This window comes from Novipirellula herctigrandis (assembly GCA_007859835.1).
Lineage (GTDB): Bacteria > Planctomycetota > Planctomycetia > Pirellulales > Pirellulaceae > Novipirellula_A > Novipirellula_A herctigrandis.
This window is the reverse complement of record SJPJ01000001.1, coordinates 5,979,375-6,094,717: the sequence shown is the minus strand read 5'-3', so window position 1 is coordinate 6,094,717 and position 115,343 is coordinate 5,979,375. Positions and strand designations below refer to the sequence as shown.

Genomic DNA, 115,343 nt, shown 5'->3' with positions numbered 1-115,343 from the left:
GATGCACCGTGGATCAACAACCTTATGTTCAAGGATTTTATCCCGTGGTACAGCTAACCCATTATTTGCGGCATGGCATTATGCCCTCCGATGTCGAATCCGGCGCGGCAATCATTGACGTCGAAAACGTCGATCAAGCTATCGCAGGGACGAAGGCGAATTATCGATAGTCCACTATCGCATGCGCGAACAACCAATGGCTAGCGTTTCGCACGATCATGAAACGAGCGAATGCCTATTCCGTGGCGACTTGTCCAGCCCGACATCCAGCGATGTGCCCCGGTCAAGCGATGGCAAAAAAAATCGGCGTCACGCTTAACCGTGACACCGATTCTTAATGCATATAAAACTGGTTTTGTCTAGCGATTTCTAGATGCCTGATGGCGATGCGACTGGCCCTGCGGTGTCATCATCGTTGCTCGTTGCGACAGGGATCGCGATCGCAGCGGCGATGCCACCGAGAAGCCCTAGGCCTCCGATACTTCCACTCCCACCGCCCGATGCAATTCCGCCGCCACCGACGCTGCCGCCCATGCCAGCCATGCCGCCCATGCCGCCGGAGAAGGAACCGCCGACGTTTCCGTGACCACAGCAGTCAGCTGAAACGAGGTTCTCTGATCCGATCATTGCCGGAACTTGCGTCATGCTGGCCCCAAAAGGATCCACAACGCCTGGGATCATCGTCGGCGGGACCAACGTGACCGGAAGGGACCATGCGATATCGTTTGTCATCACAGAAACGAGTTGATGTTTGGGATCATGGCCATTCGCTAGTGCGGCCGCCTCGATTGCTTCGAAGGCAAATGTGGCGTAACCCGCCGGCCCAGCAGCAACGACACCATGAACTCCGGCACGAACACCTTTGAATAGAAATTCGCCGGCTTCGTTGGTGTAGGTCTTTCCTACAGCCAATCCCTTTTGCGTCAAAACGACTTCGGTACCAGCAAGCGAAACATTCGATGACGTAGGGTCAAGAATCGATACCAATTGACCTTTGAGAATACCGCCTTCGCGAAGTTGAACTTGATCAGAAAAGGAAGTCTCCCTTTCGATTTGTGACATTACATGGCCAAGTTGATTGGCATGTTTCTGCGAAAACTGGCTTGTGAATTTGTCCATCCAAGGAGTCAACTTTTTGACGTTGACTGCTGCTAGCGGCATTCGCAGACTGGCTCTCGATTGCGGTTGGATAAACAGGATCGTCGAACCGTAGACATTCTCGCCCGCAGCAACAACCGCATAGGGGCCTGCGACGATGTCATCAAACCTCACTTTGCCCTGCGAGTCGGCGACATACTTCTTCGCGACGCCATAACTATCGACCAAAGTTACTTTTGCGCCAGCCAAAGCGATGCGGCTTTGGCCTACGGGAACGTCGAGTTGTAGCTCGATGGAGTCGCCTCGGGACTGAGCATCGCGATGCTTTATTTCACTTGTTTCTATTTGGACGCGAGTCGAATCAGCCAAGGCGATGGATCCAGTAACTGAAATCAACATCGCAGCAATTGCGGATACCGTTTTTTGAGTTCGTTGAGCCACGTTGGATTATCCCCGTGTGAGTCACCGCGAAGGGTTTCGGATCGCGGTTTCGGTTGGTGTGGTGCTAAATCAAATTTTCAGGGAGCCACTCACCTCGCTTAGACAAGTCGCTGCGGAAACTTACGACAAAAAAAGTACAATGCAAGCAAAATCCCTAATTAACAATGTCGACGCAAGCGTTTGATCACTACAGCCTGCACCCGCAACCTTCTTTGTCACCACTTGTATCTTTGGCGCGTCTCTTTGACGCAACGAGAATTTTAACGCAACGAAAAAACGAGAAACCGGGTTCTAGCGTTCGTAAACCTCGTGCACCAAAGATCCTCGTGCACCAAAGATCCCCATGCACCAAAGATCCTCGTGCACCAAAGATCCTCGTGCACCAAAGATCCTCGTGCACCAAAATCTGAAACGGCGAAAGCCCCCCCCGGAATGAGTGAACAAGCTTGTCCAACGAGAGATCGGGCGGGGGCTTGGCAGCAACCAGCAAAAACACAAATTGCTAGCAAACTGCTGGTAATTTGGGCGCATGTTTGGCACAACCAGCCAAGTTGAAGCGTTTGCGGTCCTGCGGGCATGTCAAAAAAACATGAGCCAAGATTGAGGTGGCGTCAAAGTTTGCGCAATCTGTACTTTCCCCTCAAGCGACACCATCCCGAGAGTCGAAAACGATTGAACGAGAAGAATTTTTCTCTCCCCAATTTGCCTCCCACGGTATTCGAAGACACTAGGACAAGTTTGATGCGTCAGGTAGCCCTAACCCTTTCCTGTTTTGCGGTCCTCAGCGTAATGACCGCAACCGAAGCCTCGGCCGAAATCACTTGGCAAGAGAATTTGCGGACCGCTCATGCGGAAGCCCAAAAAGAGCACAAGTTGCTGTTGTTGCATTTCTACAGCGACAATTGCGTTTGGTGCGATAAACTCGAAAAAGGCTCCTTCCAATCCCCCGATGTCGCCGAAGCGATCGACCAGAATTTTGTTGCCGTGAAAGTTCACGCGAACAAAAATCCTCAGCTGGTGAAGATGTTTAAGGTTACCGCGTTTCCAACCGACGTGATCGTCACAACGCAAGGAAAGACGGTATCACATAGCGTCAGCCCACAAGCACCTAACCGATATGTCGCGATGCTGCAAAGCAGCCTACCCAAACCAGCCCCGGGCATGATGCCGCCCGGAACGCCAAACAGCCACGCCCCTATGGTTGCTCAGCAACAACCTCCCCAGCAAGCAGCACCCCAAATGGGCTCGCCAGCACCAACATCACCATCTTTCCAAATGCCCCCACAAATGCCCGCGGCGTCCACTGGTGGTGCGACGGCGCAATTGGCGAGTTCGCGAATGGAAAGCCCGAGCTTAGATGCACCGAACCCTGGTCTGAACGTTGCCTCCAAGGAAGCCCAAAGTCCGAGCGAAAAAGAAACCACCAGCACGGAAACCGCTACAGTTGAAAAAACAACCGAGAAGTCAGGGGAAGCGGAATTGGCGATGGAGGGTTATTGTGCCGTGACAGTCATCAAAGAGGATCGCTGGGTCGAAGGCAAACCCGAGTTCGGCGTCATTCATTTGGGCAAACTCTACCTCTTCTCTAACGACGAAGCGATGCAAGCCTTCTTGGTTGATCCGGTCACTTACACACCAGTGCTCAACGAAATCGATGTCGTTCGATTTTTTGAAGAAGGCCGCATCGTCCCTGGCAAACGCGAATGGGGACTAAAAGATCCGACACACAACCGGATGTTCTTCTTCGCTGACGAAGCCGCAATGAACCATTTTTGGAACGAGTACGAACGCTACACCGACGCGGCCATCAACGTGATGGAAAAAGCAGTGAAAGACGCCAATCCCGGCACGTCCTGATCGTGGTTAGCCACTTCCGTGCTATGAGATGATGACAAGATCATTGCGAATAGAACGAACTTAGTGAGCCGGCGAAACGGAAGAACGCGGAGCAACGCTTGACGATGCAGGACGTGCGTACGACGGGCGGGCACCACTGAGAATCGTGATACCGGCTGCGAATGCAGCCAATGCAACCGCGAACCAAACGCCACGCGCTGCGGACTTACCAAATCGATCTTTGATAGCCCCGATCGTTCTCAACTGATAAGGTGTCGACCAAGGACCTATGGCGATGGCTGTGGCGACAATCGAAAAGAGGATTGCCAACGAACCGACCAATGTGTCGTCGTATCTCATGGGTTGCCGTATCTCAACATTCAGAAAGCTTCCTATCAAGCGTCGGTTTGGCGGAGCCGACGCTCAAGAACACGGATCTGGGCCCGTGAATTTTCGATGTCGGGACAAATCTCGACACAGTGGCGAAGCGAACTGATCGCACCTTCATAATCACGCTGCATCATCCTGCACCGCGATAAACCTTGCCAAGCGAGGTAGTGATAACGACAATGCCACAAACAGGCTCGGAACGAAGTTTCCGCTTGTCGCACATTATCCAAGCCTTGCCAACAAATTGCCAGCTGGTGATGAGCTTCGCTGTAACGCGGTGCTTGGTCCACAAGGATCATCGTTGGTGCAAGAGCCGCAGCGTATTCGCCACCATCGTTCAAATGCATCACTTGAAGCAATTGTTGGTGATGCCGAGGTGCCGCGTCGCGGACCAACAGAGCGCGGAACGAATCATCGCTCGCCAACCGAACGCCCCGGTCGGAATCCGAAAGTGCTTGGCCAAGAGATTCGATCGAGCTATGGTCTCCAAGCATCCCAAGCGACAGAGCCGCAGCACGTCGCATTTCGACGTCACTGCGTCGAAGTAAACTTGCCAAAGTTGCGGCCGAGTAATACTCGTCCACCTCGGCAGCAAATTGTGGAGAATTCGCACTGGTTAGGTAGCGCCGGTAGGCGACCGTCAATCGTGTTGTCCGTACAAGAGGAGATGTCACTAGGATGTCCGTCAAAAGTAAAGTGAATCGCTGATCTCGGTCGCGTGCATGGTACGCAGTCAAATTCGCTCGGCAAGCAATCTCGTTCACCGAGGGTCCGCATCACGGTCGTCAAAACCGCCAACGCATGATCGTACGACCAGGCCACCTCATCCTGTCGCATCGAGTCGTTACAGATCGCAAAACGACGTTTTTTTAAGTACAATCGTTTCAGTTCAATGCGAGTCTAGTTGCCGAAAATGCGATCGACAACCAACCAATCTGCGACTTCTTGTCATCTCACATTTTTCGGTCGGACACTCATGGCAAGACGACGCTCCCCACAATGTCGCCAAGTCCCCCAAACTACCTGAAAGCTATGCAAAAAGCGAACTTTCCAAGCGTTCACGCCGACTTTGGAAGCGAGTATTGCGCCTCAGGTAGAATTCACTTTTTTTCTCATCTTGCCATCCTAACTGCAATTTTTTGCACCTCGTCAGTCACTTTCGGACAACGCCCTCGGTCCGCACAACCAAGCGGAGCCATTTCGTTAAAGGACCCTTTATGTGCCAGAATGATGGGGCAAAGCACGGCTGTGATTAACGGCAAGGAGTTTGGTTTGGCGATACGCGAATTCGCCGACCAAGCCGACGCCTCGGTTTGGATCGACCGGCACGTTGACCATTCCGCTCCGATTGATGCTGGGCAAGTGGGGCCGACGGTCTACATGGCGATGAAACAAATTGCCCAAACCCGAGAGTGTGTCGTCATGCCTATTGCGGGCGTCGTGTTGGTCGGTCGTCCGGAGTGGGTCGACGCGACGGCAACTTCGATTGGTTCGATCGTTCAATCGGCATCGGTTTGGTCAACGCCGAAGAGGATTGACGTTCAGTGGTCCGAGGCGACCACGCCGAACGACTCGCTCTCACGCATCTTTGATGCGGCGTCGATGAATCCGACCCATCGAGCATTGGACCACGATCTTTGGCCCGCCCAACGGTGGAAATCGATCGATCCTGCTGTGGCGATTGCGTTGGTATTAGCCCAATTTGATTTGACGTTCGCATCACCCTCTTTACCAAAACGATTGGCGACCGAACCGATCGATGTATCGAATCGGTATGCACAAAAATACGATCTCGGGGCTTACCGCACCAAAGTGTTAGCGGTCATCCGACGCAAGGACCGGTCAAGTTCGGCGAAAACAGACCGAGGACTTCTTGAAGTGACGGCGACAGCGTCAGCCCACCGAATGGGTATTGATGAATTTTTCACGACGCAAGCCAAAAACCATCGCGACAAAAATCGCCGAACACCGGTGAGCCTCGACACCAACAATGTCTCCTTGAACTTGCTCAACACTCCTGCGATCGAGATCTTTGAAAAATTGGCGTCCGCAACAGGGCGGGCATGTGTGATCGATTCTGAAGCCAAAAGGGCTTGCGAGAAGATGGTTTCGCTAGAGGCAAAAGAAACCTCCTTTCGAAAGCTGGCCACACAGATCGCCGAACAAATTAGTGACCAAGGAATCATCAAGGCTATATGGAGTCGTAATTCCCTAACGATATCAGCGGCCCCAAAGGTTCCCTAAACGGCTAGTCTGATTTAACCTAGATAAGTATGCTGGACGAGCGTTGGCCAACCTGAAAAAACCGTTGGCCAACCTAGAAAAACATTAGGGCCAACCTGAAAAACATTGGTCAGCCGAAAAAAACATAGCACTTTTTCACCCTTACCTTCCCGCAAAGCGATACTCGACATGGACCTCCGCAACTACGTCCGCGACATTCCTGATTATCCCAAACCAGGCATCCTGTTTCGCGACATCACGCCTTTGCTGGCCGATTCAAAAGCGTTTGCTGCATCGATCGAGGCGATGGCTGAGCCCTTCTTGAATTCGGGTGTAGATGTGATCGCTTCTGCGGAGGCGAGAGGTTTTATTTTTGCAGGGCCATTAGCGGTTCGGCTTGGAGCCGGTTTTGTTCCGATTCGCAAACCAGGCAAATTGCCGTTTGATCTACACTCGTTCGCCTACGAGCTCGAATATGGATCCGACGAACTGCAAATCCATGTTGACGGCATCAAACCAGGACAACGCGTTTTGCTTGTGGATGACTTACTGGCCACCGGTGGCACGATGGAAGCGTGTTGCCGATTGTTAGAACAATGCGATGCGGCGATCGTCGGATGTTCGTTTTTGATTCACTTGGCTCCCCTGGGCGGTGAACCACGATTGAATCCCTACAAAGTTCATTCGGTTCTTCGTTACGATTCGGATGACGAGGAAACCGATCTCAGCGCTCAAAATGAACAACCAGGGCTCCCCGGTTAGAACATCTGATTCACACCTTGAATGATCCACTTGAATCCAGCTTGGATTCTTTGTGAGGTTCCAAGTTTGTCGCCAATACCGGGCGAGGCGAGCACCGCAACAAATGCTAACAGCAATCCGCCAAACATTATCACAGCGCTGTTATTGTCGTGAATATGCCGGTGTCGTGACCTACCAAACCAGGACGACTTGATTGGCGAAGGTTTGGTCAAATCCCGCAATCGGCGAAGACCTAATTGGACGTGCCCATCCGGGGAACTAAAAAACCACTGTGGGTACACTTCGGTACGAGTACCGTCATAGTCGAGTTGCCATGTTTCCCCGATCTTAATGCTGGGAGCTTTCTTCGAGCTGATACAAACCGTGAAACCATCAATGGACGTCTCTTGGACTTCCACTGCAACCTTGCGGCGACCAATGCGAATTTTTGCATTGCGAATTGACTCCGGAACAGGGCATCGAAAAAAGCTCTGTGGCATCGAATTGTCGACAGCGTCCGATCGATTTTCGATTGCGTGTTCGGCAAAGGTCTTTTCAGATCCAGATTGACCAGCTTTGTAATTTGCAGTGGCGACAGTCATCGGTACGCGTCTTCCATCGAATGCGGGGTAGTTAGCTAGGACAGGCGTTAGCTAGGACAGGCAGTCAAGTGATTAGAGCAGAGCCATCACACACATTTCCCCCGCGGCGAGACTCTGCAGTGAACCCTACCCGATAAATCAAACAAAGCAAAAAAACCGGGATTTGCTCAACAAAGAAAACACACCTTCTCGGTAAAATATCCCGATTGTGATGACTGTGCGTGTTGAGCATCAAGGCATCGTCGCTACCAATGGCTTGGCAACCGGCGTGGTTGTCCATTTCGGTCGACACATGCGATCGTGGTGGTCCCTTCGGCGATCAATTGGCCGTCCCGTTCAATCCGGTAATGGTGATACAACCGAACTTTTCGAAAGCCCGTCAATTCGGTCGTCTGGGTCAGAAGGTCATCGAAACTGGCCGGAGCGTAGTACTTGACGTTGATCTCGGTTACCACCAGCATGAAGCCAGCCTCTTCGAGGCGTTTATAGCTCAGGCCCGCCGAACGGAGCATCTCCACCCGACCACGCTCAAAAAAGCTTGCGTATTTAGAGTGATGGACGTGTCCCTGGCCATCCGTTTCGTGATATTCGACTCGGAAATCGATCGAATGAGTCGCTCCGTTTTGAAAAATTGGCGATTCATGGCCCATTTTTATCGCTTCTACCTTTATCAAGATTGCCAGATCCTACGAAAAAATAGCGAAGATTGACCAACAGCGTGGCCGAAGCCTACACTGAAAGCAGATTTTTACCAGCATTTACGCTTCAAGACGAGCACAGCATGGACATTAGCGAAGGTTCGGGTTCAGGAACCGCATTTGAAACCGCTCGCGGGCGGAATTACCCCGCACTTCGTCAATTCACGGTCTTTCTCGAAAACCGTGTCGGCCAACTGCTTGAAGTCGTCAAACGATTCGAAGGCACAGGGATTCGAATCTGTGCCTTGTCGATCAATGACGCCGCCGAATGCGCATTTGTTCGTTTCCTAGTGAGCGATGCCGATCGGGGACGTGAAATTCTAGAGCGAAGTGGATTAGCGATCATCGAAACCGACCTGGTTGGAATCGAATTGCCCGAAGGCCCCCAACCGTTGTTGCGAGTCTGTACCGCATTATTGCAGGCCGAATTGAACATCGTCCAAGCCTACCCCTTGTTCGTTCGCCCTCACGGCAAGCCCGCCGTCGCAATCATGGTCGAAAACATTGAGTTCGCCATGAAGACGCTGCAAGAGAAAGGCTTCCAGATGATCACCGAAGGGGACTTAAGCGACGACCCAATCGGAGACGCGTGACCCGAGTGTCAACGCAGTGTGAGATAGAGCATGCGATGCGCCTTGGGTGTGACGGCCCATGCGTTTGCCGCCGCAGCAGCAACGAGGCCGTCACAATGCGAGTGATTCGGTGAGCTTTTTCGGCATGCTACAGCCAGCCCTGTCTCGTCTCAAATAATTTGCTTTCATAACGCCCTGCGAAAACCTTTTCGTTTTTCGGGTTGGGACGTTTGCCAATTGCGGCGGAATCTCCTAATATCTCGTCTTCTCCGAACAGGTATGTTGGGATAGTAATCTGACACGTTCGGAAACCGAACCAAATCATTGAATTCAGGGAGTTGGACACAATGACGCGTATTCCTATTAGCCGAGCGGAAGAAGAGGCCCGTCTACGTCACGAACGGTTGGACTTGAGCATTGCCGAAATGGGGCTGTCCGTTCGAACAACGAATTGTTTAGAGGAAACGGGCATCTTGACTGTTCGTGACCTGCTTCATGCGACGCCTCGCAAGTTACTTGGGATCAGCAACTTTGGTGAAAAGACACTCGAGGAAGTTTACGCCGCCCTCGAAGCTCTTGGTTTTTACCGTCCTGGCCAAAAGCCGGCTTCTGTTTAGTCTTTAGGTAAGCAAGTCGTCTTTCATCCATGCCCCGATTTTCAAAACCGTGGTTCCCAAAGCCGTGGACCAAAAAGCGGGGCAAACGTCGCATCGGAAACACGCTCGGCGGAATTGCAGGCGAAGCGATTTTCTATGCTTCGCTGTTTTTCCTCGGTGTGTTTGGGCTGTCGATCGTATTGATCGCTTGGTTCGTCCCCGAACGAGCCCCCGAGATGTCGTCCGAAACGCTATCCAGTTCACTCAGTTTTTGGATTTTTGGGATCTTATCGATCGCATTGATTGCCAGCGGTGCCACTGGGTTGCTCTATCGACTCAGCGACCTTTCAACCAGCCACGAACGCCGATCCGCCAAAGCGGCTCGGGCGAGTTCGATTGAAATCATTGGCCCGGGGGCCGACGGCGAATCGAAATTGCCCAGCGTTCCTCAGGGGCGACTGCTAACCGACAGCCCCGGCGAACGGCTAACGTACCGGTTGGCAATGAAGAACCCGGACGAAGTCGGTATCGCGGGACCAGCGATGTTGGCGTTGCTATGGAGCACGGTTTGGTTCGTCTTACTGGCTGTGGTGGTGTCAGGATTTTACTACGGCCGGCCACGTTACATCTTGATGTGCCTGTTGGGGCCACTTGGCGGGATTGCCTATTGGTCGTTCCGTTCGTTCATCCTCGGGCTGCGCCGAATCGCTGGCGTAGGTTCCACAATCGTTGAAATCAGCAACCATCCACTGGTCCCGGGCGAGACCTATCGCTTGTATGTTTGCCAAATGGGACGGTTGCGGCTGAGAAGACTAAAAATTATTTTGTGCTGTGAAGAACAGACGTTTTACCGTCAAGGAACGGATGTTCGGGTCGAAAAGCATGATGCATTTACTCAGGTTATCTCGAATACTCGCGATGTTGAGGTTGACCCACAAGCCCCTTGGGAACAACAATTAGGTATCGATCTTCCCGAGAACGTCATGCATTCTTTCGTCGGTTCTCATAATGCGATTCGTTGGAAGATCATCGTTTCCGGAGAGTCACGCCCTTGGCCATCGTTCTGCCGAAGTTTTCCCGTCATCGTTCACCCACCCGAGGTGCCGCCGAAACGCAGCCCGCGGTGAACGTATGCCTATGTCGTGAAGACGGGACTTACGAGGCGGGTGAATCGCTTACGACTCAATGGCGAATCAGCCGAGTACCGCTGGACCAACTTCAAGGTTTGGAAGTTTCGGTACTGTGGCACACCGAAGGCAAAGGGGATGAGGACTTACACGTCCATCATTTTCACCGGCTTGATGAGAACCAACTTCGTCAGCTTGGAATTGCCGACTCCCAATCGATCTCTTGCAAATTACCTTGTACGCCGTTGAGCTACCACGGGCATTTGATCCATCTTCAGTGGTGCATTCGACTCCGTTTGTTTGTCGAAGGGGGACGCGAAATTGTCACCGAACAGCCCTTTTATCTCGTCTCAAGCCGCCGAGTCGTTACGCCCGAGCCAACGACCAGACCATCCGCCGATAGATCCGATGCAAATGCGTCGGCAACAAGAACAAACCTTGACGGTGCTGGCCCCAATGTAAAGCGTCGCAGGTTGACGATCCGCAAAGGGTTTGTTCATCACGCGCGAAGCAATCGTCGAGCGAATTCCGCAGTGGCCCCCGACTCTCAGTCCGTTGATTCGGCCAAGTCGGCGGATACGAACATCTAAGTGGAACGACAGGCTTCGAATCCGTTCTGTACACGTTTTGTGCGTCCTGGAGCGATTTCATATCGTTTTTCGAGTCGCCCCGTTTCGACCGGTCCGCTCCAAGAATTAGTTGACCGAATCCCCGAAAACCGTTTCTCGGCGATTGTTGGGAACCATGGCACAGGCAAATCGACCCTCATTCGTTCGCTTGCCCCCCTCCTTTCAAATCGATTCGATACGATAGGCGAAGTCCTACTCTGCGCACGCGAGCCGAAAACAAACCGCTGGTGCCATCACAACCAAACCCGAGATCAAGTCACTCGCGAGCAAAGCCGCATCAAATCGGGGGGACTTTTGATCATCGATGGATTGGAACAACTCAGCTTCCCCGCAATCCTGGTCATAGGAATACGAGCCAAGCGACGTGGCCAACAGGTTTTGGCAACCAGCCATCACCCCATCCTCGGATTCAAGACGCTGCACCGGACTACACTCTCAGCAGAATTAGTCCAGGAACTGACCGAGCAATTGATTGACGGTATTCCTTCGGACCAGAAACGCTTAGTGATGAACGAAGTCCAACGACGGATGGCCAGCGAAACGGTCAACCTACGAGACCTTTGGTTCGACTGCTACGATCTGGTATGCCGATAGTGCTGCAAACTGGCCCCCCAAAACCGGTACCTTGCCGCAGGACTGCGATACAAAAGGCCACTGCATTTCAGACACTGTCTAAGGAAATCACTGCCCACGCGCAAATATTGCAGGAATTGATTGCTAGCCCTTTCAATCCTGATTTCCTGCGGCAATGACGCACAAATGAACAGTCAGACGCGTCAACGTATCTTGGGAACAATGGCTAACTGACCGGAAATGAAATTCTCACCACGATCCCGGAGAAGCGATAAGAACTCGATCCACAGGTCGTTCGAACTACAGTAACAACGGAACAAAGGTTCCCGATTCACCCGCTGGCGAACACCAAAGGCAAACGAACCGACACCACCGAGTGCTTCGCTGAGGCGTGAGACAGCGAAGTCGGCGAAGCGTCTCGGAAAGACTTCCACCGAACACGCGTCCAGACGCCCCCCCAGCCTGTTGCAAAATCGTGGCTTTAGCGACTCAATCGGCCAATTCAAACCTAGCCCTCAAAAGGGATGCTTCGCTGAGTTTTCATTTGAAACCAATCAACGAATTGCCATCGGCTTGTCGTGCTGATAACCTATTGGGTGTACTCCGATTGGCGCAAGCCTTCGATTGATCTCCCGTTCTTCTCTTTGAAACCTCTGAAAGCAACGCATGTCGGCCGTCACGACTCAAACAAACAACGATATTTTGGTAGTCGGGTTTACGGACAGCAAAATCCTTGATTCCCAACGAATTGAGCAAGTAGGACGTGAACTGCAGGAAATCGTTCCGCAAGCAGTTAACAAGAAATTGCTGCTGGTCTTCCGCGGAGTATCGTTCATGTCATCGGCAATGATCACAAAGTTGGTCATGCTCAATAAAGGATGTAAGGCCCAAGGGGTGACATTGAAATTCTGCGAAGTCTCACCCAATGTGATGGAAGTGTTCAAGATCACGAAGTTGAACAAGTTGTTCGACATCCAAGGCTCGGAAGAAAAAGCACTGGCCAGCTTCGACAAGAAAGGTTGGTTCGGTTAATTAATCTTGGTTGGCACTCGCTTGATGGAAACCAAGATTAATGGATCAAGACGAATTAACGCGCTTGCTTGAAATGGAACGGGCATCGATTGGACATGAAATCCATGATGCTCTTCTGCCGCATCTCTTCGCAGCCTCCGCGGCATTGCAAACCATGGTGGATACGGGGCATCCGAACAACGAGCGCCTGGTAAAGGCAGCTGCTTGGATCGACGAAGCAATGCAAAAGGGCCGAACGATCCTGCATTCGGCCTACCCTCCGGAGCTTGAGCAAACACCTTGGCCCAGTGCTGCCCAGATGACGATCGAACAGCTGTTCGATGAAATGACCCTGCGTAATGTCACCATTGATTTCCAAGTGACCGAGTCTGCTGCTTCGATTCCCCGACCGGTTTCCGCATCGGCTTATCGAATTACGGTCGAAGCAATACGCAATGCGATCCGTCACGGCAATGCGACCGAAGTAGTGGTGCAGGCGACTTTGGACAACGGTTCTTTTGATTTGGTGATTCGAGACAACGGCCAAGGGTTCGATCCCAAGGGAGTCGCGCCGGATCGCTTTGGGTTACGGTCGATGAAAGGGCGGGCTGAAATCGTTGGTGGTTCATTCACCGTCCAATCCAAGCCGGGCGGCCCAACACAAATCGAGTTCACCCGGATTGGCCTTTAATCGGTTGCTTTCCCAGTAATTGACAATCTAGGATTCATGCTTATTCTGTGGTTACCCATCCGATTCCTTTGAAACAGATAAAACCTGTGGCACCTTTACCCATCACAGATTCCGTGATTATTAGCGTTGTCGGCATTACTAGCCGGCCTTAACGCGGGGACGATTCCCGAGCCTGCCGCAGCGGAGAACGCGGATTTGGATCGAATCGAGATGCCAATCATTGACCATCAACCCCCGAGGCCAACAAAAGCTTCGGGGGTTTTTTCGTATACTCAGCGGCTGAAACCTTCACACTTTGTAATATCGCATGAACGCTAAACCCATCTTGATCTACGACACCACCCTTCGCGATGGCTCCCAAGGCGAAGGGGTTAGCTTTTCGTTGCAAGACAAATTGAACATCGCAGAACGGTTGGCTGAAGTCGGCATCGACTTTGTCGAAGGAGGCTACCCCCTATCGAACGAAAAAGATGTCGCGTTCTTCCAAGAGATCAAAAAACGAGATCTAGGTAAGACCAAAGTGTGCTCTTTCGGGATGACGCGTCGAAAGAACATGAAGGCGGAAGACGATCCGGGCATGAAAGCACTCGTGGCGGCCGAAACACCCTGTATCACTCTGGTGGGCAAAACATGGGACTACCATGCAACCGAAGTGTTAGGGGTGACGCTTGATGAGAACTTGGCACTGATTGGCGAGAGTGCCGAGTTTCTGGCCCGTAACGCGGAAGTAATCTACGATGCGGAACACTTCTTTGACGGCTTCAACTCCAATCCCGACTACGCCATCCAAACGCTTCGGACCGCTGCATCCGCCGGCGCGGCTTGGTTGTCACTCTGCGATACGAACGGAGGAACCTTGCCCGAGCGAGTGGCCGAAGTGACTGCGATCGCAAGAAAAGAACTCGCCGATTTCGATGTCATGTTTGGCATCCATTGCCACAACGATTGTGAATTAGCGGTTGCCAATTCGCTCGCCGCCGTCGACGCCGGAGCGACACAGGTACAAGGAACCATCAACGGGATCGGTGAACGCTGCGGCAACGTCGATCTGGTTTCCGTCATGGCTAACCTTGGACTCAAAAAGAAAGGCTACGTCGTACTCGGCGGAAAGTCACTCCAGCCGCTAACACAGCTCAGCCGATTCGTCTACGAAACTGCCAATTTGCAGTGGCGTAACAGCCAACCCTTTGTCGGTCAAAGTGCTTTCGCTCACAAAGGAGGAATGCACGTTCACGCGATCAACAAGGCCTCGAAAACGTACGAGCATATTGATCCGGTAATGGTCGGGAACGAACGACGAATTTTGGTCAGTGAATTATCGGGCCGCAGTAACATTGTTGCATTGGCCACAAGGCACAACATCAACGACGACCGTGAATTAATGGACAAGATATTGGCCGAGGTCGTACGATTAGAAAACCAAGGCTACCAATTTGAAAACGCAGGTGCTTCGTTCGATCTACTAGTTAAACGAATCGCCGGAACTTTCACACCGCATTTCGAAGCAATCAAGTATCGCGTCGTCGCAGGGGATCGTGATAGTGACACGCATGCGGTTTTTGCTGAAGCAGTCATCAAATTGAAGGTCGGTGAAAAACTCTGGTTCGATGCCGCGGAAGGGCACGGCCCGGTCAACGCCCTCGACGCAGCTCTTCGCAAAGCACTCGCGGACGACTACCCGGAACTCGCCAAAATGCGATTGATCGACTACAAAGTTCGTGTTGTTGATTCGGGTGCGGGCACCGCCGCGTCGACGCGAGTGAACATCGAAAGTTGCGACGAACAAGAATCGTGGGGCACGATCGGCGTCAGCGAAAACATCATCGAAGCAAGTTGGCGAGCCCTAGTCGACGCCGTTGAATACAAACTTCATAAATCCGAAGCACATTAGACTTTCGTGCACTCGACTCGCATCGAACCGAGAGGTATCCAAAGTGTCGATCGATCAACGATCACGGTTGTCTACGACAACTCAACTTCGGCGCATGTCTCTTCGCTTTCCCATAATCGAACTTTGAACGCCGAGGCTCCAGTGCCGTCAAGGATCTTCGGGCAGACTTCGTTGAGCAAGTGGATTGCCATATTCTCGGCCGTTGGGTTGGTGGACAATTCATAAATCCGATGGGGATCGCTCTGGCGAATCGCACGCAAACCGTTCTCGTCTTTGTCCCAGAGAATAAAGGTATGATCCCAATTCTCATCTAACCATCCCTTGCAGCGTTCTTTGAGCAGCTTGAAATCGAGGATGCGACCTACTGCGTCTTGCTCTTGCCCGGTGACGTAAATTTCGACCACGTAATTGTGTCCGTGTAGATTCTGGCATTTTCCCTCGTGACCAACTAAGCGATGGCCAGCACAAAATGAGAATCGTCGCATGATGCTAAGTGACATAGGGTTCGTTATCGTCCTTGTGAAGGAATCATGTGCCCCGCTTCGGGGGCACTTCGGTTGTGGTTTAGCCACTTCGTGGTCACTGGTCCGTAGTCGAAATGAAATGCAGGCTATGAATGACGGCTTTCGTTATTCAATGATAACGCTGCGGCTAGCCATTGGCGATGGAGCGATCGTGGTGACAAAAGCCAGCCGAACTAGAACAGGGTCATGTTGGAACTTGGGCCTAACGGGATCATCAAACGCGCAAATAGCAGTGACGACTCTGGCTCGTGCTGCTAACGTCACGCAGAGTCCTGGTTTGAAACGATGACCAAGCGAGCCAACGACGCCCAGGCGACGATCCAGATCACTCCGCCAATCGGCGTTACCATGCCCAATTTGGTTTGATTCGTTAAGACGAGCAAGTACAAGCTTCCGCAAAACAGCATCAGACCCACTACAAACATCCATGCAATCTTTCTCTTTAACGCTTCTGGGCCAAACGGAATTGCGGCCAGAGCGAGCAGAGTGACGGCATGGACTAAATGGTAGCGAACACCAACATCGAATTGGTCTTCACGTTTGGCTATCGTTTCAGCAGTCAGGCCTTGATCTTCCAAAAAACCACCAAGAACGTGAGCACCAAACGCCCCCACCAAGACGCCGAGGGCGCCAAAGACAGCTGCAAGTAAAAGAATTTGGCGTGAAGCAGTCGTTACGTTCATGGATTTAGATGCCCGATCTTGTTGCTCTGTTTTAACTTGCCGCAGAGTTCCCGTATTGAGAACAATTCGACAAACGCGTTTGCATTGGAATGCAAGCATAGAGGTAATTCAAGCATTCCGAAATTGCCTGAAAAGTGGGCATACTTGGCACGCGAGATGGCGAATGCCACTTTCATTGCTCACAAATCGATCCCCACCTGATCTTAGCTGGCAAACAAGGACGCACCTGTTTCCCGCCTGCTTCGAAAACGAACGGCCCCATAGTTGCGTACCCTCTAGTGTTGCCTGTTTTGGACTGTCATTTTGACGGGCCATTGAAGGCTGATTTCGTAGAAACACGACTAAAACGCAACCGTTTGAAGGGTTTCCCAACCATGATGCTATATTTCCTGTTCGTGATCCCACCATTCTTGCTGGGTCTTTACGCCCAGTGGAGGGTCAAATCGGCGTTCACCAAAATGAGCAAAGTGCCGTCCCGCATGTCAGGATTCCAGGCTGCACGCACCATGCTCGACAATGGAGGGCTTGAATCGGTCGGGATTGAACAAATCAACGGCATGCTGAGTGACCACTACGACCCCCGTGCGAAAGTGCTCCGACTCAGTAGTGATGTCTATAACGGCCGCAGCATGGCAGCGGTTGGTGTTGCCTGCCATGAAGCGGGCCATGCGTTCCAAGACGCTCATCAATACGCGCCGTTGGTGGTTCGCAACATTGCCGTTCCAGCCGCCAACTTTGGCTCCGGTGCAGGGATGTGGATGCTATTCGGCGGAATGATGCTTCACATGCCTGCGTTAGCATGGCTCGGTGTGATTCTGTTCTCAGCAGTGGTATTCTTCCAAGTCATTAACTTGCCAGTGGAATTCAACGCAAGTTCTCGAGCACGGGAAGAGCTTGTTGGCCAAGGAATCATCTCAGGCAATGAAGAGCACTACGTCGCATCCGTCTTGAACGCAGCCGCGTTGACCTACGTCGCCGCGACGCTGCAGTCGATCCTTACGCTCGCCTACTACGTGTTCATTTTGACGGGCAACCGCCGTTGAACCGAATCGGGTATGGGAACGTTCGCTATCCACCGAGGAGCCACAAGAACGGCTCTTCGGTCAGGTTGAGATCGCGGCAAACTACTTCTGCAACCTCAACAAATACATCGACTTTCCGATTTCGCGAGATGCTTCGATCGTTTCGAGGTAGGGCGTATCAGTGATATCCACGAAGCCAATTTGGTAGTTCTCTCCGTCGCCACGTCCAGTCGTCGCTTGGTCACCGTATTGGAACCAATGGGCACCGACCCACATTGGGTTCTTCAATGCTCCGGTTAGGTAACTCCGATAGGCCTCGGCGCGAACTTGCTGGTTTTCGACCGGTTTGAGTCCAGTATGGAACATCCCACGATCGAGTGCCCCGAAATGGTATTCACCAATGATTGCGGGCATGTCGACCCCATCGGGCAATTTGTAATCGGCGACCGAATACTTGTAACAATTGAACCCGATCACGTCACAGAACTTCGCCGCTGAGCGAACAGCACGATCGTTCACCCACGCAAAACGACAACCTAGGTAAAGAGTCTCGGGTGCAACCGTTTTCACCGCGTCACGACACACTCGAAAGTATTCATCGGCGACGTGCGAGTAAAACGCTCGCAAATCGTCCTCTGCTTTTTCCGCATCAGGTGATTCTTGCTGCGTTAGCAGCGCATCCCATGAGCCATACTCGGTACCCCATTTTTCATTGAGCAAACTGACTTCTGAGTACTTCGCTTTCAAATCTTTCACGAACGCAATCTTCGCAGGTTGATCCGCGGGTGATTGCAGTGCCGCGATGGCCAACGATAGCTCGTCACCCCAAGCTAATTCGTTGTCAACAAATATCCCTACGCACCAAGTCGAATTTGCTTCTTCTCGGCGGTATTCCATGTGTTTAGCCGTTGCCTCGGCAAAACCGGGATCAAATGGGTCTGGGAATTTCCCCCAATAGCCGGTACTTCCTTCGATTCGCCGTCCTCCCGTTCCGCTGGTGACAACATAGGGCGTGCGATTCATTCGGTAGATCGATTTATCTGACCAGTTCGCGATTGTGTTAAGCCCCCAACTTCTTAGCCGCTCGTGACAACGACGGTTAAAAATCGCTTTCCAATCACCGCCGTACTTTCGATACAAATTTGCACCGGTGAAGTTGAATGTCTTGTAATGGCCACGACCTTCGTAATACCCGTGCGGAGCCCAATCACCGCCGCCATAAAAAACAGCAAGTGGCGAATCTTTCGCTGGTAAATCCGCAAAGTAGAACTCGCGGTCGGTGATCGGCGTGGTTGCATTGTTCGAATTCACACAGTCGATTCCATGCGACCAAAACAGATACCCCTCGGGGTCGACTAACCACCAACGGCCTTGATACTTCCTCGTCCGAAAATGTTCACTCCGTTCGAACTGGGGACCCGCCGCATACCCACCGAACGTATCCCACTGTGTTGGCGCCGGATCCGCAGAAATGTCTTTTTGTTCCTGCTCCTTTTTCTGAACCAGTTCCTGTTGCAAATGAGTCTTACCCGGCCAATCGTCATGCATGTATTGCCCAAATGTATCGATCATTGGAAAAGGATCGACTGCGTCATCAAACCATATTTTCTCGCTCGCCTCACCGTCGAGACGCAAGTTTGATATTTCCACCGTTTGAGCGTATGGCTTTTTGAAGGCAAACAGAATGATCTGGTCGATCCAATCAACGGCCAACCCTCCTTCTTCGTTTAAACCGACCGGATTGGAACGCATTCCGATCAAACGCCCCTTTAAACGATCCGGCATCTTGCGGGAGAGGGTCACACGAAGGGTTTGCTTTTCACCCGGTGCGAGATCGACTTGCTCGGTCTTCGAGTCCCTATTGTTTTCAACCTCTTTCACGTCACTATCAAGACTATCGATACGCATGGCAAACGTTAGCTCGTGATCACCAATGTTGCGAACATCGACCGCAATCGAGCTGAATCGAGACATGTCACGTGATTGCTCATCCGGTCGATACGTAATCCCCGGCCAATCCTTGTCGGCCATCGTCGTCATTTTTATGACGTGATCATCCCCAGAAGAAACAACCTGTAGCTCCACTCGACTCGCACTGACCAACGTTAGATCGAATGATTTGTCGATCTTCAGAAGGGGTTTCTGTGCTGAAACAACAACAGGGCACAACACAAGCCCGAGGGCTAACAGAGGCAATCCGAATCGCAAAGGAAGCGTGGAAAGGGAATGCCACAAGGAATTGGTGGCAGAAAATCGAGTGCTCATGGCAGTAGAGAAAGACCGAGGTGGGATGGTTTCCACTGACAAGAGAGCAAAATCCCATGCCAATGAAGGTGTGAATCACTCAGTCTACATCAGCCCAACCGCGTCACAAGCACTACCGCTCAGCCAGAGGAAACGATAATCCAGCCAATTCGTTTTGAATGGAGACCGCATTGTGCACCGGCGGCACCGAACTTCCCTTTGAAGTCGATTGCGATGGACTCGTTTCGCTTGGAGCATCCGCTAACTCCGATCGCCGAATCCGCATTTCACGAGGCGCATCGATTCCGATTTGGACGCGATTTCGACCGATTCGCGTGACAACGACCACGATATCATCACCGATATGGATCGACTCATTCTCCTTGCGACTAAGGATCAACATTTCAACACTCCCTGCTCTTAAGGTGACTTTTCGCAACGCTAATTAGACCGCAATGGACGTACCGTTGGCAACTGCAAAATTCGATGAAGGCAAAAGCCTCCGGTAATTAATAGAATTTTTCTTCGCTTGGCATTTGCTAGCAACCGATTCCCTGCCTGCGAAGTGGTTCCTTTTTGACCATGTGTGCGGATCGTGACCAATCCATTTTCCTAAAAATGCAAAGCGATATGGGCGACAAATGGCATTGCCTGACGACGATCCCTTGGCATGACGCATAGATCCCTTGGCATGACGCATAGATCCCTTGGCATGACGCATAGATCCCTTGGCATGACGCATATGGTGCGCTGGTTCATCGAGGTTATGCGTTAGCCCGGAAAACCCGTTGGAGCATTTTGTGAGCACCTACGGGTGTGTGCCGCTAAACGCCCTATTTTTCATTGGAAGGCAAAACAAGTCGTCGCTTGTTATACTCTTTGAGACCTCGTATTTTCCCGCCACCCCTTTTTGGGAGTTCCCGCTTCGATGACCAATGAAACTCGCCGTAATTTTTTAAAGACCACCACGACTGCCACAGCTGCTGCATCGTTCGTGTGTCTCTCTGCTAAACAAGCTCAAGCCGCTTCGGGATCCAACGAACGACTGCGGATCGGTTTCATCGGCCCCGGTGGACGCGGTTTTGGCGCGCACGTGAGAACTCTATGTAAACTCCGAGCCGATGGACGCAAAATTGACTTGGTCGGTGTCGCGGAAGTCTATAAGAACCAACGGGACAAGACTCGCGACTACATCGAAGAGCAAACGGGAACCGCCCCGAAGTGCTTTGTCGATTACAACGAGATGATCGAGAAAGCAAATTTGGATGCCGTTTGCATTGGGACACCTGATCATTGGCATCACAAACAGACCATCGATTCGTTGCACGCCGGATTGAATGTTTACTGTGAAAAACCGATGACCAAGACGGTCGAAGAAGCTTTCAACGTGGAGAAGATTTGGAAGGAGACCGGCAAAGTAATGCAGGTCGGTGTTCAATCGACAAGCCTACCTGTTTGGAATGAGGTACGCGATTTATTGCAGCAAGGCAAACTCGGTAAGGTGCTTGGATACCAAACGGAGTTCTTTCGCAACAGTGACCTTGGCCAATGGCGTTACTACAAGCTGGAAAAATCGATGACGCCGAAGTCAATCGATTGGAATCGATGGCTGGGAATCGAAGAAGACCTTGCACCGGAGTTGCCGTTTGATCGTGAAGTGTATGCACAATGGCGTCGCTTTTGGCCGTTCGGCAGCGGCATGTTTACCGACCTATTCGTCCATCGCACAACATCGATGCTACGCGCAACCGGCCTACGACTGCCGGGCCGCGTCGTCGGTGCAGGCGGCATTTTCTTGGAGTATGACGGCCGCCAGGTTCCTGATGTGGCGACCGTGGTAGCCGACTTTAACGAAGGAGCTCAAGGCTTGGTCACCGCAACCATGTGTAACCAAGAATCGCGAATCAACCAGTTGATCCGCGGACACTATGGCACGTTTGTGTTCGGCAACGGCGAAGGATTCGATGGCTTTGACTTCGTTCCCGAACGCCCTCAAGTCACCCATCAACGCGACTACAAGGACGAACGCATTTCGACCAATCCAGTCGAGGATACGACGAAGGCACACTTCGCCAATTGGCTCGACGCGATTGAAGCAGGCAATCCGATGATGTGTAACAATCCGCCCGATTTAGGTGCCGCAGCGATCGCCGTCGTGATCCTGGGCGCTCAGAGTTATCGAAACGGCGAGGTCTACTTCATCGATCCTGAGTCCCGCGAAATTTCGAACAAAGACCCAGGCTGGGCCAAGAAGTGGGAGCAGCTTTCAGCGAATCGGTCCCAGCCACAACACATTCCTGGTTGGAAAGCAGACGACTTCGGTAGCACCCTTCGGGATCCCGAGTACATGAATCTCGCCGGCCCATGGATCGATGGCCACGAACCAAGTTAACCGATGAACGACTTGGCTCCGTTAGAACCACTTAAGAGTTAGTCTCTACCTGGCAGACGATATCGAACCGTTGATGCTGACAGCTCTTTGTCAGCAAACATCGGATGAGTGGATTTGTAGATTCATGGGCGATGCCCATCAAAACATGCTACCTTGGGTCGGATAGTTCCGCGATCACGATGCGCGCAACTCATTTTTCAAGTTTGACCATGACAGCGTCTTTTCTCTTAGGGCGCTAACACGCATTCACTTGTCAAGGGAGAACGGTCCATGTCGTCGCCCAAGTCTGAATCAAAAGGATGGCTTAGCCGCTGGAACGCTGTGCCGCTCTACGTTCGCATTGTACTGGCCATGCTACTCGGACTCATGACGGGTCTTTTGCTTGGCGATCATGCACTCATCTTCGAAATACCGAGCAAGGTAATTCTTCAGTTGCTAGGCGCGTTGGCGCCACCGCTAATTCTGATTGCCGTCACGCACGTTCTGATGACGACGGAGATTTCAGGCAAGATGGCGGGACGACTGGCGCGCCTCCTACTACTCAACACGACAGTGGCGATTGTCATTGGACTCTCCGTTGCCAATTTGATGAAACCGGGAACCTGGTCGGAATTCAAAAGTCCCGAGGCGAGAACGGTGGAAGAGTCTGAAAGGGCCTCACCGGTTGACCTGCTAGTTCAAAATGTCCCCAAGAGTATCCTTGGGCCACTGGGGGACAAACAAAACATCATTGGCGTGATTTTCATCGCGGTTGCCTTCGGCATTGCCCTTCGTAGCGTCAAGGACAAACCGATAAAGGATGTGCGGAACTTTGTCGAGGTTGCCTACGAAGTCCTTCTAATTGTGCTGCACTGGATCATTCAACTCGTACCGATCGGCGTGTTCGCCATTGTCGCAAAAGTGGTTGGCACTGAGGGATTCGCCCCGTTTAAAGCGATGGGGGCCTTTATCTTAGCAGTGCTGCTGGCACTATTCTTGCAGACCATGTGGTATCTGTTGCGTATCCGATTGTTCTCGTGGGTAAGACCAATGGACGTGTTGCATGGCATGCGAGACGCGTTGGTAATGGCATTTTCCACGGATAGTTCAACAGCCACAATGCCGGTCACGTATGCCTGTCTCACGAAAAAAGTCGGCGTGCAGGAAGAGTCGGCCAGCATGGGTGCACTCGTCGGGGCGAATTTCAACAATGACGGTACGGCGCTGTACGAGGCCATGGCGGCGCTCTTTGTCGCTCAATTGATTGGCCAAGACCTCTCCGTCGCTCAGCAAGTAATTATCGTTGTGACCTCCATCATTGCGTCAGTCGGTGCAGCGGGAATCCCCGAAGCGGGACTGGTGACGATGACGCTCGTGTTCTCTGCGGTCGGATTGCCGATTGAATACATTGGACTGTTGCTGACGGTCGATTGGTTCCTAGACCGTTGTCGAACAACAATCAATGTCCTTGGCGATGTGAACGTCAGTTGCCTGCTGGACGGAAAGACGAAGCCGAGTCCGCTCTCACCAGAAAAGCCAATCCCCGCACCTGAAGGCTGAGCTCTTGTTGGTTTGCCGGATGGCGTTTCAGATGTTTTGGATAGAACATTTGGCGGTTTGGCTTAGGTTTCGGTTCTGGGGTGCGTGTTGACCAGGCAACTGGTGTCAGCAATTGCATCGATCTTGTGCCCGCCTTTGCAACAGGCAACTCACGCGGTTTGAACAATGGTAAGATGTCGGCTGATCGAAAATTCCGCGAATCCGCTGATCAAAAATTTCGCGAATCCAGCGCCCCTTGGACCGTCGATCGGTGCCTACCGGTACAGAGGCGATGTTAAACCTATTTTTTTGGGAAACAATCGAGAGTGACAATGAATACTGACGAGACAGCGAAAAACACAGAACCTGAAGATACTAATGAGGAGGTCGCCACGACGGCGGATGTTCCCAAAAAGGCGTCAAGATCGAACTCGATCCTGCTGGTGCCTTATCCGAAGTTTATCTTCATGTATCCCACTTTGATCGTTGCGGCGGTGGCTGCGATTGTATTGTCAATGGGCGGGTACACCACGATTGATCCGGCCACACAAAATCTGCCGGTTGTCATGACGAGCATCTTCTTGGCCGTCGTGATGGCCAACATGTTTGTGATCATCTTTGACTTTCCTCGTGCGACATCATTGACTCTCGTCTTTGTCATCGCAACGTTCATCATGGGATTGTGGATATTTGCACTCGCCAAGCCTGGTGCCTTGCCAACATTCGAGTCTCTATTTTTTGTAGTGCGACCGGCAGCAAATGCCACATTCTTTGTGTGCATCACCGCTGCGATGATACTGATGTACGTTGCTGTGTTTATCAGTGTGAGGTTCAATTACTGGGAACTCCGCAACAACGAATTGCTTCATCACCATGGATTTTTGAGCGATCTTAAGCGATATCCGGCTCCCAACCTCCGAGTCGACAAAGAAATCAATGATGTGTTCGAATTCATGTTGCTTGGCGCGGGAAGGCTGATTCTCCACCCCAGTACTGAAAAGCGTGCCATTGTGCTCGATAACATTTTGTTTGTAGGCAACAAAGAACGGGAATTGACTCGAATGTTAGGTTCGATCAAGGTCCAAATCGGCGGCGACTCGTCAGGCATAAACTGAGTCACGCTTCCTGCTCGCGATACGAGCTTCCTCCGCTAAGTTCGCTTCCTTTGAAGGTCAGGGGAAGCAAGCCTGATTGGAAACTCTCGCGATTGCCCAAAATTTGAAACGCAATCGCATCATGTCGTAAGAATAAACGGGTGAGAGAAGTCGATTTTCGGTACTGGACTGGATTTTCGGTACTGGACTGGATTTTCGGTGCTGGACTGGCAGAGCGTTGAAAAGTGTCTTCGAGTTAATCCCTTGACAGGCTTCCCCCTTTCCTGCACAATTGGTTAATCACGCAAATACCCAACAGCCGATGAAACAGGTATGGACCGAGACGAAAAAGCGAAATACGAAAGTCGAGCCAATGTTCTCAAAGCGCTTGCTCATCCAGCAAGGTTGAAGCTCATTGATGTGCTTGCCGAACATGACGAGGTATGTGTTTGTGATCTTACCGAGGCGATCGGCACCGATATGTCAACGGTTTCTCGGCACCTGACTCAGCTCAAGAATGCCGGTATTGTCCAGAGTGAAAAGCAGGGACAAATGGTCTTCTATCGACTGAAGGTCAAATGTCTCTCGGGGCTTTTTGATTGCATCGAATCCGTCTTGCATGGTCATCTGAAAAGCCAATTGAAAGTCCTTTCTGACTGAAAAGGCCCACTTTTTTTCGCCCAACACTTGCACATTTGTGCAAACAAGCACCGACTTGAGAATCTGAAAGTTGACCAATGAACCGAGAATGGAAACTCTTTGCAATCTTTTTGAGCGTCTTTCTATTCGCCTATTTTGTGCCGCTGGCCACGCCTGAGTTTTCTGATTCCGCAGCTCCGACAGGTGCCAAAGTGACGGGCGCTATCATTGAAGCGTTTATGCTTTTGCAATGGTATGCTCGTAATCACACATTGGCGTGCGTCGTTCCAGCGTTGTTCATTGCTGGGGCGATCACCACGTTTCTTACCAAGGAATCGGTACTCAAACACCTCGGCCCCAAAGCGAATAAGGTTGAAGCGTATTCGGTCGCCTCGGTGTCCGGAACCGTATTGGCCGTTTGTTCCTGTAGCGTGCTGCCGATGTTTGCCGGAATCTATCGCATTGGTGCAGGACTTGGTCCGGCCGCTTGCTTTTTGTATGCAGGCCCGGCGATTAACGTGCTTGCGATCTTTCTCACCGCTCGCGTTCTTGGGTTTGAACTCGGCGTCGCTCGAGTCATCGGAGCGATCGTGTTCGGAGTCATCGTAGGTTTGTTGATGGGAGTCTTTTTTCGGCAAAGTGAAGAAGACCGCAATCAAGCAACCTTGGCGATGCCAGATCCCCCTGCCTCCAAACGTCCACTATGGCAATCCGCAGCAATGCTGGCGGCGATGTTGGCATTTTTGATCTTTAGCGACTGGTTCAATCCGGGTGACAAAACGGTTCAGCTAAACGACGGCACCGCGTTTGCCGCGACATTGCAATACGAGACAGAATCGGGTTACGACTTACGACTAAAAGACGCCGTCTTAGGGCATGAAACATCCGAAGTCATCCGACTGCCTAAATCGGAAGTCGCCAAGATCGAAGACATTGAAACTTGGGTCACTCAGATCCATCACTATCGATGGTACCTCGCCGGAATGATGGGAATTCTTGTCGCGTTAATGAGTTTGGCATGGCTCGATCGCGAAGACTTTGGCCAGTGGATGGGCAACACGTGGGAGTTCTCAAAAATGCTCGTGCCCCTGCTATTTGGCGGCGTGTTCGTAGTCGGCTTCCTTGGCGCATTGGTCCCCGAGAAACAAATAGCCGCTTTGGTCGGTGACAATAGCTTCCAGTCGAATTTGATCGCTTCGGTCGTTGGGTGCGTCTTTTACTTTGCCACGCTAACGGAAGTACCAATTTTGGAGGCATTGATGCGAAACGGCATGTCGTCCGGTCCAGCACTCGCCTTGCTGCTTGCCGGACCGGCTCTCTCATTGCCAAGCATTTTGGTAATCCGTAGCGTTATCGGCAACTTAAAAACGGCCGTCTTTGTAGCACTCGTTGTTGTCATGGCAACCATTGCTGGAATGCTATACGGCACGTTATATCCTGCGAATCCAACCAACCTTACGCCGCCATCATTTACGGCGGGCATTCCTACTTCGGTCTCTGATGCGTATCAGGGAACCGCAAATATCTCTAATTTTGAAAGGACGAAATCATGACAACGATTCATGTGCTTGGAACCGGCTGCAAAAAGTGTGCTACCTTGAGAGAAAATGTCGAGACTGCGCTAAAGCAGACTGGCATGGATGCGGAAGTTAAAAAGGTCGAAGACATCAACGAGATTGTCAAGTTCGGCGTGATGACAACCCCCGCATTGGTAGTCGACGGTGAAGTCAAATTTCTTGGCAAAGTAGCATCTCCCGATGAGATCGCTGCTGTGATACGTCCATAATCCTCGCCTATTGAAAGGAATGATTGATGAAGGCAAAAAATTTCTTGACGATTGGACTTTTGCTCTTTGTGGTTGCGGCCATCGCAACTGTCCTGCTGAAAGAATCGGCAAAGGAAACGCCAACCGATATTTCCGTAAAGGAGGTGACCGCGGAGGCGATACCAGAGAACGGTTTGGTCGCCACCTTTTTCCATGGCGAAGTTCGCTGTCCGACTTGTCGCACTATCGAACAATATGCTCATGAAGCGATCGAAGAGGGTTTCCCTGAACAATTCGCGGCAGGTGAAATCCAATGGCGAACAATGAACTACGAGACTCCGAGCAATCAACACTTCGCAGAGGACTACGAGATCTACTCCTCGACAGTAGTCCTTGTCCGCACACTCGATGGCAAGCCCGAACAGTGGCGAAACTTGGAAGAGGTTTGGAATCATGTGAATGATAAAGAGTCATTCTCAGAGTATGTGCAATCGGAAGCCAAAGAGATGTTGGCTAGCCAATGACCGAATTTACCATCGCGGCACTTTCAGCCTTGTGGTTGGGGGTTCTCACTTCGATCAGCCCTTGTCCATTGGCGACGAACATTGCCGCGATCAGCTACATCGGCGGTCGGGTCGGCAGCACGCGTCGTATGATGATCGCTGGATTGCTTTACACGCTTGGCCGCGTAGTAGCCTACATGACGTTAGCATTTGTGCTGGTCAACACCATGTTGTCGGTGCCACAGGTATCCATGTTCCTGCAAAAGTACATGCACATGCTTGTTGGCCCGTTGTTGGTCTTGGTGGCGATGTTTCTGCTGGGGTTAATTCAAGTCAACCTTGGCGGAGGTGGCGTTTCGGAGGGACTCAAAAAGCGTGTCGATGCGATGGGGGTTTGGGGGTCACTTCTTTTGGGAATTGTCTTTGCACTTGCCTTTTGCCCGACGTCTGCAGCGTTATTTTTTGGAAATGTAGTGGCATCGATTGGGGCAGGCTCCACATTTCTTCTTCCACTGCTTTATGGAATTGGAACCGCACTTCCAGTCATTCTTTTTGCAGCATTGATCGCCGCTGGATCCCAGAAACTTGGCCAGACTTTCGGCGCTGTCAGCAAAGTTGAATGGTGGGCGAGGACGTTTACCGGTACAGTCATGTTAATGGTCGGTTTGTACATGACGGCTCGATACATATTTCTGGCATAGTGATCACGAAGACACAAAGTGCAGAAACCAAGATTTCCGAGCAATCTCAGAAACCGTGCTTGATCCAAAACAGGGTCTTGATTGGACTGTTGCGAATGCTACAGTCAAATCTCAAGTACTCGCCCACTCAATCGGATTGCAGAGTCTGTCATGCAACACCCCAAGTCGTTTCAATGCCGATTTCCATTGTCAAGCAAACTCTTGATTTCGAGCGACGGTACTGCGTTCAAACGGAACCACGCGAACAGCGGCGTTACGGCGTTTTGCCTGATCGCAGCACTTGCGTTTGTTTCCACAGGCTCCCTCGTTCGCGCTGACTTTGCGAGCGATTGGAAAGGTAGCCGGCAATGGGTCTCTCCGGACACGTGGGCCCACCCACTCTACGGATGGCGGACCGAAAATGGAAAACTGATTGCGAGTGCCGCCCCAAAGCATTTGCTTCATCAACTGACTCATCAAATCACCGATCCATCGAAATCGTTTTCGACAACCACCACGCTCCAATTTTTGTCAACCGACGTCGAAAAGCCACAAAAGATTTCTGCCGGATTCGCGTTCGGAGTCCAAGGATTGATGGATGATTATCGGCACGTTCTCTCAGGCACGATACGTTCCCACGAGGCCGGAATCCGGATGGACGGCACTCTTTTTATTGACAATACGCTAACGAAGCAAAAAATCTCTGCCACAGAACCCGTGACGCTGATTCTGGCGGTGTCCGGAGGTCATGCCACACTCGAAGCAGTGTGTGGCGATCAGAAATTGTCGGTTGAATCCGACCTTCCGCTGGAAAGCATTAAGGGCAACCTTGCGCTTCATGCTCATTCGCCGAGCCCTCACAGTTACAAACGACAGCCAATCGAAGTCGCCTTTCTGAAGTGGTCGGGTGAAGGCCCTGCTCTAAGTGACCATGCGGAACAGACGTTTGGACCGATCTTGTGGAGCCAATACACTCTGCACAAAAGGACTCTTAAGCTGAATGTCCAATTCGCTGCCATCGGAACGGACGATGATCAGCACGCTACATTGACGATCGATGGGAAGAAGCTCAAGTCGCAGATCGATCCGCATTCCCGTACTGCGTTGTTCCGCCTTGAAGACCTTGATGATACGGACGACCATCCTTATGCCGTTTCGTATCGCTGGCAGGGCACCGACTACACATGGGAGGGCATGGTCCGCAAACAACCAAACGGACCGCTCCGACTCGCCGCTTTTTCATGCGACCACGGCTACGCGTTTCCGCTAAGCAAACTTGTCGATCAGGTTCTGCAAGAAAATCCAGACATTGTGTTTTTTGCAGGCGATCAGATCTACGAACTATATGGTGGCCTTTTTCTGCAACGCAAGCCGCTCAACACAGCGATCCTTGATTACCTGAGGAAATACTACCAATTCGGTTGGACTTGGCGGCATGTACTGAAAGACCGGCCATCCATCATCATTCCTGATGACCATGACGTATTCCAAGGCAATCTTTGGGGCCATGGCGGCCGCGTGGCACCTGATGGCAAACAGGAAGCGGGTGGATATGTGATGCCGGCCGCATTCGTGAACATGGTGCAACGAACCCAGACAGCTCACCTTCCTGACTCGCCGGACCCGAAACCGGCCGAACAAGGGATCGGTGTTTACTTCACCACATTCAATTACAGCGGCATTCCTTTCATTCTTCTGGAGGATCGCAAATTCAAATCAGGTCCATCATCTGTGCTACCAAAAAACCGTCGTAATTTGTCTCCCGAAGACGTTGATGTGCCGGAAGCCGAATTGCTTGGCACTCGCCAGGAAGCACTGCTCGCCCGATGGGCAGATGAAACGAAAGATGCCCCGGCGCGTGTCGTTCTCTCGCAAACGATCTTCTGTAAGGCAAGTACGCATAGCGGCCAAACATTGAAGCGAAGTCGGTATGACCTTGATTGCAATGGGTGGCCACACACACCACGCAACCGAGCTTTGAAATTGTTGGCCAACAATCCAGCGACAATCATGGTGCATGGTGACCAACACTTTGGCATTCTGCTGCGTCATGGAATTGAACAACACGGAGATGGTCCGTTGGCCTTCATGGTTCCTGGTACAGCCAATGGATTTCCTCGCGCGTGGTGGCCCGAATCAGGCGAAGTCACTGGAAATCATATGGATCGGTATGGAAACAAGATGACGGTCATTGCAGCCGCGAACCCGGAAAAAGGCTCGAATACACTCCAGCCTCGCAAAACGGATCATCCTGATATGACCGCTTTCAAAAAGGGGTCTGGCCATGGCCTCATCACCATCGATTCGGCTGCCAAAACCGCCACCTTCGACATGTGGCGGTTTCCCTTGGATGTCCCCAAGCAGTTTGATGGTTTCCCACAAACAATCCCACTTGATGGAAAATAGCCGCCTACTCCGGAAGGATTATTTCACAATCCGAATCGAATCGGGCGAACGCCACTCTGAATTCCCCCCCAAACGAGGCGACTAGACGGCCATCCATAACACACATGAATAGCTCGTTCTTTGGTCCACAGGTTCATGATGCGTAGGTTCATGTTTTCGACTACCAACATTGGCGACGGACGTTGCTAACCCTTCGATTGCTGAAAAGATTTAGCGAGCGAAAACCCATATTGGAATCCCCGTATTGCGAAGTTTTTCCGATTGTAACGACAAATCGGGTCACAGCGATTAACCGAGTCATTCGGCTTCTTCTGGATTTGATCACCATAGCTGTTGTCCGCTTCGTGATGACACGAGTTTGTTTTGGCACTTTTGCCAAGCCGATAGCCGATGAAGGTGACAAGCCCAAACCGCCCCATTTAGGGTGTAAGTAAACCCAACCTCGACATCCGAGGGGAACGCCTGCATGGATGCAGGGTTGTTTGGCGGACGTAGGCGGAAAGACTCCGTCTATTGGATTAAGGTCAACATCGGGAAGGACTCTGTGAAATGCCCAATTTCAAATATTATCGACTAGCCCTGTTCGCGGTGTTGATTAGCTCCGCAGCGTTCGCTGAAGCGCAAGAGTCACTAGTGTCACCGACGCCAACAATTTGGCGTTTCATGGGAATCCCTCAGGGGATGCAAAAAATCCGTGATGTGACCACCAACCGGCGCGGCAACCACCCTGGTTTGGAACGCAAACCGCCACTGACCGCCATCGCTGACCCGGCGAACCTTGAATCACCGAATCCTGCGATCAAGGCAGCAGCGGAAATCAAGCAAGCGGAAGACATGAAGAAGCAGAAGATCAAAGCAATCAAGTATCTCGCTTCGATTGGATGTGGTTGCTACGACAAAGACGGCAAGATAACCGATGCATTATTGGCCTCGACCGACGACTGTACTCCTGACGTTCGCATGGCTGCCGTCGAAGCAGTTGGCGATGCCGCCAGCGGCGAATGCTGCCGCAAATGTGGATCCACATCATGCTGCAACGAAAAAATCTCAAAACGTTTAAGCGAAATGGCTTACGAACGTGACGACAACGGTTGCCCGCTCGAACCGAATGCTGAAATTCGTGCCAAGGCAAAGAAAGTCCTTTGCATCTGCTGCCCAGGTGGCCCGCCATCGGGTCCTATCGAAGAAGACTATGCTATCGAAGATGAAGACGCCGAAGCTCAACTGCCAACACCCGCAGCAGACCAAGAAGAACCCAAGGTCAAGGGTGAATCGCTTGGCGATGACGAGGCTGTAAAGGGCGAATCGGTCGAAGAGGATCCGATGGACGGCATTGATGAACCCGAAGAGGCGACCGACGAGGCAACCGAAGAAGCGATCAACGAGCCAGCCGAAGAAGCCATCGATGAGGCAACCGACCAAGTCGAAGATGTGATTGGCGAAGCGGCCAACTCCCAACTCAATCCAATTCCGGTTCACGTCGAATTGCACAATGAACTTAAGGCGGACCAAACCGACGAACACGACGAAATGCTTCTTCGTCATGCAATCTTATCGGCACCTGTAGAAACCGCGATCGGCGAAGTCCAAATGATCGGCGGCATGGCGGTGCAACCCGTTACAATCGTCCCCCTGAATGTGAAACCCGTCCGGTTCAAGCAATCAACGATGGTTACGGGAACAGAGGGACAAACAATCATTCCGCTTCCCGTGCTCGATACGACTCAAACATCGACCGAGCCATTGCCAGCACAAGCAATGTTGGAACAGAACTCAATTGTAGATCCGTTGACCGAGCCACACCAAATGATTGAACGAATGGACGAACCGGAATCCGCTCACAAGATGCCTTCGCAACATCACCGTGGCGTGCATCACAAAGTCCCGGGGCAAGTTGCATTCATCAATTACAAAACCGGTGAATTGCTACTGGAAACCACCAAGAGCCGACAAGTGACGATTGGCCGCCCTGCGACGATCTATCATAAATACTTGCTTGGCGAACAAGCCGTTGCCGGCGTAAGAATCAAAGAAACCGGTTATGGCCTCGTAAAGGCACAGGTCAACGACATCGAGATGCTGAAGCGAATTCGTGTCGGCGACCGTGTGCTTTGTCAATAAGAATGCGTGTCGAGAGTTTGAAACAAGAAAGCGAGTGTCCAATCAATTGGATGCTCGCTTTTCGCATGAATGATTCACATGAATCGCAGCAGTGACCGAAACCCTGGCTATGGGTTTACATCTCCCATAGAAGATCAATTGCAGCCGCTTCACCGGATTCGTCTTCGGCATCGTTCTCTGCCTCTTGCTGTATGACTTGGTCGACTGCTTCGGCCCACGACAACGTCGTGTCCGATGAGGCGATCGCTATCCCCTCAATGTTGGAGGCGATCGTCGCTGGCCCGTCATCCAGCGAAGCCAATCGGTCTACCCCTTCGCTTGCACGTAATAGCTCGATCTGTTCCGAAGCAACGGGAACCAATGCAGGCGATGTTCGACTCAGCTCATTGATGATTAGCAATGCATCAAGTGGCGTCACGTTTCCATCGAAGTTCACATCAGCCGCATTCCTTTGTGCGGCGTCCGCATCGTTCCCTTCTGCTTGGCCATTACTTGAGTTGCCAATTAGGTTGATAACCTGAACCGCATCCACGGCTGTAACCTTGCCATCCGCATTGACATCCAAAGCCAATGGGAGTGGCAATGCGGAGGCAAGTGGAGTCGCACTGACCGGAAGTGAGAAGAATACGGCCGGTGATAAGGAACTTGGTTCGGTTGTTGAAAGCGTTGTCTGGGGAGTAGCTGCAACAGGGTCAAAAGGAGCGAGTCGAGGATCGCTGCCATCGAACAGAACCGCAGTTGCAGGTACGATGATGGCCCGAAGCCACGTCAGCACGTCTTTCGTTCCGCCACCATCCCCAAGAAATTCGCAGTCAAAAACGTCGTCCGCGCCGAATTGAATGCAAACGTCCCCGGGAATCAGCGCAACTTGGTTGCCGCCGTTAATGATCTCTCCGGAATCGGAAAACGTTGCGGTTTCGCCAAACGCTTGGTCCGAAAGCAGAAAGTCGTCACCATCATTGCCGAATAAAAAGTCGACACCGCTGCCACCGGTTAACGCGTCCGCGTTGCCACCGCCAAGCAACGTGTCACTACCATCTCCGCCGTTGAGCACACTAATTGAATTGGTCCGGTTTGATATCTGATCATCACCGGCATTTCCGTCAACGCGAATGTAGCTGACGTCGTTAACCTGGATCGGCTCAACATCGCCACCCGTCGGCCCGATCGTCACACGATCATCCATACTACTGCCGAGCACTTCGATTCGATCATCACTTCCGCCACCGTCAAACTCAATCAATTGGCCGGTTGATTGCACGCCAAGCGGTATGTCACCTTGGATCGTTAGAACATCTTCGCCCGACCCTGTTTCGATATTGATCCTTTCGACAAAGATCGGCTCTACGACTTCATTACCGATTTCGCTTCGCATCGACGGATCCACCGCTGGCTCGGTCGTAGCCAAGACGCCTTGCGATGGGCCAGTGATCAAGTAACGCAAATCAAGTGGTCCTGTTGCAGTGCCAGCCAAAACATTGACGGCATCACCAATGGGGACATTCGGAACACTGCCTTCCATAAATAGGTTCGGGAGCACAACGCTCGCACCTTCGACGACCGTTTGCGTCCCAGGACCGTTGTCGCCACCGTCAATAAACAACTCGCGCGTTTTCGCGACGTCATCAAGCCCCGGCGAATTGATCGGATCGTCGTTGAGCCGGATAAGATTCCCAGTCGAATCAACACCGGCGGCATTCAAATTGAATACATCATTACCACCTTCACCTTGAAGATCGACAACCGTCTCGAGAAAAACTTCATTGATTTCAAACGTATCGTCGTCAGGTCCGCTCGCGACACTGATGACCGACCTGCTTCCCGATAAAGCAATCGGGGGCGGGGCGGCGACGGCATCACCGATCGTAATCAAGTCTTGATCTCCTCCGGCATAGGTCGTTGCATCGCCAGTGACCACCGAAACACCGGCTCCTATTCCAGTTGCTAAAATTTCAACGGTATCGATGTCCTGTATAATTGCCGACACATCGGCGGGAGGTGCAACCGAGACACCCGCAGCAGCCGTGTTGACCAAGACAACCGCAGGTTGACCGAGAGAGTCGCCGCCCGTGGTATCGATGATCACAGTGTCATCGTCCGAGTTTGCTCCGGGCAATGCCGGGGAAGCCAAGAGACCGGTAAAGATCTGTGTTGCCGAACTTTCACCAGTCGTGATCACTTCGACGGTATCGTCACCATCATCGGTAACCAATTCGACCAGCGAATTGTCAAGTGTATCGATGATGGTAACGTTGTCGCCGAAACGGCTGGTTTTCATTTCGACTTTTTCGACCGCATCGTAGGTGATCGTCGGAGCCCCTGCTTTGACAACCATATCAGGCGTCAAAATATAGTCGCCACCGGCAGCGGCATTCGAATCGATATAAAAGAAGGTATCCGCCAACGGGATCGTTACACTTTTCGTTTCCACCAAACCAGGCGACCGACGGCCAACCACATCAAACGTCGCGGCAGGAGGCGTCGGAGCAGCTCCGTCGACGAAGACATCCCCTTGTATGCCACTGCCATCCACGGTGATCGAATCGTTGCCATCGCTACCGAGAATATTCGTAGAACTCCCAACGCCAGTTCCCGTGACGTCAATCACGTCATCGCCCAAGTTGCCATCAACGGTGACCGTTGAATTCGCAGGCGTATCGAGAACATTGATGTCGTCATTGCCCGTGCCAGCGTTTAAGTTGATGGTTTCGATTGCATCAAACTCGGTATTTGCAACGGTTGGCGTAGGGCTTGGTGGCATTGGATCACGATTGAATGTTCCGACATCCAAGTTGTATTGTGCATTGTCGCCATGTCCTTGATCGTTAATAGTCAACGTGTCTGTTTCGTCGCCGCCCTCGACCAAGACGCTGCCAAGGATTCCGCTGATTTCATTGCTAGTCGAACCAAGGGTGAACAGGTCATTGCCGATTCCACCATACAAAGCTTGGAATGAATCAACTGGGGACGCGTACAGATTGATCGCATCGTCATCCGTAGCCGCCAATGCCACATTGCTTCCGATCACCAACGTACTACTCGATTGAGCACCGGGAAGAGGACTCACAGCACCCGCATTCTCGATCGTGATCGTGTCGTCTCCCGCTTGGGCATCATAACGAATACCACTTCCCGCCCCGCTCGTCACTTGAGTGGCCATATCGTCGCCATCACCCATGAACACGTGGCTGACACTTTCAACACCCGTATTCGTAAACTCAAAGACATCATTCGCGCCTTTGGTGCTGACTCCCAAGATACTGCCGTCACCCGTTAACGTGACGGTCACATTATCGACACCGTCTTGACCTCGCACCGTCGTATTGGAGTCGTCCGGAGTGTCGAGAATATCAATATCGTTCGCGGCCAGACCCGCATTCAAAACGATCGTTTCAATCGCTCCGTAATTCGTCACCGCAACCGTCGTATCGCGACTGAACGAACCATCGTCCAGTTCATACTGTGCCGCTGCGTTGTAGCCTTGGTCATTGATCCGCAACGTGTCACCAACCGCTAGCGTTTGAGCCACCGCATTCCCATTGGCGATGACATTCTTCGTCACCGTGGGGACCAACTCATTGTCGCCACCCTCAACCAAGACGCTGCCAAGGATTCCGCTGATTTCATTGCTAGTCGAACCAAGGGTGAACAGGTCATTGCCGATTCCACCATACAAAGCTTGGAATGAATCAACTGGGGACGCGTACAGATTGATCGCATCGTCATCCGTAGCCGCCAATGCCACATTGCTTCCGATCACCAACGTACTACTCGATTGAGCACCGGGAAGAGGACTCACAGCACCCGCATTCTCGATCGTGATCGTGTCGTCTCCCGCTTGGGCATCATAACGAATACCACTTCCCGCCCCGCTCGTCACTTGAGTGGCCATATCGTTGCCATCACCCATGAACACGTGGCTGACACTTTCAACGCCCGTGTTCGTAAACTCAAAGACATCATTCGCGCCTTTGGTACTGACTCCCAAGATACTGCCGTCACCCGTTAACGTGACGGTCACATTATCGACACCGTCTTGACCTCGCACCGTCGTATTGGAGTCGTCCGGAGTGTCGAGAATATCAATATCGTTCGCGGCCAGACCCGCATTCAAAACGATCGTTTCAATCGCTCCGTAATTCGTCACCGCAACCGTCGTATCGCGACTGAACGAACCATCGTCCAGTTCATACTGCGCCGCTGCGTTGTAGCCTTGGTCATTGATCCGCAACGTGTCACCAACCGCTAGCGTTTGAGCCACTGCATTGCCGTTGGCGATGACATTCTTCGTCACCGTGGGGAGCAACTCATTGTCGCCACCCTCGACCAAGACGCTGCCAAGAATTCCACTGATTTCATTGCTAGTCGAACCAAGGGTGAACAGGTCATTGCCGATTCCACCATACAAAGCTTGGAATGAATCAACTGGGGACGCGTACAAATTAATCGCATCGTCGTCCGTAGCCGCCAATGCCACATTGCTTCCGATCACCAACGTGCTACTCGATTGTGCGCCGGGAAGAGGACTCACCGCACCCGCATTCTCGATCGTGATCGTGTCGTCTCCCGCTTGGGCATCATAACGAATACCACTTCCCGCCCCGCTCGTCACTTGAGTGGCCATATCGTCGCCATCACCCATGAACACGTGGCTGACACTTTCAACACCCGTATTCGTAAACTCAAAGACATCATTCGCGCCTTTGGTGCTGACTCCCAAGATACTGCCGTCACCCGTTAACGTGACGGTCACATTATCGACACCGTCTTGACCTCGCACCGTCGTATTGGAGTCGTCCGGAGTGTCGAGAATATCAATATCGTTCGCGGCCAGACCCGCATTCAAAACGATCGTTTCAATCGCTCCGTAATTCGTCACCGCAACCGTCGTATCGCGACTGAACGAACCATCGTCCAGTTCATACTGTGCCGCTGCGTTGTAGCCTTGGTCATTGATCCGCAACGTGTCACCAACGGCTAGCGTTTGAGCCACTGCATTGCCGTTGGCGATGACATTCTTCGTCGCCATAGGGATCAAGGCGTTGCTGCCACCTTGAACCGATAGGTTGCCAACGATTGAATCGAGTTCGTTCGTGGTAGAACCCACAATGATTGTGTCGTTTCCGGCGTTCCCATTGACAGTCGTGGGAGTCGTCGCCAGAACGCTTTGGACATTGATGTCATCATTCCCATCGTCACCGTTAATCGTGACCGAGGCTACCATTGTGGGATCGACACCAACCAAATTGAAAGTATCGGCCCCCGTTCCCGCGTTAACAGTCAACGAATTGGTTGGATTTGCAAACGTAACGACTTCGCCGAGCGTCGAGTCAATGCGTGAGAAACCGACCAAAGCGTCATCCGAAAGTGTGATCGTTTCCGCTCCACCGGTGAATGTGAACACACGGTCGGCAGCGTTTAAATTGTCGATCACCGGTTCTAAACCGGAATAGGTAACATCGGCGGATGAGGCCGTGAATGCCAAAGCGACCGAACCGCTCGATTCATCGACAAACGTGTGTTCAACCGATGTCGTGGTGCCACCGACCAAAACCAATACGTCGCCCGGTGATGATGTTTGGTTACCGCCAGCATATTGAATGGGCGCTTCGATCGGACCTCCGCTGAAGTCGATCGTGAAGGTATCGTTATCATCGGATCCAAGAATCTCAACATCTAACACATACGCCACAGGTGCGCTCGCCAAGACCGCCAATGTATTACTATCGAGAATCTCCAAATCGCCACCATTTGCGATTAGGGTATAGGCATCGGCGGTCCCATCGGTAAGCGGCGAAAAGGTGAAGGTGCCAAACGCTTCGACGGTTGCGGTATCGGTTGATGAAAGACCGCCGGCATCGGTGACTTCCAAAGTGATTGTGTTGACGCCGATGTCAAGCAAACCATCATAGCTAACGCCCGATGCGATATAGGTGGCGTTTGCGCTCGTAAAATCAACCGTCATGTCTCCATCGAGATCCCAGTCGAACGTCAGCACATCGCTTGCGTCGGGATCGATCGAACCGGTCGCGTCAAGGGTGAGGTCATCACCGAGCGTTAGCGTGTATGGGCCGTTCGCTTCGGCAACAGGAGTTTCATTGACGTTCTCGACTTGAACGCAGTAGTCAATCAACTCGGAAGACAACGCGGCATCCGTTAACGTAACTTGAACGTCATAGATATTGTCACTATCTGCATCCGCAACCATTTCGAAATCGGGTGCGGTGGTGAAAGTGAGAATGCCGGTGGTTGGATCGAGTGAAAACAGGGCTTGGTCAGCACCACCGGAAAGACTGTAAACCGCACCGGGTCCCACCGAGACGCTGCCGATGTCGTCAACATCAATCACATCAAGTTGGTTCTCGGAAACGGGAATGATCAGCCCGCCACCATCAAGCAACATTCGGTCTTCGAGCGGCTCGAATAGCATCGATCGTCGACGGCGTTTTTGAACATTGCGGGCCCGTCTACGAACCTCCGATAATTCGGAATTGCGATGTTTACGGGAGACACGGTGAGCTCTTGCCGTCAAACGTGACGACCAATTCATTCTCGTCATGGTGCTGTCTTGTAAGTTGAATTCAAGCGAAATACATGGATCACACAAGCGGGCTTTTTTTTACGCACGGTCGATCAAAAAAAGGGGCCTTTCAGAGGGGTGCGCAAACGCCAATGTCGCATTCTTCAAGTAAACCTAATGCCACCAGCTGAATCAAGCTAATTACGCGGATTAGGCAGGTTTTGGCGGTTTTAACGATTTTGCGGTCCGAGTCCAAATGTCGGCTGTTTTCGCGGTTGGCCCGCATCACGCACGACTTGACGCACAAACCATGCGGTACACTAAGCAGAAGAACCCAGTGTCTTTCGCTTAATCAATGGCGACGAGCGAAGCTTTTCTTAGGAGATCCTCATGCCGAGTGGGCCGAAAACTCAATATCAGCCCGGCCAAGAAATCGTACCGGGCTATACGCTTGTTCGCCCACTTGGAAGCGGCATGGCCGGCTCCGTTTGGGTCGCTCGAGCAGCAGGTGGAACCAACGTCGCATTAAAAGTTGTGCCGCTCGAAAAATTGGGCGGACGAAAAGAACTTTCGGCCCTACGTACACTACGAAATGTCCGCCAACCGAACCTTTGCCCAGTGCACGCCTTTTGGACGAAAGATGCCGATGGTCGCTTGTTAGCCGACGGGGAAACCGAAGCATTCAATCCCGAAACCAGTTCCGTATTTCCTACATCGACGACTCCTCCGCCCAGTGGACGATCGGTGAGCGGGACGATGGCGATCGACCCAGGCATGCCGACACTGGGTGCTGGCCAAGATGAGCGAGCCAGCAAAAAGCCAGCGAGCGGCCCCAAAGCCGAAGAATTGATCGTTGTGATGGGGCTTGGCGATTGCACGCTGCATGACCGATTGCAACAAATTCGTCGCGATGCGGGCATCCCAGAGGACAACATCCAGATTCCTTGCGGCCTCGATGCCGCCGAAACGGTGCGTTACCTTCGCGCGTCCGCAAGAGCAATCGACCTGTTGAATCAAGAACACAAGATCTATCACTGTGACATCAAGCCCCAAAACATCTTGCTGGTTGGTGGTGAAGCCCAAGTTTGTGACTTCGGTCTCGCTCACAAATTCGAAGGCGATACACGAACGACGCGGCAAGCCTTTGCGTCGCCTGCCTACGCAGCCCCCGAAGTCTTGCAAGGTCGCACCTATAGCCGATCCGTCGACCAATACTCCTTGGCGATTACCTACTTCGAACTTCGGACGGGCCTGTTACCCTTTGACATCACGACCGAAGCCAACATCACACTCGCCAAATGTACTGGCAAACTCAACCTCAGTCACCTGACCAAAAGCGAACGCAAAGTCCTTCGTCGCGCCATGGAAATCGATCCGCAAAGGCGATATCCATCGTGCGGCGACTTTGTCGATGCCCTTGCTCTGGCGACCGGTGTTGATCGTCGGGCGGGAATCACACCATTGCGGTTGGCCATCGCGTCGGTTGTCTTAGCAACGCTGGTTGGCGGAGGGTTATGGTCATGGCGGACCTTTGACCGAAAGTCTTATGATGCTTTCTTCGGTAGCGACGGAACCAAGATGGCGGCCGAGCGATTGGTCGAAGCGGAACAATCCAAAGCAAAATACCAGTGGTTTGAGCCCGGAACACCTGATAATTACTTAGCGGCACTGACGCCGCTGCGCGATGCGATCAAGGAAACGCAAGCGGCCTTTCCCGCTGCCGCCTCCGACCCTGCTCTACAGCAGTCCATTCGGCAGTTGACGATTGATATTAGCGAAGAGTTTTCCAAAGGGATCCTCGACCAGCTTTATGCTGGCGGACTTGGTGATAGTAATAAATACATCCAAGATGACTTAAAGTTGCTTGAGCAGGTCTATCAAGACCATCCGATGCCAATGCTAGACCCGTCGTCCGACGAAGGTGCGAAATTACATGCGCAAGTGCTGGCGGCCAAGCTTCAACTTGCTGTTCAGGAGAATGAAGCAGCGGACCCGACCGTGACTTCGGCAGTCCGCCAATTATTGGAACAGCAATCGAATCTCATCGGCTCCGACGCACAACAGACGCTTTCCGCGGTCTCACTTGCCCTGACTCATGCCGAAAAAGAACCGGAACCCGGCCACTATACCGAAACCCTAACCCTTACCGACATTGCACGAGCCAAGGACAAAATCAAACAAAGCGGACTCGATTCGTTACCTCAATGGTGCAAAGACCGCTGGGGACCAATGGAAATTGCTTTTCTTCCAGAATTGAAACAAGCTTACGATACCGATAACGAAAAGCGTCTGATCATCGGAAGAACTTGGCCGGCCATTTCCGTCGATGCGGATATCAACAAACTCAAATCTGCGATCACCGACAAGCATTGGGATGCGGCAAGAACCATCGTCAGCGAATTCACCGAGCAACACCAAGACCTTCGTGACGATGACGTCGATCGGAAAATCGAGGTCTTTTCGCGGATGCTCGATGGAATCGATCATCCTTCTCGCATTGCTGACACATTCGTGAAATTGTCAAGAACTTTGGACCAAGCCGATTCAAGCGAACGGTTTTTCTTCAAACAACCCGTGAAGTCCTTTATTGCAGATATGACAGATCGAGCGATGCGAGGAAGCGGCAGCATCGATGAAATGGTAAATCTAGAATTTGCGAATATCAAAACCATTCATCATGAAGGGCAACAGTTGGCCAAAAAGCTAGAAATCCAACCGCCCGCATCAATCGACACATTGCTTTTGAGTTCAGCGGTATCGGCAGGCACCACTCCCTATGCCGACCCGGAAATACAGCAAGCCATTCGCAAAGAATCCGATTCGCCAACGACACCCGCCAATGCGATGCTCAGCGCAGCGATTGAAATCGAAATGGCGGCGATGGACGGGAACCATTTCGGAGGCCTGAAGCTGAGCCGACTGAAACAGCGACTCAAAGAAGCCTCGAGTGTTGCTACCTTGCCGTTGCCGTCACATTACTTTGACTACTTAGACGCGTTGATTGCATGGCACGACTATGACCAAAGTGATGCCGCGCAGCGATGGGCAACATTACAGTCAGCCGATGACGCGAATACCACTGCAAGAGAACTCGGTCCAGCGCGGGGTGAGTGGATCGCTTCGATGTTGTTGTCCTATGCGACGGAGCTATCCGGCGTCGACGATGACGAAATCTTGAAACAGCGATTTGCAACCAAAACTGACGGAATCGAACAAGTCGAGCAAGCCCAATGGTGGCTCCCCAAGTCTCCGCAAGTGTCGCAAAACGTGGCGACCGCATTCGAAATACAACGTTTGTTGGTCGAAGTTGCGGAAGCCGTTCGCGAGGGTAAAACTCCGGCAACGGAGTCCACACTAGCTCGACTCCAAAACCTCGCTCATCGACTAGGTGATTCGATCGCGACCGGACAGACGCATCGTCAAGATGGTCAACTCTATCGTGCAGCGATGGAAGTTGCCCTTGCAAATACGAATTCCCAAACAGCCGACGGAAAAAGTGCCGACGGATTGTCTTCGGCGCTGCGTCCATGTGTTGCTGCACTTGATGTCGGACTTGGCGAAAGTGAGATTTACGACCGCGCGTGGTTGGATCAAATTCTTGTTCCGATTATGAAAATCGTGCGGCCGCTTATGACGCAGCCAAAGACCGATTCAGCGTACTGGGAGTTTCCATCCACAATCGACAAAAATGCACTGATAAAATTCTGCGAGTACTTTCTCAAAGCAGATGGCAAGATTGACATGAGCCAATCAGACATGTCTCGTCAAGATTGGGTCGATAGTCTGGTGATGTCCGCGGCAGTCGCTGCCAATGACGAATCGAAATCCGATCAACAGCAAGCCGAACTGTGGCTCAAGACGGCCGAGTACGCTCAGCAAAGGCATGAATTATCAGGCGAAATATGGGATCAACCCAAATTAGCGATGCTCGATGGCTACCTCCAACAGGCGAAGCAACATGCTCCTGATAATCCCGAAATCGCAGTTCGCCAGGCGTTTCTAAGGTACTATCTAGCAAGCTTGAATTCAGGCAGCGTTTCGAGCATCGCCGAATTAGAGCGAGCAGCCGACGAATTGGTGCCCGTCATTGAACGCTTAGAAGAATCGGGGAGTAACCAAGAACTTCTCTACGATGCTTATTGGCGACATGCGAATATCCTCATCGGAGCAGCGTTTCGCGGTTCGAGCGAAACACGTGAAGCAACACTGAAAGAGGCCCTTCGCAGTGCAGAGAGCGCATGCCAAATGCTGGAAGGCGCCAACATGGCGGTCAGTGAAAACGCGGCGTTTCTATCGCTTGGCAATAGCTACGAAGATTTAGCATTTTACGTCAAGTCAGTTAGTAAAGATCAGCGACATAGCTATTACCGAAAAGCGATCGAGGCCTTTCAAAACGCAGCGGGCGAAACGAAGTTCGGTAATCCGATGAAAGCAAGTTTCTATTTGGCGCGTTGTAAATATCGCTACTATTTGGACGGTGGTCCAGAAGAGTTGCTCGAAAACTACGACCAAGTGTTTGGCCAATTCGACGCGTCCGCAACTCCGGCAACTCAGGTCGAGTGGTTAGTTTGGCGATCGCAGTTCGAACAGAAACAAGGACGAATCGGTGCGGCGAGCGAAGACCTGGAAAAGGCCTACGAGATTCTAAACGCAAACGAATCGGCAATTGACAACCAAGTTCGCAATGAAACCATTATCGCCTTCGCTCAATTGCTCAACCGTGACGATGGCGACCGCCGACGCGCTCTAACAATGCTTGAGCAGGATCTGCGTGACGCCGAAGGTTTAACCTATTGGAAAAGCTTGGAGTTGCAGTGCCAATTACTCACCGGCATTGCATTGGAGCTTGGTGGGGCGCAGCGAGACGAATATTTCGCCGACCTCGTTGATCGCGTGGGCCGCGTCCCCGTGGAACGACTTGAGGAAATCCAACAGGATGCGGAAACCGCCTGCATGTTGATCGCAAGAATTTCGCTATACGTCCGAAACGCGGGTTTTCCCGAAAAGTTTGGGACGCCGCCCAGAGTCGATTCGACCAAGACGCAGCAATGCCTCGATCCATTCACCACAAAGCTTAAGGCTGCGATCGGGACCGACGAAAAAGCAATTGCGTATGCTGATTTTGTCGCTGCGAACGCCTTCGCTTTGACCGATCAATCGCTTGGCGATCGCGTGAAAGAATATTTACGAGTTTTGAAGAATGCAGATCCATTGGATCTCAATCCGGAATTATTGCATCAAATGCGTTTGGCACTCCTTGACCAATTTCACGTGCTATTTTTCGCCAGCCAGAGCCGCAAGCGGGAAGTGCCGGGCATCTTGGCGACGTCCAAACAGCAGATCGTGGGAGATGATTTATTGGAATTGCGACGGCAAATTGGCCTGCTTGAACGCAACCGTGATCTTCGCCGATTGGATGAAGAAGATATCGCTTACGTGAAACAAATCTATAAGTAATGGCTTCTCGCCAAGAGATGGTGAAAAGCGAGCGGTTAAAATCAAACCAAACGGCTCAGCCCGCACAATCGGCAAACTGATGTTTGATGGTGAAGTCTGCGGTTTCGTGTCAGCTGATACATCCGGCCGTTGATCGGGCTCGATTGACCACATCGGATGAATATGCGTTTGACAACATGACGAACGTAGAAATAAGCCATGGTGGGGGGTGATTTAGCAGTCCACCTCACTTTGGCAATGTTCAAGCAAAGGTTTGGAACCGGAGACTGGTCAGGAGGACCATCGCTATGTATTTACGATCCTTGGTATCGTTACGGACAATTCTGGCTTTCTCAGTGATTCCGGCTGTAGCCGCGACACTTCACGCTGATGAACCGGAGTTCCGGCTCCTTCGTATTGCCCAGTATTACTATGGCGACGGAGCGAATGAAATCCGTTTGGTTCAAGCCGAAACAACACCAGCGGAAATCACGCAGCCGGCCGACTTTGGGGTTGGATCGACCCAGTTCACCGGACTTCAAGACGACGACGCCGACGCAGGTGGTCGGTTGGACTTGTCGGAATTACTCGAACCAGAATTGCCAACTGCCGCGGCAACCACACTCAACTCACCCGCTCAGGTCGAAGCGATTCAAGAGCTTACAGGCCGCGTTGAAACGGGTGCAGTTGCCACAGCACCGCTCGACATTGTTCCCGCAAGCACCTTCAATTTGGTGAGTACGCCCGACGCAGCGGAAACCCTGGTTGAGGTGGCCAACACACAAACCGTGAAAGCACGTCGCCGAAGTCCGATTGGCTTTGATCCACGAATTCGCGGCTACTATGAAGGCCAAATTCATACAGCACTCGACGGTGGGTTCCAAACTCCGGTCCGAGGGGATTTGGATGCAACATTATCCAAATTCGACCAAGCACTGATCGCGAATACGGAGGTGATCAGTGGCCCCTATGGACTGCGTCATGGCAGTAACTTTGCATTCATCAACGTCGACACCATTCCAACACCTCGTTACGAGGGTGGTGCAGAAAACCACATACGATTGGGCACAAACGTCCGAGCTAACGGCGGTCAAACATACAATACGGCGACGGTTTATGGTGGCGGTGAGCGAGCGGGATACTATGCCAACGTCGGCTATCGAAAAGGAAGTGACTATTCGGCCGGAAACGGGTTGGCTATCCCTAGCAGCTATGACGCATTTAACCTCTTCTCTGCGGTTGGGTTCGACATTGACGATGACACCCGTATGGAAACCAAGTTTAGCTTGGTGAATCAAGGCGAAACCGAATACGCAGGACAGTTTTTTGATGTTGATGATTTGAAGCACTACGGATTGACCCACAGCATCATCCACAACGATGACCGATCCGGAATGGGGTATCGCGTCGATGCATGGGTGTCAGATACAAGCTTCAATGGAGACACTGATTTATCCGGAAAGCGAAGGCCTGACTTTACGGTTCTCAATCGGGTCGATGCAGCACTCCGTGCCGCCGCCCCACCGACGCCTCCTTTATCCGCACAGTTTAATGGCGATGTCGACGGCACTCTCACCACAGCCGGATTCCGCGCCGGGATGACGCAACAATACAATAGCGACTCCTCGGTCGGTGCCGGTTTTGATTTTCGCTATGTCGAACAACGCATTTCAGAACGTTATGACATCAGCGAATTTGGATTTGCTGACCCACGATTCGAAACAGGACTACCATCAGCAGAAATCTTTGACCCAGGCATGTACGCTGAATTGACCGAGGGAATCACCGATGCTTGGCGTTTGGCGATTGGAGCTCGAATCGCGTTAGTTGCGACCGAAGCCGATGCGAACACGTTAACCGAGCGATCAAATTTCAAAGATGGTGGCACGGGTCCGGTCAATCGAGATTTGGACGTTTCCGATACACTTGCGTCGTTCTACATCACCAACGACTTCGATCTGAATCGGAACTGGCGTTCGAGAATCGGAATGGGATACGCCGAGCGTCTACCTAACTTGACGGATCGATATAGCGACGGATTGTTCTTGGCAGTCATTCAAAGCGGTTTTAGCCGTGTGATCGGAAATCCGGAACTTAGCAAAGAACGCAACTGGCAAGCGGATGTGCGACTTGACTTTGACTATGACAATGTGAGAGGCCGCGTGAGTGCATTCCACGCATGGATCCTTGACTACGTCACCTATTCCGCCAATGAAATTTCAGACCCGACCGGTGCACGACTGCTCAATGCGATCAACACTGACTACGCTACATTAGCTGGTTTTGAAGCATACGGAGAAGCGGATCTCGCTCGCGGGTTACAGTGCTTTGCAAGCCTGTCTTACCTCGATGGCCGAGACCGAGAAATCGATCAACCACTTGCTGGAATTTATCCGCTTGAAAGTCGACTTGGTTTACGCCTCGTCGACCCCAGTGCCGCCAATTCATGGGGTATGGAATGGGGTTGGCGGATTGTGGACAACCAAGATCGCCTAGGAACACTGCGTGCGGTTGGCACCGCGACGACTCCGATTCCACTCGAAACTGCAACGCCGGGATTTGGTGTCTCGTACCTTCGCGGATACGTGCGTCCCACAGATCGGCTTAGCATCACCGGCGGTATCGAGAACCTGTTTGACCGCAACTACTACGAGCACCTTAATTTGCGACTTCCCGCCGATGCAACGTTTGGCAATACGATCGCTTACTCGCCGGGAATCACACCTTACGTGGGCGTCGAAATCGACTATTAGATCATTTCCATAATCGACGCGGGATCATCATAGACCAGGACCTGTGCGGGCGCGGCCATGCCAGCACCTGTCTTGGCCTCCATCAAACTTAGAAATGCTCTAAGAGTCTTCAAAGAAAAGCCCGAGCGTATTTCAATCGGAATCGCTCGCGGGCTTTTCATCCGATTGCATTCCTATTCCGATCACAGTCGGGACACAGTCGACGGGAATCACTGCCGAAAGTGGAATTAAATTTCCGGATCGCCATGCCAATTCGCATAGCATCATCATCATTCGTCCTGCGCCTTCGTGCTATCAAAATGGGATAGATCCCACTCATTTTTCCAAATGATGTTGTACCGATCTCGGTTGAAAGACATCGGTAACCAGACATACCGCCCATCGATCGCGTTCTTCGGATTCCAAATATCGAACATTGCGATATAGGCGTCCTTCTCTCCGTCCACCTTTTGGATGAACGTGCTTTGCCCACCGAAGGTTTTCTCAGGCCCAAGGCCATTTTGTGGGTTCACGCCGATGCAGGGCGATTCGATTTCGACCCAAGGCCCCAGAATATTGTCCGCGACCGCGGCGCGCGCCGTGTTGGGAGCCCACCCTGTGCAACCGCTGCCGAGAAAATAGTATTCCCCATTTCGTTTGCAAATGGCAGGAGCCTCCATCCATCGGTGAGGGAACACGCGGACATAAATTCCGCTGTGGGAAAGGTAGTCATCCGAAAGCAATGCTATATGCGTGGTGCTGTTCTCTTCGGACGAATAAACGTGATACGCCTTTCCGTCGTCATCCACAAACAAAGTCATATCACGAGCCATCTGGCCTCCCTCGTAGTCACGACCAAGCAATGAACTTCGAACGGAAACGGAATTCGGGCCGCCGTGTGGCACCTTAGCGAGGCTTTCAGGCTTGGGAATGATTCGTTCTTCACTGGCGGCGTTTTTCGGCCACTTGCCGGCATTGGGCCGACATGACCGAAGGTAAGTAAACGGACCGGTGGGAGTATTACTGACCGCCACACCACTGCGAGCGGATTCATATCCTGTACCTTTCAGCTCGAGATGAAACCACATCACGAACTTACCCGTCGTCACGTTATAAATAACTTTGGGACGCTCCAAGACACATCCCTTCGCAATGTCAGCATGCTCATCACCTGAAACAGGCAAGGCGATTCCTTCATCCGTCCAATGATACAAATCGGGGGAAGAATAGCAGTGAACGCCGACCATGGCCTTGTTGCCTGCTGTACCGCCAACTTTATGTTCGCCATACCAATAGTAGATTCCTTCATGGCGAAGCAATCCTCCACCATGAGCATTGATCGGCACACCGTTGTTGTCTTGCCATAGCGATCCCGGCTTAAACGAATCAGCAAACGCCGGTCCAACCATCAAGCAAGTGATGAGCAGATGAAGAAAGAGACGGTTGTTGTGTATCATCGCCATTTCTCAGAAGGGGGTTTATTCATTCTCGTAGCGGTTCGACAAGCCGAAGACCCACGAAGTGAACGAAATTGAATTCGAACGATTTATCGCCGTCGTGTAGAAGAATGTTTGGCATCAGGCGTACCCAATCTCCGGATTAGAATACGAGTGGAGCATCGAAAAGCAGAGCGACCTCCGTGAATGCTCTTTGCATTCCGCGTTGGTTGCAGTTGGTTGCAGTTGGTTGCCCCCACTGGTTAGCATGAACCGATGCTTCGAGACCAACGTCACCGGGGATACTGCCTTGAAACACGACTAGAGCATTTTAAAATTTTTCATGCGACATACCCTGAGTTGCGAAAGCAGTTCAGGCAATCCTCAGCAGTGACGGCATCAATGGCTTTGGCGATCGCGTTGTAGAGTTTCCGCTCGGTGCGAACGGCGGCTCTGCGTAGATGGGACTTGATCTTTGAGAAGATCTGTTCGATTGGATTGAGATCCGGCGAGTATGGCGGCAGGAACCAGATTTCCGCGCCGGTCTGCTCAATCTTTTTGAGTACTGATGCGGTCTTGTGGCTGGAGAGGTTGTCCATCACGAGGATATCGCCAGGTCGCAACGCCGGGGCAAGAAGCCAATCGACGAATCCCTCAAACACCCACGAGTTGGTCGGGCCGTTTGTGATCATCGATGCTCGGCTGCCATGACAATCAATGGCGTGAATTAGCGTGGTCGTTTCCCAGTGGCCGTGCGGTACCGCATCCTCGACTCGCTGACACTTCGGCCCCCAACCATACAGCCGCGTCATGTTCGTTTTCGCGCCGGTCTCGTCGAGAAAGACAAGCTTTTCGATATTCAACCGCTTCTGTTGTCGCTTCCAGCAACCACGCTGCTGGCGAACGTCATCGCGACACTGCTCAGTTGCTCGCAACGTTTTTTTTGAATGAGTGGCCAAGCCTTCGAGCTTCGTTCCAGACTGTCTGTATTGTACAGTCCATGCGAAGTTTTTGACGCAACTGCTCGAGCGTCCAGGATGGATTCTCACGGATCAACTGATCGAGCTTCTTGCTCTGCTTTTCACTGAACGCTCGTTTGCGACCACAGTGATGCGTTTGAGGTTCCAGCGTTCCCAGATCCCGCCACTGGTACTTGAGTTTCTGAACGACCTTGTAACTGACCGAAAACCGCTCGGCGATCTTCGGCATGCTCTCCTTCCCTTCAAGAATGGCAGCCAGGATTCGTTCACGCAAATCCATGTCCAACGCTTTCATCAGTCACACCTCCGTGTTGGCGAAAACGTCAAATTAACCGATCTCCGTCAACGCACCTACATCAATTTTTCAAGTGCTCTAGGGTGTGGTCGATGAATGCAATCGCATCATTTTACGTCGCTTGTTTTTCCCCATTCGTCGTGGAATCCGAATGGTCTAAAAAAGGGCAGGGCAGGGCGGTCATGAACTGCAGAATTTCTTTCCGACTCGATCCGCTCACATCGCGTTAGTGGGCACCGGTCCCGCGAGCACCGAGTACTCTTCAAGAGGCATCTCGTCACCCGAAAGCACTCGCTCGGCGTTCATTTTCAAAATTGGCATTTGGGACTGAATAAACCGTTTGGCCACGCGTTTCTTTCGGTCACTATTGGCCGCTTGGTCCAACAGAAGATGTCCCGTCATGATCGTAATCGCCCCATCGACAAGCCTTCGAGCGGAAAGCTCAGTGTAAGCCGGTGACTTTTGCTTGGCGAATTGGATCGTTTCAGCTAATTGCGAGCGTCCCTGCATCAGTTGCTGTTTCAGTTCGCTCAACAAAGGATCCGCGTATTCCTTTTGCTCATACCCCTCAGCCCAACCATCAAATACACCGGAGGTGAGACCACGAATCGCGGCCACAATTTGAAGTTGGCTGGTTCCCTCGTAGATCGTTGTGATCCGAGCATCACGCAAATGGCGTTCAGCCGCATAGTCTTTCATATACCCCGACCCGCCCAAAACTTGAATGGCGTTATCAGCGACGCGGCAGCACATTTCCGAACAAAAGTACTTGCTCATTGGAGTCAACATGCCATTGGTTCGCTTGATTTGGCGGAGCTCCTTTTTGAGTGATTTCAGCTCGGCCTTGTCCAATTGATCTGCGTGCCATTCCACCAAGCGGGATGTGTTGTTCTCGAGATCACAAACGCGACTGGTCTCGTACGTGAAAGCACGAGCCGCTTCGATTGCAACTTGCATATCGATGACCATTTCCGAGATAGCCGGCAATTGTTCAATCGGCACACCGAATTGGTGACGAGTGTGAGCATAGGTTCTAGCCAATCGGAACGCTGCTTCGGCGATCCCCAGTGATTGTGCTGCAATGCCGACCCGAGCGCCATTCATCAATGCCAACACGTAAGTAATCAGTCCACGTTTCCGTTCGCCGATCAAACGAGCTGGCGCGTCTTCATAAACTAACTCGCACGTTGGCGATCCATGAATCCCCAGCTTGTCCTCGAGGTGACGAACTTTGATTTTGTCACAGCGTTCTGAAATAAACAAACTCAAACCGAGGCCGTCGGACATCTCCGGTTCACTGCGAGCCAGCGTCAATAGAATTTCACCACACCCGTTAGTGATAAATCGCTTGACACCGTTGAGTAACCAATTGCCGTTTTCATCTTGATGAGCACGAAGCCGCACCGACTGCAAATCGCTGCCCGCATCGGGCTCGGTCAGCACCATTGCGCCGGTCACTTCACCTTCGGCGAACTGGGGCAAGACTTCATCTTTGATTTCTTGGCTGGCGAAAGCGTTGACGGTTTCCGCGATCCCTTGCAGGCCAAAAATGTTCATAAACGAGGCGTCAGCGCGGGCAATCACTTCGGTCGCCATGGTGTAAATCAAATTGGGACAATTCAGCCCGCCATACTTTCGCGGCACCGTAAATCCCAGCAAATCGGCCTGAGCCAATCGGTCTAAGTTTTCACGAACCTTGGGGTGCAGTGTGACGGTGCCGTCCGGGTTGAGCGTGTTACCGTCACGGTCGACCTGTTCGGCGTTGGGGGCAAGCGTTTCCGCGGCAACTTGGCCGGTGATTTCCATGATACGGCGATAGTCGTCGACCACCTCGGCATTATCGCTCGGTGCGTAGTCAGCGTCTCCGTTCTCGGCAAACCGCTCCTGGATGCTAGCGAGTTGCTGCATATCGATGTGCGAGAACAAGAATTGGATGTCTTGGTTATCAAGAAAGAAGTTTGCCACGTCAGACTCTCACACTTACTCTTTTAGGAAAAACGGACTCGCTGCCAAGTGTTCATCAATGGTAGATCCAGTCCCGCCATTTTACGCCATCACTACCGACGTTCTTTCAGCGCGGAAACTAACATTGGAAGCACCTTCTTCATATCACCAACGATGCCATAGTGGGCTACGGAGAAGATCGGTGCATCGGGATCCGTATTGATCGCGATAATTTTCGCCGACTCTTCCATGCCCGCGCGGTGCTGGACCGCACCGCTGATCCCTGCGGCGATATACAATGCCGGTCGAACCGTCGTCCCGGTTTGGCCGATTTGGTGTTCCTTGCCGATGAAGCCACCGTCGACTGCCGCTCGACTTGCCCCTACGGCTCCACCGATCGCACCTGCCAACTCGTGGATCAATTTAAAGCTATCACGGCTACCAACACCCCCACCGCCCGCGACAATGACACGAGCGCCCTTCAGGTTTACGGTTCGTGGTTCAACACATCGCTCGATCAGTTTTACTGGAAACAGTGAATCATCTAACTCGATGTCTTCCACAATCGTAGCGCCCGAACGTGACTCGTCGGGATCCTGCATCGGCATCACGCCTTCTCGGACCGTGGCCATTTGAGGCCACCAATCGTAGTTGACGATCGTGGCAACGATATTGCCGCCGAAGGCTGGACGAATTTGCAGTAGCAACTTTTCGTGAACTTGCTTGGTTCGCGGATCGGTGACGTCCTTGATTTCCAAGTCAGTGCAATCGGCGGTCATCCCCGCCCTCGTTTCCGAAGCAACCCGCGGTGCCAAGTCCCGTCCGAGCGAGGTTGCACCATACAGTACGATTTGCGGCTGATGCTTATCAATCAGACTACACACAACTCGGCTGTAAGAAGATGTCTGAAAATGTGCTAGCCGCGTATCCTCGACGACGTAGACATGGTCGATACCGTAGGCAATCAGCTTTTGCGACAGTCCATCGATATCGGAACCTGGCAAGACAGCACCGGCTTTGACACCAAGTTCATCGGCGAGCTGGCGTGCCTTGCCGCACAACTCCAGCACCACATCCGAAAGAACTCCGTCCTCTTGTTCGGCGAATACCCAAACTTCTCCCTGGCGATTCGGTTCGTTCATCTATCCTAACGTCCGATCAATTACGAGTTCTTGAATGAGTTGTCGAGCACCCTCTTCGGTAGGTGCGATTTCGGTATAGCCTTCTTTTGTCAGCACAATTGACTGAACACGAAAGACCTTGGTCGGAGAACCTGAAAGTCCGCACCGCTCGAGGTCGGCACCGATGTCATCCAGATTCCATTGTTCGATTGACAAGCCTTGGTCGCGAAGCACTTCACAGCGACGAGAAACCTCGGTCGCCTGTTCCTCCTTCGAGGATTCTTTGCTATCGCTTTTTACTTCCGCTGCCACTTCCGCTTCGACACGAGCATGTTTGAAACGCAAGACCTTTCGCGCCGCAGGCGGCCTCGGTTTGTTCGCCGTATCCATCACAGTAAGGAGCACTGGCAACGGTGCTTCGACAATTTCCCAGCCATTGCCGAGGTTTCGTCGGACACGCACCACGTTGTCTTTGACGTGGACCAATTCTTCGAGATAAGTAAGCTGTGTAACGCCTAGTTTCTCGGCACATTGCGGTCCGACTTGAGCGGTATCCCCATCGATTGCTTGCCGTCCTGCGAATACAAAATCATACTTGCCGATAGCCTTCACAGCCTGAGCCAAGATATAGCTGGTCGCCAGCGTATCGCTTGCGGCTGCACGCCGGTCGGTGAGCAAGATGGCGTGATCGGCGCCGCGATAAAGGCACTCTCGCAATACATCCGCAGCCTTCGGCGGCCCCATGCTTAGCGCCGTGACGGTCCCGCCGTAGCGGTCACGCAATTCAAGCGCTGACTCGAGCGCATGCAAGTCTTCCGGATTAAAGATGGTTGGTAAGGCACCTCGATTCACCGTTCCATCGGCCCGCATCGTATCAACGGTGACATGGGCCGTGTCCGGAACCTGCTTAACCAATACTACGATGTCGTAAGGCACAACACGCAACTCCAGGTACAGTTTAGGGGGCGGGGGCTTGACGCTGGGAAGGTATCAGTGATGTATAGGACGGTCAAGTGCGTTGTTCACACTCCTCGATTAGCAGCGCAACGACGCAGCGACAGAATGCCGCATCAATCGACGATTCGTTCGCCAATGACCAACCATTGCAGAATGTTCCACAGCCGTTGTCGTTCTTGCGCAGGTCAATTGCCTACCAACAATTCTTCTGAATTCATTACCTTATTCACGACCTTCATTTCGACAATATGAATCATCAACTCGTGGTCGATATCGCCGACGGATTTGCGAGTCACTCGCGTTTCGAATCTGCCACTCGCGTTTCGAATCCGCCAAGAGTGATGCAAAAAACGACGAACTCTAATGCTTGCACTTAAGCATTCGAGTCTGGTCGCACCGCCGACTCTACTTACAACCGCTTGCGCCGCGAACGAATCAAAGGGGGAGCCTCTTCCTTAAGCACACGCATCCTATTTCCGTTCTCAGCGCGCCTTCAAAGCAAGCAAAAATGGATCCACCGCAGCATCGGTCGCAGCGTATGCTGCATCGCGTGGTGCGCTTTGACGCACCTAATAAAAATGTTGAAAGCAATCGTCACAAACAGCCAATGTGGCGTAAGCAATCCACAAAGTGTGCTTACGGTCAGATTGTTGCGACTTAACTTATTTGATATACTTCGCCCACTGCTCGCTGTGCATTCAGCCACTCGCATCGTTACGTTGCGTTTCTCGGAAATTGAGGATCGAATTCTATGTCTGTTGCGTCAGTCCAGGACGAAAAAACGCCCGTCATGCAAACCTTGCCGACCGACGAGGTCCGCCAAATCATGTGGCGGTTTGCAGATCGTTATGATCTTCAGATGCTCGTTCAATCCACACGAGCGGTCGCCCGTGGCGTCGTTGCAAGAATCGTGGCTGAGGGTGCCCGTAACACTCATGAGTGGACCGACGCTAAGGATCAAATGCTCAAAGCGTACGACGAGTCGGGCATCACTGCGATGATGTCCACGCCTGAGTTTGGCGGCTATTTGGCTGGCCCCAAAAACTTTGTGATGGCATTGACTGCTTTCGAACTTGCATGGGTCGATGCCGGGGCGGCGACCTGCAGTCTGGCAGCGGGACTAGCCCTTGAGCCGATTCTCGAAAAAGGCACGCCCGAGCAACAAGCCGAATACCTAAGTCGCTGTGTACCGCCTCTTCCAGGTGAAGATCGCAAGATCGCGCGTGGTGCGTTTTGCCTAACCGAACCGCTGCCTTATGTCGGCGTCGATACGGGAATCATGTGCGGTAAGGTCCGCGTGGCCGAGTGGGAAGAAGGAAAAGAACCGCTTCTTCAAGTCGACAAACGTGGTCGCTTCATTACCAACATGGACTACGCTAACTTTGTGGTGGCAGCCGTTGAATCGGATGATGACCGCATCAAAGGAACCTGCATGGTTATCCTCGAAGAAGATGATGACGGCGTCTATGATCGTGGAGCCGTGACGCACAAGTTGGTGCATCAGCTTTCGTCGACACGTGACCCCATTTTCCATATGACCGTACCTGCGTCGCGCATCGTCGGCGGATACACGATTCAAGACGGAGTGGTCGTTCCAAACCACAATCATGGCAAGGTGCTCGAGGCCGTCTTCGCACGCACACGTGTCCCCGTGGGCGTCATGACCGCAGCCAAATTAGTATCCGCGGTTGAGCCCATCATCCGCTACCAACGCGGTCGCTTCCGTGGTGGTGAGGGTGCACCTGGTACGCCACGCTATGACCTCGGTTTGCAGATGAAGGAAGACGTGCTTCACCGCTTGGTCGATGTTTGGGCCACTGGCGAAGCGGCAACTTCACTTGGGCTCGCCGCTGCACGCCATTTCGATGAATTTGAAGAACTTGATAAGACGAGAGATGACCTGTATGCCGAAGCCGGCGCCAGCAGCGTTCGCGAAATTCTGAAGATACGCAAAAAGACGGAGAAGTTGGCGCTCGAATACCTCGATTTGCTTACGCAATCCGAAGAGGAACGCGATGAAGCACGCATCGCGGAATTGAAGTCAAACCGATTGGTTGAATTCATGATCGGGGAATCGCTGTCGAACATATTGTCACCTGCGACGAAGCTTTGGAACACTGGACAAGGCGCCAATATGATGCGTGAGGCGGTTAGCCTGATGGGCGGCTACGGCATCACCGAAGATTGCCCTGGGTTCCTTCCTCAGAAGTGGATGGATTCTCAACTTGAAGCAACCTACGAAGGCCCCGAATCCGTTCAGCGTCGCCAGTTGATTGTGACCATGACAAGTGAGTTGTTTCTTGCGCAATTCCGTCAATGGATTGTCGAGTTGAGAACTTTGGCGTCGGAACGACCTGGCACCGGAGCTTGCACACTTGGGTCCGCAATGGAGCTTTGGCTCTGGACCTACCGGCACCTACAAGATTCGAAAGATGCCGATGGCAAGCCACTGTATCGTGACAAACGCCAAGGCGCGACTTTCCCGATGGCCGACGCGCTCTCTTGGCTGCTGGCATGTCGATGCCAAATCCTCGATTGTCTCGAACTCGCAAAGAAAGGCCCCGAGAATCCAGTCCTTGGGGACGCTTTACCCGGGTACGTTCAATTTTTCACTGACCTATGCCATGTTCAAGCCGCGCATGCCGCGGGCGAAGTGAGTCGAATCTGTGCTGATTTGGTGTACGGTTACAATCGCCATCCCAGCTGGGATCCCGCTTGTGAGCAATGTGTTCAGGCAGGCGAAATCGATTGTCTTGAAGGACTTATTCCAGGCATTAGCGTTGGCGCTCGGTTGAGTGGCGATGTGGTTGAAACCGATGGGTCGCACGCCAACAAAGCAGGCCCCTGTCCTCACTTTACTGGGATGGATGGATTCATCAGCCGCCGCAACAAACTTGATGGCTGCTTAACGGGCTCTCGACTCGCCAAGGACCGAGCTGGAAACGTGCTGTCGCAAGTCATGATTCCCGAAGCGCTCGATTACCCCATTTAATGATTGAATCAATTCGATGCAAACACCAGAACGTCAGAGCATGGAAGTCGACATCGTTTGTACCGGATTTGGTCCGGCAACAGGCGGTTTCCTCACCACACTCGCCGAGGCGATGAACGACGACCAGGGCCAACCGGCGTTGATGAGTCGCGTAATGCCTGGCATGCCACTACAAGTGATTTGCTACGAGAGGGCCGACGACATCGGGTTCGGTGTCTCCGGAATTGTCACCCGTGCAAAGGGAATTCGCGACTCGCTTCCCGATCTTGACCCTTCCCAAATTCCTCTGGCGCATTCGGTGGAGGGCGAGGAAGTTTTGTACTTGCTCGATCCACACAAGGTGAGCCGGCGGTCGTGGTCGCTGAAGATGTTGGATCGACTCGTCCACGCGGGAAAATGGCTGCTGCCTTACAAAGAACACGCGGTCAAACTTCCGTACATTCCGGGATTCCTCAGCAAGCACGATGGCCTGTTGCTGTCGATGGGACAATTCAATCAATGGGTCGGATCTCAGTTGATGTCGTCTGGACTCGTTCAAGTCTGGCCCGGCATGCCGGTGAAAGAACCTCTGATTGAAGACGATCAGGTGGTAGGGGTACGGCTAATTGATCAAGGCACCGATCGCGAAGGAAACCCCGACGCGGGCTTTATGCCGGGCATGGATATCCGAGCGCCACTAACGGTCGTAGGTGACGGGCCAGTCGGTTCGGTGGGACAGAAACTTGATGAGCATTTCGGATTGCCCGAAGGAAACCATCAACGCGAATGGGCACTCGGCATGAAGATGGTCATTGATCTTCCGCCCGATTGTGAATTGAAACCAGGGATGGTGCTGCATACGTTTGGCTATCCAGAACCAGAGATCTTTGGATTTCTCTATGTCTATCCAGATGGCGTGGCGTCGGCGGGTATCTTTGTACCGTCGTGGCTCGATAGCCCTGTACGAACCAGCTACCGATACCTTCAGCACTGGATGACCCATCCCGCTCTCTGGAAGCATCTCGAAGGAAGCACGATGCGCAGTTGGGGAGCCAAATCGCTGCAAGAATCCGGTAAGGCCGGCGAGCCTTTCTTGGTGGGTGATGGCTACGCGCGGATCGGCGAAGGATCCGGAAGCACCAATGTTCTAACAGGTTCGGGAGTCGACGAAGCGTGGACAACCGGAGTGCAGCTCGCCGAAGCGGTAATTGAGCTCGTAAAACAAGACAAACCGTTTACACGCGAGAACCTTGAAAACACCTATGTCCGCCGTCGTCGCGAAAGCTGGGTTGAAAAGGAAGGACGCGTCGCCGAACGATCACGGGACGGTTTTCAAAAAGGTTTTGTACGTGGCCTAATCGGAATGGGGATAACGGGATTGACCGGAGGGTGGCTGAATCTCTCGGGAGACTCCAAACCTCCGCACGAACGCATTCCTTCGATCGAAGAACACTATGCAGGCAAGATTCCAGCGGATGAGCTGAAAAAAATGCGTGCTCAATGCACCGAATCAGGCACTTCACTGCAAGAGGCTTTGTTGAATCGTTGCGGGTGGCCCGAAATTCCTTTTGACGGCAAGCTGTTGGTTTCCCAACAAGACGCATTGTTGATGGGCGGCAAAGTTCAGGCACCTCCGGGCTATGCCGATCATGTGGTGTTCATCAATCCCGAATTGTGCGAATCGTGTTCCGAGAAACTCTGTATTGACATGTGCTCGGGGCAAGCAATCGCACCTGGGGAAAACGATGGCGTTCCTCAATTTGACCGCGAAAAATGCGTTCACTGTGGGGCCTGTATGTGGAACTGCACGCGAGCACGCGACGGTGACGCGGAACAAACCAACATCAAGTTTGGAGTTGGAGCCGGCGGCTTGCATTCGGCAGAGAACTAATCCTTTTTCTTTCGGTGCTCTCGTGTCGGCACGTTCAACGGACTCGTAAACGTGAACAGGCCCAGGCACCGAAAACCACTTTGATATTTGATTCTTGTTAGGGACTTTTGATTCATGAGTAATGGTTTTCACATTGTGGTCTGCGGCTCGCTAGTGCCGGATCCATTGCAGACGTTGCAGCCCGTCATGGGCGCGTCGGGGCTCCCCGAACTGAAGAGCGAAATGATGCTGCCTTCGGTGCTAGACCCATGGGCAGGACACGCGTTGTTCGAAGCGGCTCATTTGGCAGCCAAGACGCCTGAAAGCAAAGTATGGCTAGTGAGCGCGGGTCCGAAAGCACGCTTGCAGCAACTGATGATGACGTTGGCCCAGAAGGTGCCGTTTGAATTGGTGGCCCTTGATGGCTCAGCAAGCGGCTTTACCGACGCCAGTAGCGTGGCCAAGTCTCTCAGCGAAGCGATCGAAGGAATCGCCGGTTTGGATCGATCACGCATGCTCTTGTTCGGCGGTTGCGCTTCGGCATCGCGCGACGCTGGAGCAACCATGCAGATCGTCGGCGAACGCCTGTCGATCCACGACCAATTTCTCGCCGTCGATGAATTGGACGTTGAAAACGATGGATCCCTTCGAATCTTGGAACGAATCGAAGGCGGACAATACCTCGAATCCGTTTGCGAAGGTCCGCCAGCGATGCTCGGCTGGGCCACCGGAACATTGCCGGAGCCAAAGAACAACCCGCAAGTTGGCATGATGAATATGCGAACGATCATGCCCGCACTACAGCGAGCACAAAGTGTATCGGTAGGAGCCGGAGACTCAACATTCGCTAGCGTCGAAGTCCCACAACAGCGCCGCGAAACCCGTATCGTGAAAGACCTTCCCGCGGATGAAATCGCTCGCGAGCTCGTCGAGTGGATACGTAGTTAGGCGAATTAAAACAATCGGTAGACCAGGACTCGCCCTGGCATGCTCTTCGCCAGGCAATGCCCTGGCACACATGATCTATCATTAATCTGAAGGACAGAAATCGTTATGGCGTCAATCTTATATGTGGCTCACACCGAAGCCGATGGCACGCTCTGTAAACCTGCGTTAGAAGCACTCGAAGCAGCCCGCCAATTAAAGGGCTCGCTCGGTGACGCGACACTCACCGTTGGACTCATCGGCCACGATGTCCAAGCCGCTGCCGATGCAATCGCTTCTTGTGGTGCGGATCGATTCCTCGCCGTCGCGGGAAGCGAATTCGGCGTTTCGCGTTACGGAAGCGACGCACTGGCAATCACCGAACTGGTGAAGGCAAGCGAAGCGACTGTCATACTTGCCCCCGCGACTTCCCGTGTGACTCGAGTGCTACCGGGGGTCGCCAATCGATGCGACGGTTGCATCGACACTCAAGTAACCGGAATGTCGGTCGAGGATGGCCAAGCTCAAATCCAACGCTGGTACTACCGTCAACGGATGGTCGCCACGCTCACTCGCGATCAAAGCCCATGGTTTCTATCGATCGCCGCAGGAGTCTACGATGCCTGGAAAGGCGACACTGGAACGGCCCAGGTCGAAATTCTCGCAGTGGAACTCGACGGCGGAGCGACACGCACTCGCGTCATCGGTACAAAAGCAACCGATTCCGATACTCAAACCATTCGCCCCGAAGCTGACTTGCTGCTCGTCGCGGGAGCCGGCTGGACCAAAAAACAAGCGGACGGACAAACGCATGTACCCGACGCAGAGCAACTGCTTCTCGAGTTCCTCGATTCAACACAAGCCTCGCTCGGCAGCAGCAAGTCGTTGGTCGATCAAGACGCCGAAGGCCAGGCAGTCATGGGCTTCCTCAGCCACATGAACCAAGTCGGCCAAACAGGCTCAACGCCACGTCACCCTAAGGGTTTGGCGACGTGTTGCCATGGTGAAGAGCCACACGTGGTTGGTTGGCGATTTATCAACCAGCGTCGTGCAATCAACATGGACCCGAATTGCAGTTGGGCACAAGGCAAAGCAGACGTGCTGTATGTCGCCGATGCCTTTGAGGTGATGAAGAAAGTCAATGACTTGCTGTCCAAAGGCTAAGCGGCCGAACAAGACTCCGCCAACCCTTAGATAACGTCCACGTCTTGCGACGTGGACTGCTGGGACTGCACCCAGCAAACCTCGCAGCACCAACGAGCGGAGCGACTACGTTACATGTGTCGCCGCACCGTCACCTCGCCACAGACTCTTCCACTCAACTAGCCACCGAGGCTTTCGTTTCAATCACACTCTGCTCTTAGGCATCCCAACTTGAGAGTGTGTTGGCGTATTGGCGAAGACGTGGTTTGTTCTTTTCGATCCACATTAGTCCTGCGAGCAGCAAGACGCCGGTCGTGATGCCGAACGCCCACCATGGCCAAACGGCATCGATCGAAACTTGTGCGTGCCGGACCATACTAGCCACTCCAATAAACACAAAGCTAGCTCCCAAATACAAAAACGGACGCACTCTCAGAACGACTCCTGCTAACATTCCGGCAAGAGCCAAAATAACCAGAACGATTGGGCCGCTAATACTGCTGCCAATTTGCTGCAATAGCATGTCGGCGGTACTACTAACGTAGATAACCAACGTCATGCCATAGCGAATGGCAGTTGCCAAATTCGGCTGCAAACGATCTCGATAAAAATGAGCGACGACCAAAATACAAACGGCTGGTGGAATGAGCCATGCTTGCGGATGGGCCAGAAAACTCCAACCCGGCATTTGCACCAACACCACCCACAAAGCGGCGTTTCCAAGCACGATCGCAGTGATCCTTGGGAAAGCGTGCTTCCACATCAAGGACAATCCGATGTAATAGGCCGACCCGATTGCCAGAAGCAAAGCGTAGGGAACCTTACCGCCAATAAACATCCACGACCACTGACTCGCTTCTCCACCCACCGCGAAACTGCTTAGCCAAAATCCGATTGCCGGAATCAGCGGCAAATACAACGCTGTTGGAGCCAGCGTGGCAGACAACACTTTGTCTTTGCGGCGTTTCGCCCACTCAGTTGCTCCCACTCCGGCGAAAGAAATCAGCATTACGATGTAAGGCCAATAGGCTCGTAGTCCCAAGAACGCAAGATGCGTCTTGCAGAGAAAAAGATGCAACCATGCGATCGCGGCAATCGCTTGAGACACCACAACCAAAACTTGTCGTTGACGATCCGAAAGCAAGAGCGTTTCGCGAAGCGAAAAACCGGGCCCCGTCAAAATGGCAACCAATGCTGACAACAGGCTCAGCAGGACCAAAATCACACCGACGCCGATGACCAGCGTCCGCGAAATCTCACCGATTCCGTCCGCATCCCGAACGACCGCTTCGATTGCCAACATCGCAAATAGCGAGACGCAGGTAGCAGCACCGCTAACAATCGCACCGCTTCGCATTGCGGGTTGCCAACGCGCAATGGTCGTGTGCCCAAGCAACCTTGGTACAACAAACAGCAAAGTCACTGTCGCAAACAGCCCCCCAACAAGCCACTGCATCGAACCAACAAGCCAAGGATAGGCCTGCCCGCCATCCACCACACTCGCCCACAAGCTCACCGAAAAAAGGCCGATCATTACCGCGAAATAACGCAAACGGTTTTGAGAGGTCAATTCGGACAACTCGAAGTAGGCGATGGCCGCCATTGCAACAGTGATGATAGTCACACGAATCGTCGCGGGATCAACCCGGCCAAAGATCATTCCGATCGACACCACGCCACCAAGGACGGCGACCACGAATGCAACCTGTTCCACTGAACGCGCAAGTCGTGCAAGCCGAACCGGGGAGGCGACGTTGACTGATCGCGATAGAGCAACAATGGTTTTAAACAATGGCCTAAGGCTAAACACGACCATCATTAACGCAAATCCCGTTGCGACCATTAGCACCATATGTCGTTGAACAATGCCAAGATCAAACAATTCAGAGAAACCTGTGACAACGATTGCGGCAACTCCAATCAACATTGTGAACGCGCCCTGCCAAATCAACCGTTGATCACCTCGCAGGAATGTCGAAACGGCTACCAGTGCATAGCCGGCTAATCTCGCCCACAAGAATGAGTCCTGCCTAAACGGAAGGCTTGACCTGTCGCCAAAAATCGCAACCCAAACCAATTCACCAACGATGAACAAGACCAATAACGAAGACAGCTCTCGATCTGCGAGAGACCCAACGTTCATCGTCGCATTCATTTTCCGACAAACACAGAATGCCCGCCAAGCAATAACCCATGAGGCCAACCAAAGCACAAACGCAGTCCACACCGCTTCTGCTGAGAGCGAGTATCCGTCGCCGAGTTGTGTGAATAAATAACCTCCCGCGAAAACCGTGAACCAACTTAGGATTCGTTGACTGTGGTTGCAAACGATGGAAACGAGAGGTTTCCTGCCAATGATCACGACGATTGCTCCGGCGACAACACACGCGACCAAACCGATCCACTCCATTTCCACACTTGCGTTCGAATCGTGGAGCATTGCCATAAAACAAACAATCACGCTCATGGCAATCGCATGAAAAAGTGCTACGGTTGTGTTTCGGCTCTGATACTCCACTGCGGACGCAATACAGCTGACCAACCACACGACCGCGACGAAATGAAACGCCAAACTTGATGGAAGAATATCCGTCGTTTCCAGTCCCCATGCCAATTGCCCAGCAATCAAACTAAACGCCATTGGCCACGACAGACGTTTGGTTAAACCTTGTGTTTCCCCGAAGGACGGCCATCCAAGAACGGCCCACATACCAATCGCAATCGTGGAAACCAACAACGCTACTGGACCGGATGCAATCGCAAGCGAATCGACGTCCAATAGAATCTCAACGATCTTTGCGAGCGCACTCGCTATCCCAACGACTAAGAGGAATGCAAACGAACCGCTAAGGGCACGCTCATCGTTTTCGAAACGGGTACGCATCGACAGCGTGCATGCGATCACCATCCAAACCAGCGACGCCAATGCAGCGACTTGGATCCAAACAACCGGATGAACAAGTGAAAATGCGGGAACCGCAATCGCCACTGCCGCAGGGGCCAAAATCGCAGAGCCGATTGCCAGCGAAGATTGATTCGTTTTTTGACTTGCCATATACAAACATGCCGATGCAACCAGCCACCAAACAACGACTGCCGCAGTGGGGATTGGTGTGGCTTTCCACCCGTCGACGATTGGCCCAGCCCAATGAAACCACAACATCACCAGCGACGAGATGCCAACCAGACCCGCCGTGATCGCCAGCGGCAAAGGTTTAGCGAGGAACTCGATTTTGGGTGACGTTTTATTCAACGACACATTTGCCAATTGCACGACAACGGCCGCGAATGTCGTTGCCGCGATCAATCGCAATATTGGATCCAAAGTCAACATTTCAGCGAATTGAATGGCACACCATACAACGATTGCCGCAAACAGAACGATGCTTTGGTGGTTATTCATCGATGGCCATCGATGTTCGTCCAAATGCCCCCACCAAGCCGCTGCGATGCCGACCATCACTAGTGACAAAAGTGGAACGCTGACGTGGATTCCCATCGAAAATGCGTCACCGCTGGCAACCGCCAACAAACTCATCCCGAATGCCACTGCGACACCTATCACAACGTTTGTGATGCTAAAGAGCACTGCCGCGCCGTCGACCATTTGTCTCGGTGATCCCTGGTCTTTCGCGATGAATCCTAGTCTTGGACGCGTGATGGAGATCGATGCGAATTCTCGGATAAAAAACCACACCATTGCAACGACAGCCCACAAGATCCCCCAATACCATGGCGCGGCACCGCTCGCCCATGACGGAATCGAAAACAATTCGGCTTGATAGATTTCGTAACCGATTACGATCGCAACAGCGACTGACGCAAATTGCGAAAGACCTAACACCAACGATGATCGGTTGGTAGTCGCAGCCCAAAGCATCAACGCGGACGCTACCGCGAGTGCTGTCGCCGAAACACTCCAATCGAACGCGGCGACAAAGCATGCGAGAATCGATGTTGCGCCAGAGCAAACAACCGAGGCCGAAATCCATGTAGACATACTTTGCGACTGACACGTATAGCGGCGTGTCTCAGCTTTGGTGCCGAACCACATTCCCTCGCGCAACAAGAGCAACGTACCAGAGAGAGCTAATCCGTATTGCATCCACGTGCGTGAATCCGCCAGGATACTTGGCGTGAACAATGCGATCGGTTTCAACACGGAATCCCATGACAATCCCACAAGAGCAATCGCTATATATGCGAATGCACGGTACCGCGACGCGAGCGCGGATACGACAATGGATCCCGCGGCTAAAACCACCGTCACGGCCCACGCCGACGCGGAGCCTAGCAGCCAGGCGGGACCGATGGCTAAGCAAGCGGCGATACCGAAGGAAACGCCACCCCATAAGAGCGAAGCATTTCCTAACCAACGTTGTTGATCAGATTGGCGGACTATCCAACTGAGTCCGAACAGAATTGCAGCAAAAAGAATCGCAGCGATCATCGCTTCGCCACTGATAAGCCGCACCCAAAACGGCAGCGATGCCCATGCGACATCTCGCATCCAAACCGTTGATGACAATACAAAAGCAATCCCGACCGGCATGGTAGACGCCGCCAACCACTGCGGTTTCCGTAATATCCACGCTACCGTCAAGGTGCTGACCGAGAGCACGCCAGCCCATACCCAGGTCCAATTCCAAGTTTGGATCGCCGCAGGCAAAATCGTCCAACATGCCGCCATGGTCAATACAGTGATGACCATTCCGATCATCGCATGTATCGAACGAGAAGCTTGCATCGTGAGCACCTGTCCGGCGGCGGCTAGTCCAACCAAAGCAGGCACGACGGCAATGGCAATTCGCATTAGCGAATCGGCACCAGAACCAACCATGAAGATGGCGTAGCCAACAGACACGGCCAATGCAAACAGACCAACGAACATCATCAAAAGCAAGTTGCGACCCGCAGTTGCCCCCATCAATCGGTTCTTGCTTGTTCGTTTAAACAAAGCAAATCCCATCGCAGCGATGATCGAAAACGCCCCCACGGCGACCACCCATCCAGCACTACTATCAAAAACTCGCCACGCAGCGGGCACAATTGGTAACACGACCGACGGACCTGCGACCGACAACACCATCGCGGTTGCCCCTGGTCGACCGACGAGTGCCTTTGCTCCCAATCGCAGCAGGACCAAGTAAACCACCGCGCCACCGAACAGAGCAACCAAAGTGATCGGATCATCCAATTGCACGGATTCGGTTGGCCGTCCAACCGCAGCCAAACCCGCCAGAATACTTAACGGCACCAACACGGTCGCGATCACCAGAACCGCGCGAGAGGTATGCCGTAGTTTCCATCGCGACAGGGTGTAGAGTCCCGCCGCAAAGATCGCCGCGTTTCCCGCCAACAAGATCAATGAAGGAACCACTCGATGGGTCGCCATCAACGTGTTCCATAAACTAATCACCAACCCGATCGAGCAAACAACGATAAGCATTCCGGCGACCAATTCGCCCCAACGAATATTATGCGTCGCCAAGAAGGACCGAATGATCTCGGCCTTGGAGATCGCCGAAACTTCAGTTGTCGGAATTTTTTCTTGTGCCGCAACCGACGGTTCGACTTCGATGGGGCGAAACGATGACGCGGTACCAGCGTGAAGGGCGGACGGCTCGTGAACCAACTCCGCTACAATTGGGGGTTCGGTATCGTTTTCAATATCGCTTGCAGTCGTGTTCAGCGGAACGGACCAATCGAGACTCCGGACGCCCTCGGGCGCCAACCCCTGATTTGGCGTATTGATAGAGAGGCGTTCCGTTTCAACCGAATTGAGTTCGGCCAACTTTTCTCGCAGCGACTGATGTTCCGTTGGATCAATCAGCTCTGCGCCAAGCAGGCGATCAGCGACCCGACAAGCTGCTAGGCGGTCACTACGGTTGCGATCCAATACAAACGGATCCTGGTTGAACGTCCTGTCCCGCGGATCACTCAATCCGAAGATCGCGCGATACAGATTCGCAACGATCACCCAACTAGCGTGACCGAGAACGGTCACAACCACCCAAACTACGAAAATACCGATAAATACGCTAAGCATCGTGGTCTCAACCGAACGCTAGCCAAAAAACAAAACACTCACTCCTTCCTACTATTCTCTAGCTTTTAGAGACCATCGGTGTGCCAACAATACGCACAAAAAGTCCAATGATGCTGGTTTTGACGACAAATGTTCCCCGGAAACTCTGCCAAGCAGCGAGACTTCCGCCATTTGTGACTTTTTTGGGGGCCTATTCCGCGTAGGCCTTGCTCACTTCTTCGGCGATGATTCGGTAGCCATCTCGCACCGTTTCTTCAGGCATGGTGAAAGTCACGCGGATGCACTCGTCACGATGCCTCCACTTGGAATCGTCGAGCCCAAAGAAAAAATAGTTCCCGGGCACGACCAACACATCACGCTGCTTTAATCGTTCATAAAGTTCAAACGAAGTGATGGGCAAATCTTTGAACCACATCCAAAGAAAGAACGCTCCTTCATTACGATGAATTTGATAGGGAAGGGAATCATCAAAGAACTCGCGGACCCAACTTTGTGCTTGCCGAGACTTCTCGCTGTAAAACGGTTGAACGACTTCTTTGCTCAGACGCAGTACTTCGCGATTTTCAATCAAGGGTGCCACCAAAGCTTGACCGATGTTAGCGTTCGCTAGTCCAATGATTGACATCATCGACGAGAGCCAACGGATGACTTCGGGTTGTGCGATCACAATCCCCGTGCGTGTTCCGGGCAAACCAAGTTTGGACAAACTCAGAGTCAGAATAATGTTCTCATTCCAAACGGGCGTCACCTCGGTATAGATCGCACCGGGAAAGGGCGCACCGTAGGCGTTGTCGATGATCAGCGGAATCTGTTTTTCCGAACACAAATCAGCCAATTGCTCAACTTCGGCATCGGTCAAAACATTCCCAGTAGGATTGGTCGGACGCGAAACACAAACAGCGGCGATATCATCGGTCAATTCCAAAGCATCAAAATCGACACGGTATTTAAACTCATGATCGCCCGTCATCTCGATGCGAGGTTTGACCGCATGAAAAAGGCTATCGCCTGAATCGGTTCCACTATCAACCGATTGGTTTGCGTAACCGATATACTCGGGAACAAGCGGCAAAAGGATCTTCTTTCGTTTACCGTCTTGGAAGGAACCAGCCAAGGCATTGAACAACATGAAGAACGCTGTTTGGCCGCCGGCGGTCACGCCAATATTCTCTGCTCCAACATCCCATCCGAATTCCTCGCGAAACAGGTTGGCAACCGCAACCCGGAATTCGGGGTTGCCTGCGGGCGGTTCATAGTGGCCCAACGCGTGTTCAAGCTGACCCGGTTCGTCGACAATTTCTTGCATCCGTTTTCGCCATATCGTATCCATATGGGGAATATGAGCCGGCTGACCGCCACCGAGCATGCGTACGCGGTCACCACCTTTGGCCAAGGCATGGCCAAGGTCATCCATCAACTCGCCGATCCCACTGCCACAGCCAAGTTGTTGACCGAATTTAGATAATTCCCAAACCATCACGGACCTACCATTCAATTTCAAAAGAGCTACGAAGCGCACTATCGTAGCGTAGGTAGCCCAAGATTGAACCTACCGCAAATGCCCTGCGATTCAATTCATCATGAGTATTCCGCAACGTCGATTTCGGACGCACCGGCTGCGGGATAGTACGACCAAGCAATCAATAGCAGCGCAGACACGACGTAACCAGCAAAGAACTCGAGGACTCGTTTTTGGTCCTCGGCGCCTAGAACGATGTCACCCCAAGATTCCGGACCAAAGGGAACGAACAAACGGTTCCCCGCCAACGGCGAATGGATAACACCAAACGCAGTCAATCCGGCTGCTACAAGCAGCACAACTCCGGCAAGTTTGAGTCGACGATCGATCGCAGCGGCTAAACACCACGCCCACAACAAACTCGTCAAGATAAAACCACTACTCAGCATCCCAAGGGTCGTCATGTCATGCTGCAACGAAGAGTCCAGGGACGCAACCGAAACATTCGCTGTCCCCAGTGCAGCATCGCTAAGGATGCGCCCAGGAATACTCATCGCCAAGAACGCAAGTGCAGGCAAACAGGCTAGTGCCACGGCGGCGTAATGCCGTCGAGGCGTTGCCAAAAAACTTTGTGCGGTGATTTCCAATCCAATGAAAACAAGAATCGGAAAGACAACTGGCTTCGGGATCCACGCATTCAATAAACCGAAGTATCCAACGAGGCCCGCCGACCCCACCAAAAGCGCCGTTGCAAGTGTGTAGGCCGCTCGGCCTCCCATCGCTTTGTAAGCTGGGTGCCCGATATAGGGCGTCGTTTGAATCACGCCACCTGACAAGCCTGCAAGCAACGTGGCCACGCCTTCAATCCCAATGACGGTTCGAGTGTCGTACTCGTCTCCGACGCTTGCTGCACTCTCCGTGCAATCGATGCCACCGACGATCGTTGCAATCGCAAACGGAAACGCAATAGGCAAGTAAGCAACCGCATCTGGCAACGCCGCCACCCACGCGAATGTGTAACTCTCTAACCACTCGGAAGGGAACCATGCACTCGCTGGGCTCTGAGGGAACGAATAGCCACTGCCATCGACGAAACACAACAAGTAGTAAACCGTGCCTGCGATCAACAACGCACCAAGTGTCCCGGGCGTTCGTCCGGGCAACGGAATTTTCGCAACCAACGTGGTGAGAACAATCACGAGAGCCAAAAACCCGGGCAACGGATGCCCCAAGATTTCCGTCAACGGCAGGAAGCCAATGAGGACCAAAGCAATCGCTGCAAGCGAACCGAGCAGCCCCGCCCGCGGCACAACTCGCTGGACCCATTGCGTGATCGGAGCGAGGGCTATCTTTAGAAGTCCGCTGAGCACGATGCACCAAATCCCGATGTACCAAGTTCGGTAGGCGGCGGCGGTAGGATCGAGCCCGGACGCGATGCCTTGCAGATAGGAAGGACCAAGCACAAACAGCACGATCCCGTAAGTCGATGGCGTGTCGAGCCCCAAAGGCATCGCAGTGACATGTCGGTTTCCGGTTTGCTTTGCTAACCGAAAGGCCAGAACAAAGAACGCCAAATCACCGACTAACACACCAAGTGCTGTGCCCGGCACCATGCGTGAAACCGCAAACTCGGTAGGGAAACCAAACCCGCTCAACAACGCCACCATTAACAGCAGCCCGACAATGTTGTCCAGCATCAACCCAAAGAATGCGTTGACATCTCCGGGTGTCACCCACTGATAACGACCGTTTTGTTCACTAGCTTGGCCCACAAGAATCTTTCACGCTTAGAGTGTCGGTTTCGAATGGTTCCAAAAGTAGCCGATTTCCCCACCGTTTTCGATCCACCTTTGCGGGCTAGCTAAGAACGCACGTCGAAAAGGTTGACGCGAAGAGCAGCCCCCCCTGATTGGGATGGTTTTTCGGGAAGTTTCACCCCATAAACGGGGAAACCGTTTTGACTACAGCCTGGTTTCTGAGATACTGGTTGCAACCAGAAATCGCTTCCCTGGCTCTCCTTTTCGCACCCGATTGGGTCACATTCATTCAAACGGAGTGCCAATATGGCATGCGTTTTCTTGGTATAGAATTCGCTTGTCTCTTATTGAGAAGCGCCTTTTTGTTTCCTTATTTTTCCTTTTCCATTCCTTATCCACATGCGGAAGACATCGCTGATGACGACCACGACCAAACAAGAGACGAAGGCATCGGATGCTGCCCTTAGTGACTTGTCTGATGAGGGGCTGTTGGTTCAGTACCGCGAATCAGGTGACCGCAACCTTTTTGAAACGCTGATCCACCGATACGAACGAGAGATTTTCAGTTACCTGCGTCGCTACATTGGCAACGCGGATATTGCCGAGGAAGCGTTTCAGGGGACCTTTTTGCAGGTCCATTTGAAGTGTTACCAATTTGATTCTTCGCGTCGGTTTCGACCTTGGCTTTACGGTATCGCAACGAACCAAGCGATTGATGCCCAACGGCGAAATAAACGCCATCGGATGGTGAGCCTGGATCGAACCAACGCGAACAGCCAAGACGATCGCTCCGGAAGTTGGTCGGAAAAACTCGTTGGTGACTCTCCTGATCCGCTTGCAGTGGCGGCCCAGGAAGAAAACGGCCGTTGGGTCAACGATTCGGTCGCAAGCTTAGGCGAATCGATGCAACAGGTCATTAATCTAGTGTACTACCAAGGGCTAAAGTATCGCGAAGCGGCCGAAGTGTTAGGAATTCCTGTGGGAACCGTCAAAAGCCGGCTTCATGTCGCGGTGCAAAGATTGGGTTCGTTGTGGGAAGAAACCCACCAGCCGCAATCAGAATAATCGATCGATTTCAGCCAAAGAACGGTTTTCCAATCAGAGAACCGTTTCGAATGATCGAACAGTTTCTTCTATTCGCGCATAGAACCACACAGACGTCGACGTGGCCGGGATATCGGCCCGCCGACCTTGATGTTCCCTCTTATCTGTGTCGAAGGTAATGCACGAAGACCTGCTCGGATATCTGCTCGGCGCTCTGGAGCCACACGAGATGCAACGTGTGTCCGAGTTGCTTCAAAGTGATCCCGACGCACGTCGTGAATTGGATGAGATCGAGCGTGCACTGCGGCCGCTCGAAGAACATTACCATCCTCCCGAAAGCCCTCCGTCGGACTTGGTTTCCAAGACGCTCGCAAATCTTCCACCACTTCCACGTGAAGATTCTATCGACAATGAATCGGGATCGGTGCTTCCTGCGTCGCTTCCCTCGTCTTCTTTAACACCGATGGGTGACGGTGTCGATGTGCCAGGACGATCGAGCGTGACTTGGGTCGATTGGGTCAGTGGTGCACTGAGTGCCGCTGTTCTTCTGGGTTTACTGCTACCTTCACTCTCGGAAGGACGTTTCGAAGCGAGGCGAATGGCTTGCCAAGACCAACTTCGTCAATTTGGAACCGCGCTGACACAATTTGTCCTTCGTGACGAGCAATCTCGTTTACCAGCAGTCGCAAAAGAAGGCCCCGAAGCGTTCGCCGGAGTCTACGCCGTTCGCTTGAATGACGCTGGACTATTTCCTGAATCGGCAACGCGATGGTGCCCATCGGTACAACCGCCTTCGGAAGACGAACTTCAACTCACGACGCTAGGCGAATTGCCAACAGCCGATGAGTTGCATGTTGCTTCGATCGATCAACTGCGTGAACTTCAACGCTTCGCCGGTGGGCATTACGCTTACACGCTCGGCGTGGTCGATGGCAAACAATTTGGCTCCCCACGCTTCGAGTCACGATCTTCTTTCGCGATCATGTCCGATGCTCCGACAAATCGTTTTGTCGGCTACCAGGCAACCCCTAACAGTATCGGTCACAGCGGCTACGGGATCAATGTTCTCTATGAAGACGGACGAGTGCAATTCATTTCGCTTTCGTCGCTTGAGTCGATACCGGATCATCCATGGTTAAACCATAACGGCCAAGTCGAAGCAGGCGTCAATATTGACGACGCATCGTTAGCCCCGAGTTGGCGACCACCGTTCTCGACGGTGCGGCAGCGATAGATCCGATTCCCTCGGTAATGTTAGTCGATGTCAACGATCACGCCGCGTGGTCCTGCGTTTAGAATTTTCGTTTCGCCAAGCATCGTTTGCTTTTCCCAGTCGCTGTGGATGTGTCCGCATACGACGAATAACGGCTTCGTCGCTTCCACACAATCGCGAATCGATTGGCTGCCGCGGATTTTGCCGCTATTGTCATGATCAACCGTGTCGATCGGTGGGGAATGAACGACCAAGATGCCTTTACTGGGACACCCATCGAGGAGCTTATTTGCTTCGCCTTCGTCGAAATCGTAACTCCAATCACCGAAAGGTGTTTTTGGAATCCCGCCGCCAACTCCCCAGAATTCAACACCGCTGATCGTGCAGCCATCCCCATGAAGAACCGTCGCAGACTTCCAATTCATTGCACCTTCTCGAAGTTCCTCCGCAGTCTCACCGTTGCCGGGGACCAGCACCGCAGGTTTTTCGATAGCAGACAATATGTTGAGCGTGTCATCGATTCCTGCATGCCGAGTTGCAAAGTCGCCGGCACCAATCACAACATCGACATCGCGAGCGATCGTGACCAAGTTTTTAGCAGCAGACGTATCGCGGTGAAGATCGCTAAAGCAAAGGTATTTCATGGGTCGCAATAACAGAATCGGAGGGAAAGAATCGAGTCGATGACGGTATCGTGAGTCGCTTGGGCAATGATAACAAATTTTTCTGTTCGACTTAAAATTTCAATAAGATCGACCGTCTCAATTTGGAACATCGCCTGTGATCACACGCGGCTTGAAACACACGCGGCTTGAAACACACGCGGCTTGAATCACCCGTTGCTTGCATCATCCCTCACTCACGCATGGGAATGCATCCGCCAGTAATTCCGTTAGACTAGCCCCTACGTCAGCCCACTTCCTTTGACCGAACACCTCTTTGGTTCCATGCAGAACGAAATCTTTGGAGACAGCCGCCGCAGCGTTCTATTGCTTGTTGCGATCGTATTGTTGATCGCTAGCGCGGCAGCTTGGTGGTTTGGCAACGACAGCTCAGCTCGGTTTGCAGCTGCAGCTCTTGGACGCATCGGTTTGGTATTAGCAGCGCTTTGGTTTGCATGGCCTTCGCTTCGCAAGCCCGCTCAGTGGTTACCGGCAAGTGTGTCGATGATTGGGGTTGTTTTGCTAATGGTTTTGGCTGCCCAGCCGCGATTGATTTTTGCGATCGCTCCAGCGATGGGAACCCTGATTGCCTTGTCCGTGGTGGTCAAAACCTTTCGTGGACGATCCTAACTTGACTCGCAAAACAACCAAGACTGATTAGAATGGGAACCTTTCCGATGCCCATTGCCATTGTCTGAAATGAGTCATTCCCGATTGATCCAATCGTATTGGTTTTGCGGCTTTCTGCTACTGCTGGCGATGCCCAATTTCGCATTGGCAAACAATGACGTTCCGCCCTATGTCTTACAGTCATGGCTAGCGGAATCAGATGAATTGCATCTCGCAATCATTAAACGAGACAATCATTTGTCTGCGGAAAACGGGGGCGAATCGCCTCATATCTTGGATACACAGGCTTTGATTTGGCCGAGTGATCGTGATCCACTTGATGTGGAACTTCGTCGAGCATCAGCCCTGGCAGAGTATTTACGTACAAGTGTTGACGTTTCTTTGATCAACGATGCCGTAAGCACGTTAACCACAATTCGAAATGAAGCAGAAGCATTAAACCCTGACGACGATCAGCAATCGGAACAGCGCCATCAGCTGTATTTACAGGCCCGCAAAGTGCGGCGTAAGGTCGCACTCCAGAATCCGCAGCTTGGCTTTGATGAGATTCTGTTAACGACCGGTGAGCCAATCGGAGAGGCGATTCAAGAGCACATGCGTGGGGGATTAGCACGGCCCGGCGACATGCTTGTTCTTCGCAAATTCAAGGATTCGTCTTATCGAATCGGCTCGCTGCTAGAGAATATTCCGGTCGCGAAGGGACGATTAAAGGGAAAGTTTCTTCGCCGAGGTGCTTTTCTATCGATGGACCTATCGTTCGATGGTCGCAAAGTCGTTTTCGAATGGTGTGCAAAACGACCGCCGAAAGATCAAGGCGAGGATTCGATTTTCAACCCTTCGGAATATACCCCCGACAACACGTACAACCTATTCTGCTACGACTTTGACAGCGAGCAACTGACTCAGTTAACCGACTCGCGTTACAACGATGCGTATCCGTGCTGGCTTCCAAGTGGCCGAATCGCGTTTGTTTCCGAACGATGCGAAACAAGCGTTCGGTGTCAACCAGCGGGACACTCGCAATACAAGTACAACCTGCGAAGTTTCTTTCAACCATGCGGGACGCTGTATTCGATCGATGCCGATGGTGACGACGTCGTCCAGTTAAGCTGGCATGAAACAACCGAATTGTTCCCGCGAGTGACGAATGACGGACGGATCGTCTACACGCGTTGGGACTACGTTGATCGCGATTTCAATGCGGGGCAGGGGATTTGGTTTTGCATGCCCGACGGCCGCGACCCACGAGCGCCACACGGGAACTATCCGTTTCCGCACAACGCGATGGAGGTGGATTCCCCCGAGTTCGACAACGCCTTAGGCAAATTCCGCGACCAACGAGTGAAGCGACCTTGGGCGGAGTACGGTATTCGGCCGATTCCAGGTTCAGATCGTTTCATCGCGGTTGCTGGCATCCATCATTCAAGTCCCAGAGGCCAACTTGTCCTGGTTGATCCGCGAGTGCCCGATGACCATCGGATGGCTCAAGTAAAACGACTCACTGGTGGAACGCTTCCGTCGGAAAGCCCCGACATCGAATTGACCGATCGATTGCGTCACCGGCTTCCCTATGCTTGGCCTTATCCACTTAGTGAGGACTTCTACCTAGTCAGCCACATACCCACTGGCTCCCTTGTTTTGCTCGATCGATTCGGTAACCGCGATGTGTTGTATCGAGGCGCTAAACCCGTCCAATTCGCGATCCCTCGCCAATCGCGGCCAACGCCGCCGGTGATCCCAACCGAAACGTATCAGGGCAAACGAGCGGGTTCACCCGGTCACAAACCTGCGACGATCAGTGTGATGAACATTTACGAGTCGGAGATGCCTTGGCCCGAGGACAGCAAAATCGAAGCCCTGCGAGTGGTACAAATTTTCCCTCGACCATGGTCATCGCCTTACGAACGGGTCGGTGAGAGTTATATGAGCGGAACGATCAACCGGATGCCACTTGGCACCGTTCCAGTCGAAGAAGATGGCAGTGTCTATTTCGAGGCGCCTATCGAGTGCGAAATCTATTTCCAAGCACTCGACGAAGAGGGCAGGGCGGTTCAATCGATGCGTTCAGGGACGTACGTGCACCCCGGCGAACAGATGAGCTGTATCGGGTGTCATGAGCGTACCACGACAGCCCCTGCTACACGCCGCATGCCGCTTGCGATGTCACGTCCGCCATCAAAACTTGAGCCCGAAGTGGGGGGACTCGAACCGATCAACTACTACCGGCTTGTGAAACCGGTGTTGGAAGAAAAATGCATTGGCTGTCACATCGATCAAGACGCTCCCTTGCAAACGACACGCTATCGAGATCTTGAGCCCTTCGCGTTCTACTTCAACGCGGGTGGTGGCGACGATTCACTGTACGCAGAACATGGCGGCAACCGCACCGTTCCTGGTCAATTCGGTGCTCTCGCGTCACGACTTGGGCGTGCGATGTTTGATGACAATCATCAGCGATATTTAGATGAGCAACGTTTTACGCCAGAGGATCGTCGGCGGATTACCCTATGGCTTGACCTTAATTCGGTTCAGTATGGAAGCTCTAGCATTGATCCTAAAGATCAAGCTCGTCAACGAGCCGGTGAAGTGGTCTGGCCAAAACTCGATTTCGATCGCGCTCGCCTCCAACGTCTCGAAACGATTTCCGAGACAAACGCGAACCGGTCATGATCGTCGGAAAAGCAATTACTTCACGACCAAATTCACCAATCGCCCCGGCACGATGATTTGCTTGACGATTGTTTTGCCGTCAATCAGTGCGATCACCTTTTCGTCGGCCAATGCAATTTCGGCGAGTTGGTCTTTCGTGACATCGGGCGAGACATTGATTTTGGCTTTGAGCTTTCCGTTGATTTGAACGGGAATCTCAATGCTGCTCTCCACTAACGCCGCTTCGTCCCACTGAGGCCACGATTCCTTGGCGATCGAACCTTCTTGGCCGAGTAAATGCCAAAGTTCTTCGCACAAATGCGGTGCAAATGGCGAAAGCAATTTCAGGAACGTGAGCATCGCTTCTTTTGGACGCTTGTCGCTTCGCGTAAAGAAGTTGGTGAACTCCATCATTTTCGCGATAGCCGTATTGAAGCTCAACGCCTCGCAGTCTTCGCTGACTTTGCGAATCGTTTGGTGCAGCACTCGCAATTGATCTTCGTCACAGGCATCGTCACTGATCACGTCAACAAGCACCAAATCGTCCGCGTCTTGATCGACGATCATGCGCCAAACCCGATCAAGGAAATTGCGAACGCCACCGACTCCGGTCATCGCCCATGGTTTGGTCGCTTCGAGCGGCCCCATGAACATTTCATAAAGTCGTAGCGAATCGGCGCCATACTCTCGGACCACGGAGTCGGGATTGACGACGTTGCCGCGAGCCTTGGACATTTTGTGCGCACGCGAGTCGACCTTGATCGCGGGATCGCTTTTGAGGACAAACCCTTCCCCCTTCTTTACCACGTCTTCTTCATCAATTGATTTCGATTGAACGATCACGCCATCCTTTGTTACTCGATTGCCATCGGCATCTTTACGAACGTCGCTGGTCGACACAGGCTTGCCATCGGGTTGGACGTAACCGCTGTATTCGACGTCTCCTAAGATCATGCCTTGATTGACAAGTTTTCCGAATGGCTCCGGCGTGCTGACGTGACCGCGGTCATACAAAACCTTGTGCCAAAACCGCGAATACAATAGATGCAGCACCGCATGCTCGGCACCACCAACATACAAATCAATGGGCATCCAGGCCTTTTCTTTGTCCGGATCCACCAATGCTTGCTGGTTCTTTGGATCGATGTATCGCAAGTAGTACCAACACGAACCGGCCCACTGGGGCATCGTGTTGGTTTCGCGGCGGTAACGTTTCCCATCGATTGAAACGTACAACCAATCGTCATCGGCTTTTGCCAACATCGGCTCGGGGCGACCGTGCGGCTTATAGTCCTTCAAATCGGGCAGTAGCACAGGCAAGTCCGCCGGATCGACACCCCGTTTGATTCCCGTTGGATTTCCATCGGCATCGAGTTCATGCAAAATGGGGAACGGTTCGCCCCAGAAACGTTGGCGACTAAACAGCCAATCGCGGAGTTTGTAATTAACCGCCTCGCCACCTTGCCCTTGCTGGTCCAGTGACGCGGTAACGGACGCTTTGACTTCCGATGTATTCTTTCCGTCAAACTTGCCACTGTTGATTGCTTGTCCCTCGGCAACAAAGCAAAAGTCGCCCGCCAAGATCGCGTTGCGTTGTTCGTGATCCGATGGCGGATCCACCACGGGGATGATCGGCAAGTCGAACTGTTTAGCAAAAGCAAAATCGCGTTCGTCGTGCGCAGGCACCGCCATGATCGCACCGGTTCCATACCCGGCCAAAACATAGTCGGCGATCCAAATGGGAATCGGTTTGCCATTGACGGGATTGATCGCGTGGCTACCGCTGAACACTCCCGTTTTCACTTTCTCGCCACCATCGGTCCGTTCGCGGTCGCTCTTAAAGGAAGCCTTCTCGCAGTACGCCACCACAGCGGCGGATTGCTCGGTGGTTGTCAACGATTTGACCATCGGATGTTCGGGCGCGACCACCATGTAGGTTGCGCCAAATAGCGTGTCCGGTCGCGTCGTGTAGACTCGCAGTGCCAAATCCCCCGCTTCCGATGGAAAGCCCGTCTTCGCTCGATCGGCTTGCCACTGCTGAAATTTCGCGTCGTCACCAACGTAGAAGTCGACTTCTGCACCCGTGCTACGACCGATCCAATCCTGTTGGAGTTTCTTAATACCGGCTGGCCAATCGAGATTTTCTAAGCCATCGAGCAATCGTTCAGCGTACATCGTGATTCGTAACATCCATTGGCGCAGGGCGATTCGTTGCACCGGGTGATCACCACGCTCACTTTTCCCATCGATCACTTCCTCGTTGGCGAGCACCGTACCCAAATTCGGACACCAATTCACCAAGGCGTCGCTCTCATAAGCCAAACGATTCGCATCACGATACGCCTCTACCGCCCGATCGCCAGCCGCAGAAATTTCGGCGGGAATCGGCAATTCACTAATCGGACGCCCCTTTTGCTGTTCGACATCGAACCAGGTATCGTAGAGCTCTAGAAAAATCCACTGAGTCCATTGGAAATACCCCTCGTCGGTCGTCGCAAGAACGCGTTCCCAGTCGTAACTAAAGCCCAGCATCTTCAATTGCCGCGTGAAATTATCAATATTCCGCTGGGTTTGGATTCGTGGATGCTCTCCGGTCTTGATCGCATGCTCTTCCGCAGGAAGCCCAAAAGCGTCGAACCCCATCGGGTGCAGTACCGATTCACCTCGCATCCGAGCGAATCGCGAAACGATGTCCGTCGCGGTGTAGCCTTCGGGATGTCCGACATGCAATCCATCACCGCTTGGGTAAGGAAACATGTCCAAGACATAGCGTTTCCGGCCTTTGGGCAATTCGGGAGTGGCAAAGGTGCGGTCTTTTTCCCAGAAAGCTTGCCATCGGGGCTCGATTTCAGCGGGATTGTAGCGTGGCATTTGAAAATCGCTTTGGCGAAGGAATGTTTCGTGAAAGGGGGAATCAGTCAGAGATTCTAGGAAATCAAGGCTTGGACCTAAAGTCCCATAACCCGTTGTCAGAATTCCGCTTTGCGGGCGTTTCAGCGGAATCGCTCTGACATGCATCGCATTGAGGTCCGGTTCGGTCGCACCCTGCACAGCTAACTCGGACCACCCGTTTGAAGGTCTCCCTTCTAAAAGGCCTATCGTACGACGGGGTTGACTTGCAGCGACGGCGAACGCTAAAGGTCAGACATCATGCGAGTTTCTAGGCATACTTTCGAAGCATACGGCAACCTACTTGTTGCTGGAATGATTCTGTTTTCCGGCTGCAGCGTGCGCGCTCCATTGAATTATTGGACCCCTCCGTTGATTCAATCCGCCGTTGGAAAACGCGTTGCAGTATCGAAAGTGGCGGGTCCAGAGGAGATCGCAAACCGTATCCACGAAAAATTACTTAGCTCGCCCCCAACTGACACTGGCCGCCAGGTCAAACTCGTCGATAGCAACCAACTACAGGCAAAAACAGCCATCCAGCTCGTTTCCGCCATCGACGACCAAACCAGCGACGTGGCCTTGGCTTCGGTCGCTCGGCGTGAAGGGTATGACTACATGCTTCGCGGTGAGGTTCTGACCGCACGTGATTATGGCCAAAAAAAGGAGGAAATTGATCGTCTGATCATGTCCTGGCGTCTGACGTCGATGAACAACCAACATCCTTCGAGCGGTCGGCCTGTGGTGATCGACGAGGAAACCGCGATTGACCTCTATCCCGACTTGGCCTTTGTGCCTGATCCGACCGATCGGTTGGTCGCCGCAGCCGTCCGGGAAACGTATCGCTTGATCACACCATCGATTCACCGCGAAAAAGTCACGCTGGCGGTCCCCATCGTCCTGCCTGGCAGTGCGGACGTGCGCAAGGGCAACAAGGCAGCTCGCCAAGGTGATTGGGCTCGGGCCGAGCAGATTTGGATCCAGGTCGCGGAAGACCATCCTATGCAATCCGCTGCGATCCATAATTTGGCTTTGGCCGCTGCTGCGGCACAGGATTTCTCGCGAGCCAAACAGCTCGCTCGCCGAGCCATCCGCCAACATCCAACGGCGTTGTACAAGAAAACGCTGGTTTGGATCGAACAAGCACAACGTGACTACCACAAAGCGTTTAACTTGCCCGATCCGCCCGAAGGATGGTTTGTCACACGAGATTAAGACACCCCCAACGGCACGTTTCTCAACGCTATTGCTTCTGCTATGCTATTGAACCACCCCACCAATAGTCCAACTGGCCATCCATAGGTCTACCGGCCGATAGCCCACCCAAGTCAATTCGAGGAACGAAGAAGTGGCAGAACAAGAAGCGGCAAAGATTACCGACACGAATCAAGCGGAAGCCGAAGTAGCTGAACTGCAAAGACTCAACTCTCTCCCATTCGCAAGCTCCGCGATGGGGTACATCAAACGAACCGGCCCCGGGTTGTTGCAGAGTGCAATGACACTTGGTGCGGGCAGCGCAGCCGCTTCGGTGATCGCGGGTGCATCGTTCGGTTACAAACTTCTTTGGGTACAACCGGTTGCGATGTTCCTCGGTGTGATGATGCTCGGAGCGCTTAGCAATGTCGTGTTGACGACGGGCGAGCGTCCCTACAAGTCGTTTGGCCGCGAAATAGGCAAATGGCTCGTCGTGCTCTGGGCACTAGGAACGATCATGTCGTCGATCATTTGGCATTTTCCGCAATACGGACTTGCCGCCAGTGCCGCACGCGACTTGGGGGCGATGCAAGGAATCGTCAGTGTTCCGCCCGATGTGACCGCCGCGAACGCCGTGCTCGAAGAAGCTCAAAAGACGAACGACGAGAGTCAAATCAACGCCGCGAGCGATCAATTGAGTTTAGCTAAAAAAGAGACGTCGGCACTCGGATTAGGGTTTACCGACTCAGGCCTGCTGCTCAGTTTCGGAATCGGGCTTTTGATCCTTTGTGTGAATATCGTCACGACCTTCAATTATGGCGGCGATTCCCGTGGCGTTCGGCTTTACGAGTGGTTCCTACGGGGTTGTATTGCACTTATCGTCATCATGTTTGGGATCGTGGTTCTGGCGAAGATCGATGTGGTCGCAGCAGACATCGGCGAGATATTCAAGGGCTTTATTGGTTGGTACGGAATCCCCAACCTATGGAACACCGATGGAACGATGAACAATAGCACGGTCACACAAGTCCTCGGCATGCTTGGTGCAGCAGTCGGAATCAACATGACGTTCTTATACCCTTATTCATTGCTAAAAAAGGGTTGGGGAAAAGATCACAAAAAACTCGCTCGTTGGGACCTTGGCATGACCATGTTCTTGCCATTCGTTTTGGTCACATCGCTAGTCATTATCGCGATGAAAGTCGGTGGCGTTTACGACGGAGCCGATGTGGTGAACACGACGATCAAACCACTTGGAGCAGCGAAAGCGCTCGGTGGCGTCCTAGGCGAGAATGCCGGGCGAGTCATTTTTGACCTCGGATTAATCGGTATGACGTGTGGTGCAATCAGTACGCACATGGTGGTTTGCGGATTCACGTTTTGCGAAATGTTTGGGCTTAAACAAACCAAGACTCGTTTCCGATTATTCGCCTTGGTTCCCGCGATTGGGATTCTCGGAGTCGTCTCATCGCTTCCGATTTGGTTCCCCGTTGCTGCTTCGGCCGTTTGCTTTACGATGCTTCCGATTGCCTACTTTGCGTTCTTGATCATGAACAACAAACGTAGCTACATCGGGGATGCCGTTGGATCCGGATGGACCCGCGTCGCCTTTAACATCATCCTGGTGATCGCATTAGCGGTCGCAACGATCGGATCGGGAATCAAGATTTATGGCAACGTGATCAAGAAGTTGTTGCCTGAGAAAGAGGCAACCGCAGCAGCGGTGGAAGCGGACACCAAGCCCTTGCCGATTGAGTAGGTCACCCTCTAATTGAACCTCGGTGGTCCTCCCACCGAGAGAATTGCAAAGCGGGTGGAGAACCACTGCTCTGTGTTTGAACAACACCGCTTGGACGACACCGCTTGGCTAACATCATCTAGCCCGACTTAATTAGCCCGACTTAATGCCTTGTTAGTCGATAAGCTTGTTGATCGGGTACTCGACGATTCCGGTCGCGCCCATCGCCTTAAGCTGCGGCACGATGTTTCGGACGACCGATTCTTCGACGATGGTGATCACATCGACCCATTCAGGGTTAGACAACGCGGAGATCGTTGGCTTTTGCAGGGCGGGCAAGATATCAAGAACTTTTTCCAAGTTCTCTTTGCCCACGTTCATCATCAACCCGACTTTTCCTTCAGCGTTGAGGCAAGAGAGTAGCATCAGTGAGATGTTGTCTAGTTTGCCTTTTTTCCAAGGGTCCTGTAAAGCATCTTTGTTTGCGATGAAACGCGTCGTACTTTGCATCACCTCATCAACGATTCGCAAATCGTTGGCCCGCAGCGAACTGCCGGTTTCGGTGACTTCGACAATCGCGTCGGCAAGCTTAGGCGGCTTGACCTCTGTTGCGCCCCACGAAAATTCGACGCGAGCGTCGACGCCGTGTTTGGCCAGATATCGTTTTGTTAGCCCAACCGCTTCGGTTGCAATGCATTTGCCCTGCAAATCTTTCACTGATTGCACAGGCGAATCATCGGGGACACAGAGCACCCAGCGAACGGGACCGCGACTCACCTTGGAAAAAACAAGCTCGCAAATCTCGACAACGTTGGCTTCATTTTCCAACACCCAATCATGGCCCGTGATACCAGCGTCGAGAACACCTTGTTCGACATAACGAGCCATCTCTTGTGCCCGAATTAACAAGCATTCAATCTCGCCATCGTCGATCGTGGGGTAATACGACCGCGATGAAAACTTGATGTTGTAGCCAGCCTGTTCGAATAATTCCGCAGTGGAGTGCTGTAAACTTCCCGCCGGGATGCCTAGTTTCAATAGATTCTTTTCTGCCATTGTTTAGCTCTTCTTGTAGACTTGCTTTGGATCAAACACGCGCTCGCCCACAACGGTCGGCTGATCCGCACCGGGAACAACTTGGCGGAAAAAGCAGCTTCGGTAACCTTCGTGACAGGCCGCTCCACCGATTTGGTTTACTTTCACTAGCAGCGTATCGGCATCGCAATCAAAAAAGATCGCCTTGACCTCTTGAACATTGCCGCTCTCTTCGCCTTTTCGCCAAAGCCGGCTCCGACTGCGACTGAAGTAGCAAACGCGTCCGGTTTTGAGGGTTTCCGCATACGCTTCTTCATTCATATAGGCTAGCATCAAAACGTCGCCTGTTGCTTCGTCTTGGGCGATCACAGGGATCAAATCGCTCTTACTAAAATCGGGGCCGTTCACCGGTCGCTCCTGGTGGATTCATGCGTTGGAAAAGCAGGCGGCAGGCATGTCACTCAGGTCCAGTTTTTCAGGCGTCCGAGGCGTGGGATGGCCCAACGCCTTGGGCGGCTAAAGCCTGAACACCAACCCGCTTGCCGAAGGAAACCGCACAGAATACCAAACAGTCGCTAGATTGACACCAGGACGGGATAGACGGCCGCGATGTCGGACAAATCATCTAGCACGAGCAGCGGCTTTTCCGCCTCCAACGACGCTCGGTCGTAGCGTCCGGTGCAAACACCAATCGATTGAGCACCAATCGCGTGACCACATCGAATATCGGCTGGCGTGTCGCCGATCACCGTCACTCGCTCGGTCGCCTCGTCGCCCGAATGCTTGCGAATCACCTCCTTCGCTCTCCGAGCCAAATCGTCGCGGTGGCTGTCTTCATCGCCACCAACGATCCAGCGGAAATAGTGTCGAAGCCCGAAATGGTCCAATTTCCGAGCAGCTCCTTCCTGTAAATTGCCCGTCATCACGCTAACACAAACGCGTGAATCGTCCGCAAGCTGTCCTAGCAATTCGACGACACCCGGCAAAATCTCGCCGCCTCGCTGGTGCAATACATCAGGCAAAACCGCCAGGTAACGGTTTTGTAGTCGCCGGCGATTCTCCGAATTCGCCGCCAATTGGTTTATCACCAACAATTGGGTCAGTATTTCCCGATCCGTGCGACCACAAAATGGAATATCCACCCTGGCCGGGCAAAGATCGAATTCCTGCTCCAAGGCCGTTTGCATCGCCCCTCGCCCCCCGTTATTGGTACGTAACAGGGTTCCGTCGATATCAAAAAGGAGCGTTCGCATGATTTTCGGATCGCTGACAGGTTTGCTTGGTTGTGGGGAGTAACAATTCCCCGGTCTTTAGAATAGTTTAAGGACCAACATCGATTTAACGAGGGTACAACGTTGGTCGCTCACATTTACCATACACATTCAGACTGCATTGATTGATGGTTGCTTCGGTCACCGATCACGATAAACAGCCGATTTCCGAAACCAGGGCCGACACGCCGACGCTCGACAAAAGTGGGTCGCGGGTGCGAGAAATGTTTCGCCAAATTGCTCCTCGCTACGATGCGATGAACCATCTGCTGTCGCTTAGCATTGACCGCTATTGGCGGTGGCGCACCGTCCGGCAACTTCGCATCAAGGAGGATCTACCGGTCCTCGACACTTGCACCGGCACGGGTGATCTAGCGATTGCGATTGCCAAAAAATCCCCGATATCGGTTTCTGTGATTGGCAGTGATTTCTGTCACGCCATGTTAGAAATAGCACGAAGAAAACGGTCTCCGAAAACCTCCAGCGAATCGATTGAATTTATCGAAGCCGACTCGCAAGCGTTACCGTTTCCTGAAAATACATTCCAATGCGTAACGGTCGCATTTGGATTACGCAACGTAACCGACACGGACCAAGGACTCCGCGAAATGACGCGTGTTAGCGTTCCGGGCGGACAAGTCGTTGTGCTGGAGTTTTCCCAGCCGCGCATGATCGGCCTAAAACAGCTTTACGGTTTCTACTTCCGCAACGTGCTGCCGCGAATCGGCCAATGGTTCGCTCGAAATGACAAGTCGGCGTATACCTATCTTCCCGAATCGGTGGGCCAATTCCCCGATGGACAAGCACTGGCGGATCGAATGATCGCTGCGGGATTAAGGGACGTTCAATTCACACCTTTGACCTTTGGAGTAGCAACGATCTATCAAGGAACCAAACCAACCGATGGTGAAGCTTGATGAACCAAAGCAACGAAAACGATCCGATTGTCCTAGCCATCACCGGCGCCAGTGGCGCTATCTATGGCGTTAGGCTTCTGCAAATCCTTGCCCGCAGCGGTGTCGAAATTCATTTAACGATCAGCCCAAGTGGTGCGGCTGTGATTCAACAAGAATTGGGTTTGACGATCGACTTGAACGAAGTGGACTTGGCTTGCCTATTATCGTACGTACCCACATGGTCGACCGATTCACAGGCGACGCAACCTTTGACAACGCTCGAATCAATGCGATCCGAGATTCACTATCACCGCTATAACGATTTCTTCACACCCATCGCGAGCGGCTCGTTCCGTACCCAAGCGATGGTCGTGTGTCCTTGTAGCGGAAGCACTCTCAGTGGAATCGCGCACGCGTCAGCGTCGAATTTGATACAACGCGCCGCCGAGGTTCACTTGAAAGAACATCGGCGATTGGTGTTGGTGCCACGCGAAACACCGCTCAGTGTGATGCAGCTTGGGAACATGCAACGGGTCGCAGCAGCCGGAGCGGTAATGCTTCCGGCAAGTCCCGGTTGGTACCACGGTGTCGAGTCGCTTGATTCGTTGGTCGATTTTGTGGTGAGCCGAATCTTGGACCAAATCGGTGTCGATAATTCGCTGATCGATCGATGGGGCCAAACATGAGTGTCGAGCATTGGCTTGGACTAATCCGGTTCAGCCACACGGTATTCGCACTTCCGTTCGCGGCAATGGCAACCGTGATGGCAATGGCCACACCGCTTTCTTCCGGTGAACGCCCGGCATTTAGGATTCAAGATATCGTCGGTATTTTGCTGTGCATGGTCTTTGCTCGCAGTGCCGCGATGGCGTTCAATCGTTTGGTTGATCATAAAATCGACGCCGACAATCCGCGAACGGCCAAGCGACACTTGCCCGCCGGTGTGCTCAAGCGAACAAGCGTTTGGGGTTTCACCGCATGTTGTGCGGTTGGATTCGTAGCCTCGACACTGCTGTTTTTTCCGAACTGGCTACCGCTTGCGGGATCGGTACCGGTGCTGATGTTTCTATGCGGCTACAGCTTAGCAAAGCGATTTACGTCAGCATCGCATTTGTGGTTGGGTGTGGCATTGAGTTTGTCACCGATTTGTGCATGGGTCGCCGTGCGTGGAACGGAAGTCTTAGCGGTGCCAAGCGATTTCCTTGCGCCGTTGGTTTTGGCTGCAGCCGTTGCGGCTTGGGTGACCGGTTTTGACATAATCTATGCTTGCCAGGATGCGGAGTTTGATGCAAAAGTAGGGCTGCATAGTATCCCGGCCAAATTTGGCATCGGTGGCGCACTGCGAATGGCTGCGGTTTGTCACTTAGTGATGCTTGGCCTGCTGAGCGTGTTGCCGCTCGTCGCAGGTACGGCCGGGCTTGGATGGCTGTTTTGGGCAGTGATTTCTATCATCACCGCGTTAGTGCTTTGGCAACATTCGCTTGTCCGGCCAGACGATTTGGACCGAGTGAATCAAGCTTTTTTTAATACCAACGCGGCAATCAGCTTAACGTTGCTTGTCGCTGGAACGATCGATTGTTTGTGGATTTGAACGAGATGAACCAAGAAACCAAAGCACGTTTTCGCGAGATTCGAGATAAAGTCGAAGCCAAAGAACGACTGTCGCTTGACGATGGCATTTTCCTTTACGACCCGGCCGTCTCGCTGCAAGCGGTCGGTGAGCTAGCGAATTTGGTGCGACAACGAAAAAATGGCAACGTCGGTTATTACAACATCAACACGCATTTGAACCCCACCAACGTTTGCGTATACCGATGTCGTTTTTGTGCCTTCCGCAGTGACCTTCGTGATCCGAAGGGCTATGCGATGAGCGACGAGCAAATCCTTGATCGTGGCCGTGAAGCGACTGAAAACGGCTGCACCGAAATGCATATTGTCGGCGGACTGCATCACCAGAAACCGTACGAGTGGTATCGCAACATGATCGAGATACTGCACTCGGAATACCCGCAAATCCATTTGAAAGGCTGGACGGCGGTCGAGATCAATTGGTTTGAGTTTCAAACAAAGAAATCCATTCAGTGGGTCTTGGAGGATCTAAAGTCGGTCGGACTGGGCAGCATGCCAGGTGGTGGTGCGGAAATTTTTCACCCCGAAGTTCGTGATCAATTGTGCGAACACAAGGCCAACACACATGCATGGATAAACATCCATCGCACGGCGCATCAAGTCGGCCTACGGACGAACTGCACGATGCTTTATGGGCATGTTGAACAGGCGTTTCACCGAATCGATCATTTGATTCGACTACGGGAACTGCAAGATGAAACGGGGGGCTTCCAAGTCTTCATTCCGTTGGCATTCCATCCTGAGAACACAAAGTTGTCGGATTTAAAGAAGCCATCGGCTCTAATGGATTTGCGGACGATGGCAGTAAGCCGTTTGATGCTCGACAACGTCCAACACATCAAGGCTTACTGGATCATGTTAGGCGTCGAAACCGCTCAGGCCGCACTTGCATACGGTGCCGATGACATCGACGGGACCGTTCGCCATGAGTTGATTTATCATGACGCGGGAGCGACAACCCCCGAGTTCTTGTCGATCGATAAGATTCGCAACTTGATTTCCGAAGCAGGACGTGAACCGATCGAACGTGATACCGTTTACCGCCGAGTCCATCGCGATGAGCAGGACTTTAAGAAATGGACCAGCGGCGAATCGGTTGATGCGCCGCAAGTGGCAACGCTGTAGTCCGGACTAACCAACGGCAACTTTCCGGCCTACCGTTTCACAACGCCTTCACCGCATCGATCACTTGTTGGTCATGCCCGTCGACTTTGACTCGCTTCCAAACGTGAACCACTTTGCCTTGGGCGTCGATCAGGTAAGTCGATCGCTGGATGCCCATTGATTTCTTGCCGTACATGTTCTTCTCTCGCCATGCTCCGTACTTTTCCGACATGGCGTGATCTGCGTCGACCAACAAAGGGAACGGCAACGTGTACTTTTCGCGGAACTTCGTGTGACTCTCGGCCGTGTCGCAACTGACGCCTAACAATTGAATGCCAAGCTTCTTCATTTCATCGTACCGATCTCGAAACGCACAAGCTTCCTTGGTACAGCCTGGCGTGTCGTCGCGAGGGTAGAAGTAGACAACCACCGGATTGCCTTTCAAATCCGCCAATTTTACCTTACTGCCCGAATCGTCCTTCAGCGTGAATGCGGGTGCCTTCTGGCCTGCTTCGATCCAATCTGCCATGGTGTTTTTCCTTTGAGGTTGAGTGTTTTGACAAGATTGTAAAATGCAGTCAAATGTTTGAGCAGCGGCAACAAGCGTTATTGAAAAATTTCGCGTCACATTCGCTGCGCGATGGGCTCTTATTGAATGGATCAACACAGAGGAACAATTGTCGCCTTACGCTGGTCAAGAGTGCGTTCAATCTCGCAATTCTGTGAATAATTAGCCGACAAAAAGGGACGCTGTTGCGTCGCGTTCGGTTAATCAACACGATTGGCCTCTTCGCATTTTATGGGGATCTGGTAGTCTAAAAAGGCATCCAGCAGCGAATAAAAACATGAATTTGGCAATGAGCAGCACTGCATCCCGAAACATCTACAACGTCCCCAATGCACTAACCACGGTGCGTTTCGCCCTTGCAATCGCCGTGATGGCATTGATTCCTTTGGGCTATTACGGATCGGCTATGGTTGTCTTTTTGATCGCCGCGTCGACTGATTGGATGGACGGCTATTGGGCACGCAAATACGGCCAAATCACAAAGCTAGGCCGGATTTTTGACCCATTTGTGGACAAAATCATCATTTGCGGCTCCTTCATCGCGTTGGTCGAAGTGGCTGGTTCAGGCGTCGCTTCTTGGATGGCCACCATCGTGGTCGCTCGCGAATTGTTGGTAACCAGTCTCCGGGGGATCATCGAAGGGGCTGGCGGCGACTTTTCGGCAAGCTGGCTCGGCAAATGGAAGATGGTTTTGCAGTGCGCGGCGGTCGTCAGCGTTTTACTTTGTTTGTTCAACGAGCCTGCGGCGACGTGGCTTCGCGTGACAACATCGATCTTGCTATGGTCCTCCATCGTACTGACGGTCTATTCCGGCTACGACTACACGCTGGCCGCGGCGCGGGTCATGCGTGACCAGGGTGACCGTTGATGGAGACCCAGTTCGCGGCGGTTCTGGGTGCGGTAGTGATCGCTGGTTTTGTTGCAGCGATCGTGTTGTGGACCGGCGTGATTCGCAGCTACTTTGGTTCCGAGATAGCCTTTTCAGAGTCGATTCTTCCGGTGGAACCACGCCAAGTCCCTTTTTGGCGAGTGTTTGATTTTCTTTTTGCGTTTGGTTTAAGCCTCGTCCTGACCATCCTGATACAAGGAATCTTTATTTCGCAGGGCTGGATCGAGCGATTTGAACCAGACGAATCGATTCCGTTGCAAACTCTTGTTGCTAGCTTGGTCGGCCAATCCCTCAGCGGGCTATTGGTGGTTGGGGTGACGCTTGCTTGGCTTCGCCTGATTCGCCCCGATGCGGTTAAGCAATTGGGTTTTGACTGGAAAGCTAGCGACATGCAACTCGGCTTTCGGGCGTCGGCGATGTTGATTCCTCCGACGCTATTGATCAGCAGTGCCGTTTCCTATTTAGTGCCGTACCATCATCCGGTGATGGAGTCGCTTGAGAAATCGCCCAGCATTGGGATTTTTGCGATTCTATTCGTCGGTACCGCGATCATTGCCCCGTTGGTCGAAGAGTTTTTGTTTCGCGTATTGATGCAAGGCAGTCTGCAACAACTCGCCGATTCGATCGCCAACAACGATGACACGGTTATCGATCGCGAAGAAACACCATCTCCGCATTGGACGCCACGAAGTTATTGGCCGATTGTGGTTACCAGTGTAATCTTTGCGCTAATGCACTTCGGCCAAGGAGCTGCTCCGATTCCACTCTTTGTTCTTTCACTTGGCCTTGGCTTTCTATATCGACAAACCGGCCGCATCACACCCTCACTGGTTGTGCATTGCGTCCTGAACGGCTTCTCGCTAAGCGCCGAATTCGCGCGTCTATGGGTTGAAAAAGCCAGTTAGCGGCAATCATGTCGGCTGGATCGAAATCGATCACTACTCGATTTGGATGACTTCTTTGCCCGCTCGTGTGGACATGTCGATGTAGGTGTTGTAGTCGATCGTGTAGGGAACAAAGCGGACGCTGCCGTCGACCATCGTGATATGACAGCCGCCTTCGTGTGAACTCCAGTAGTGCTGAAGATGGATGAAATATTCCGCTGGATCGTGGCTACCTTGATAGATCCCCATCGTCGACGACAGGTAATGTTCGCATTCGCTGCCGCCACAAATCGGCCATCCCCAACCTAAATCCTGAGGGATGTTTCGCTCGCCAAACAGAATCGTCTGGCTGGTTCCGTCAAACACATCTCGGAATCCTGTTTGGCTTTCATCAAAGAGCATCCCGTTGCCATGGGGCATTCCACCACATCCAGCGTACGAACCCGTGATATTGAAATCGTTGCTGCCGCTCATACCTAAGTAGTTGATTGGGTGCAGTACTCCACAATCACCCGACAATGGCAATGGCCCAAGCGGCCCGCTAAAAATCGACCGACCAGCATTCACATCGCTCGGACAGAGTAACATGCTGATCGGATGACTCGAAGGATCATTGGCACCGATCGCTTGGAGCTCTTTCACTTGCTCACCACATTGACCTTTAGAGAAGTCCAACGACTCGAATTCGGCACCCGCTTCCATAAACGGCAAAACTTGTGACACCATTCCCCACCAATAACCTCGGTTATCCGACAAAATACTGCCCGATGGAAACGTGTTGAATGCAGCATGGTAGTTGTGCATCGCAAGAGCGAATTGCTTTGAATTATTCGAGCAACTCATGCGCCGTGCCGCTGCCCGCGCGGCCTGGACCGCAGGCAGAAGCAACCCCACCAGAACTCCGATAATGCTAATCACAACAAGCAATTCAATCAGCGTGAATCCACGCCGAAGCGAGTCGCGTGTTTCGCAAGGACAGCTAGAAAGTCGCACTCGATACTCGCTCGTCAATGATCAGGTTTCAGTTGTTGAAAGCTCAAAGTCTTTACTAACCTGGGTCTGGTCAGGCACGACGAACGGAATTTCCCAAGTTCGCTTCAGCTCTGGTTCAGCCACAGGCTTGCTTTCTGATTTTTTTGGGTTCCTGCTTCCACGCTTTGCCTGTGCCGCCGTGGTGGCAACACCAGCCTCTTGGATTGCCGGTTCGATTCCAATCATGACACGATGAGAACCTTGGTAGGGGCCATTGGAATGGTGAAACGAATACTTACCATCCACAATAACGGTTGTTGCCGCAGGCCCGACAGTTCCCCTAGCGGGCAAAAAGCTGAGCGAACCGCTTTTGACATTTTGCCCATCCACTTTGACGATTCCCGCAACAGCATGCCGTAGCGGCTCTTTTGACGAACCACATCCCAGCGCCGCCAAAGCGATCAGCAAGCTAGAAAAGATACAAATCGGTTTGGGCAACAGGATAATCCGCGAAAAGGAGTAACGTGAGAACCCATTGTCGCGAAGGAAGGCCGAAAAGGCAAATGTCAGACTTTCGAAGCGATCTTCGTGATCGCTTCGGGCAGGGCGATGCATTCTTGCTCGAAGACTCGCGCAGCCAAGGCATCGGCCGTGTCGTCTTTCAAAACCGGACAGGATCGCTGGACGATAATCGGACCATTATCGTATTCATTGTCGACGTAATGGACGGTACACCCAGTTACTTTCACACCGCGTTCCAGTACGGCTTGGTGAACACGATGGCCATACATTCCCGCACCGCCGAATGCAGGCAAAAGCGACGGATGTATATTAATGACGCGATTTTCAAAATCGTTGGGGATCAGAACATGGTTCAAGTAACCGGCAAATACAACCAAGTCGACACCCGCTTTGCGGCACGGATCAAACATTTCTCGCGAATGCTCGAACGGATCACGATGATCTCGCTTTCGTACCACTCGCGTATCGATCCCATCGTCGCGAGCGATCTCGATTCCGCGAACATCGTCGCGACTGGCGATTACCAAGCGAATATCGATTGGCAAATCAAACTCTTCGCGCCGATGGATCAAATTGGCCAAAGTTCGACCGCTGCCGCTAAGAAAAACGGCGATCTTTAGAATCCGGTCCGACATTAGCTCTTCTCCACTTGCACGTAAACTTGGCCAAATTCGGTTTCCACCGGATCGACCGAGGCAACCGCTGCTAGATCCAATTTACTCGCCAACGTCTCGCCACAAATCAGATCACGATGCATTGTTACCGCCGCCTTCACGTCTTCCTCATCGCTGACCACACCGACCACGATTCGGTCTGTGTAATCACACTGCATTTCTTTACGTTGATTTTGGATGGTGCGAATTAAATCCTTCGCGACACCTTCTTGGCGCAGTTCATCGGTCACTTCGGTATTGAGAACCACCACCGAACCGCTACCTTGTGCTGCGGCCCAACCTTGTTTGGCCTGCAAACGGACTTCGATGTCTTCGTTATCGAGTTTAAGCGTTTCGGCACCGGGCAACTCGATCGAAACGAAGCCATCTTTGGCTAATGCTGTCAGTAGAGTATTGCCATCGGTCTCGGCAAGCATCTTTTTCACCACCGGCATATTTTTGCCGACGCGTGGCCCGAGCCGCTTGAAGTTCGGCACAACGCTGTACTGAACATACTGGTCGCCATCGGTGGTGTAGTCGACCGCTTTGACGTTCAATTCTTCGCGGACAAGCGAATCATGCGTTTTCAGCCAAGCGATTTCGGATTCATCCGCTAGAACCACTTCGACCTTGGACAGCGGCAGCCGTACTTTCAATTTTGCTTCAGCACGAGCCGATCGGCCAAGCGATGCGATCTCGCGAAGTAACTTCATACTCGTCGAAAGCCCCGTATCGATCCGGCTCGCATCGGCAACAGGATAATCGCACAAATGAACGCTCTTTCGCGTGCCGCCAGCGAACGGATGCGTCAGATGCTGCCACAACGTTTCTGACAAAAATGGCACAAACGGCGCGACGAGTTTTGTCGTTTGCAATAGCGTTTCGTACAACGTCCAATAGGCGTCGTACTTATCCTGCGACGCCTTTTCGCTCGCCCAATACCGGTCGCGACTACGACGTACGTACCAATTGCTAAGTGCATCGACGAACGCCGACAACGCTTGGCATGCATTGTAGTTATCCAATTCATCCATGCATGAGACGACAACCTCGGTCGTGTGGTCTAGTTCCGACAAGACCCATCGATCGATTTCGCTACGTTCGTTGACATCACGATACGTCGGTGCAGAGGAAAGCGACTCAGGCGTCAATTGATCATCGGCTTTGGTCGCGGACGTCGGGTCGAAACCATCAATCGCTGCGTAGATGCTGAAGAAGCTAAAAACATTCCAAAGCCGCAACAAGAATTCAGGAATCGAATCCTTGATCGACTGTTCGCGGTACTGGATTGCCGTCCATGGTGGCTGGCCGGCAAAGAAGAACCATCGCAGCGCATCGGCACCATACTTGTCAAAGATCTCGCTCGGCTCGCGGTAGTTCTTCTTACTCTTGCTCATCTTCTTGCCGTCTTCGCCGAGCATCAAGCCCAGCACGATGCAATTGCGGTAAGGATGAGGATAGGCCTGCTCCGCGAAATTAGGAGCCGCCTTGTTCGTTGAATTTTTGTTCGTTGAATTTTCGTTCGTTGAATTTTCAGTGATCGTGGAACCTTCGCCGAACAACATTGTGCTGATCGCCAATTGGCTATAGAACCAACCACGCGTCTGATCGAGCGCTTCGCTAATAAAGTCAGCAGGGAATTGATCCTGGAAGCGGTCGTTGTTCTGTTGCGGCCAACCCCACTGGGCAAACGGCATCGCACCGCTGTCGTACCAACAATCGATCACTTCGGTCACACGTTTCATCCGAGCACCTTTGGCGAACGGCGAATCGTACGTGACCGCATCGATGTAAGGCTTGTGTACACGGAGATCATCCGCTAACTCGGGATTCTCCGCTTTGGCCTTCGCCCAAACCTCGGTCCCTTCGATCCCCGGTTTAGCGAGCAATTCGTCGTAGTTGCCGATCGCTTCCATTCGTCCGGTTTCTTGGCAAACCCAGATTGGAAGGGGCGTGCCCCAATAGCGTTCGCGCGACAGCGCCCAATCAACATTGGATTCCAAAAAGTTGCCGAAGCGGCCATCGCGAATGTGTTCGGGTTGCCATCCGATTTGCGAGTTATTCTTCAGCATCAAATCGCGGAACCGCGTGGTGCGAATGAACCAACTTCGCCGTGGGTATTGGATCAATGGGTCTTCGTCGGCACGCCAACAGAACGGATAATCGTGAAGATATTGATCGAGCAGTAACAAGCGACCTGCTTCACGAAGCGTTCGAGCAAGTGGCTTGTCAGCGTCTTTGACCCAGACGCCTTTCATTTCAGGGAACTCATCCGTGAATTTGCCGTCGGGCCCAACAGCGCATAACAACTCAGGTCGATCCGATTCAACGAATCGTTTCTGTTCTTCGATCAGCACGTCGTAGTCAACTTCACCAAATGCCGGTGCTTGATGCACCACGCCGCTACCGGATTCGGTGGTGACAAAGTTGGCTGCCACGACTCGCCATAGCTTGTGCTCCGTTTCGCCTGTGGTCAGTTCCCCCGTCGCCTCACCAAGCGTCTTATGATAGGCATCAAATGGGGGCACGTAGCGTTTGCCGATGAGCGATTGACCGCGAACGGTTTCAACAATGGGCAATTCGCGTTTGAGCTTTGCGGCAATCATTTCGACCAGTGCCGAGGCGATCACCAATTCGCAGCCAAGTTCCTCGTCACGAACCACCGAATATTCAAGTTCGGGATGGACCGCCGCAAACATGTTGCTTGGCAACGTCCATGGCGTCGTGGTCCAAACGACTAACGAACGACCGGGTGAATCGACCAGAGGGAACAACACGTAGACGCTTGGATCGGCGACCTCACGATAGCCTTGACCGACTTCACCGGCCGACAATGCCGTCCCACCTTGCGCCCACCACCAAACAATCTTGTGACCTTGATACAACAAACCTCGTTCGAACAGAGTCTTTAGACTCCACCAAACACTTTCGACATAGCTTTGATGGTAGGTGACGTAGGCTTCTTCGAGATCGACCCAGAAACCGAGTCGACGCGTCAGCGTTTGCCACTGCTGCATATATCGCCAAACACTTTGTTGGCATTTCTGGATAAACGGTTCGATGCCGTAAGCTTCGATTTCTTCTTTGCTGTGGATGCCAAGCTCTTTGCCGACTTCCACTTCCACCGGCAATCCGTGAGTGTCCCATCCCGCTTTGCGTTCACAGCGATAGCCTCGCATTGTCTTGTAGCGAGGAAAAACGTCCTTGATCGCACGGGTCAAACAATGCCCGGGGTGGGGCAGGCCGTTGGCGGTCGGCGGGCCTTCGTAGAAGACGAAGGAGGGAGCATCGGATCGCTGAGCTAGCGATTCTTGGTAGATATTGTTGTCGTCCCAAAATTTTAGGATATCGACTTCGAGATTGGGGAAGCTGGGATTGCTTGGGGGGGCACGAAAGGGGCTGACGGAATCAGACATCGGCTAAGGGTTTTGGCTAGTGGGTGAACAGTCGCACACGCTACGCATAGGCGACACGACCAAGATCGTCGAAGTTCAGAATGACAATCGGGAAAAGATAGCCGATTTGGCAGATATTTGTCATGGTGCCGGGCGACTTCTGCTTAGTTGACGATATCTTCCACGTCATCGAAGTCGTCAAAATCTTCAAAATCTTCGACTTCTTCGTCATTTTCGCCACTGCTTAGGCCAAATTCGGCACTGATTTCGTCGTCGATTTCGATTTCATAGTCGTCTTGGAGTTCTTCCTCGAAATCGTCGTCAAAATCGTCATCGAAGTCGTCTTCGTCGATGTCATCGAACTCGTCCACGTCGTCGTCTTCGTCGAGCCCGTCGTTAAAACCTTCGTCCGTACCGGCCCCATCGCCGTCCTCATCACCTTCGCTCCCGAAGCCGTCGTCCTCATCATCGTCGTCGTCATCGTCGTCATCCAAGTCGTCATCATCGTCGAGCACTAAAATCGGCGTCGAAACGGTGGCATTGCTCAAAACAGGGCTCGGAACCGACATCGGAATCGTGTCACCGTCGCCACTGACGACAATCGCAATGGGCAAAGTTGGATTGGAAACACTCGATGACGCGTCCCCAATGGGAAGGCCGTTGATTTCAATCGTGTCGGACTCGTTCGGGCCCGATTCGTTCGGGGAAAGGGAAACGATAGACATAGGTAAGGGACGTCTCGAAAGATTCGTGAAGAAAATACAGGCTTGCTTAGGGAAGCTGCGGTGTCTAGTTTGCCAAAATTGGCAGTTTAGAGAAGCTCACAAGAGTTTCTCGGTCGATCCGGTTTTGTCAACGCTGCCGTGAAGCCTGGGCCGATGAAAGTGTCAAGATTGGCTCAGTTCAGTTCAGGGCACCTCAGTTCAGTTCAGGGCAACTCGGCCGAGTTCGACTCCGCTCTAGCTTACTCATGCCACATTTTGATACCTGTTATCCAGCCGACAAGCCGACTACAGGGAATTCCTTACCGGATTTTCAATAGTAATGGTGATTTCCCACAATTTCGAGGGTTGAAGGCGAGCGCCTGCGACAGAATACCCGGCCCCGCTCCCAAAAGTGCCAATCCAAACAAACGGATACGAGATGACAAAAGTAGCTATTTTTTCCACGAGCCTGCTGATGATCACAATCGTGACCATCGCAACTGGCTGTGCCGGACGACAATATGCTCACATTTTGAAGAACGACGATATCGACATGGTGGGCAGCCATGCAGCAGGGGCGGCAACATGGAATCCGTTGGTCGATGAATCGGTCGCTAAACTGCTCGGCCGATGCCCGCCAGCAATCCAAGCTTGCGGATTCGACATGTCAGGGCAGGTTCCGGGCCAATTGGCCAGCCACACGCCCGATGGTCAAATCGGCTCGGCCTTGGCAGCCGGTCCAGCGACCGTTTGTTTCATCGGAATCGAAAACAAGAGTGCCGAAGAAATGATCGATTTCAAGGACCAACTGTACGAGCGAATCGATTCGCGGGTCAATTCGGCAGAAACCTTCCGCTGCATCAGCCGCCGGATGGTCGACGCCGCCCTATTGGAAACTCGACTTCGTCCCGATTCGCTGTTCCTACCAGAAAATCGCCAACTCTTCGCCGCCTCGCTCGGTCGTGCCGGAGCCCCCGTCGACTATTTGCTCTATGCGACAATCACAAGTGGCACGACGGACCGCAACAAAAGCAGCCAACGCGACTATGTGCTGACCCTCGAAATGGTGAATCTACATACCGGCGATTTCTTGAAAGAGTCTGCGGAAATTCGGAAAGGCTACTCGAAGTCACGGACAGGAAAATGGTGGAACTACGGCGCATTTGGGCAAGCCGACGGTTGATCCGCATGAAGCTGCCTTTTCCTTTCTTTTACGTGCTTGCGATGCTGCTAATCCCTAGTGGATGTGCGACACCGCTGCGCAAAATTGATACTGCTCGAAATGCCTTCGCCGCTGGCGATCTCGATACGTCACACACAACGTTTGCCGAATTGACCAAGTCACGTCGCAAGTTCGCTGACGCTGCGGAATTGGACCTAGCAATGGTCGAACTAGCGCAAGGCGACGCACGATCGGCTGAACAACGGTTGCGGAAACTACGCGACCAATTCGATGCGTTGCCAAGCGTCGCCCCCGTTTCGGAAGTGACATCGATCATCACCGACGACACCGCGCGAGTCTTTCGCCCGGCCGGTTACGAACAAGTGATGATCCGCACGATGTTGGCGGTATGTTCCTTGGCGACCGATGGATCCGACGCAGAGAGCTACGCCCTGCAAGCCGCGATGAAACAAAATGATCTCGCTGCGGATGCCGAGAAACAAGGCATCGAGAATGCCTCGGCCTCCTACCAACCGATCGCCTTTGCCCCGTATATCCGAGGGATTTTGCGAGAAGCAACTCACCACGATTACGATGATGCCGCCAAAGCGTACACATTAGTCAGTGCAGTTCAGCCCAGTTTTACTGCGGCGAATCGGGACATCGAGCGAGCCAGTTTCGGAAGTCACAGCTCGCCCGGCAATGGCGTTTTGTACGTGATCGGTTGCGTCGGTCGGGGGCCCGTGTTGCATGAGGTGGAAGCACCGACGACCACTTCGGCAATGCAAATCGCGTCGGCGATTCTGAACAATCAAAACAACAACGATGAAGGCCAAAGTGGCGAAGCGATCTCGCTGCCGAATATCGCAGCAGTGAAAGTCCCCGCCGTTTACACTCCAACATCGAATGTGATCGCAATTGGGGTACGAGCCGATGGCGTCGCGATCGGAGTGACCGAGACGTTGACCCATGTCGGGGAATTAGCCGCCAAACAAAACGCGGCTGAGATGCCTTGGACAATCGCCCGCGCGGTACTTCGGCGAACCGCCAAAGAGGCGGCCGTGGCGACTGCCGGAAACCAACTTGGGCTCGCCGGGACCGCTGGATCGCTGTTCCATTTTGCTGCCGCTTCGGCTTGGAGCAGTACCGAACATGCCGACACGCGGTGCTGGGGATTGTTGCCTCGTGAAATCCAAGTTCTCCGAGCCGAACTACCGGTGGGCGAGTATGACATCGGACTGAGTTCACTTGGTCAAAGCGGCCACGAAATTGGCAGCGGGCGAACCAAACGGGTCACCATGGTCGATGGACGCAATCAGTACATTATTGCGATCGCCCCAGACGAAGCGGTCTATTTGGCCCGCTAGTGCTATTTGCCGAAAAGTGCTGACAGCCTCTCTTACTTCCGCTGCAGCTCCATTTTCGGGTAGCGAGACTCGTCAAGAGTTTCGGCCTGAACTGGAAAATGCCAAAAGTCTCGGCGACTTTCACTACCACTCCAAATCCAAAATCAAGAGCGAGACGGAAAACGAGTCCCGATCGCCTCGGTTTACTGCTAGATTGTTAACTCGGGTTGTTTTTCACCTGTCTCGCCGAGGTTCCGTCCATGTCCACCCAACGCATCGCCGTCTACACTGGCTCGTTCGACCCCATTACGCTGGGGCATCTACACATTATCGAACGGGCTGCTCGGCTATTCGACCACTTGATTATCGGCATTGGGATCAACAAGGATAAGCGTCCGCTATTTGATACCGAAGAGCGAATCGCATTAGTCCGCACCGTCACCGAAAAGATCCAAAACACACGCGTGGAGGTCTTCGATGGCCTCGCAGTCGATTTCGTTCGCCAAATGAACGCCAAGATTATGGTCCGCGGCATCCGCCCGCTGACCGACACGGCTGGCGAATTCACCATGATGATGGCAAATCATCAACTCGACCCGGGACTCGAAACCGTGTTCCTGATGGCCGACGAACGGTTTACTCACGTCAGCAGTTCACTACTGAAGCAAATCGCATCCATGAGCGACAATGATGCTCACTTGGCGAAATTTGTCCCTCCGCAGGTGATCCCCGCGCTGCGAAAGCATATGCAGGGGCGGTGAATAAAAACGCCCTCTACCTAAACGCGATCACTCTCTATAATCCGTCACACTCGAACATAAATTCGCCCTACACGGCCATTTTTCCATAACCACTCGATTTCAAAACCACTCGATGAGCACTGCTTCCGCGACCTCTTCCGTTTCAGCGAATGCTGGCATTAAGGCCCCGATTCGTATTTACAACACTCTTAGCAAGACCAAAGAGGTCTTCCAACCGCTTCACCCGCCGAAAGTCGGCATTTACTTGTGTGGCCCGACGGTCTACGCGGAATCGCACATTGGCCACATGGTCGGCCCGGTCATTTTCGACACGGTCAAACGCTATTTAAGGTTCTGCGGCTACGACGTTTCACTTGTTATCAACATCACCGATGTCGACGACAAATTGATTGCCAAGAGCCGCGAACGAGGCATCCCGATCAGTCAAATCGCGTGCGAGATGACGGCCGATTATTTGTCCAACTTGAAAGAGTTAGGCGTCAACCAAATTGATCACTTGCCTCGCGCAACCGATCACATGAACCAAATCATTCGGTTCATCGAAAGCTTGGTTGAAAAAGGTTACGCCTACGAAGTCGACGGCGATGTCTTTTTCGATGTCACCAAAGACCCCAACTACGGCCAATTATCCAATCGCAGCATCGATGCGCAACAAGGCGAAGGCGGTGAAGCAGCGGCAAAGAAAAAGTCATCGGGCGACTTCGCTCTCTGGAAGAACGCTCGTCCAGGCGAGATTGCTTGGGAAAGCCCATGGGGACAGGGTCGCCCCGGATGGCACATCGAATGTTCCGCGATGAGCCACGAAATTCTTGGCGACACGTTTGACATTCATGGCGGCGGCTTGGATTTGATGTTCCCCCACCACGAAAACGAACGTGCTCAAAGCAGCTGCTGCCACGGTGCGCCCATGGTCAAGTATTGGATGCACAACGGACTGATGCGGGCAGGCGAGAAAGGCAAAGTTGGTGGAAAAAGCGATCGCGAAACGTCGGCCGACGAAGACGCAGCGGGCAAGATCAGCCGCAGCAAAGGCGCAGGCGGATTGTCCGAATTGATTCGCCGTCACACAGGCGAGCGGATTCGATTCTTCCTGCTTCGCACCCATTACCGATCGACCATCGTTTATGGCGAAGAAGGGCTGCAAGAAGCGGGCACGTCCCTCGAAACGTTCTATCGATTCTTTGATCGTTTCGATGAAATCACAGGCCAATCAGTCTACGATCTCGCCCCTGCAAAAACTCGCAGCGAAGGTGACTTCGATCCAGGGAAAGACAAACTGCTCGTCGAAATCCATGGCATCCGCGAAAAATTCTTGGCGGCGATGGATGATGACTTCAACACCGGTGCAGCGATTAGCACCCTGTTTGATTCTCTACGGCTTCTCAACCGCTACATTGACGACGCAAAACTCGATGCCAAGAGCGACAAAAACAGCCCCGAAGTCGAGTCGCTAGTCAAAGCTGTCACGGTAATCCGCCAATTGACCAATGTGCTCGGGATCTTCATCAAAGCACCACCAAAGTCCGGTGGTGATGATGGCGACGCCGCGATACTTGACAGTGTCGTCCACTTGTTGATCGATCTGAGAAAAGAAGCACGCGAGCGAAAAGATTACGCAACCGGCGACGCGATCCGCGACCGCCTAACTGGCCTCGGCATCGCGCTGTTAGATAAAAAAGAAGGCACTTCGTGGGAACGCAGTTCGTGAGCCATGCGAGCCAATCACGAATTCTCGGCATTGACCCTGGACTAAACACGACCGGCTACGGCGTGATTGAAGTCCACGGACAAACTATCAAGTTGTGTGAAGCAGGAATCATCCGCAGCCGCGCACAAGATTCAATCGAAAATCGACTGCAGGAACTTCACAACGGAATCAAAGAAGTGATCGAAGCGTTCTATCCCGAGCGGATGGCGCTAGAGCAATTGTTCTCGCATTACGCGCGGCCCCGAACCGCCATTTTGATGGGGCACGCCCGAGGAGTCATTTGCTTAGCCGCCGGCCAAGCGGGGATTCCAGTTTCGCATTATGAACCGACCCGAGTGAAAAAGGTCCTCACCGGAAACGGCCACGCTCCCAAACATCAAATGCAGCAAGCCGTTAAACTGCAACTTTCCCTTGCGACCGTCCCCGAGCCAGCGGACGTCGCTGATGCTCTCGCAATTGCCCTGTGTGGTCATCATCTGGCCGGGCATCATCCGGGCGGCAAAACACCTCTCGAAGTACAATTAATGGAATCGAAAAAGGGCAATAAGATTTCCAAATTAGAGTAGCTTCCATTCGCACCCCATCATCAGTTTTTCTGGCAAAGGAAACGAAACGTGCTCATCCGATTGACCCACCTCCCACTGATCCGCATGCTCGCTCTACCGTTATTGCTGCTGACAATCGCTTCGGTATTCTTTTGGCCGGGATCTGCGTGTGCTGACAATACCAAGCCGCAACCAAACATTTTGCTGATTTTGGTCGACGATATGGGATGGGGTGACTTAGGCGTCAATTTTCAAAACACGCGTACGAATCCGAAGCGGCACCGCACTCCGCACCTCGACGAAATGGCTGAAAGTGGCGTACGATTGGCCCAGCATTACTGTGCCGCGCCCGTATGTGCCCCCTCGCGTGCATCTCTTTTCACGGGCGTTCACCAAGGCAACGCAGTCGTCCGCGACAACCAATTCGATTGGCCGCTGGAAAACAACCATACCCTGGCAACCGTACTCCGCTCGGCTGGCTATAAAACTTGGCTGATAGGAAAGTACGGTCTTCATGGCGGAAAAGAAGTCGCCGATGAAGAGGACCAATCACCGGCCAATTGGTCGGCTTATCCGACCAAACGAGGATTTGACGAGTACTTTGGATATGTCCGTCACGTCGATGGCCATCAACATTACCCAGCCGATTCATGGCCCCTGGGAAATAGTCCCACACATATTGCCCCCAAACAAGTTTGGCACAACGATCGTGAAGTCTCCGGCGATTTGACGGGTTGTTACACCGCGGACCTTTTCACTGCGTTTACTAAGCAAGCGATCATCGATCATGCCAAAAAGCCTAGTGCGGAGCCGTTCTTTATGATGTTGGCGTTCGACACGCCCCACGCGGCGCTGCAGTTACCGACGATGGCCTATCCCGAGGGTGACGGTGTCGATGGTGGAATGCAGTGGATCGGAAAACCAGCCCACATGATCAACACGGCATCGCCCAACATTGATTGCTATCGCCACCCCGATTGTGATCGCCCTGATTGGACGGACGTGGAACAACGTTTTGCCACTTCGATCCGACGGATCGACGATTGCGTCGGCGATTTACGAGCGACGTTGGATGAATTGGGGATCGCTGACAATACGCTCATCGTGTTCACGTCCGACAACGGACCTCATTGCGAAAGTTACATCAAGGACGAATCCTACAAACCGACATCCTTTGCGTCCTATGGTCCGTTCGATGGAATCAAACGCGATTGCTGGGAAGGCGGCATACGCGTTCCGACACTCGCCTGCTGGCCTGGGCGGATCGAACCGTCGGTCGATCGGCGTCCATCGCAGTCCCACGATTGGATGCCGACATTTGCAGACGTAGCCGGAATCGCAGCACCAGCACGCACAGACGGAGTCTCCTTGATTCCACGGTGGATTTCCTCAAACCAGCCCGATGCGTTGCCAAGTCAAATCTACATCGAATACTTCAATGGCTCGCCAACGCCAAAATATGATTCCTTCGCCGTCAACCGACGTGGCCATCCAAGAAAACAAATGCAAGTTGTCTTTTTGGACGGCTTCAAAGGAGTCCGATATGTAATCAAAAACGCAACCGATCCGTTTGAAATCTACGATGTGGCTTCGGACCCCAGTGAACGAGTCAACCTCGCTGGTACAAGTCCAAAGTTCATCGCACTGCAAACGAGAATGCAACAGCGTGTGCTGCAATTGCGGCGGCCAAATCCGAGTGCCACGCGTCCCTACGATGACACCCCCGTGCCTGCGATGGAGCCTGCTTCGGATGGCAAATCCCCTCCAATGCAGTTGGCGTTATATCGTGGGGATTATCCGTATGTCCCTAGTGTCGATGGATTGAAACCCGAACGCACTATGGTTGTGGACGAAATCGACACCACACGTTTGCTCGACTTCCAAGGCGCTGCAAGTTGGAGTGGGGTCATCCATGTTGACGAAACACGAATGGTACATTTCGAGCTAAACAGCGAACACAAGGCCTTTCTTGAATTGCATCAAATCGGTTTGATTGACGCGGATTTCCAACGTACCACAGCGACATACAAAGAGTCGATTCAACTCGAAGCCGGCGACCACCCATTTCGCTTGACGGCGTTAATCGATGCAAAAGAAATCACAAATGCGAATCAGAATACCATCGGCCTGTCTGTGAAGTAACAACACGTGAAGCCCATCGATCAACGCTTCCAATTGCGTCTTCTTTATGGAAGCTGCGGTGGTCTCGGGTCAGCCGTAAATGGAGTCCCAGTTCCCTCAAAAAAAGAAGGGCCGGTTCTCACCGGCCCCAATCAAAAATCCAACAGCGGCCGGTGGGCACCGGCCTAACGCTTTGTTTAGCAAACTACATGGCTGCTTTGCAGCGGTCGGCGACGGCGTCCCAATCGACCACATTCCAGAATGCAGAAATGTAATCGGGCCGACGGTTTTGGTAGTTCAGATAATATGCGTGCTCCCAAACATCGAGACCGAGAATCGGGGTGCCGCTGATACCTGCGATCTCTTTGCCCATCAACGGGCTGTCTTGGTTCGCAGTGCTACCGATCTTTAGCTCGCCGCCATCGACATAGAGCCAAGCCCAACCACTTCCAAAACGAGTCGCACCGGCATTGCCGAATTGTTCCTTCATGGCATCGAACGAGCCGAAGGTCTTGTCGATGGCCGCAGCAAGATCGCCTGTTGGGCTGCCACCTTTGCCAGGCCCCATCACGGTCCAAAAGAGTGCGTGGTTCGCGTGTCCGCCACCATTGTTGCGAACCGCTCCGAGTTTATCCGCAGGGACCGCAGCCAGATCAGAAACCAAGTCCTCGATCGACTTGCTTTCCAACGCCGAACCGGCGATCGCGGCGTTGACTTTGGTAATGTAGGCTTGGTGATGCTTTGTGTGATGGATTTCCATCGTTTGTGCATCGATGTGGGGTGCCAATGCGTCGTAGGCGTAGGGCAGTGCAGGCAATGAATAAGCCATGTCCGTCAGTATGCTCCGTTTTGGGGTCAAGAATAGAAAAGCAACTTGTCTCTATTCAAAACGATAGCGGCATGGTCAAGCGTCGGGTAGTCCCTATATCGAATCCTCAATAATCTCACCCATTATGTAGCTTTTTAGGCTGGCGATTAATTGGGTGATACATGGATTCAGGGCTCGGCTACGGCGGTCGCGATTTCGAATTGGCCGGACGACGGCATGGACCTTTGTCCCCTGCCATTTCCGGTTCGGTGTGCCCGCTTGATCAAACTTTTTCTGTTCGCTGAGGGTCAATTGCGCGTCGAGGGTAATATGGTGGTCGATGCGACGGCGTCCGCCCGTCGTGCAAACCGCATTGACTTTCAGGGACACTTGGTTTTCGTTGACGCGGATAACTTTTGCATCATGATCGGCAATAAATCCTCGTAGTTTTTCAATCGCCAAATCGACCGGGACAGGCGTCAAAATATCAAACTCACTGATTTGCCGCGCATCGCCACTTTCAAACAAGCCAAACCAACTTCGCTTGCGTGGTTCGGAATGCTGAACGGGGCAATTCCCCGCCCCGAGTTGGATGACTCGGTTGCGTCCATTGTCCTTCGCTTTTAGCAAAGCCCGGTCGGCGCGAGCCAGAATCGTTTCAGCCGAATCGCCTGCTTGATATTCGGTCACGCCGAAACTCGCTGTCACCGCAGCCCCCCCAAGGCTCGATAGTGGCGTTCGTTCAAGTGCGCCGCGAATCACTTCAGCTCGTTTCGTGGCCGTTGCATTGTCACAATCTTTGCAAATCAGCAGGAATTCTTCGCCACCGTATCGAGCGACGACATCGCCATCGCGACTATGGTTTTCCAACGTCGAAGCGAATTGGATCAAAGCTTGGTCACCGGCGGGATGCCCGTGAACATCATTGACGCGTTTGAAGTGATCAATATCACAAATGATCAAACTAAACGTCGCGCCACCGCTAGACGTCTTTTCAGCGGCGGCAGTCAACCGCGAATCAAAATAGGCTCGGTTAAAGATACCGGTCAATGAATCACGAGTGGTTTGCTCATGCAGGGTTTCGACTTTTTCTTCGAGCGACGCTTGATCCGAAAGGTCACGAATCACGACCACAACGCCAAACGACGTTCGCGCATCGCCAGTGACCGGAGAGACCTGAACATGCACGGGAATCGGCCGCTGACCAGGACGTTCAAGTAACATCGGGCGCGAGATACATGTCCCATTGAGAAGACACTCCGATACGACACATGCATTCTCATGACGTGAAGCGTCTCGTTCGCGAAGTCGAATGGTCTCATCGCTCCAAACTTTGCCCCCGATCGCATCGGCACTGATCGATGTGATTCGCTGCATGGCGTCGTTCCATCGCGTGATCGTTCCTTCATTGTCAGTAAAGGCAATGCCGTCTTTAAGTTTGCCGACCAATTGGTTTAGAAAGAATGCTTCACTTCGGAGCGAAGGACTAATTGCTTCGCTAAAATCATTACTTGTCGATGCCCAAAGGGATGCACCTGAGTTACCCTGTAGATTTTTCAGCCAACGATCCGCGACAATTCCTTGCAGCACCTCGGGACGATCTTCTACCATGCGACTGAAGTCGATGACCAATTCGGGATCGAATTGCGTTCCGCTCCCCTTCGACAATTCCTGAATTGCACGTTCGCGACTCATCGCATTGCGATAAACATGATCCGTTGTCATTGCGTCGAAAGCATCGGCAATCGAGAGCATCCGCGATCCCAGTGGCAATGCATCGCCCTGAGGACCATCTTCGCAGCGACGACTCTCGAACCAAGTGTTGGCGTGCAGGACGGTGTCAAGAAGCTCTGAATCGTCCGTGCAGCCATGAAGAATCTCGCACCCCAAACGACTGCAGCAATCCATCGTCAATTGTTCTTCGACAGTCAATTTGCCTGGTTTACGAAGAATCCGATCGGGAATCCCGATTTTTCCCAAATCATGCAATAGCGCAGCGACCTCGATCCGGTCACGCTGGGCATCTTCCAGGCCGAGTCGATGTGCCCAAGTCGAGCACGACAACGCAACGCGTAAACTATGAGCGGCAGTGGCGACGTGTTTGGCCCGAAGCGAATAAAACAACGACGTCGCGATCCCAAGCCGGACCATCGCCAAACGGTTTTCAAATTTCAGATCAACTTTATTGACAGCCGGATTCTCTTCCGCAGCGGGAGCGGCGTCCTGTAATCCAGCGAGCAACATCTCGAGCTGGTTCCGTTTCTCGGGCAAGACGCTGGTCGCGGATTCGGCATCAAGAGCAGACAGAAACGGTGCGGCGACAGGGTTCGTGAATGCAGATGTAGCGATTGAGTCGGTCATGCGGGCATCATGAGAATGCGAACAGTGAATTACTTGTTATAGAAAACACTACGTCGCAAACGATTAGGTCGCCAAAACATCTGGCAAAAAAACAGCGTGGAATTTCCGTGGTGGACACAAGGAAACCTCTTCCTGCACACCTCCACCACCCACAAGAGGGAGCCATGGACATTCCGGTTCGGCCTAACCTTGATACTGGGAGCTTTGTAGCAAAAAAATCGCGAACTCTTCGACCGACTCGTACGGACTCTAGGGATAATGCTTGCGATTCGGGTCTGGTGTACCTACTATTGATAAAAGCCTGCGAAACCACTTGGGCCAGTGCTTTTGGGGGCAGTTTTGTTGATTTGGATTCCTCCTTTCGTTTCGGTGTCGTACTTGTGAGTCTTTCCGAGGTTGATCGTCAGCTTCTTCAAAGGTGCCTGGATCGTGCTCCGCGCGCTTGGCAGAATTTCGTAGACCGATTCTTGGGGTTGGCTGTCCACGTGGCAAACCACACGGCGGAGTCTCGCGGCATCACTTTGGACGAATCAACTCGCGATGATTTGGTTTCAGAAGTCTTTCTAGCAATAATCGCTGACGACCTCGGCGTACTCCGCCGCTTCCGACGCAACTGTTCGCTTGCAACGTACCTAACCGTGATCTCAAGACGCGTCATCGCTCGACGACTCACGGCGTCACAGAAAACGCCCCAACCGACCGCTCAAGTGGAATCGGCCAGTCCCTCGGGCAATGGGCATCACTCACGGATCGAAAATTCGGAAGAAGTGCAGCAACTGATGTTGCGACTCGATCCTCAAGAAGCCAACGTTGTTCGGATGTACCATCTCGAAGGCAAAACGTACCAAGAAATCAGCCAAGTGGTCGGCATGTCCGAAAACAGCATCGGCCCGGTTTTGAGCCGAGCCAGAGCCAAAATGCGTGGCACGAGCGGCACGACGTCAAGCAGCTAGCAACATTCGCCAGACGAGCAACACGAATCAGCAATTGGCAGCGACCCGGGACGCGAGAGTCGCTTTATGCCATTGGCATCGATGCGAATGAATTGGTCCCGGTAAGGCCCCTCATCAATTCGCTTGAAGGCTGCTTTGCCTACCATCGCCGGTTCCCCACGCCAAAACTCTTGACCAAACTCATCGCGAACGCCTGAGAATGGGCCTCGATAGATAACCATTTGGTCTTCTTGGTCCTCTTCCACCTCAGCGTCGGTTTTGTAGGCAATCACGGTCGCCGAACGAAACTCGATTCCTTCGACCACTTGCCACGGTTCCTGCTGCAGCAAAACCATCTCGACTCCGTAGAATCCGACTTCTTCAAACGCTTTCAAAAAGTCAGTATCGCGGAATGCACCGGAGATACATCCGCTCCATAATTCGGGATCCTGTTGCATGTGCGATGGCACCGGTTGATCCGACACAATGTCGCTAATCACCGCACGACCACCCACTCGCAAGACGCGAAAAATCTCTTGGAACAATTTCTCCTTCTCGGCCGCATCCACCAAATTCAAAACGCAGTTACTGACCACCACGTCGACCGAGTGATCGGCAATCATAGGCGTTTCTTTACGCATCTTTGCAAGGAACGATTCGAACTCGCGCAACGATTGCTCATTGGCGACCGGATTGTCCCTTAAGAACGCATCAACAATGTCTCGGTCGATCGCCATATCTTGGATTCGACCTTTGAAAAATTGAACGTTGTCGTGTCCGATCTTTTCTGCCACGATGGGTTGACTGTTACGGGCGAGCGCGAGCATCTTGTCGTTCATGTCGACACCAATCACTCGACCCAATGGCCCCACGACTTGCGATGCGATAAAACAAATTTTCCCGCCACCGCTGCCAAGATCCAAGACCGTTTCCCCTTGGCAAACATACTTCGATGGATCACCGCAGCCATAGTCCCGATCAATCACCTCTTGTGGAATCGCCTCTAAAAAACGAGCATCATAGTCAATTGGGCAACATAGAGATGGTTCGACCGCCTCCGCCGCAGCCGAGTAGCGGGTGGCAACGACCGATTCGGTATCTGTATTGAGTGTCATCTTAGGTTAAAACGGACTTTTGGCAGAAATGATGTTGGAATCTTACGGTGAGATTCCTCGCTTCGTGCATCTTACGCTAAAACACGAATTAACGCCCCCCGGGATGGAATGCACCCGAAAACACCTCTTGAATCTCGCCGCAGAAGCCTTGACAAAGCGTCGCAAAACACACTTCTTGACTCATCTAGAAAGACGCCTACCAAACGAGCCGTTGGTGGGCATTTGCGAATGTGCAATGCGGCGTCTGACGTTCAAAACAGAGTGGAACTCGTCTGATGTTTCAGCGTGCTTTACTGACTTCCTTCATGCGTTTCAAAAAAGACGCCGTGCTTGTGGCGAATGATCTCGCCTTCGACTAAGTAGATGACATCTTCAGAGATACTCTCGGCCAAATCGGCGATTCGCTCGATATGCCGTGATGCACTAAAACAATGAACCGCAGGCTCAATCATTTCGGAATTGCTAGTCATCATTTCGTGCAATTGATCGATGATAATTTTATTGAGCGCATCGACCATCGCGTCCGTTCGAATGACTTCGACTGCCTTTGCTGGATCGTCTTCGACAAAAGAATCGAGTGCGTTACGGACCATGTCGTTCGCGACGGTGACCATTTCGATCAACTCTTCGGGAGCCCGAAACAGCGGATGCAAATCGAGAGCCCGAGCACGCTCGGCAATGTTGCAGGCCAAATCGGCCATGCGTTCCAAGTCGCTGTTAACCTTGATCACCGTGATCACACGCCGTAAGTCACTCGCTACCGGCTGATAGAGTGCGAGCAGTTTCAAACACTCTTCTTCGATCTGAATTTCGGCTTGATCAATCCCCTCGTCCGATGCAATCACGCGATCCGCTAAGTCGGTTCGACGTTCCACGAGTGAGCGAACTGCCAATTGAATCATCTGCTCGACTCTGCCGAACTGCTCGACCAGTGATTGACGAAGTGCGTCGAGGCCACGTTGAAGATGCTTGGACATAAAGTAAAAGCGGAAAATAAAAGTGTTCGAGAGAGTGAATTGCAACGGTGGAAAGCAGTTTGTTGACTAACCGAATTTGCCGCGCACGTAGTCTTCGGTTTGCTTGTTCTTGGGCATCGTGAAGACTCGTTCCGTGTCTTCGAATTCGATCAATCGTCCATCGAAGAAAAACGCCGTCTTGTCACTCGATCGCGATGCTTGCTGCATGTTATGTGTGACAATGATGATCGTGTACTGTTTTCGCAATTCAAAAATCAAATTCTCAATCGCCAGCGTACTGGCCGGATCAAGCGCGCTACATGGTTCGTCCATCAACAATACTTCGGGGCCGACTGCGATCGCGCGGGCGATGCAAAGTCGCTGCTGTTGACCTCCGGACAATCCAAGCGCCGAGCCATTCAATCGATCTTTGACTTCATCCCAAACCGCAGCCTTGCGAAGCGACCATTCCACCAAGTCGTCCAACTCGCTTCGGCGTAGCTTCATGTGCAAACGTGGACCGAACGCGACGTTATCGTAGATGCTCTTGGGAAACGGGTTTGCCTTTTGAAAAACGATTCCGACACGGCGTCGTAAGTCAACCGTATCAGTGTCTTTGCTGAGAAGATCCAAGTCGTTCAGCCGAACGGTTCCCGTCGCTTTCGCGGAGATGACCGTATCATTCATCCGGTTGAACCACCGCAACAATGTACTTTTTCCACAGCCACTTGGCCCAATAAATGCCGTGACATGGTTTTTAGGGATATCGATTGAAATCGAATGCAATGCTTGAAAATCACCATACCACGCACACAAATTTTCGGTGTGGATGGCTGTTTCCAGCGGTCCAGACGGGTTGGTTTGTGGTGATTCGGCTTTTGGCTTGGCTTCAGATACTTCGTTCATCAAACCGATCGATTCTGTGTTTGGTGACAACATGCGAGTCATATTGCTTCTAACTTAAAGGTTTCTGCATTCGATGTCGGATCATGACCGCAATCGCGTTGAACGACAGCAGAATCCCCAGCAAAATGATAATCCCACCGGCGGCGAGCGAGTGAAATTCATCTTGGGGTCGGCTCGTCCAGTTATAAATCTGAAGCGGCATCACCGTATAGCTGTCCATCAAATGCTGAGGGGCATTTCGGATATAAACAATCCCAGCAATGATCAAAATGGGTGCGGTTTCCCCGACGGCTCGGCTCATCGCTAAGATCGATCCGGTCATGATTCCAGGAATCGCAGACGGAAGCGTCACATTCCAAACCACCTGCCACGGTGTCGCGCCAATCCCAAGCGCCCCATCTCGCAGCGACGATGGGACCGCCCTCAGTGCTTCTTGTGTACTAATGATGATTACTGGCAAAATGACCAACATCAGCGTCAACGCGCCGGCCAAGACGCCGCGGCCAAACGGCAATTGAAAATAATACCAAGCTTTTTCGCTGATCCGGCCAGGCACAGCCAATGAATCGATACTCGTCGCCAAAGCCTCGGGATCGGTCGGCATTTCGGCCATCGCATCCACCACGTGTACCTCAGCCGGTACCAATCCGTCTCCACGGTTCTCAAACGCAACCATCCCCTCGGTCGGTACCGTCGGATCGTCGCTACGTTTTTCTACCGGCACCAAGAAATAGCGTTCATCAACTTCTTGGCCCATCGTTAGGAAAGGATCGCTTCCCACATTGCTGAATTGATCATAGTAAGTCGCCCCCACTTCCCAAACGGCGGCACCAGGTTGCTTGGCATTGCCGAAGAGCGAAAACATCGAAACGAAAGCGGTCAATCCTAGGATTCCGTAAACAACGCTCGGCACGCCAGCAAGATTGCTAATATTCAATTGAATCACACTATAAAACCAAGCGGCTACCTTCGTTCGCGGCTTGAACTCCTCGAGCAATACGGCCGTTGCGACTCCCACCGGCAAGGTGATCAATGCACACAGCGAACAAATCCAAATCGTCCCCATCAATGCAGGGAACATGCCCGCCTCCGTCGGTTCAGGTTCGGGCGTGCCGCTTAACAATACCCACGAAAGAGAGGGAATCCCTTGAACGATAATCGAGGTTAACAGTGCAATCAGGACCAACACCGAAACCGTTGCGATTCCCACGCATAGAATTCGAAATGCGTTGTCATGCCGCAAGCGTCTGCGATTGTCGACTGGCTCTACTTTCGCCAATCGTTGTGCGATTCCACTGTCCCCAATATCATCGGCTTCTGTCTTTTCTTTACTCATTCGTATGTCTCCCGAAAACGCTTACGGATCATATTGCCGATCATCGTTAGCGAGAGCGTCATAACGAAAAGGGTGAAGGCAACCGCATACATTGAGTAATATTCGGTACCAAAGTTGGACACATCACCTCCGGCCATTTGAACCATAAACCCGGTCATCGTTTGAATTTCATCGCGCGGATCGAGTGTCATCTGAGGTCGACTGCCGGCTGCTAACGCGACGATCATCGTCTCGCCAATCGCCCGAGCAATCGCAAGTAAAAAGGCACTGATGATACCGCTCAGCGCCGCAGGGACAATCACTTTCACCGACGCATCAAACCGGGTCCCGCCCAATCCATATGCCGCATCACGCAGTGACGTCGGCACCGCTTGCAGTGCATCTTCGGCAAGCGAACAGACCGTTGGAAAACACAAAACACCTACTGCAATTCCCGCACTCATCGCGTTGTAAACATTGAATCCCTCGTGCAACCATTGCAAAATCGGCGTGATCGTCGTTAGAGCAAAGAATCCATAAACAACCGTGGGAATGCCTGCCAAGACTTCCAACACTGGTTTGAGAACCGAGCGAACGCGGACCGGTGCGTATTCACTGAGATAGATCGCCGTGATCAGACCAAGCGGTAGGGCAAAGCACATTGCGATTGCCGTGATCAGCAGGGTCCCACTGATCAGGCCCCAAATACCGAAACTCTTGGTTGCGCCAAGGAGCGGTGTCCATTCGCTGGAACCAAGAAAATTTTTCAAGCTGACTTCTTCGAAGCCAAAGAACACAATCGTTTCGGTCAAGAGCACGCCGACAATCGCGACGGTAATCAAGACCGAAAAAACGCCACAGCAAATCAACGAGAAAAAGATCGCTTTTTCCCTCAGCCGTATCGTCGCCAAACTCCTTCGCTCGCGAGAGAAGAAGCTTCGAATTCGAGCCTCTGCAGGAGGACTAGGATCGATCACGGTTGACATTAGCTAGATCGGGAACGGTAGTGAATCGGAACAACTGTTGGAAAATGGAGCTGAGCTGAGCTGAGCTGAGCTGAGCTGAGCTGAGCTGAGCAGGGCAGGGCAGAGCAGGGCAGGGGAACCCCGAATGAGTTCCCCACACCTTATCTGCTACCAATCGATCAGTCGACCAGCGTCGCAGGGGTGTAGAGTTCGGTGACCGGACCGGATCGTTTTTCCATTTCATCGGTCAAATAGTGTGTCCCCACTTTTCCGCCACGGCAATGATTCATCGCTTGAGCGTAAACCGTTTTGGGAAGCGCGACATATCCCGTTTTGCTTGCTAGTTCAGGAGCCTTCAGCAAGTAGTATGCAACGAATCGCTTGACTTCGGGACGTCGAAATGACTGAGCGTTGACATAGATGAATAGCGGCCGACTGAACGGTGCATAGGTTCCATTTTCAATCGTCTGGGCCGTTGGTGAAACAGGCTCGTTCAATTCGGGGTTAACGATCGCGACCGACTTGAGCTTGTCCTTGTTTTCTTCATAGTAAGCGACACCAAAGAAACCAATTGCGTTTGGAGATCCCGAAACGCCAGTTACCAGGACGTTGTCGTCTTCGCTGGTACTCATGTCCCAGCGGAGCGAACCTTCACCAGCAACGACCTCTTTGAAGTAGTCAAACGTTCCCGAATCGGTCCCGGGGGCAAAAATTTTAATGGGATTCTTCGGCCATCCTTGACGCACTTCGGCCCAAGTTTTTGCTGCACCTTCCGTCGTGAAAATTTTCTTGATCTCGTCCACCGTCAGGTGATCGACCCAATCGTTACTCTTGTGGACAACCAACGTTAATCCATCATAGGCGACGGGCAATTCATAGAACCGGATTCCCGAATCTTTCGCAGCACTAAACTCTTTAGCCTTGATCGGGCGTGAAGCGTCGGAAATATCCGTTTGACCGATAGTGAACCGCTTGAAACCACCGCCGGTACCAGAAACTCCTACGTTGACCTTGACGTTGGGGAAGTCCTTCGTAAAGCCACTCGCTGCAGCCTCACTGATCGGATAAACCGTGCTACTGCCGTCAATTTCGACTTTGCCTAGGAGGCTCGTATTTTGAGCGGACAACGAATTGGTCAAAAGAAAACTTGCCAATAAGGCGGGTGCGACGGATGCCAGGGATCTGAGTTTCATCTGTTTTTCTGCTCGCTTCGATTGTTCTAAAGCTTGAGGAAGTTAATCTTGAAACAACTTCAGCAGGCTAACACCGTTAGCGTCGATAAACGAGGCCGACTTCCATGATGAAACAATTAAGATTGCGTTAAGAAACGCAGCCGGCCGTAGCGACAGGGGAAATCATGATGGGAAGTCGTGTGCGTTTAGCAACTTAACTTCGACGCATTGCACCCTTTTCTCTGGGCTTCCGCCCCCTACTTTGGAGTGCGTTCGTCGGGCTGAAAAGTCAGTCCCCTACTTCCGTACCGCCCACAATTCCGTTTGG

General features: G+C 52.5%; 87 protein-coding genes (1 of these 87 only partly in view). 48 read left to right on the top strand and 39 right to left on the bottom strand.

Going from position 1 to position 115,343, the window contains the following annotated elements; translation table 11 throughout:
- On the top strand, positions 1–170 hold the 3' portion of the coding sequence (locus tag CA13_RS22325) for a substrate-binding domain-containing protein (protein ID WP_419194695.1). The gene continues 790 nt to the left of window position 1, outside the view; 170 of the gene's 960 nt are visible here — the last part of the coding sequence; its start codon lies beyond the left edge, outside the window; it ends in the stop codon at positions 168–170.
- Positions 171–369: 199 nt separating this feature from the next.
- On the opposite strand, the gene CA13_RS22320 is transcribed toward CA13_RS22325, so the two are convergent.
- Complete coding sequence (locus tag CA13_RS22320) at positions 370–1,539, bottom strand: collagen binding domain-containing protein (RefSeq protein WP_146400413.1); 1,170 nt, start codon at positions 1,537–1,539, stop codon at positions 370–372.
- Between the two features lie 741 nt (positions 1,540–2,280).
- Here CA13_RS22320 and CA13_RS22315 point away from each other — a divergent pair.
- Positions 2,281–3,396: a DUF255 domain-containing protein gene (locus CA13_RS22315; RefSeq protein WP_146400411.1), complete on the top strand. Its 1,116-nt coding sequence runs from the start codon at positions 2,281–2,283 to the stop codon at positions 3,394–3,396.
- Positions 3,397–3,456: 60 nt separating this feature from the next.
- Here CA13_RS22315 and CA13_RS22310 read toward each other — a convergent pair whose 3' ends face one another.
- Both CA13_RS22310 and CA13_RS22305 read right to left on the bottom strand, forming a co-directional pair.
- Entirely contained in the window at positions 3,457–3,735 is a 279-nt protein-coding gene (locus tag CA13_RS22310; protein ID WP_146400409.1) for a hypothetical protein, read from the bottom strand.
- Between the two features lie 35 nt (positions 3,736–3,770).
- Positions 3,771–4,439, bottom strand: coding sequence for a HEAT repeat domain-containing protein (locus tag CA13_RS22305; RefSeq protein ID WP_419194694.1), 669 nt, complete (start codon positions 4,437–4,439; stop codon positions 3,771–3,773).
- Between the two features lie 556 nt (positions 4,440–4,995).
- Between CA13_RS22305 and CA13_RS22300 the strand changes: the two genes are divergently transcribed.
- Both CA13_RS22300 and CA13_RS22295 read left to right on the top strand, forming a co-directional pair.
- A complete protein-coding gene (locus CA13_RS22300; protein WP_146400407.1) occupies positions 4,996–6,009 on the top strand; it encodes a hypothetical protein in 1,014 nt (337 codons plus the stop codon).
- 168 nt (positions 6,010–6,177) lie between these two features.
- The gene (locus tag CA13_RS22295) at positions 6,178–6,750 is read left to right on the top strand and encodes an adenine phosphoribosyltransferase (RefSeq protein WP_146400405.1); all 573 of its coding nucleotides are present in this window, start codon (positions 6,178–6,180) and stop codon (positions 6,748–6,750) included.
- On the opposite strand, the gene CA13_RS22290 is transcribed toward CA13_RS22295, so the two are convergent.
- A complete protein-coding gene (locus tag CA13_RS22290) occupies positions 6,747–7,331 on the bottom strand; it encodes a hypothetical protein (RefSeq protein WP_419194693.1) in 585 nt (194 codons plus the stop codon). The genes CA13_RS22295 and CA13_RS22290 overlap by 4 nt on opposite strands.
- A gap of 245 nt (positions 7,332–7,576) precedes the next feature.
- Positions 7,577–8,005, bottom strand: coding sequence for an acyl-CoA thioesterase (locus CA13_RS22285; RefSeq protein ID WP_419194692.1), 429 nt, complete (start codon positions 8,003–8,005; stop codon positions 7,577–7,579).
- A gap of 113 nt (positions 8,006–8,118) precedes the next feature.
- Between CA13_RS22285 and CA13_RS22280 the strand changes: the two genes are divergently transcribed.
- From CA13_RS22280 to cimA, 8 genes are all read left to right on the top strand, one after another.
- Positions 8,119–8,622, top strand: a complete 504-nt coding sequence (locus CA13_RS22280; protein WP_146403829.1) for an acetolactate synthase — start codon at positions 8,119–8,121, stop codon at positions 8,620–8,622.
- Between the two features lie 326 nt (positions 8,623–8,948).
- Positions 8,949–9,218, top strand: a complete 270-nt coding sequence (locus CA13_RS22275; RefSeq protein ID WP_146400401.1) for a DNA-directed RNA polymerase subunit alpha C-terminal domain-containing protein — start codon at positions 8,949–8,951, stop codon at positions 9,216–9,218.
- A 29-nt stretch (positions 9,219–9,247) separates the two neighbouring features.
- Positions 9,248–10,324 carry a hypothetical protein gene (locus tag CA13_RS22270; RefSeq protein ID WP_146400399.1) on the top strand — a complete coding sequence of 359 codons (1,077 nt, stop codon included), beginning with the start codon at positions 9,248–9,250 and terminating at the stop codon, positions 10,322–10,324.
- Complete coding sequence (locus tag CA13_RS22265) at positions 10,321–10,914, top strand: hypothetical protein (RefSeq protein ID WP_146400397.1); 594 nt, start codon at positions 10,321–10,323, stop codon at positions 10,912–10,914. Before CA13_RS22270 ends, CA13_RS22265 begins: the two co-directional genes overlap by 4 nt.
- Entirely contained in the window at positions 10,915–11,547 is a 633-nt protein-coding gene (locus CA13_RS22260; RefSeq protein ID WP_146400395.1) for a hypothetical protein, read from the top strand. It begins immediately after the preceding gene.
- A gap of 645 nt (positions 11,548–12,192) precedes the next feature.
- The gene (locus CA13_RS22255) at positions 12,193–12,558 is read left to right on the top strand and encodes an STAS domain-containing protein (RefSeq protein WP_146400393.1); all 366 of its coding nucleotides are present in this window, start codon (positions 12,193–12,195) and stop codon (positions 12,556–12,558) included.
- Between the two features lie 40 nt (positions 12,559–12,598).
- Positions 12,599–13,228, top strand: coding sequence for a sensor histidine kinase (locus tag CA13_RS22250; protein WP_146400391.1), 630 nt, complete (start codon positions 12,599–12,601; stop codon positions 13,226–13,228).
- 307 nt (positions 13,229–13,535) lie between these two features.
- Positions 13,536–15,119: a citramalate synthase gene (cimA, locus tag CA13_RS22245; protein ID WP_146400389.1), complete on the top strand. Its 1,584-nt coding sequence runs from the start codon at positions 13,536–13,538 to the stop codon at positions 15,117–15,119.
- A 71-nt stretch (positions 15,120–15,190) separates the two neighbouring features.
- On the opposite strand, the gene CA13_RS22240 is transcribed toward cimA, so the two are convergent.
- Together CA13_RS22240 and CA13_RS22235 are read right to left on the bottom strand one after the other, a co-directional pair.
- Complete coding sequence (locus CA13_RS22240; protein ID WP_419194691.1) at positions 15,191–15,604, bottom strand: 6-pyruvoyl trahydropterin synthase family protein; 414 nt, start codon at positions 15,602–15,604, stop codon at positions 15,191–15,193.
- A gap of 299 nt (positions 15,605–15,903) precedes the next feature.
- Positions 15,904–16,326 carry a DUF423 domain-containing protein gene (locus tag CA13_RS22235; protein WP_146400385.1) on the bottom strand — a complete coding sequence of 141 codons (423 nt, stop codon included), beginning with the start codon at positions 16,324–16,326 and terminating at the stop codon, positions 15,904–15,906.
- A gap of 374 nt (positions 16,327–16,700) precedes the next feature.
- On the opposite strand from CA13_RS22235, the gene CA13_RS22230 reads away from it, so the two are divergent.
- On the top strand, positions 16,701–17,369 hold the full coding sequence (locus tag CA13_RS22230) for a zinc metallopeptidase (protein ID WP_146400383.1): 669 nt from the start codon (positions 16,701–16,703) through the stop codon (positions 17,367–17,369).
- Positions 17,370–17,450: 81 nt separating this feature from the next.
- Here the strand turns inward: CA13_RS22230 and CA13_RS22225 are convergent, their stop codons facing one another.
- Both CA13_RS22225 and CA13_RS22220 read right to left on the bottom strand, forming a co-directional pair.
- On the bottom strand, positions 17,451–19,379 hold the full coding sequence (locus CA13_RS22225) for a beta-agarase (protein ID WP_419194690.1): 1,929 nt from the start codon (positions 19,377–19,379) through the stop codon (positions 17,451–17,453).
- A gap of 346 nt (positions 19,380–19,725) precedes the next feature.
- Positions 19,726–19,995, bottom strand: coding sequence for a carbon storage regulator (locus tag CA13_RS22220; protein WP_146400379.1), 270 nt, complete (start codon positions 19,993–19,995; stop codon positions 19,726–19,728).
- A 525-nt stretch (positions 19,996–20,520) separates the two neighbouring features.
- Here CA13_RS22220 and CA13_RS22215 point away from each other — a divergent pair.
- The 10 genes from CA13_RS22215 (at position 20,521) to CA13_RS22170 (ending at position 32,710) form a co-directional block, all read left to right on the top strand.
- A complete protein-coding gene (locus tag CA13_RS22215) occupies positions 20,521–21,984 on the top strand; it encodes a Gfo/Idh/MocA family protein (RefSeq protein WP_146400377.1) in 1,464 nt (487 codons plus the stop codon).
- 270 nt (positions 21,985–22,254) lie between these two features.
- Complete coding sequence (locus tag CA13_RS22210) at positions 22,255–23,523, top strand: dicarboxylate/amino acid:cation symporter (RefSeq protein ID WP_146400375.1); 1,269 nt, start codon at positions 22,255–22,257, stop codon at positions 23,521–23,523.
- Between the two features lie 311 nt (positions 23,524–23,834).
- Positions 23,835–24,617 (top strand): hypothetical protein, encoded by a 783-nt coding sequence (locus CA13_RS22205; protein WP_419194689.1) that lies wholly within the window; start codon positions 23,835–23,837, stop codon positions 24,615–24,617.
- A 312-nt stretch (positions 24,618–24,929) separates the two neighbouring features.
- A complete protein-coding gene (locus CA13_RS22200) occupies positions 24,930–25,256 on the top strand; it encodes an ArsR/SmtB family transcription factor (protein ID WP_146400373.1) in 327 nt (108 codons plus the stop codon).
- Positions 25,257–25,333: 77 nt separating this feature from the next.
- Complete coding sequence (locus tag CA13_RS22195; protein WP_146400371.1) at positions 25,334–26,788, top strand: permease; 1,455 nt, start codon at positions 25,334–25,336, stop codon at positions 26,786–26,788.
- A complete protein-coding gene (locus tag CA13_RS22190; RefSeq protein ID WP_146400370.1) occupies positions 26,785–27,021 on the top strand; it encodes a thioredoxin family protein in 237 nt (78 codons plus the stop codon). Before CA13_RS22195 ends, CA13_RS22190 begins: the two co-directional genes overlap by 4 nt.
- A 26-nt stretch (positions 27,022–27,047) precedes the next feature.
- Entirely contained in the window at positions 27,048–27,524 is a 477-nt protein-coding gene (locus CA13_RS22185; RefSeq protein ID WP_419194688.1) for a nitrophenyl compound nitroreductase subunit ArsF family protein, read from the top strand.
- The gene (locus CA13_RS22180; protein ID WP_146400366.1) at positions 27,521–28,204 is read left to right on the top strand and encodes an aromatic aminobenezylarsenical efflux permease ArsG family transporter; all 684 of its coding nucleotides are present in this window, start codon (positions 27,521–27,523) and stop codon (positions 28,202–28,204) included. Before CA13_RS22185 ends, CA13_RS22180 begins: the two co-directional genes overlap by 4 nt.
- Before the next feature lie 186 nt (positions 28,205–28,390).
- On the top strand, positions 28,391–30,589 hold the full coding sequence (locus CA13_RS22175) for an alkaline phosphatase D family protein (protein ID WP_419194687.1): 2,199 nt from the start codon (positions 28,391–28,393) through the stop codon (positions 30,587–30,589).
- A 549-nt stretch (positions 30,590–31,138) separates the two neighbouring features.
- Entirely contained in the window at positions 31,139–32,710 is a 1,572-nt protein-coding gene (locus CA13_RS22170; RefSeq protein WP_146400362.1) for a hypothetical protein, read from the top strand.
- Between the two features lie 115 nt (positions 32,711–32,825).
- Here CA13_RS22170 and CA13_RS22165 read toward each other — a convergent pair whose 3' ends face one another.
- Positions 32,826–39,269, bottom strand: coding sequence for a dockerin type I domain-containing protein (locus CA13_RS22165; protein ID WP_146400360.1), 6,444 nt, complete (start codon positions 39,267–39,269; stop codon positions 32,826–32,828).
- A 351-nt stretch (positions 39,270–39,620) separates the two neighbouring features.
- Between CA13_RS22165 and CA13_RS22160 the strand changes: the two genes are divergently transcribed.
- Positions 39,621–44,687, top strand: a complete 5,067-nt coding sequence (locus CA13_RS22160; protein WP_146400358.1) for a protein kinase domain-containing protein — start codon at positions 39,621–39,623, stop codon at positions 44,685–44,687.
- A 287-nt stretch (positions 44,688–44,974) separates the two neighbouring features.
- Entirely contained in the window at positions 44,975–47,419 is a 2,445-nt protein-coding gene (locus CA13_RS22155) for a TonB-dependent receptor domain-containing protein (RefSeq protein WP_146400356.1), read from the top strand.
- Here CA13_RS22155 and CA13_RS35485 read toward each other — a convergent pair.
- The 7 genes from CA13_RS35485 to CA13_RS22130 form a co-directional block, all read right to left on the bottom strand.
- Positions 47,416–47,580, bottom strand: a complete 165-nt coding sequence (locus CA13_RS35485) for a hypothetical protein (RefSeq protein WP_419194686.1) — start codon at positions 47,578–47,580, stop codon at positions 47,416–47,418. The genes CA13_RS22155 and CA13_RS35485 overlap by 4 nt on opposite strands.
- 108 nt (positions 47,581–47,688) lie before the next feature.
- Positions 47,689–48,855: a glycoside hydrolase family 43 protein gene (locus tag CA13_RS22150; protein ID WP_146400354.1), complete on the bottom strand. Its 1,167-nt coding sequence runs from the start codon at positions 48,853–48,855 to the stop codon at positions 47,689–47,691.
- A gap of 320 nt (positions 48,856–49,175) precedes the next feature.
- Positions 49,176–49,769 carry an IS630 family transposase gene (locus CA13_RS22145; protein ID WP_419194685.1) on the bottom strand — a complete coding sequence of 198 codons (594 nt, stop codon included), beginning with the start codon at positions 49,767–49,769 and terminating at the stop codon, positions 49,176–49,178.
- Positions 49,756–50,109, bottom strand: a complete 354-nt coding sequence (locus CA13_RS35480) for a COG3415 family protein (RefSeq protein ID WP_419194366.1) — start codon at positions 50,107–50,109, stop codon at positions 49,756–49,758. Before CA13_RS35480 ends, CA13_RS22145 begins: the two co-directional genes overlap by 14 nt.
- A 216-nt stretch (positions 50,110–50,325) precedes the next feature.
- The gene (locus tag CA13_RS22140; protein WP_146400351.1) at positions 50,326–52,074 is read right to left on the bottom strand and encodes an acyl-CoA dehydrogenase family protein; all 1,749 of its coding nucleotides are present in this window, start codon (positions 52,072–52,074) and stop codon (positions 50,326–50,328) included.
- 92 nt (positions 52,075–52,166) lie between these two features.
- Positions 52,167–53,195, bottom strand: coding sequence for an electron transfer flavoprotein subunit alpha/FixB family protein (locus CA13_RS22135; RefSeq protein ID WP_146400349.1), 1,029 nt, complete (start codon positions 53,193–53,195; stop codon positions 52,167–52,169).
- On the bottom strand, positions 53,196–54,110 hold the full coding sequence (locus CA13_RS22130; RefSeq protein ID WP_146400347.1) for an electron transfer flavoprotein subunit beta/FixA family protein: 915 nt from the start codon (positions 54,108–54,110) through the stop codon (positions 53,196–53,198).
- Positions 54,111–54,882: 772 nt separating this feature from the next.
- Here CA13_RS22130 and CA13_RS22125 point away from each other — a divergent pair.
- The 4 genes from CA13_RS22125 to CA13_RS22110 all read left to right on the top strand — a co-directional run bounded on the left by CA13_RS22125 (position 54,883) and on the right by CA13_RS22110 (position 61,060).
- Positions 54,883–57,123 carry an acyl-CoA dehydrogenase family protein gene (locus CA13_RS22125; RefSeq protein WP_146400345.1) on the top strand — a complete coding sequence of 747 codons (2,241 nt, stop codon included), beginning with the start codon at positions 54,883–54,885 and terminating at the stop codon, positions 57,121–57,123.
- A gap of 16 nt (positions 57,124–57,139) precedes the next feature.
- The gene (locus tag CA13_RS22120; protein WP_146400343.1) at positions 57,140–58,993 is read left to right on the top strand and encodes a 4Fe-4S ferredoxin; all 1,854 of its coding nucleotides are present in this window, start codon (positions 57,140–57,142) and stop codon (positions 58,991–58,993) included.
- Between the two features lie 114 nt (positions 58,994–59,107).
- Positions 59,108–59,920, top strand: a complete 813-nt coding sequence (locus CA13_RS22115; RefSeq protein ID WP_146400341.1) for an electron transfer flavoprotein subunit beta/FixA family protein — start codon at positions 59,108–59,110, stop codon at positions 59,918–59,920.
- A gap of 105 nt (positions 59,921–60,025) precedes the next feature.
- Positions 60,026–61,060 (top strand): electron transfer flavoprotein subunit alpha/FixB family protein, encoded by a 1,035-nt coding sequence (locus CA13_RS22110; RefSeq protein WP_146400339.1) that lies wholly within the window; start codon positions 60,026–60,028, stop codon positions 61,058–61,060.
- Between the two features lie 196 nt (positions 61,061–61,256).
- Here CA13_RS22110 and CA13_RS22105 read toward each other — a convergent pair whose 3' ends face one another.
- From CA13_RS22105 to CA13_RS22095, 3 genes are all read right to left on the bottom strand, one after another.
- The gene (locus CA13_RS22105; RefSeq protein WP_146400337.1) at positions 61,257–67,088 is read right to left on the bottom strand and encodes a DUF2339 domain-containing protein; all 5,832 of its coding nucleotides are present in this window, start codon (positions 67,086–67,088) and stop codon (positions 61,257–61,259) included.
- A 190-nt stretch (positions 67,089–67,278) separates the two neighbouring features.
- Complete coding sequence (locus CA13_RS22100) at positions 67,279–68,565, bottom strand: valine--pyruvate transaminase (protein ID WP_146403827.1); 1,287 nt, start codon at positions 68,563–68,565, stop codon at positions 67,279–67,281.
- 101 nt (positions 68,566–68,666) lie between these two features.
- Positions 68,667–70,244, bottom strand: coding sequence for a permease (locus tag CA13_RS22095; RefSeq protein WP_146403826.1), 1,578 nt, complete (start codon positions 70,242–70,244; stop codon positions 68,667–68,669).
- 477 nt (positions 70,245–70,721) lie between these two features.
- Here CA13_RS22095 and CA13_RS22090 point away from each other — a divergent pair, with 477 nt between their 5' ends.
- Entirely contained in the window at positions 70,722–71,369 is a 648-nt protein-coding gene (locus CA13_RS22090; RefSeq protein ID WP_419194684.1) for an RNA polymerase sigma factor, read from the top strand.
- A gap of 208 nt (positions 71,370–71,577) precedes the next feature.
- Positions 71,578–72,582, top strand: a complete 1,005-nt coding sequence (locus tag CA13_RS22085) for an anti-sigma factor family protein (protein ID WP_419194683.1) — start codon at positions 71,578–71,580, stop codon at positions 72,580–72,582.
- A gap of 20 nt (positions 72,583–72,602) precedes the next feature.
- On the opposite strand, the gene CA13_RS22080 is transcribed toward CA13_RS22085, so the two are convergent.
- Positions 72,603–73,205, bottom strand: a complete 603-nt coding sequence (locus tag CA13_RS22080) for a metallophosphoesterase family protein (protein WP_146400331.1) — start codon at positions 73,203–73,205, stop codon at positions 72,603–72,605.
- Positions 73,206–73,508: 303 nt separating this feature from the next.
- On the opposite strand from CA13_RS22080, the gene CA13_RS22075 reads away from it, so the two are divergent.
- Entirely contained in the window at positions 73,509–73,853 is a 345-nt protein-coding gene (locus CA13_RS22075; RefSeq protein ID WP_419194682.1) for a hypothetical protein, read from the top strand.
- A 69-nt stretch (positions 73,854–73,922) separates the two neighbouring features.
- The gene (locus tag CA13_RS22070) at positions 73,923–76,523 is read left to right on the top strand and encodes an HzsA-related protein (protein ID WP_146400329.1); all 2,601 of its coding nucleotides are present in this window, start codon (positions 73,923–73,925) and stop codon (positions 76,521–76,523) included.
- A 15-nt stretch (positions 76,524–76,538) separates the two neighbouring features.
- On the opposite strand, the gene leuS is transcribed toward CA13_RS22070, so the two are convergent.
- Positions 76,539–79,373, bottom strand: coding sequence for a leucine--tRNA ligase (gene leuS / locus CA13_RS22065; RefSeq protein ID WP_146400327.1), 2,835 nt, complete (start codon positions 79,371–79,373; stop codon positions 76,539–76,541).
- Positions 79,374–79,652: 279 nt separating this feature from the next.
- On the opposite strand from leuS, the gene CA13_RS22060 reads away from it, so the two are divergent.
- Together CA13_RS22060 and CA13_RS22055 are read left to right on the top strand one after the other, a co-directional pair.
- Positions 79,653–80,603, top strand: a complete 951-nt coding sequence (locus tag CA13_RS22060; protein ID WP_419194681.1) for a tetratricopeptide repeat protein — start codon at positions 79,653–79,655, stop codon at positions 80,601–80,603.
- 133 nt (positions 80,604–80,736) lie between these two features.
- Entirely contained in the window at positions 80,737–82,341 is a 1,605-nt protein-coding gene (locus CA13_RS22055) for a divalent metal cation transporter (RefSeq protein WP_146400323.1), read from the top strand.
- 153 nt (positions 82,342–82,494) lie between these two features.
- Here the strand turns inward: CA13_RS22055 and hisG are convergent, their stop codons facing one another.
- From hisG to CA13_RS22040, 3 genes are all read right to left on the bottom strand, one after another.
- Positions 82,495–83,376 carry an ATP phosphoribosyltransferase gene (gene hisG, locus CA13_RS22050; RefSeq protein ID WP_146400321.1) on the bottom strand — a complete coding sequence of 294 codons (882 nt, stop codon included), beginning with the start codon at positions 83,374–83,376 and terminating at the stop codon, positions 82,495–82,497.
- A 3-nt stretch (positions 83,377–83,379) separates the two neighbouring features.
- Complete coding sequence (gene hisI, locus CA13_RS22045; RefSeq protein WP_146400319.1) at positions 83,380–83,763, bottom strand: phosphoribosyl-AMP cyclohydrolase; 384 nt, start codon at positions 83,761–83,763, stop codon at positions 83,380–83,382.
- 167 nt (positions 83,764–83,930) lie between these two features.
- Complete coding sequence (locus CA13_RS22040; RefSeq protein ID WP_146400317.1) at positions 83,931–84,608, bottom strand: HAD family hydrolase; 678 nt, start codon at positions 84,606–84,608, stop codon at positions 83,931–83,933.
- A 146-nt stretch (positions 84,609–84,754) separates the two neighbouring features.
- Here CA13_RS22040 and ubiE point away from each other — a divergent pair, with 146 nt between their 5' ends.
- The 4 genes from ubiE to mqnE are packed head-to-tail and all read left to right on the top strand — an operon-like array spanning position 84,755 to position 88,276.
- Entirely contained in the window at positions 84,755–85,543 is a 789-nt protein-coding gene (gene ubiE, locus CA13_RS22035; RefSeq protein ID WP_146400315.1) for a bifunctional demethylmenaquinone methyltransferase/2-methoxy-6-polyprenyl-1,4-benzoquinol methylase UbiE, read from the top strand.
- Positions 85,543–86,208, top strand: a complete 666-nt coding sequence (locus CA13_RS22030) for a UbiX family flavin prenyltransferase (protein ID WP_146400313.1) — start codon at positions 85,543–85,545, stop codon at positions 86,206–86,208. The genes ubiE and CA13_RS22030 overlap by 1 nt, the downstream gene beginning before the upstream one ends.
- Positions 86,205–87,113, top strand: a complete 909-nt coding sequence (locus tag CA13_RS22025; RefSeq protein WP_146400311.1) for a UbiA-like polyprenyltransferase — start codon at positions 86,205–86,207, stop codon at positions 87,111–87,113. Before CA13_RS22030 ends, CA13_RS22025 begins: the two co-directional genes overlap by 4 nt.
- A 5-nt stretch (positions 87,114–87,118) precedes the next feature.
- Positions 87,119–88,276: an aminofutalosine synthase MqnE gene (gene mqnE, locus CA13_RS22020; RefSeq protein WP_146400309.1), complete on the top strand. Its 1,158-nt coding sequence runs from the start codon at positions 87,119–87,121 to the stop codon at positions 88,274–88,276.
- A gap of 37 nt (positions 88,277–88,313) precedes the next feature.
- Here mqnE and bcp read toward each other — a convergent pair whose 3' ends face one another.
- Entirely contained in the window at positions 88,314–88,784 is a 471-nt protein-coding gene (bcp, locus tag CA13_RS22015; protein WP_146400307.1) for a thioredoxin-dependent thiol peroxidase, read from the bottom strand.
- Positions 88,785–89,100: 316 nt separating this feature from the next.
- Between bcp and pgsA the strand changes: the two genes are divergently transcribed.
- The gene (pgsA, locus tag CA13_RS22010; protein ID WP_419194680.1) at positions 89,101–89,691 is read left to right on the top strand and encodes a CDP-diacylglycerol--glycerol-3-phosphate 3-phosphatidyltransferase; all 591 of its coding nucleotides are present in this window, start codon (positions 89,101–89,103) and stop codon (positions 89,689–89,691) included.
- Positions 89,691–90,617, top strand: coding sequence for a CPBP family intramembrane glutamic endopeptidase (locus tag CA13_RS22005; protein WP_146400303.1), 927 nt, complete (start codon positions 89,691–89,693; stop codon positions 90,615–90,617). Before pgsA ends, CA13_RS22005 begins: the two co-directional genes overlap by 1 nt.
- A gap of 33 nt (positions 90,618–90,650) precedes the next feature.
- Here the strand turns inward: CA13_RS22005 and CA13_RS22000 are convergent, their stop codons facing one another.
- The 5 genes from CA13_RS22000 to CA13_RS35475 form a co-directional block, all read right to left on the bottom strand.
- The gene (locus CA13_RS22000) at positions 90,651–91,589 is read right to left on the bottom strand and encodes a DUF1559 domain-containing protein (RefSeq protein WP_419194679.1); all 939 of its coding nucleotides are present in this window, start codon (positions 91,587–91,589) and stop codon (positions 90,651–90,653) included.
- Between the two features lie 21 nt (positions 91,590–91,610).
- Positions 91,611–92,183: a hypothetical protein gene (locus CA13_RS21995; protein ID WP_146400299.1), complete on the bottom strand. Its 573-nt coding sequence runs from the start codon at positions 92,181–92,183 to the stop codon at positions 91,611–91,613.
- Complete coding sequence (purN, locus tag CA13_RS21990) at positions 92,135–92,725, bottom strand: phosphoribosylglycinamide formyltransferase (RefSeq protein ID WP_146400297.1); 591 nt, start codon at positions 92,723–92,725, stop codon at positions 92,135–92,137. Before purN ends, CA13_RS21995 begins: the two co-directional genes overlap by 49 nt.
- Entirely contained in the window at positions 92,725–96,159 is a 3,435-nt protein-coding gene (ileS, locus tag CA13_RS21985) for an isoleucine--tRNA ligase (protein ID WP_146400295.1), read from the bottom strand. Before ileS ends, purN begins: the two co-directional genes overlap by 1 nt.
- Positions 96,160–96,302: 143 nt before the next feature.
- Positions 96,303–96,863 carry a hypothetical protein gene (locus CA13_RS35475; protein ID WP_419194678.1) on the bottom strand — a complete coding sequence of 187 codons (561 nt, stop codon included), beginning with the start codon at positions 96,861–96,863 and terminating at the stop codon, positions 96,303–96,305.
- Between the two features lie 418 nt (positions 96,864–97,281).
- Between CA13_RS35475 and CA13_RS21975 the strand changes: the two genes are divergently transcribed.
- From CA13_RS21975 to CA13_RS21950, 6 genes are all read left to right on the top strand, one after another.
- Positions 97,282–98,025 (top strand): penicillin-binding protein activator LpoB, encoded by a 744-nt coding sequence (locus CA13_RS21975; protein WP_146400293.1) that lies wholly within the window; start codon positions 97,282–97,284, stop codon positions 98,023–98,025.
- Between the two features lie 5 nt (positions 98,026–98,030).
- Positions 98,031–99,371, top strand: a complete 1,341-nt coding sequence (locus CA13_RS21970; protein ID WP_419194677.1) for a COG3014 family protein — start codon at positions 98,031–98,033, stop codon at positions 99,369–99,371.
- Between the two features lie 239 nt (positions 99,372–99,610).
- Positions 99,611–100,111 carry a pantetheine-phosphate adenylyltransferase gene (coaD, locus tag CA13_RS21965; RefSeq protein WP_146400290.1) on the top strand — a complete coding sequence of 167 codons (501 nt, stop codon included), beginning with the start codon at positions 99,611–99,613 and terminating at the stop codon, positions 100,109–100,111.
- Between the two features lie 112 nt (positions 100,112–100,223).
- Positions 100,224–101,819 (top strand): cysteine--tRNA ligase, encoded by a 1,596-nt coding sequence (gene cysS, locus CA13_RS21960; RefSeq protein WP_146400288.1) that lies wholly within the window; start codon positions 100,224–100,226, stop codon positions 101,817–101,819.
- A complete protein-coding gene (gene ruvC / locus CA13_RS21955) occupies positions 101,816–102,385 on the top strand; it encodes a crossover junction endodeoxyribonuclease RuvC (protein ID WP_419194676.1) in 570 nt (189 codons plus the stop codon). The genes cysS and ruvC overlap by 4 nt, the downstream gene beginning before the upstream one ends.
- Positions 102,386–102,469: 84 nt before the next feature.
- Positions 102,470–104,506: a sulfatase-like hydrolase/transferase gene (locus tag CA13_RS21950; protein WP_146400284.1), complete on the top strand. Its 2,037-nt coding sequence runs from the start codon at positions 102,470–102,472 to the stop codon at positions 104,504–104,506.
- A gap of 184 nt (positions 104,507–104,690) precedes the next feature.
- Here the strand turns inward: CA13_RS21950 and CA13_RS21945 are convergent, their stop codons facing one another.
- Both CA13_RS21945 and CA13_RS21940 read right to left on the bottom strand, forming a co-directional pair.
- Positions 104,691–105,314 (bottom strand): superoxide dismutase, encoded by a 624-nt coding sequence (locus tag CA13_RS21945; RefSeq protein WP_146400282.1) that lies wholly within the window; start codon positions 105,312–105,314, stop codon positions 104,691–104,693.
- Positions 105,315–105,407: 93 nt separating this feature from the next.
- A complete protein-coding gene (locus CA13_RS21940; protein ID WP_146400280.1) occupies positions 105,408–107,654 on the bottom strand; it encodes a sensor domain-containing diguanylate cyclase/phosphohydrolase in 2,247 nt (748 codons plus the stop codon).
- Between the two features lie 380 nt (positions 107,655–108,034).
- Between CA13_RS21940 and CA13_RS21935 the strand changes: the two genes are divergently transcribed.
- Positions 108,035–108,607, top strand: coding sequence for a sigma-70 family RNA polymerase sigma factor (locus CA13_RS21935; RefSeq protein WP_146403823.1), 573 nt, complete (start codon positions 108,035–108,037; stop codon positions 108,605–108,607).
- Here the strand turns inward: CA13_RS21935 and CA13_RS21930 are convergent.
- From CA13_RS21930 to CA13_RS21905, 6 genes are all read right to left on the bottom strand, one after another.
- Positions 108,604–109,701 (bottom strand): methyltransferase domain-containing protein, encoded by a 1,098-nt coding sequence (locus CA13_RS21930; protein ID WP_146400278.1) that lies wholly within the window; start codon positions 109,699–109,701, stop codon positions 108,604–108,606. The genes CA13_RS21935 and CA13_RS21930 overlap by 4 nt on opposite strands.
- Before the next feature lie 290 nt (positions 109,702–109,991).
- Positions 109,992–110,678 carry a phosphate signaling complex protein PhoU gene (phoU, locus tag CA13_RS21925; protein WP_146400276.1) on the bottom strand — a complete coding sequence of 229 codons (687 nt, stop codon included), beginning with the start codon at positions 110,676–110,678 and terminating at the stop codon, positions 109,992–109,994.
- 66 nt (positions 110,679–110,744) lie between these two features.
- Complete coding sequence (gene pstB, locus CA13_RS21920; RefSeq protein ID WP_146400274.1) at positions 110,745–111,563, bottom strand: phosphate ABC transporter ATP-binding protein PstB; 819 nt, start codon at positions 111,561–111,563, stop codon at positions 110,745–110,747.
- A 49-nt stretch (positions 111,564–111,612) separates the two neighbouring features.
- A complete protein-coding gene (locus CA13_RS21915; protein ID WP_146400271.1) occupies positions 111,613–112,899 on the bottom strand; it encodes a PstA family ABC transporter permease in 1,287 nt (428 codons plus the stop codon).
- A complete protein-coding gene (gene pstC, locus CA13_RS21910; RefSeq protein WP_146400269.1) occupies positions 112,896–113,864 on the bottom strand; it encodes a phosphate ABC transporter permease subunit PstC in 969 nt (322 codons plus the stop codon). Before pstC ends, CA13_RS21915 begins: the two co-directional genes overlap by 4 nt.
- Before the next feature lie 158 nt (positions 113,865–114,022).
- A complete protein-coding gene (locus CA13_RS21905) occupies positions 114,023–115,036 on the bottom strand; it encodes a PstS family phosphate ABC transporter substrate-binding protein (protein WP_146400267.1) in 1,014 nt (337 codons plus the stop codon).
- Between the last annotated feature and the right edge of the window lie 307 nt (positions 115,037–115,343).

Coding starts and splice junctions, on each gene's coding strand:
- pgsA (WP_419194680.1), top strand. CDS start 89,101: ATGAATTTGGCAATGAGCAGCACTGCATCCCGAAACATCTACAACGTC.
- ileS (WP_146400295.1), bottom strand. CDS start 96,159: ATGTCTGATTCCGTCAGCCCCTTTCGTGCCCCCCCAAGCAATCCCAGC.
- coaD (WP_146400290.1), top strand. CDS start 99,611: ATGTCCACCCAACGCATCGCCGTCTACACTGGCTCGTTCGACCCCATT.
- CA13_RS22005 (WP_146400303.1), top strand. CDS start 89,691: ATGGAGACCCAGTTCGCGGCGGTTCTGGGTGCGGTAGTGATCGCTGGT.
- CA13_RS22275 (WP_146400401.1), top strand. CDS start 8,949: ATGACGCGTATTCCTATTAGCCGAGCGGAAGAAGAGGCCCGTCTACGT.
- CA13_RS22160 (WP_146400358.1), top strand. CDS start 39,621: ATGCCGAGTGGGCCGAAAACTCAATATCAGCCCGGCCAAGAAATCGTA.
- CA13_RS22180 (WP_146400366.1), top strand. CDS start 27,521: ATGACCGAATTTACCATCGCGGCACTTTCAGCCTTGTGGTTGGGGGTT.
- CA13_RS21995 (WP_146400299.1), bottom strand. CDS start 92,183: ATGCATCGCCCTGCCCGAAGCGATCACGAAGATCGCTTCGAAAGTCTG.
- CA13_RS22230 (WP_146400383.1), top strand. CDS start 16,701: ATGATGCTATATTTCCTGTTCGTGATCCCACCATTCTTGCTGGGTCTT.
- CA13_RS22135 (WP_146400349.1), bottom strand. CDS start 53,195: ATGAACGAACCGAATCGCCAGGGAGAAGTTTGGGTATTCGCCGAACAA.
- CA13_RS22310 (WP_146400409.1), bottom strand. CDS start 3,735: ATGAGATACGACGACACATTGGTCGGTTCGTTGGCAATCCTCTTTTCG.
- CA13_RS22100 (WP_146403827.1), bottom strand. CDS start 68,565: ATGGTTTGGGAATTATCTAAATTCGGTCAACAACTTGGCTGTGGCAGT.
- CA13_RS22235 (WP_146400385.1), bottom strand. CDS start 16,326: ATGAACGTAACGACTGCTTCACGCCAAATTCTTTTACTTGCAGCTGTC.
- CA13_RS22030 (WP_146400313.1), top strand. CDS start 85,543: ATGAACCAAAGCAACGAAAACGATCCGATTGTCCTAGCCATCACCGGC.
- CA13_RS22095 (WP_146403826.1), bottom strand. CDS start 70,244: ATGCTGGACAACATTGTCGGGCTGCTGTTAATGGTGGCGTTGTTGAGC.
- CA13_RS21905 (WP_146400267.1), bottom strand. CDS start 115,036: ATGAAACTCAGATCCCTGGCATCCGTCGCACCCGCCTTATTGGCAAGT.
- CA13_RS21940 (WP_146400280.1), bottom strand. CDS start 107,654: ATGACCGACTCAATCGCTACATCTGCATTCACGAACCCTGTCGCCGCA.
- cysS (WP_146400288.1), top strand. CDS start 100,224: ATGAGCACTGCTTCCGCGACCTCTTCCGTTTCAGCGAATGCTGGCATT.
- ubiE (WP_146400315.1), top strand. CDS start 84,755: ATGGTTGCTTCGGTCACCGATCACGATAAACAGCCGATTTCCGAAACC.
- CA13_RS21945 (WP_146400282.1), bottom strand. CDS start 105,314: ATGGCTTATTCATTGCCTGCACTGCCCTACGCCTACGACGCATTGGCA.
- CA13_RS22210 (WP_146400375.1), top strand. CDS start 22,255: ATGTCGTCGCCCAAGTCTGAATCAAAAGGATGGCTTAGCCGCTGGAAC.
- pstC (WP_146400269.1), bottom strand. CDS start 113,864: ATGTCAACCGTGATCGATCCTAGTCCTCCTGCAGAGGCTCGAATTCGA.
- CA13_RS22185 (WP_419194688.1), top strand. CDS start 27,048: ATGAAGGCAAAAAATTTCTTGACGATTGGACTTTTGCTCTTTGTGGTT.
- CA13_RS21975 (WP_146400293.1), top strand. CDS start 97,282: ATGACAAAAGTAGCTATTTTTTCCACGAGCCTGCTGATGATCACAATC.
- CA13_RS22110 (WP_146400339.1), top strand. CDS start 60,026: ATGGCGTCAATCTTATATGTGGCTCACACCGAAGCCGATGGCACGCTC.
- CA13_RS21915 (WP_146400271.1), bottom strand. CDS start 112,899: ATGAGTAAAGAAAAGACAGAAGCCGATGATATTGGGGACAGTGGAATC.
- CA13_RS22225 (WP_419194690.1), bottom strand. CDS start 19,379: ATGGCCGACAAGGATTGGCCGGGGATTACGTATCGACCGGATGAGCAA.
- CA13_RS22255 (WP_146400393.1), top strand. CDS start 12,193: ATGTCGGCCGTCACGACTCAAACAAACAACGATATTTTGGTAGTCGGG.
- CA13_RS22205 (WP_419194689.1), top strand. CDS start 23,835: ATGAATACTGACGAGACAGCGAAAAACACAGAACCTGAAGATACTAAT.
- bcp (WP_146400307.1), bottom strand. CDS start 88,784: ATGGCAGATTGGATCGAAGCAGGCCAGAAGGCACCCGCATTCACGCTG.
- CA13_RS22165 (WP_146400360.1), bottom strand. CDS start 39,269: ATGACGAGAATGAATTGGTCGTCACGTTTGACGGCAAGAGCTCACCGT.
- phoU (WP_146400276.1), bottom strand. CDS start 110,678: ATGTCCAAGCATCTTCAACGTGGCCTCGACGCACTTCGTCAATCACTG.
- CA13_RS22070 (WP_146400329.1), top strand. CDS start 73,923: ATGAGTCATTCCCGATTGATCCAATCGTATTGGTTTTGCGGCTTTCTG.
- CA13_RS35485 (WP_419194686.1), bottom strand. CDS start 47,580: ATGAAAAGCCCGCGAGCGATTCCGATTGAAATACGCTCGGGCTTTTCT.
- CA13_RS21930 (WP_146400278.1), bottom strand. CDS start 109,701: ATGACACTCAATACAGATACCGAATCGGTCGTTGCCACCCGCTACTCG.
- CA13_RS22220 (WP_146400379.1), bottom strand. CDS start 19,995: ATGTTGATCCTTAGTCGCAAGGAGAATGAGTCGATCCATATCGGTGAT.
- CA13_RS22195 (WP_146400371.1), top strand. CDS start 25,334: ATGAACCGAGAATGGAAACTCTTTGCAATCTTTTTGAGCGTCTTTCTA.
- CA13_RS22300 (WP_146400407.1), top strand. CDS start 4,996: ATGGGGCAAAGCACGGCTGTGATTAACGGCAAGGAGTTTGGTTTGGCG.
- CA13_RS21950 (WP_146400284.1), top strand. CDS start 102,470: ATGCTCGCTCTACCGTTATTGCTGCTGACAATCGCTTCGGTATTCTTT.
- CA13_RS22060 (WP_419194681.1), top strand. CDS start 79,653: ATGCGAGTTTCTAGGCATACTTTCGAAGCATACGGCAACCTACTTGTT.
- CA13_RS22115 (WP_146400341.1), top strand. CDS start 59,108: ATGAGTAATGGTTTTCACATTGTGGTCTGCGGCTCGCTAGTGCCGGAT.
- CA13_RS22315 (WP_146400411.1), top strand. CDS start 2,281: ATGCGTCAGGTAGCCCTAACCCTTTCCTGTTTTGCGGTCCTCAGCGTA.
- hisG (WP_146400321.1), bottom strand. CDS start 83,376: ATGGCAGAAAAGAATCTATTGAAACTAGGCATCCCGGCGGGAAGTTTA.
- CA13_RS22105 (WP_146400337.1), bottom strand. CDS start 67,088: ATGCTTAGCGTATTTATCGGTATTTTCGTAGTTTGGGTGGTTGTGACC.
- CA13_RS22200 (WP_146400373.1), top strand. CDS start 24,930: ATGGACCGAGACGAAAAAGCGAAATACGAAAGTCGAGCCAATGTTCTC.
- CA13_RS22120 (WP_146400343.1), top strand. CDS start 57,140: ATGCAAACACCAGAACGTCAGAGCATGGAAGTCGACATCGTTTGTACC.
- CA13_RS22085 (WP_419194683.1), top strand. CDS start 71,578: ATGCAACGTGTGTCCGAGTTGCTTCAAAGTGATCCCGACGCACGTCGT.
- CA13_RS22155 (WP_146400356.1), top strand. CDS start 44,975: ATGTATTTACGATCCTTGGTATCGTTACGGACAATTCTGGCTTTCTCA.
- CA13_RS22170 (WP_146400362.1), top strand. CDS start 31,139: ATGCCCAATTTCAAATATTATCGACTAGCCCTGTTCGCGGTGTTGATT.
- CA13_RS22025 (WP_146400311.1), top strand. CDS start 86,205: ATGAGTGTCGAGCATTGGCTTGGACTAATCCGGTTCAGCCACACGGTA.
- CA13_RS22295 (WP_146400405.1), top strand. CDS start 6,178: ATGGACCTCCGCAACTACGTCCGCGACATTCCTGATTATCCCAAACCA.
- leuS (WP_146400327.1), bottom strand. CDS start 79,373: ATGCCACGCTACAATCCCGCTGAAATCGAGCCCCGATGGCAAGCTTTC.
- CA13_RS22090 (WP_419194684.1), top strand. CDS start 70,722: ATGACGACCACGACCAAACAAGAGACGAAGGCATCGGATGCTGCCCTT.
- CA13_RS22240 (WP_419194691.1), bottom strand. CDS start 15,604: ATGCGACGATTCTCATTTTGTGCTGGCCATCGCTTAGTTGGTCACGAG.
- CA13_RS22190 (WP_146400370.1), top strand. CDS start 26,785: ATGACAACGATTCATGTGCTTGGAACCGGCTGCAAAAAGTGTGCTACC.
- cimA (WP_146400389.1), top strand. CDS start 13,536: ATGAACGCTAAACCCATCTTGATCTACGACACCACCCTTCGCGATGGC.
- mqnE (WP_146400309.1), top strand. CDS start 87,119: ATGAACCAAGAAACCAAAGCACGTTTTCGCGAGATTCGAGATAAAGTC.
- purN (WP_146400297.1), bottom strand. CDS start 92,725: ATGTCGGACCGGATTCTAAAGATCGCCGTTTTTCTTAGCGGCAGCGGT.
- CA13_RS22150 (WP_146400354.1), bottom strand. CDS start 48,855: ATGATACACAACAACCGTCTCTTTCTTCATCTGCTCATCACTTGCTTG.
- CA13_RS22250 (WP_146400391.1), top strand. CDS start 12,599: ATGGATCAAGACGAATTAACGCGCTTGCTTGAAATGGAACGGGCATCG.
- CA13_RS22040 (WP_146400317.1), bottom strand. CDS start 84,608: ATGCGAACGCTCCTTTTTGATATCGACGGAACCCTGTTACGTACCAAT.
- CA13_RS35480 (WP_419194366.1), bottom strand. CDS start 50,109: ATGAAAGCGTTGGACATGGATTTGCGTGAACGAATCCTGGCTGCCATT.
- CA13_RS21970 (WP_419194677.1), top strand. CDS start 98,031: ATGAAGCTGCCTTTTCCTTTCTTTTACGTGCTTGCGATGCTGCTAATC.
- CA13_RS22125 (WP_146400345.1), top strand. CDS start 54,883: ATGTCTGTTGCGTCAGTCCAGGACGAAAAAACGCCCGTCATGCAAACC.
- CA13_RS22075 (WP_419194682.1), top strand. CDS start 73,509: ATGCAGAACGAAATCTTTGGAGACAGCCGCCGCAGCGTTCTATTGCTT.
- pstB (WP_146400274.1), bottom strand. CDS start 111,563: ATGAACGAAGTATCTGAAGCCAAGCCAAAAGCCGAATCACCACAAACC.
- CA13_RS22290 (WP_419194693.1), bottom strand. CDS start 7,331: ATGACTGTCGCCACTGCAAATTACAAAGCTGGTCAATCTGGATCTGAA.
- CA13_RS22270 (WP_146400399.1), top strand. CDS start 9,248: ATGCCCCGATTTTCAAAACCGTGGTTCCCAAAGCCGTGGACCAAAAAG.
- CA13_RS22080 (WP_146400331.1), bottom strand. CDS start 73,205: ATGAAATACCTTTGCTTTAGCGATCTTCACCGCGATACGTCTGCTGCT.
- CA13_RS35475 (WP_419194678.1), bottom strand. CDS start 96,863: ATGTCTATCGTTTCCCTTTCCCCGAACGAATCGGGCCCGAACGAGTCC.
- CA13_RS22215 (WP_146400377.1), top strand. CDS start 20,521: ATGACCAATGAAACTCGCCGTAATTTTTTAAAGACCACCACGACTGCC.